Genomic DNA, 109,979 nt, shown 5'->3' on the forward strand with positions numbered 1-109,979 from the left:
CCATCGCCCCGCTGCTGTGGCGCCTCGACCACTACGGCATCGAGCTGTCGAAGAACGCCGCGCCGCTGCTGAAGTACGCCGAACGCATCTTCAGCCGCCCGGCCTACATCGAAGCACTCACCCCCTCGGAAAAGGTGATGCGCCGCTAAGAGCGGCCAGCCATCCGGCGCCAGCGCCGGATGGCCGCCCGCCTCGCGCCACTGGAAGCACCATGCCTGAAACCTCCACCAAGCCCTACCTGGTCCGCGCCATTTACGAGTGGTGCACCGACAACGGCTTCACGCCGTACATCGCCGTCTTCGTCGACGCCAACACCAACGTGCCGCGCGAGTTCGTCAAGAACAACGAGATCGTGCTGAACGTCAGCTTCGACGCCACCAGCGGCCTCGACATGGGCAATGAGTGGATCACCTTCAGCGCCCGTTTCGGCGGCGTTTCGCGCAAGATCGAGGTGCCCATCGACAACGTGCTCGCCATCTACGCCCGCGAGAACGGGCAGGGCATGGCCTTCCCGGTGGAGCGCAGCGTCCCCGAAACGCAGGCGGCCACCGAGCGCGAGAACAACCCCCCGCCCAAGCTGGCCCCGGTCGGCGCAGACGCTGCGCCCGCCCCGCAAGGCAACGGCGACGACGATCCCAATCCGCCCGTGCCCCGCATCGGCGGCAAGAAGCCCGCACTGAAGGTGGTCAAGTAAGCCATCGTCAAGCGGCGGCACATGCAGTAGAATCACGGGCTGCACCACATTAGCCGGCTTAGCTCATCAGGTAGAGCAGTTGATTTGTAATCATCAGGTGGCGGGTTCGAGTCCTGCAGCCGGCACCAAGAATTGGAAGGGCTACGCGAAGTTTGCGTAGCCCTTTTGCTTTTCGGGGGCGCAACGCCTTCTGATAGCGTCCAGCGCCTCCCGTCCCAGCCCGCCGCAACCCCTACAGCAAGAACCCCACCTCCAGCATCCCCCGCACCTGCGAGTGCCGGTTGCCATCCGCGCCGAAGGCCTGCCCCGGCGCCGTCTTGCGCGCACCCACATAGGAGAACTCGGCGCGCGCGAAGAAGCGCTTGTACTGATAGGTGGGCGTGATCGTCAGTGACCAGGCTTCGCTGCCCGGTCCATACAGCAGGTTCGCCGAGCCGCTTTCGGCGCTGCCGGTGGTGCCGATGTACTCCAGCCGCACGGGCAGCTTAAAGCCCGGCAACCGCAGTGAGGCGGGCGTGGCGGCGTTGCCGAAGTCGTAGCTCAGCAGCAGCGCGGCGCCATAGGTGGAAGCCGATGCATTGGCGCCGACGGCCGGCATGGCCGGTACGTGGGTGTATTGCACATAGGGCTGGATGGTCCACGCACCATGGGTGTGCGTGTAGATCAGGTTATAGATCTGCTGGTTGTTCTGCAGCACCGGCGTGGCGCTGGTCGACACCTCGTTGCGGCTGGTGCTGGCGCCGCCGTCGAACGTGATGGTGTTGCTGTCATCGAGCGCATAGCTGGCCAGGCCTGTTATCCAGTTGTAGTGCTCCGAATAGAAGCCGTCGTTCACCGAGGCTGACAGCGTCAGCGGACCCGAGGCGTAGTTGACCTGCACACCGCGGTTCACGGCATTTTCCTGGTTCCACAGCAGGCCGCGCTGGATGTTGATGTTCTGGAACGTGAAGGTGCTTTCCGCGCCGATCAGCGTCGGCAGCTTGCCGACCATCACCGAAAAGCTGTCGGTCGGGGCGAGCTTGACGTAGCCCTGCGGCAGGGCGTTGAACAGCGCGGGCGTGGCATTCTCGGCGCGCTGGTAGGGAACGCCGAGCACGGGGATCGAGTAGTAGCCTGCCTGCAGGAAGAACTGGAGCGTGCCAGTCGCCTTGTTGACGAATACTTGCCCATTGCTCAGGTCGGCCACCCAGGTGTGGTCGGTGGCTGCCGCATGGTTCTGCACCAGTCCCAGGCCGCTGACGACGCCGCCGACATAGATGGGGCCGAGGGCGCCGGCATCGAGGCGCACGGGCGCGGAGCTCAGCGTGCTCGATATGGTTGGCTGCAGCGCGGGAGTGGCGGGCGCCTGTTCGGCCTTGGCGGCTTCGGTGGTGTCGGCATTCGTCGCCGTGTCCTGCGCCCATGCTGCCGGGCCGAGGCCCAGGGCGGCGAGCGCAGCCACAGTCACTGTGCAAGGATAAGACCGGATTCTCATTGGGTGGCTTCCTTTGTCGTTGTATCCGCCGCGGCGTGGCTTGCGCCACGTGGAAGGAGCAGTCCGCCGCGGTTCGCGGGAATCGCACCGGCCCGGTGCGAACGACTGCGGCGCTGCAAGTCCCATGCCATCCGTGGCCGCCGGAATCGCTTGCCATGCCGCAATGCCGCGCCCCGCGTGGGCTGCATGGCATTGGGAATCAAACGATCGAAACGATTGCTCTCCATGCGATTTCCTTCCTTGACGGCGCCGTGGATCCGTCATGGTCCGGACGGCGCGTCAGCAAGATGCCGCACGAGTTTGCGGCCTGCCTCCGGGAAAAAGGCGGTTCGGCGCACCGGGTCCCCCAATCATAGAAAGATCCTCTCGGTGAAATCTTTTTCTGTTCGGTACCGCTCCGACGGCAGCCTCCGTTTCGCTCACCCCTGAGTCCGGATCCTGGCGCGCAGAGTTCGCCCGGCCCCGTTCGCGTCCCGGGGCCGGTGCCGAGCATCGCTCGCCATTCAAGGAGCTGCCCCGTCTGTGCGCACCACTTGATTCTTCGCGCGGCCGCGTGTGCAATGCTTCCGTCTGTTCGATGCTTACCGAAAAGGAGCGCTGTGAACCGAGCGAATGCAATGAATCCCGTGAATGCAGCGAAGAAAGGTGTCTTTTCCTGCTGCCTTGCCGCGTCGATCGCGCTGGCGGGCCTGCCCGCAATGGCGAAGGACGGCGTCGCGCTCACCTTGCCGGACCAACGGGTTGCCGTGCTGTCCGAGGGCGATCTCGAAGCCGCCTCGATGGGCAGCTATTCCGTCGCCGTGTTCAAGGATGCGCAGTTGCTGGATTTCGTCGCCGGCGCGGTCTATTCGCGCAACGGCACCATCTTCCAGGACGACGGCAAGCTGCGCGTGAAGTTCGCGGATATCACCGGTGACGGCACCCAGGCGCTCATTGTCTCCAAACTCACCGCCGGCTCCGGCAACTATCTGGAAGTCGATGCGCTGCGGATCGATGCCGGCAGCGTGCGCCTGCTCACACGCATCCAGACCGATACCCACCACGATGAGATCGCCGAGCTGAAGGCGGCGTGCCGGCGCGGCGCGTGCGCGCCCGCCAAGTAGCGCGCCGCGCGGCTCGCGCTTCCGGCGGGCATCAGTCCACGCGGATGCTCGCCCGCGCGGCCACCGCCCGCATTTCCGGCAATTCCTTCTCGATGCGCTGTCGCAGCGCGGCGCCGTCGCCATAGGCGGGGCTCAGGCCGAGCTCGACCATCCTGGCCTTGGTCTGCGGCGCGGTGGCAACCTCGGCCAGCGCCTTCTCCAGCTTCTGCTGCACCGGCTGCGGCAGGCCCGCCGGCGCCAGCAGGGCAAACCACGTGCCCATCTGGAAGCCGGGATAGCCGCTCTCGGCCACGGTGGGTACCTGGGGCAGCGCCGGCAGGCGCTGCGCCGAGAGCACCGCCAGTGGCTTGATCTTGCCGCCGTGGATCAGCGGCTGCGTGGCGACGATGGTGTCCACCGCCACCTGCACCTGCCCCCCGGCCAGTGCCGTCAGGCTGGGCGCGCTGCCGTTGAAGGGCACGTGGACCATATGGATGCCGGCGGCGTACTTCAGCATCTCGCCGCCGAAATGGACCGAGGAGCCGGTGCCGAAGGAACCGTAGGAGAACTTGTCCGGCTGCGCCTTGGCCTGCGTGACCAGATCCTTCAGCGAATTGACCGGCGTCTCGGGATTGGCCACCAGCACCAGCGCCATGTCGGCCACCATGCCGAGCGGCGTGAAGCTCGTGAGCGGATCGTAGGCCAGGTTCTGGCGGATCGCCGGGTTCAGCGTCAGCGTGGTGCTGGCGCCTAGCAGCAGGGTGTAGCCGTCGGGCGGCGACTTGGCCAGTACCGTGGCACCGACCACAGTGCTGGCGCCGGGCTTGTTCTCCACCACCACCGGCTGGCCCAGCTTCTCGCCCAGGCCCACGGCAAGCAGGCGGCCGAGCACGTCGGTGGCGCCGCCGGCCGCGAACGGGATCAGCAGCCGGACCGGCCGTGTCGGGTAGGCGGCCTGCGCCTGCGTGCCGGCCGGGGCGGTGGCGCACAGGCCAGCCACCAGGAGGGAGAGGATGCGGGGCACTGCAGTCGTGGTGAACGTCATGTCGGGCTCCTGCCGGCTGAGGTGTGGTGGAAGATCAAGAATGCGCGCGCACGCCCGTGCTCAGCCCAGCAGCGGGCTGGCAGTGCGTGCGTAGCCGCTGGCCTGGTCATAGGCGTGGCCGAGCTGCAGCACCGCGGCATCGGCTTGGGTGGGGCCGATGATCTGCAGCCCGGCGGGCAGGCCGCTGGGGCCGAAGCCTGCCGGCGCGGACAGTACCGGCAGGCCCGCCATGGTGGCCGGCACCACGGCCTGCATCCAGCGGTGATAGGTATCCATGGCGCGGCCGCCCACGGTCTTGGGCCAGTCCCAGCTCACGTCGAAGGGAAAGACCTGCGTGGCGGGCATGACCAGGAAATCGAAACGCTCGAACAAGACGCGCAGGGTCTGGTACCAGGCGCTGCGCACCCGGGCCGCGTCGTAGACCTGCATGGCCGGCAGCGCAAGGCCGCGCTCGATCTCCCACACGGCCTCGGGCTTGAGCAGCGCGCGCTTGGCCGGATCGTGGTACAGCGCCGCGTTGGCGCCCGCCACGAAGAAGCTGCGCAGGTCGATCCAGGCGCGCCACAGGCGTTCCAGGTCGAAGTCCGGCAGCGCCGGCTCGACGCGGCAGCCGATGGCGTCGAAATGGGCCAGCGCCGCCACGCAGGTGTCGAGCAGGCCCGGCTCGGTGGGCAAGTGGCCGCCCAGGTCGCCGAGCCAGCCGATGCGGGTGCCGCGCAGGTCCCGCTCCAGCGTCAGCGCGAAGGCGCCGGGCGCCTCCGCGCGGCGCGTCAGCGGCAGGCGCGCATCGAAGCCGGCCTGCACCGACAGCAGCAGCGCCAGGTCGGGGACGTTGCGAGCCATCGGGCCCGCCACGCTGAACTGCTGGAAAAAGACTTCCTCGGTCGGTCCGTGCGGCACGCAGCCGAAGGAGGTGCGCAGCCCGTAGATGTTGTTGAAGGCGGCCGGCGTGCGCAGCGAACCCATCATGTCCGAGCCGTCCGCCACCGGCAGCATGCGCAGCGCCACCGCGACGCCGGCGCCGCCGCTGCTGCCCCCGGCCGAGCGGCCGGGATCGAAGGCGTTGCGGGTGGCGCCGTAGACCGGGTTGTAGGTATGGCCGCCGAGGCCGAACTCCGGCGAGTTGGTGCGGCCGACGAACAGGGCGCCGCCGGCGCGCATGCGTTCGAAGACCACCGCGTCGGCGGCGGGCACATGGTCGCGGAACACCGGCGAGCCCTTGGTGGTGACCATGCCTGCCACCGGCATGATGTCCTTGGGCGCCTGCGGGAAACCGTGCAGCGGGCCACGGCTGTGGCCGTGCGCGAGCTCTGCGTCGCGCTCGTCCGCCTGCGCGGCCAGCGCCGCGCGGTCGGCCGGCGCGACGATGGCGTTGACCACCGGGTTCAAGCGATCGATCTGCGTCAGGTAGGCCTGCAGCACCTCCGCGCACGACACCTCGCGCGCATGGATGGCGAGCGACAGCGAGACCGCGTCGAGTGCGACGATGCCGGCGGGCGGCGTGGCGGGCGCCGCAGTTGGCGCTGCAGTGGGCGGGGGGCTGTCGGGAGCGGGCATCGGCGTGTGTTCCGGAGCGGCGAAAGGGTGGCGGACAGGGACAACAGGGACAGCCTAGGGAGACGCTCGGCTTTCGACAATCGACGATTTTTTCAAATATCCTTGAGTTTTACGCAAACCTGAGGGCCTTCGCGCGATGATCTCCAAGCAGCTGCAGGACACGTCGCTGCGCTACTTCCTCGAAGTGGTGCGCTGCGGTTCCCTGAGCGAGGCGGCCCAGCGCCTGAACGTGACAGCCTCGGCGGTGAGCCGCCAGGTGGCAGCGCTGGAGTCGCTGCTCGGCGTGCCACTGTTCGATCGGCGTCCGCGCGGCATGGCGCCCAGCGCAGCCGGCGAACTGCTGGCCGCCTTCGCGCTGCGCGGCGCGCTGGAGGCCGACCGCGTGGTATCGGAGATACAGGCCCTGCAAGGCCTGCGGCGCGGGCGCGTACGCATCGCCAGTTCGGCCGGCTTTGCCATCGAGTTCCTGCCGCGCGCCATCGCCGCCTTCCGCGGGCGTTTTCCGGGCCTGCAGTTCCATGTGCGCGTCGCCAGTCCGGCCGAGGCCACCGCCACGGTGCTGCGCGGTGATGCCGACATCGGCGTCACCTACAGCCGCGCCGCTGAGCAGGGCATTCGCGTGGAGCACCGGCAGCAGGCCCCGGTGATCGCCATCATGCGGCCGGACCATCCGTTGGCGCGCTTTCGCGCCGTCACGCTGGCGCAGATGCACGCCTACCCGATCGCGCTGCCGGAGGGGGACAACACCGTGCGGCAGCTGTTCGACATCGCCTGTGGCGAGCGCGGGATCGCCTTCGAGCCGGTGCTCGTCACCAACCACTTCGAGACGCTGACCAACTTCGTGGTACACGGCGGTGGCTTGTCGATCTCCGGCGAGGTCACCGTGCGCGGCCGCGTCCAGCGCGGCGAACTGCATGCGGCCGAGATCCGCGAGCGCGGCATGCGCGGGCGCGCCATCGAACTGCAGACGCTGCGTGGGCGCACGCTGCCCGAGGGCGTGCGCGCCTTCCTTGATTTTCTGCGGCAGCAACTGGCCGGGCAGGGCTAATGGGCGCTGGGGTGTACCAGGCCGGTGCCGCCCGACGCTGCCGGCCCGCGCCTGCCGCTCAGCCTGCCGCGGCCGGATGCCCGGCGTCGCCTTCCGCCTCCAGCCATCCCGTGAACGCCTGTACGATCGCATCGCCCGCTTTGTCCTGCGGCACATAGCTGCAATAGCTGCGCGAGGGCAGCCGTAGGGCGGGAAACGGCGCGACAAGCCGCCCGCTGGCCAGGTCGTCGGCGACCAGGGCGGTCGGTCCCATCGCCACGCCCAGGCCGTCGAGCGCAGCCTGCAGCGTGAGGTAGAAGTGGTCCAGCGTCAGCGCGGCGGCGGGCGCCAGCGCCGGCACGCCGGCGAGTGCCAGCCAGTCGTCCCAGGCGCGCGGCAGCGTCGATGCGTGCAGCAGCGCGTGGTGGCGCAGGTCGGCGGGCGCGGCCAGCGGCGCGCCTGCGAGCAGGGCGGGGCTGCATACCGGCAGCCGTTGCTCGGACAGGAAGGGGCGCATCGCGTAGCCGTAGAAGGTATCGGGGCCGCCGCGGATGATGACGTCGTAGGACTCGCGCAAGACATCGACCGGCTCGTTAGAGGTATCGAGCCGCACGTCCGCTTCCGGGTGCAGCCGGCGGAAGCGTTCCAGCCGGGGCACGAGCCAGCGCAGCGCGAAGGTGGCGACGCTGCTGACTCTCAGCACCGTGCGTGTGCGACGTGCGCCGCGGCCGTAGCGGGTCGTGGCCGAGGCGATGCGATCGAAGGCCGGGCCGATCTCGGCCAGGTAGGCGGTGGCCGCGGGCGTCAGCACCACGCGGCGATTGTGCCGCTCGAACAGCGGCTGGCCGAACCAATCCTCCAATTGCCGCACATGCTGGCTGATGGCGCCTTGCGAGACGTGCAATTCGGCGGCAGCGGCCTTGAAGCTGCCGAGGCGTGCCGCGGCCTCGAAGGCGCGCAGCGCGTTGAGGGGGGGCAGGGTGCGCGACATCGGCGATTCTCGTAATAGTTTTCCTCTCTTGAGAGGCCAAATCTACTGGTTTGTCGACGGGGTTTCAAGCAGGGATACTGATGCGAAATCTTTTGGAGACGCCGATGTCCACCCCGATCGTGATGCTGGTCCTGTTCGCCGCCCTGCTGCATGCTGGCTGGAACGCCGCGGTGAAGGCCAGCGCCGACAAGACCCTGGACGTCGTGCTGGTCACCGCCGGCGCCGCGCTGCTCTCGGCGCTGGCGCTGCCCTGGCTGCCAGCGCCGCTGCCGCAGAGCTGGCCGCACCTGGCCGCCTCGGCCGCCATCCACGTGGTCTATTTCTCGCTGGTGGGTGCGGCCTATCGCCAGGGTGACATGAGCTACGCATACCCATTGATGCGCGGCCTGCCGCCGTTGCTGGTGGCGCTGGCCAGCGGCGCCCTGATTGGCGAGCACCTGCCCGCCGGCGCCTGGGGCGGAGTGCTGCTGATCTGCTGCGGCATCCTGAGCCTGATGCTGGTCCAGCGTCGTACGGCCGGCGCCGCGCGAGGGGCGCGCGGCGCGACTGGCTTTGCACTGGCCAATGCCGTGGCGATCGCCGGCTATACCTTCGTTGATGGCACCGGCGTACGCCTGTCGGGCAACGCTGCGGCCTACACGGCGTGGGTGTTCGTGCTGACGGCAACACCGATGCTGGGCTGGGCACTGCTGCGGCGCGGTGCCGATGTCGGCCGGCATTTCCGTCAGCGTTGGCATGTCAGCCTGCTCGGCGGCGCATGCACGGCCGGCGCCTACGCCATGGTGCTGTTCGCGATGGAACACGCACCGGTGGCGATGGTGGCTGCGCTGCGCGAGACCGCCATCGTCTTCGGCATGGGTTTGTCCGCGCTGGTGCTGAAGGAGCGCTTCGGGCGCAGCCGGCATGCGGCCGCGCTGGCGATCATGCTGGGGGCGGTGGTGCTGCGGATGGCGTGAGGCGGGACGGCAAGCCGCGAGAGGTGCGGCGCCGATCGTCGCCGCGATGCATGCGCGCGGCTTCAGTCCTGCCCGCGCTCCAGATCGCGCCACGCCAGGAACAACCGCGTGTCGAACTCGAGCTGGTGGTAGCCCCGCTCCATGTGCTCGCACAGGCGGTAGAAGGCCTTGTTGTGCTCGCTTTCCTTCAGGTGCGCGAGCTCGTGCACCACGATCATGCGCAGGAACTCGGGCGGCGCTTCCTTGAACACCGAGGCCACGCGGATTTCCTTCTTGGCCTTGAGCTTGCCGCCCTGCACGCGCGAGATGGCGGTGTGCAGCCCGAGCGCGCGATGGGCGGTATCGAGGCGGGCGTCGTAGCCCACCTTATGCAGTGGCGGCGCGCTGCGCAGGTATTCCTGCTTGATCTCGCTGGTGTAGTCGTACAGCGCGCGGTCGGTCCGCACCGCGTGGCGTGCGGGATATTTGCGCGCCAGGTGCTCGCCCAGCTTGCCGGCGGCGACGAGCGCGCGCACCTGGTCGAGCACATCGGGCGGATAGCCGCCGAGATAGCGCAGCGGGTCGCGTCCGGCGGGGCGCCAGGTTTCGTTCACTGCGGGATCAGTGGTGGTGATGGTGGTGGTGCGACCAGTTAGCGTCGAGCGAGTCGACGTAGGACTGCACCGCGTCCTTGTCGCCGGTGGCGTGGCGCATCAGCTCGCCGCACTTGCACCAGCCCTGGTAGGGCGTGATGTGCGAGCAGGCGGAGACCTTCTGCAGGAAGAGGGTGACGGGCTTCGTGCACTTCTTGCACTTGAAGGTCAGGGTGCGGGCGGGTTTGCTCATCGGCTGGTCCGGTACGGCTGGAATCGGTTGGTGCCCATCTTGGCCAGGGCGGCCGGGCAGGTGCTGCCGCGTGGCGGGCAGCGCAGACGGCATTGTACCGGCTGGGGGCGGCGCGCGCCGGGCCAGGCGCGGGACGCTTCCGGGCCTTGTGGGCGCCTGGCTTTGCTACACTGCCGCCATTCCCAAGCACCGAGACCGCGAACCCGCATGGCACAGTACGTTTTCACCATGAACCGCGTGGGCAAGATCGTTCCGCCCAAGCGTCACATCCTGAAGGACATCTCGCTGTCCTTCTTCCCCGGCGCCAAGATCGGCGTGCTGGGCCTGAACGGCTCCGGCAAGTCCACGCTGCTGAAGATCATGGCGGGCCTGGACAAGGACATCGAGGGCGAAGCCACGCCGATGCCCAACCTGAACATCGGCTACCTGCCGCAGGAGCCGCAGCTCGACCCCGAGCAGACCGTGCGCGAGGCGGTGGAAGGCGGCCTGGGCGAAGTGTTCGAGGCGCGCAAGAAGCTCGATGAGATCTACGCCGCCTACGCCGAGCCGGACGCGGACTTCGATGCGCTGGCCGCCGATCAGGCCAAGTACGAGGCTATCCTCGCCGCTAGCGACGGCAACAACGCCGAGCAGCAGCTCGAGATCGCCGCCGACGCGCTGCGCCTGCCGCCCTGGGATGCCAAGGTCGGCCACCTCTCCGGCGGCGAGAAGCGCCGCGTGGCGCTGTGCCGCCTGCTGCTGTCGCGCCCGGACATGCTGCTGCTCGACGAACCCACCAACCACCTGGATGCCGAGTCGGTCGACTGGCTGGAGCAGTTCCTGACGCGCTTCCCTGGCACCGTGGTGGCTGTCACCCACGACCGCTACTTCCTCGACAACGCCGCCGAATGGATCCTGGAACTGGATCGCGGCCAGGGCATCCCCTGGAAGGGCAACTACAGCTCCTGGCTAGACCAGAAGGAAAACCGCCTGCAGCAGGAAGAGTCGACCGAATCGGCACGGCAGAAGGCGCTGAAGAAGGAACTGGAGTGGGTGCGCCAGAACCCCAAGGGCCGCCAGGCCAAGTCCAAGGCGCGCCTGGCCCGCTTCGACGAGCTCAACAGCCAGGAATACCAGAAGCGCAACGAGACCCAGGAAATCTTCATCCCGGTGGGCGAGCGTCTGGGCAATGAGGTCATCGAGTTCAAGAACGTCAGCAAGGCCTTCGGCGACCGCCTGCTGATCGACGACCTGAGCTTCACCGTGCCGCCGGGCGCCATCGTCGGCATCATCGGCCCGAACGGCGCCGGCAAGTCGACCTTCTTCAAGATGCTGACCGGCAAGGAGCAGCCTGACAGCGGCGAGATCAAGGTCGGGCCGACCGTCAAGCTGGCCTTTGTCGACCAGAGCCGCGACGCGCTCGACGGCAACAAGACCGTCTTCGAGGAAATCTCGGGCGGCGCCGACGTACTGCAGGTAGGCCGCTACGAGACGCCTTCGCGTGCCTACATCGGCCGCTTCAACTTCAAGGGCGGCGACCAGCAGAAGCAGGTTGGCACGCTGTCGGGCGGCGAGCGCGGCCGCCTGCACATGGCCAAGACGCTGATCGCCGGCGGCAACGTGCTGTTGCTGGACGAGCCGTCCAACGACCTCGACGTGGAAACGCTGCGCGCGCTGGAAGACGCGCTGCTGGAGTTCGCCGGCTGCGTGATGGTGATCTCCCACGACCGCTGGTTCCTGGACCGTATCGCCACCCACATCCTGGCCTTCGAGGGCGACTCGCACGTCGAGTTCTTCCCCGGCAACTACCAGGAGTACGAGGCCGACAAGAAGAAGCGCCTGGGCGAGGAAGCCGCCAAGCCGAAGCGCATCCGCTACAAGCCGATCGCGCGCTGAGCGCGGCGCTGGCCGGAAAGTGCAACGCCCTCGCTTGTGCGAGGGCGTTTTTTATTGCGGCTGTGGCGGGCTATCGTTGGTGCTGGAAAGCGGCGGCGGGCTGGATCACCCCCTTGGCTTCGTCTGTATGTGGCGCCTTGCTAGACCACCCCTCTCCCCAACCCTCTCCCCATGAGGGGAGAGGGGGGCAAGACACTGTGCTTGGCCAATGGTGCTGGCGCATCTTGTCGGCTTCGTCTTGCCTTGGCGTGCTGGATCACACCGACGGCTTCGTTTTGGTGTGGTGCCTTGCTAGACCACCCCTCTCCCCAACCCTCTCCCCATGAGGGGAGAGGGAGCCAAGACGCTATGCTTGGCGATTGGTGTTGGCGCATCTTGTCGGCTTCGGCTGGCGCGTTGAGATTCGCGCCGCGGTGGTTGGCTCCCCTCTCCCACTTGTGGGAGAGGGGCCGGGGGAGAGGGCGGGCGCTCGCCGGAGCGATGGGATTCCCTGGGTGTGGCCTCTTACGCCGTCGCCCGCACCAGCCGGATCCGCGTGATCTCCGATGGCGCGCCGAAGCGCTTGGGCGGCCCCCAGTAGCCGGTGCCGCGGCTGGTATAGACCCACATTTCGGCATGCCGGTCGAGGCCGGCCACATAGGGCTGCTGCATCGGCACGAACAGGTTCCACGGCCAGAACTGGCCGCCATGCGTGTGGCCGGAAAGCTGCAGGTCGAAGCCTGCCTCGGCGGCGGCGGGCGCGGTGCGAGGCTGGTGGGCCAGCAGCACGCGCACGCGGGCATCGGGCGGCGCGCCGTCGATGGCGCGCGCGGGATCGCTGCGGTGCGCCTCGTCGAAGCGGTGGGCCGAGTAGTCCGTCACGCCTGCCAATACCAACTGGTGCCCGTCGCGTTCGATCACCACGTGCTCGTTCATCAGCACGCGCACGCCCAGCCGGCGCAGTTCCGCGATCCAGGGATCGGCCCCCGAGTAGTACTCGTGGTTGCCGGTGACGAAGTAGCTCCCATGCGCGGCCTGGAGCTGCCTCAGTGGCTCGGTGTGATGCCCCAGCTCGGGTACGGTACCGTCGACGAGGTCGCCGGTGATGGCCACCGCGTCGGGCTGCAGGCTGTTGACGCGCTCGACGATGCGCGACAGGTAGGGGCGCTTGATGGTGGGGCCGACGTGGATGTCGCTGATCTGCACGATGGTGAAGCCATCCAGTGCGGCCGGCAGGCCGGCCACCGGCACCTTCACCTCCACCACTCTTGCCAGCCGGCGCGCGTTGAACAAGCCCAGGGCCGTCGCCAGCAGTGCCAGAAGGAGCACGGCGGCGGCGCTGCCTGGCAGCAGCCAGGCCGGATGCCAGCCGGCCACCTGGCTGACGAGCAGCATCGCGTCGCGCGCCAGGGTCAGCACCAGCAGTGAGGAAAAGAAGCCCATTGCCAGCATGCCCACCCAGGTGAGCGCGTCGGACCAGGGGTGGCTGAGGCGGCGGGCCAGCAGGGCAGCCGGGATCAGGGGCCACGACAGCAGGAGCCAGAGGGCGCCCAGCAGCTTTAACAGCAGCGGCGCGGGCAGGTCGGGCAGCACGCGCACCCCGATATAGGCATGCAGCAGCCCGATCAGGATGGCGGCAATGAAAACGGTGGTGCGAGGGGGCATGGCACCTCTTCGGTAGGAGCGGCCGGGGCAGCGCGCCGCCGGCAGTCGGTTTGTCCTAGTTTGGGCCGCTGCCGCCGAAGTTCAAGTGAGGGCCCCGCCGCTCGGCGCCGGCCGGCCGATGGACGGTGGCGGACCGCCCGCCTCAACGTGCCGACCAGGCTCCCGGCCGCACGCCGATGGCGGTCACCAGGCCGTAGGCGCTGATGCCCAGGGCCACGCCCAGGAAATGCCCGTCCAGCCCCATGCCGGCCACATTGGCCAGCAGCCAGCCGCCGCCGGCGGCCAGGCCGATGCGGGCGAGGCCGGCCGCCACTGGCCAGCGCATGCGGCCGGCGCCCATGGAGGCGAAGTACAGCGCCATGCCCAGGCCGAAGCCGCCGAAGGCCGGGCCGACCCAGGACAGGGCGCGCGCGGCGATGGCAACCACCTGCTCATCCTGCGTGAACAAAGCGGCGAAGCGTGCCGGCGCCAGGCCGACGGCCGCGCCCGCCAGCCCCGCTACGGCCAGCGCCAGCAGGGCGCCGGCCCAGGCGGTGCGCCGCGCGGTCGCCCAGTCGCCTGAGCCCACCGCGCGGCCCACCAGCGCGGTCAGGGCCGATCCCACGCCGAAGGCGAGCGGAATCATCAGGAACTCCAGCCGCGCCGAGATGCCGTAGGCGGCCACGGCCGCGGTGCCATGCTGGCGCAACTGGGCGGTGACCAGGATGGTGGTCAGGTTGGCCACCGAGGCCAGCGCGCAAGCCACCAGGCCCACCGACAGGATGCGCTTGAACAAGCCGCCCGAGGGCCGCATGCGCAACACCGGCACGAAGCCCGCACCGCCGCGCGCCACCACCACCGCCATCGCCAGCGCCGCTGCCCACGACACCGCCGCCAGCGCGGCGCCGATGCCGGCCAGCCCCATGCCGGCGGGCTCGGCCAGCAGCCAGGCCAGCAGCGGGAAGGCGATCCACATCAGGGACAGCACGCGCGCGGCGAGCGCGTGGCGTCCGCCGCCGCGCAGCACCGAAGCGAGCGTGTTGGCCAGCCAGGCCGGCACCGCGCCGGCGCCGAACAGCCAGATAGCGTAAGTGGCAGCCGCCTGGGCGGCGGTGGCGCCGGCGACCGCGCCCAGCACGCCGTGCGGGAAGCCCGCCAGCGCCACGGCGAACAACAGGCCCGCGCTCACGGCGATGATGAGGGCATGCAGCACCAGCGCCGAGGCTTCCTCGCGCCGCCCGGCGCCCAGCGCGCGGGCGATGGCCGAGACCACGCCGCCGCCCATGGCGCCGGTCGACATCTGTTGCAGCAGCAGCGCAAAGGGCAGCACGACGGCCCAGCCCGCCAGAGCGGCCGTGCCCTGGCGCGCCGCCAGCCAGGTCTCGACCAGCTGCGCGGTGGCCTGCAGCAGCGCGATCACGCTGGTCGGCGCGGCCAGGCTCAGGATGCCGCGCACAATGCGGCTTGTCGGCACCTGCGGTGGCGCGCCCGCGGGCGCCCCGGCGCCGGCGGCGGGTTCTATGGCGGCGATGGCGGCGGCGTCACGCATGGTCGTCCTCCCGGCCGGCGGTGGTCGCAGCGTCGGCGGTGTCGGCGGCGAAGCGCCTGCGCAGGTAGTTGCCCGCGGCGGGGCCGGGCCGCACGCGCAGATCGTCCAGCGTGATCGGCGAGCCGTCGGGGCGCGTGAGTGCCGGCGCCGGGATCTCGGTGCCGCTGACACGGTCCTCCAGCACCACGTAGGGGCCTGCCTCGTCCGTCATCCAGCGGTCGGCCCAGGCCTTCAGCGCGACATAGGCGGGGAAGAAGTCGCGGCCCTTGGCGGTCAGCCGGTAGACGTGGCGGGCACTATCCTCGGCCGGCACGCGGGCCAGCAGCTCGTGCTCGACCAGCGTCTTGAGCCGTGCGCTCAGGATGTTGGGGGCGATGCCCAGGTGGCGCTCGAATTCATCGAAGCGCGTGCTGCCGTAGAACGCTTCGCGCAGCACCAGCATGGCCCAGCGCTCGCCCAGCACCGCCATCGAGCGGGCCACAGGGCAGGCCATGGCGGCAAAATCGGTCTGGCCCATCGTCATCCTCCATCGGCTTGGCCGTTTTACTTTTGATTTGCAAGTTCAGGCATCTTAGCTTGCAATTCGAAAGCATGCTGGCCGGCCACGACACCCACGCCGCCCACGCCGCCGGCGACGGATGTGGCTAGTCGGACGCCTGGCCCCGGAACACCTCCAGGGAAGGGATGGCCTCGCGCAGGAAGCCGACCAGCGCACGCGCGGCCATGGTGGGGCGGGCACTGGGCGTGGTGATGACATAGAGCCGGCTGCCGAGCCCTTCGGGCTGCCACTGCGGCAGAACCTGCACCAGCCGCCCGGCGCGCAGGTCTTCCCAGCCGGCATAGGCCGGCAGCAGCCCGATGCCGTGGTGCTCGCGCACCGCGCGCAACAGGAAGGGGAAATGCTCCGATTGCAAGTGCGGAGCCAGCGCCACCTCCTCGCACTGGCTGTCGCGCTCCAGGCGCAGCAGGAAGCCACGCCCAGGGTAGGGTGGACAGAGGAATTGGCAGCTCGCCAGCTCCGCAGGCGTGCGCGGCGTGCCGGTGCGCGCCAAGTATTCGGGGGTGGCGTAGAGATGCCAGCCGATCTCGCAGACTTCGCGCGCCACGTGGTCGAGCGGCGGCTCGGAGGTGACCTTGAGCGCCACGTCGATCTCGGCCGAGATCAGGTCCACCACCCGATTGGCGAAGAACACCCGCAGCGTGATGCCGGGGTGGCGCTCAGCGAAGCGCAGCAGCAACGGCGCCATGAAACTGTCGCCCAGTCCTGTCGGCACGCTCACCCGCACATGGCCGCGCAGCGTCTTGCCCAGGCTGTCTATTTCCGCCTGCGCCGCGGCCACCTCGCGCAGGATGCGCAGCCCGTGCTGGTAGAGCGAGTGGCCTGGCTCGGTCAACTCCAGCCGGCGTGTGGTTCTGCGCATCAACTGCGCGCCGGCCTGGGTTTCCAGCTCGCGCAGCTGCCGGCTCACCTGCGAGCGCGTCACGCCGCGCCGGCGGCCGGCTTCGGCCAGGTTGCCAGCCTCGACGATGTCGACAAAGGCCTGGATCAGGTTGAGGTCCATCGGTGGTCGGTCCTTCTGCCTGCGCTGCCCGGCCAGCGGTCCATCCGGGATTTCCAGCGCAATTGTCGTATTTCGCGCAACATTGTGATTCCACGCCGGGCAATTGTCGATGCCATCCGGCGCCGCTACAGTGAGCCTTCCCTGCGGCACTGCCGTGCCCCTAGGTGCGGTCGACAACGATAAGCCGACATCAATAGCGAGGAGACATAATGGCCGCCGATCTCTACTTCGAAGGCACTCTCTACAGCGGCGAGCATCTCGCCGAGCGCGGCACACGCCTCGCCGGCGGCCTGCGCGCGCTGGGCGTGCAGGCAGGCGACGTGGTCGCCGTGCTGCTGCGCAATGATCCTGTCTACGCCGACATCGTGCATGCCTGCCGCACGGCCGGCTGCTACTACTGCCCGATCAACTGGCATTTCACCATCGAGGAAATCCGCTTCCTGCTGCAGGACAGCGGCGCCAAGGTGCTGATCGCCCACGCTGACCTGCTCGAGGCCGCGCGCGATGCGGTGCCCGCCGGCGTGACCTTGCTGGCCGTGGCGGCCGGCAGCCGGGGCGAGTCCAGCGCCGCCGTGACCGGCGTGCGCGACTACGAAAGCTGGCTGCGCGCGCAACCCGACTACGACGGCCCGCGCGTGGCACCGCGCGGCCATATGGCGTACACCTCAGGAACGACCGGGCGCCCCAAGGGTGTGGTGCGCGCGGCGATTCCGCTGGAGCAGTTGGAGACGCAACTGGCCAAGATGCGCTCGGTGGTCGAGCAGACCATGGGTGTGGTGCCGGGCTGCCGCGCGCTGATGTCGGCGCCGCTGTACCACAGCGCGCCCGGCGTCTTCATCCAGAATGCGCTGCAGGTGGCCGAGCGCCTGGTGCTGACGCCGCGCTTCGACGCCGAGCAGGTGCTGGCACTGGTGCAGGAGCACCGCATCGACGTGCTCTACCTGGTGCCCATCATGTACGTGCGCATGCTCAAGGTGCCGCCCGAGGTGCGCGCGCGCTACGACCTGTCCTCGCTGCGCTTCGTCGCTTCCACCGGCGCGCCGTGCTCGCCCGAGGTCAAGCGCGCCATGCTCGAATGGTTCGGCCCGGTCATCCACGAGACCTACGCCTCCAGCGAGGCCGGCATGATCACCGTGGCCACGCCGGCGGACGCCGCTGCGCGCCCCGGCACCGCCGGCCGCCCGGTCGACGAGGCCGAGGTACGCATCCTGGACGAGCAGGGCAGTCCCTGCGCGCCGGGCGAGGTAGGCCTGGTCTACGTGCGCCAGCCCGCCTACCCGGACTTCAGCTACCGGCACAACGACGCCGCGCGCCAGGCCATCGACCGCGGCGGACTGGTCAGCCTGGGCGACATGGGCTACCTCGACGCCGACGGCTACCTGTTCATCTGCGACCGCGCCTCCGACATGGTGATTTCGGGCGGGGTGAACATCTATCCGGCCGAGATCGAACACGAACTGGTGCGCTATCCCGGCGTGGCCGACTGCGTGGTCTTCGGCGTGCCCGATGACGAGTACGGCGAGCGCCTGCTGGCCATGGTGCAGCCCGCGCCGGGCGCCCGGCTGGAGGAGGCGGCGATCATCGACTGGCTGCGCGGCCGCCTGTCGGGCTTCAAGGTGCCGCGCACCGTCGTGGTCGAGCCGCAGCTGCCGCGCGACGAAACCGGCAAGCTCGCCAAGCGGCGCCTGCGCGACAAGTTCTGGGAAGGGCGCACGCGCCGGGTTTGAGCGCGCCGCTGCCATGCGGGCGTCGCGCGGTCGGTGCCGCGCCGATGGGCGTATAGTTCGGGACATGCCGCGACGTTCCGGCTCCAGGGAGCGGCTGTGGCATCCATCCATCCGCCTGCCGCCCCATGAAAGACCAAGAGCCCAGCCCCGAGTCCTCCCCTGGCTCGCAACCGCACGCCCCTCGTGAAGCGGACACCGGGGCCCGTCCCGCGTCGCCATCCGGCCAATCCCCCGAACCTGGCAGTTCCTCCGAGGGCGAGGGGGGAGCCGGCGCACGGCATGCGACGCCGCCGCCGTCTGCGGCGCCCTCTACCGATCCCGCCGATCCCGATATCCTGCGCGCGCTGCGTCGCCGCGCCCGCATGGCGGCCTCGCGCAAGTCGCGGCAGGTGGGGCGGCTGTCCCGTACCACGCTGCGCTATGCGGTCTTCATGTGCGGCGCCGGCTGCGTGGCCGTGTTCTCCATGCTGTTCGCGTGGCTGGCCGAGTGGGCGCTCAAATGGAACGAGCGCATCACCACCGCCACACCCTGGATGGCTTTCGTGCTGCTGCCCTTCGGCTTGGCGGCGCTGCGCTGGCTGACCATCCGCCTGGCGCCGCAGGCGCGCGGCAGCGGTATTCCGCAGGTGATCGCCGCGGTCAACCTGCCCGAGTCGAGCGCCGCGCAGAACATCCTGGTCTCGTTCCGGCAGTCGATGTGGAAAGTGGCGCTGACGGCCGGCGGCCTGATGGCGGGCGCCTCGATCGGGCGCGAGGGTCCGTCGGTGCAGGTCGGCGCCGCCGCCATGCTGGCCTGGGGCCGATGGTGTCATGAACGGCTGCAGTTCCGCATCGGCTTCCATCCCAACGCGCTGATTGCGGCCGGCGCCGCGGGCGGGCTGGCGGCCGCCTTCAACACGCCGTTGGCCGGCGTGGTGTTCGCCATCGAGGAACTGGGGCGCGGCACGGCGGTGCGTTGGGACCGGCTGGTGCTGACGGGCGTGCTGACCGCCGGCTTCCTCTCGCTGGCCATCTTCGGCAACAACCCCTATTTCACCGTGCGCACGCCGATCCTGGCCCTGCACAGCGCCTGGGGACCTGTCTTGCTGTGCGCAGTGCTCAATGGCGTGCTGGGCGGCCTGTTCGCCAAGGCGTTGATCGGCGGCGTGCCTGCATTGCTGCCTGCGCGCTGGCGTGCCTGGCCCGGCCGGCATCCGGTACTGGTCGCCTTCGGCTGCGGCCTGGTCGCAGCCGCGGTCGGCTCGGCCACGGGCGGGGCCACCTTCGGCACCGGCTATGGACAGGCCGCGGGCCTGATCAACGGCGTGCCGCACGAGACCACGCTGTGGTTCGGCGTGGCCAAGCTGGTGGCCACCGTGGTGTCGTACTTCGCCGGCATCCCGGGCGGCATCTTCACGCCCTCGCTGGCGGTCGGCGCCGGCATCGGCGCGAACGTGGCCCACTTCATCACCGGCATGGCCGAGCCGCGCGTGCTGGCGCTGGTGTCGATGGCAGCCTTTCTCGCCGCCGCCACCCAGGCGCCCATCACCGCCAGCGTGATCGTGATGGAGATGACGCGCTCGCAGGACCTCACGCTGTTCCTGCTGGCGGCCTCGCTGCTGGCCTCCTTCCTGGCCCGGCAGTTCTGCCCGCACCCCTTCTACCACCACGTCGGCCACGCCTTCCGGCGCGAGGCGGTGGGGCTGGAGCGCAAGGCCGTGCCAAGCTGAGCAGGACGGCGCGCGCGGCCCGATCGTGGCGCCGTTCCAACGCTTGCTTGGAGGTGGTCTGCCCGATAGTCGGCACCTCCGCTTTGCCTTACCATGTGGCCCGCGCCGGCATCGCTGCCGAGCGTGCACCGGTGGCGCTGACGCCGGATGACTGCCTTTCGCTGCACCCTGGGGGAGCACAGATGGCCACGCAAGGACCTGCGGGACGTCCCGCGCCAAAGAGCAAGGCGGATAGCCGGACCAGGCTGGCCGAGCCCGATACGGTGTGGCACACGCGCGGTGAGCGCGGGCAGGCCCGCCAGGCGCCGCCTGCGCCACGTGCGCGGCCCGCCCGCCGCGAGTTGCCGCCCAGCCGCGTGCCGCGCATGCTGTTGTGGGCACTGCTGCTTGCCGTCGTGGCTTGGCTGGCCAGTACTGTGATGCGGATGCCGCACTAGCGGCAGCCAGGCTGCGCATCCGTCTGGAACCGAGGCCGCGCAGCGGGCTCCAACCCTGGTTGCCCGCTGTGCCGCTGCTCCATCAAGCGCCAGTGACCGGCGTGATGCAGGCTGCCCGCGCCCCGCGCCGGCAGCCGGAGAATTCTTGGAGTTTCGATGCGATTCATTTTTGCCGGGCTGGCAGCCGCCAGCCTGTTGGCCTGCCTGCCGGCGGCCCACGCCGCCGGACAGGCGGCTCCCACGGCGGCCCCCAAGGCGGCCGCCCAAAGCAGCGCGCCGGCGAGCCAGCTGCCTGCCGTGCCTGCCGCCGCTGATGTCGCGCCTGCAAGCGGCAACAATGCCCTGAGCCCTGTGCTCCATCTGCTGGAAATCGGCAATCCGATGCCGACGCTGCCGGATTGCGCCGACAAGCGCACGCCCGACGGCGCCGACGTGACGGCCTTCTGCGTGGAAGTGCGCGGCGACGGCATGATGCGCCAGGTCGGCGTGCCGCGCGACAAGCGCCCGTCCTTCATGGACGGCCCGCATCTGGTCGCCTTCGTCGACGGCAACGCCCTGGTCGGCCTGATCGTGCCCACCACCGGCACGCGCGGCCAGCAGGCGGCGCTGCAGGCGCTGGTGGCGGGATACGGCAAGCCCCTGCGCCAGCAGGAGGTGGAGGTCAAGGACCGCGCCGGCAAGCCCCTCAAGACCGTGCACGCGGCCTGGGTCAAGCGCCCGCTGACTGTAGAGCTCTATGCGATTCCGGAAGAGGGCGACGAAGGCACCATCGAAATGCTGCTGCCGCAGGCCCGCAAGCTGATGATGGGGCAGAGCGATGCCATGGCCAAGCAGCTTTCACCCGCGCCGGCTTCCGCGCCCAAGGCGGCGCCGGCGGCCAAGGACAAGGGCAAGCCGGGCTGGTGATGGCGCTCTAGTCGCGGCGGCGCGGTAGCGGCGATGGCGGGCCACCTGCATGCGTCCCGCGCCTCGTCCGCAACTCCTGCCTACAGGACTACAGGCCGTCCATCACCTGGTCCAGCCCGCGCACCACGCCACGCAGCGTGTGCACCTTGCGGATGGCCAGCAGCGCGCCTGACACATAGGGCTTGGAGCCCTCGCCCGCCTCGTGGCGCAGGTGCAGGCGCTGCCCGTCGGCGCCGAAGATCACTTCCACGCCAAGCTGGTAGCCGGGCAGGCGCACGGCGTGCACCTGGGTGCCGGACAGCGTCGCGCCGCGCGTCTCGCGCGGGCCGTTGACCTTGTCCAGCGGCACGGCCAGTTCCGGCTGCCTGACCTGTCCCAGGCGGTAGGCCAGCTCGCGCACCGTGCCTGAAGGGGCATCGACCTTGCCCGCCTTGGCGTAGTCGATGATCTCCCACTGGTCGAGGTGGCGCGCCGCCATCTCGGCGAACTTCTGCAGCAGCACGACCGTGATGGCGAAGTTGCCGCAGGCCAGCACGCCGCGGTCGGCGGCGCGCGCGGCGGCGTCGATCTCGGCGTAGTCCTGGTCCGACAGGCCAGAGGTGCCGACCACCACGTGGGCGCCGTGCTTGAGCGCCTGCAGGATGTTGTGCTTGGCGACCGCGGGCTTGGTGTACTCGACGTAGACGTCGCAAGGCGTCTGCGCCAGCGCCTCGATGCTGGCGGCAGCCATGCCCGGCGTGTCGCCATGGCCGGTCAGCTGCGCCAGGGGCTGGCCCGCCGCGCCGCGCGAAAGGCCGGCCACCAGCAGCATGTCGGGCGCATGCGCCACGCCGCGTGCCAGTTCGCTGCCGGCCCAGCCGGTCACGCCGCCCACGGCGACACGGATGCGATTACTCATGTTCTCTTGCTCCTGGAAGGGGTTCGGGAATCGTTGCGCCCGCCGCCCGCTGGCCGGGCGGGGCGTGCATCGCGCAGCATAGCGCGCTAGCCCGCGGCGCGCCGGCGGTCTATCTTGCGCGCCAGCACGATGGAGGTGGTGGTGTGGTTCACGCCATCCAGCATGCCGATCTCGTCGAGCAACTTGTCCAGCCGCGCATGGGTGTCGCAGCGGATCACCGCCAGGTAGTCCACCGGCCCGCTGACCGAGTCCAGTTCCTCCACTTCGGGCAGGCGCTGCAGCGCGCGCACCACCGCGGGCGCGGACTTGGGCTGCACCGAGATGCCGCAGAAGGCGAGGATGGCGTTGTCCTCCATCTGCTGCCCCAGCCGCACGCCGTAGCCGGCGATCACGCCTTCGCGCTCCAGCCGGGCGATGCGTGCCACCACCGTGGTGCGGGCGATGCCCAGCTGGCGCGCCAGGTTGGCCGCGCTCTCGCGCGCATTGGCCTGCAGCAGCGACAGCAGGTGGCGGTCGGTGGTGTCCAGCTCGGGCATCGTCTTCCCCCTATGCCGTTCTGTTGTCGTTACGTCGAAAGATGTCGTCGTTTTGAATGATTATGGACGGATTTCGTCGTTCTTGTCCCTTCAATCCGACATCGCTGCGCTCCATACTCTACTTGGGGCGTCCCTGCCCGGGGTTGATCCGCGGGCGTGGGCGATAACAGACAGCGGGATAGCGGCGAGAGGAGGTGCCATGACGATGCAAAGCAAGCTGGCCAGGGCGGTGGATCCCGTCGGCGCCGTCGGTGCCGGGGCCGCCGCACGCGGCCTGGGGCGCCTGCCTTGGCAGGTGGTGGTGCTTGGTGCGGGCAAGATCGGCCGTACCATCGCCATCATGCTGCATGACAGCGGCGACTACCGCGTGCGCCTGGTCGACCGCGACCCCGCACGGCTGCACGGGCTGCCGGCAGGGATCGCCTGCGAGCCGGGCGACCCGGCCGATTCGGCAGCCTGCGCGGCGCTGCTGGCGGGTGCCGATGCCGTGCTCAACGCCTTGCCCTTCCACGCCGCCATCGGCGTGGCCACCGAGGCGGCGCGCCTGGGCGTGCATTATTTCGACCTGACCGAGGACGTGGCGGCCACCCAGGCCATCCGCCGCCTGGCCGACGGCGCACGCGCGGTGCTGATGCCGCAATGCGGGCTGGCGCCGGGCTTTATCGGCGTGGTCGGCCATGACCTGGCGCAGCGCTTCTTGGGCGAGGGGGGCCAGCTGCTGGAGCTGCGCATGCGCGTGGGCGCGCTGCCGCGCTACCCCAGCAATGCGCTGAAATACAACCTGACCTGGAGCACCGAGGGCCTGATCAACGAGTACTGCAATCCGTGCGAGGCCATCGTCGATGGCCGGCGGGTGGAAGTGCCGGCGCTGGAGGGGCTGGAGACCTTTTCGCTGGACGGCGTCGAATACGAAGCCTTCAATACATCAGGCGGGCTCGGCACCTTGCCCGAGACGCTGGCAGGGCGGGCGCGCCAGGTCGACTACAAGTCCATCCGCTATCCGGGCCACTGCGCGGTGATGAAGCTGCTGCTCATCGACCTGCGGCTGCGCGAGCGGCGCGACTGGCTGCGCGAGATCTTCGAGAGCGCGATTCCGGTAACGCAGCAGGACGTGGTCATCATTTTCGCCAGCGCCACGGGGTATCCTGCTCCCGGCGCCGCCGCGGGCATGCCGCTGACGCAGGCTTCATTCTCGGCGCGCATCGGCGGCAGGCAGACGGCGGCCGGTCACCTGAACGCCATCCAGCTGACCACCGCCGCGGGCATCTGCGCCGCGCTCGACCTGGTGGCCCAGGGTGTGCTGCCGCAGTCCGGCTTCGTGCGGCAGGAGGCGATGGCGCTCGATGTCTTCCTCGGCAACCGCTTCGGCCAACACTACAGAAGCCATCCCTTGCAGGAGACGACGGCATGAAGACGCAGGAAATCGCAGCATGCTGGCAGGCCATGGGCCTGCCGCGACCCTGGTCGGACGGCGCAGGCACTGGCAGTGCGCTGGTGCTGCGTTCGCCCATCGACGGCGAGGTCTTCGGGCACCTGCCGGTCTGCAATGAGGCCGAGGCCGACTCTCGCATCGCGCGTGCCCGCGAGGCGCAGAGCGCATGGGCGCTGCTGCCTGCGCCCGCCCGCGGCGAAGTGGTGCGCCGCTTCGGCGAGGTGCTGCGCGAACACAAGAAGGCGCTGGGCCGGCTGGTCTCGCTGGAGGCCGGCAAGATCCTGCAGGAAGGGCTGGGCGAAGTGCAGGAGATGATCGACATCTGCGACTTTGCCGTCGGTCTCTCGCGCCAGCTGCACGGCCTGACCATCGCCTCCGAGCGCGCCCAGCACGTGATGCGCGAAACCTGGCACCCCTTCGGCCTGTGCGGCGTGATCTCCGCCTTCAACTTCCCGGTGGCGGTGTGGGCCTGGAACGCGGCGCTGGCGCTGGTGTGCGGCAACGGCGTGCTGTGGAAGCCTTCGGAGAAGACGCCGCTGTCGGCACTGGCCGCCCACGGCCTGCTCGAGCGCGTGCTGGCGGCGACCGTGCCCCAATATGCCGGCATCTCGGTGGTGCTGCCGGGTGGGCGGGCGCTGGGCGCGCACCTGGTCGAGCATCCGGCGGTGCGCCTGGTCAGTGCCACCGGCTCCACGCGCATGGGGCGCGAGGTCGGCGTAGCCTGCGCGCGCCACTTCAAGCGCAGCATCCTGGAGCTGGGCGGCAACAACGCCGCCATCGTCGCGCCGTCGGCCAACCTGGAGCTGGCGGTGCGCGCCATCACCTTCGCCGCGGCCGGCACTGCGGGCCAGCGCTGCACGTCGCTGCGGCGCCTGTTCGTCCATGCCGACCTGCTGCCGCAACTGAGCGACCGGCTGGCGCAGGTGCTGGGCCGGCTGCCGGTTGGCGATCCGCTCGAGGATGGCACGCTGGTCGGTCCCCTGATCGATGCCGCCGCGGGCGACGCCATGGCCAACGCGCTGGCCAGCTGCCGCGCGCAGGGCAACGCGGTGCACGGCGGCGAACGCCTGCTGGCCGAGCGCTACCCGCATGCCTGCTACGTGCGGCCCGCGCTGGTGCTGACCGACGAGCAGCACGACACCATGCTTACCGAGACCTTCGCGCCCATCCTCTACCTGATGCCATACACCTCGCTGGACGAGGCCATCGCGCTGAATAACGCGGCCAGGCACGGGCTGTCCTCGTGCATCTTCACCGAGTCGCTGCGCGAGGCCGAGACCTTTTTGTCGGCGGCGGGCAGCGACTGCGGCATCGCCAACGTCAACATCGGCACCAGCGGCGCAGAAATCGGCGGTGCCTTCGGCGGCGAGAAGGAAACGGGCGGCGGCCGGGAATCGGGCTCTGATGCGTGGAAGGGCTATATGCGGCGCGCCACCAATACGATCAACTACGGGGAGGCGCTGCCGCTGGCGCAAGGTATCCACTTCGACATCTAGGAGGCAGGCGCCGCAGGCCGCGAGGGGCGGCGGCGCCATTCGTTGCGAATCGTAACAACGGTTACAGCGGCTTGACGCCGTATTACAGGGGGTGCCCGTATAACGTTCTTAAGGGCAGGAACGACCCCAAAGGATTCGCAATGAAGACGCTGTTGATTGGATTGGCCGCCGCTGCTGCCGCAATGCTGGGCGGATGCGCTGTCTATCCCGCTTATCCGGCCTATCCGGCCTATTCCGGCCCCGCCGTGGTGGCGCCCGCGCCGGCCTATGTGGGCCCGCCGGCGTATGTCGGCCCGTCGGTCTACCTCGGCTTCGGCGGCGGCTACTATGGTGGATACGGAAGACGCTATCGCTACTGGCGCTGAGAGCGGCGGCGGCGCCGCGTGGCTCAGTCGTGGGGCCTGCGCGGCCCCGCGTTTCCTTCAGGCCTGGCCGCTGAGGCCGGGCCAGCTTGGTGCAAGCGTCTGCGCCAGTTCGGGCAGGTCGATCAGGTCGAGCACGCGGCCCACCGAGTGGTCGACGAGTTCGGCGATGGTACGCGGCTTCTGGTAGAAGCCCGGCACGGGCGGGAAGACGATGCCGCCCATCTCGGTGACGGCAGTCATATTGCGCAGATGCGCCAGGTTCAGCGGCGTCTCGCGCACCACGAGCACCAGTCGGCGGCGTTCCTTCAGCGTCACGTCGGCCGCGCGCGTGATCAGGTTGTCGGAGAGGCCGTGCGCCACGGCCGCGAGCGTGCGCATGGAGCAGGGCGCCACCACCATCGCATGCGCGCGGAACGATCCGCTTGCAATGGTGGCGCCGATGTCGCGCACGTTGTGCACGACGTCGGCCAGGGCTTCGACCTCGGCCTTGGCCATGTCCAGCTCGTGCTGCAGGTTCATCACCCCTGCCGGGGACACCAGCAGATGGGTTTCCACATCCGGCGCGCGGCGCAGCACCTGCGCCAGTCGCACGCCGTAGATGGCGCCGGTGGCGCCTGTGATAGCGATGATCACGCGCCGCGGGGCGGCGCCGCCCGCCGCGGCCATGATCATCGGGCTCAGCCCTTGAGCAGGGTCTGCAGCTCGCCGCTCTGGTACATCTCCATCATGATGTCCGAGCCGCCGATGAATTCGCCGTTCACATAGAGCTGCGGGATGGTCGGCCAGTTGGCGTATTCCTTGATGCCCTGGCGGATGCCTTCATCTTCCAGCACGTTGACCGTGGTCGGCGCGTCCACGCCGCAGGCCTTCAGGATCTGGATGGCGCGGCCGGAGAAACCGCACATCGGGAATTGGGCGGTGCCCTTCATGAACAGCACGACCGGGCTGCCCTTCACGATCTGGTCGATTTTTTGTTGCACGTCACTCATGGTTTCTCGTATCGGGTTGGAGGCGATGCCGGCCGGAGCCGATGCCGCACGTGGACAATCGAAGAAAGGCGCGGGGGCGCGCCGTGCTGGCCCAAATTTTACTTGATTCGGCGCGGGGTTTCAGGGGGCGCTGCCGAAGGGTGGGTGGCGGCGGGGGGCATGACAGGGCGCGGCAGGCGTGACGGGCCTGGTCGTCACATTGCGGCCATCCCGGGCCCGATCCGTTCCGGGGGGCTGCGTCAGCCCGGCAGCCGGCCACCCGTGCAGCGTTCGTTGCCGCCCAGGTCGCGCGCGGTGAACACCTCGGTAAAGCCGGCCGCGGCCAGCAGGCCGCGCGCGGCCTCGCCCTGGTCGTAGCCATGTTCCATCAGCAGCCAGCCGCCCGGCGCCAGATGCGCCGCGGCCCCGCCGACGATGGCGCGCAGGTCGCCCAGGCCGTCTCCATGATCGGTCAGCGCGTCCGCCGGCTCGAAGCGCAGGTCGCCTTGCGAAAGGTGCGGATCGCCGGCGGCGATATAGGGCGGGTTGCTGACGATCAGGTCAAAGCGCGCCTCGGCGGGCAGCGCGGCATACCAGTCCGACAGTGCGAAGCGCGTGTTGGCCGCGCCCAAGCGCACGGCGTTGTCCTGCGCCACCGCCAGCGCGGGCGGTGAAACATCGGTGGCCCACACCGTGGCGTCGGGGCGTTCCAGCGCGATGGTCAGCGCCAGGATGCCCGAGCCCGTGCCCATGTCCAGCACGCACGGCCGCGTGCTGCCGGCCAGCCGCCCCAGCGCGGCCTCGGCGGCGATCTCGGTGTCGGGCCGCGGGATCAGCACATCGGGCGTCACGCGGAAAACACGGCCGAAGAACTCGCGCTCGCCCAGCAGGTAGGCCATCGGTTCGCCGGCCAGCCGGCGCGAGACCAGGGCCGCCAGCGCATCGCGCTGGGCGACCGGCAGGGTCTCGGCGTCGCGCGTGATCAACTGGGTGCGGCTGTAGCCGGTGAGGTGGCCCAGCAGCATGCGCGCCTCCAGCACCGGCAGGCCGGCGGCGGTGGCCAGTGATTGCGCCTCGCGCAGCGTGGGGGCGAGGGGCCAGTGGCTCGTGTCGGCGGGGACGGCGGGCGTGGCAGGGGGGGCGGCGTTCGCCGGGTTCGGCATGGCGTCGGAATTCACGGGGCGCAGGCGTTGGCGCCGCTAGATGTAGTCGGGCGCAAGCGGCCCGGCAGCAAAAACCCCGCCGGGCGGTGCCTGGCACGTCGTGCCGGCGCGGCTTGCGGCGGGGCGGGACAGCACGCGGCCTGGCCGCGCGCCGTAGTGGCCGGCGCGGGTGTCTTCCCGCCCCGGCCAGGCGATCTTACTTGTTGACGGCGTCCTTGGCCTTGTCCGCGCCGGCGTTGACCACGTCCTTGGCGGCTTTCTTGGCATCGGCCATGGCCTTGTCGGCATCGCTCTTGGCCTGGTCGGCAGCAGCGGAAACCTCGGATGCTGCGCCGCTCGCGGCGGCCTTGGCGGCATCCGCTGCGCTGCCGGCAGCCGCGGCGGCGTCGCTGGCAGCAGCCTTGGCGGATTCAGCGGCGTTCTGCATCGCGCTTTCGGCGCTCGAGGCAGGGGCTTCTTCCTTCTTGCTGCAAGCGGCGAGAGCGGTGGCGACCATCAGCAGTGCGAGCAGTTTCTTCATGATTTCGTCCTTTTATCCGTATTCGAAGTGACGTGCGCCTGCCTTCTTACGTGGCAGGTCCAGTCGCGTTCGATTATAGAAAGCGACTCGTTGCTTTCCAGTGCTGTTTCAAGCATTTACAAGAAATACAACGGGCTCACGGGTGTGCCAGCCGGCAAACGAGGGTGAGTGTCAGGGGCGTGTGGTACGGCCTACGCCTCTTCGCCCAGGGCCGCCAACTGGTCGGCCTGGTGCTCGGCGGAAAGGGTCGATACCAGCTCGTCGAGATCGCCGTCCATGATGGCGTCGATCTTGTACAGAGTCAGGTTGATGCGGTGGTCGGTCACCCGGCCCTGCGGGAAATTGTAGGTGCGGATGCGGTCGCTGCGGTCGCCCGAACCGATCAGGTTGCGCCGCGTGCTGGCCTCCTTGGCCTGGGCCGCGCGGGTCTGCATGTCCTTGATGCGGGCCGCCAGCACCTTCATCGCCTTGTCCTTGTTGCGGTGCTGGCTGCGGTCGTCCTGGCATTCCACCACGATGCCGGTGGGCAGGTGGGTCAGGCGCACGGCCGAGTCGGTCTTGTTCACGTGCTGGCCGCCGGCGCCGGAGGCGCGGAAGGTGTCGATGCGCAGGTCGGCGGGGTTGATCTCCACCTCGCCCACTTCGTCGGCCTCCGGCATCACCGCCACGGTGCAGGCAGAGGTGTGGATGCGGCCCTGCGCCTCGGTGGCCGGCACGCGCTGCACGCGGTGGCCGCCGGACTCGAACTTGAGCCGGGAAAAAGCCTTGTCGCCGGCGATGCGCACGATCACTTCCTTGTAGCCGCCCAAGTCAGATTCCGACTCGCTCATCACCTCCACCTGCCAGCGCTGGCGCTCGGCGTAGCGCGTGTACATGCGCAGCAGGTCGGCGGCGAACAGCGCGCTTTCCTCGCCGCCGGTGCCGGCGCGGATTTCCAGCAGCAGGTTGCGGTCATCGTTGGGGTCCTTGGGCAGCAGCAAGGTCTGCAGGCTGCCCTCCAGCGCCTCCAGCCGCTCGCGCGCGGTGGCGATCTCGTCGGCGGCGAACTCCTTCATCTCGGGATCGTCCAGCAGCGCCTGGGCGGTGCCCAGATCCTCTTGCGCCTGGCGGTACTGGCCGTACTGCTCGGCCACCGGCGACAGTTCGGCGTGCTCGCGCGTCAGCTTGCGGTACTGGTCCATATTGGCCGTGGCGTTTTCCCGCGCGAGCAGGGCGTTGACCTCTTCGAGTCGCTCGGCCAGTTGGTCGAGCTTGGCTTGCATGCTGGCTTTCATGGACGGATCTGCAATTCTGGGATGGCGTTCTTTGACATTGGCACCGCGCACCTTGGCCAGGGGCAGGATGGGTGCGGCTGCGGGACTGGCGCCGCGCGGGCGGCTGGGAGACTGGCGCGTGCCGCTTGGGCGCCGCGCGAAAAGGGCGGGCGCGGCTAGCGCTCGGAGTGGCTGCTGTGGCGGAACAGGCCGGGCACCAGGCGCAGCAGCGCCTCGCGGTCCTCGCCCTGGGTGTGGTTCAGCGCGTGGGTGGGGCCGTGCAGGAACTTGCGGGTGAGCGCGCCGGACAGCGCTTCCAGCACCGCTTCGGGATCGTCGCCACGCGCCAGCATGCGGCGCGCGCGCTCCAGCTCGGCCTGGCGCATTGCTTCGCCCTGATCCTGCAGTTCGCGGATCACCGGCACCACGCTGCGCGTTTCCAGCCAGTGCATGTAGTTCAGCACACGCGAATCGATGATGGCCTCGGCCTGGGCCACGGCGGCCTGGCGCATGGCATTGCCCTCGCGCACGATGGCGCCCAGGTCGTCCACGGTGTACAGGAAGACATCGTCCAGCCGCGCCACCTCGGGTTCCACATCGCGCGGCACGGCCAGGTCCACCATCATGATGGGGCGGTGCTTGCGGCGCTTGACCGCGCGCTCCACCGCACCCAGGCCGATGATGGGCAGCGAACTGGCGGTGCACGACACCACGATGTCGAATTCGTGCAGGCGCTCGCCCAGCTCGGACAGGCGGATCGCCTGGGTGGTCAGGCCCTGGCCCGACAGCTGCTCGGCCAGCTTCTCCCCGCGCTCCACGGTACGGTTGGCCACCACGATCTGCTTCGGCTGCTGCGCGGCGAAGTGGGTGGCGCACAACTCGATCATCTCGCCTGCGCCGATGAACAGCACGCGCTGCGTGGATACGCTTTCGAAGATCCGCTGCGCCAGCCGCACGGCCGCCGCCGCCATCGATACCGAGTGGGCGCCGATCTCGGTCTGGCCGCGCACTTCCTTGGCCACCGCGAAGGTGCGCTGGAACAGCTGGTTCAGGTAGGTGCCGAGTGCGCCGGCCTCGCCGGCAGTGCGCACCGCGTCCTTGAGCTGGCCAAGGATCTGGGTCTCGCCCAGCACCATCGAATCGAGCCCGCTGGCCACCCGGAAGGCATGGCGCACCGCTTCCGACTGCGGCAGCGCGTACAGGTGCGGCGCCAGATCGCCGGCCGGCACGTTGTGGTGCTGGGAGAGCCAGCGCAGCGTGTGCTCGAAGCCTTCCGAGCCGCTCACCAGGATGTCGGTGGCGCAGTAGATCTCAGTGCGGTTGCAGGTGGAAAGAATGGCGGCCTCGGTGCCGCTGCGTCCCGCCAGGTGGTTGCGCAAGGCGCCCAGCGCGGGTTTGATCTGCTCAAGCGGAAACGCCACGCGCTCGCGCAGCGAGACGGGTGCCGTTGTATGGTTGATGCCGATCGCGAGCAGTTGCATTCTTGCGGGGGTGCTTTTTTTCGGGTCCCGGGCGTGGGCCGGGACGCTTTGCATTATACCGCCGACGATGCTTTTTTTCTGGATGCGGCCTTGACGTGGCTCATGGTTTCGGTTTGGCGGTATTGTCCTGGCTGCGGTTCCGCGGGGAGCGCGTCGGCACTTTTGGTGGCGATTAAGCAACAATATGGCGGGAAGGGCACGGGTGGCCCCGTTTCGCGCCGGTCTGCCACGGGCGCCGCCCGGGCAGCATTCAGGAAGGCATATGGTGGGAATCTTGGTGGTAGGTGCCGTGGTGGGCTTGGCAGGGCGCCAGCTCCATCCGGCCGGGCGCGTGGTGGGCTGGCGCGTGGCCCCGCTGCTGGGCATGGTCGGCGCCGCGCTGGCTTTCTATGGTGGCCAGGCGGCACGCTGGTTCGCCGACGGGCAGCTGGCCGGCTGGGGCGCGGCCATCGTGGGGGCTGCGGTGTTGACCGGGCTGTGGGGGCTGGTGTTCCAGCGGCAGTAGGCCGGCGCTGCCTGCGCAGCAAGCCTGGCCGCTGGCGGGTTCAGCTGCGCGCCGCCAGGAAGCGGTTCAGCACCCCGCTGGAGTAGTGGCTGGCCACCTCGCTGAGGAAGGCCGAGAAATCCACATGCGCCGTATCGTCGGCGCGGTCCGAGATGGTGCGCATCACCGCGTAGGGCACGCCGTACTCGTGGCATACCTGTCCCACCGCCGCGCCTTCCATCTCCACCGCCTGCAGGCCCGGCAGGCGGGCACGCAGCTCGGCCACCGCGGCCGGCGCGCCGATGAACTGGTCGCCGCTGGCGATCAGTCCCAGGTGCAGCGCCGGCGCGCTGACGCCGAAACGCTCGCGCACCGCCGCGGGCACGGCCTCGGCCAGGTCCAGGCGCAGGAAATCCTCGGTCGCCTGGCGCAAGGCGGCCGTCAGCGCCGGATCCGTGGCGAAGCTGGCGCGCTCCAGCAGCGGCACCTCGTGGCGGGGAAAGAAGGGGCGGGCGTCCAGGTCGTGCTGCAGCGTGGCATCGGCAATCACTACGTCGCCCACGCGCGTCTTCTCGCCCACACCGCCGGCCAGGCCGGTGAAGACGATCTCGCTGGCGCCGAACTCGCGGATCAGTGTCACCGTGGTGGCCGCCGCCGCTACCTTGCCCATGCGCGCCAGCACCAGCACGCAAGGCTGGCCATGCAGCGTGCCCACGTGATAGTCGCGCATGCCCACGCGGTGCACGGTGGCCTTGGCGTCTTCGTGCCGCATGGCGGCGATCAGTCCGTCGACTTCGTCGTGAATGGCGGCGAGGATGCCCAGGGTCATGGCGGGTAAGGCGCGGCGAGGCGCCGGCAGTGTTCACGGAAAGCGCAAAGGATACCGGGCGGGCGCCGCGTGCGCAAAGCACGTGCGCGGCCGCCGGGTGCAGCCGCGGGGTGCACGCCGGATGCGCAGTGACAGTCGCTTTGCTACAGTGCAGTTCACCTAGTCACTTCCCGTCCTGCTCATGGCTACTTCCCTGATGCAATCGCTGCGCGAGCGGCGCGCCATCCGCCAGGCCCTGGCCGGCTGGCGCCGCGACGGTGTGCTGGTGCCCGCCGCCAGCAAGGTCGCCTGGGCCCGCACCGAACCCGGCGGGACCGACTGGCGCGCCTGGCTGGACCTGGTCTTGCTGGCGCTGGGCGTGGCCCTGCTGTGCACCGGCGTCATCGTCTTCTTCGCCTTCAACTGGCAGGATCTGCACAAGTTCGCCAAGTTCGGCCTGCTGGCCGGGCTCATCTCTGCGCTGGCGGCCTTCGCGCTGCCTAGGCGGCAGGGCGACATCGCGGCCCTGGCCGCGCTGGCCGGTGCGCAGGTGATCACCGGGGCGCTGCTCGCGGTGATCGGGCAGGTCTACCAGACCGGCGCCGATGCCTGGCAGCTCTTCGCCATCTGGGCGCTGCTGGCCGTGCCCTGGGCGCTGGCCGCGCGCGCTGCGCCGCATTGGTGGCTGGTGCTGGCGGTCGGCAACGTGGCGCTGCTGCGCTATTGCAGTGTCCGGCTGGGCGTGGGCGGCATGTTCGAGCTGCTCTTCAACGACCGCAGCGGCCTCGCCACCAGCCTGCTGTTGCTGCTGGCCGCGGCCGCGCAACTGGTGCTCTGGTACGCGCTGAGCGCCGTAGCGTCCGGCCTGGGCTTCCGCGGCCAGGCCGGCGCGCGCATCGCCGGCACGCTGGTTTGCGCCTATGCCGTCTGGCTGGGCCTGGCCAGCCTGCTGCACGACTGGATGTCCGGTGCCTACTACCCGCTCGCGCTGGCGGCCTTGGCCGCGCTCGGCGCCTGGGTCTACCTGCGCGCCTTCGATATCGTGCTGCTCAGCCTGGCCAGCTTCAGCGCCATCGTGCTGCTCATTGCTGGCGCCGGCCGCTGGCTGCTGCGCGGCAGCACCGACTTCAGCGTCTTCCTGCTGCTGGGCGTACTGACCGTGGCGCTGGCCGGCGGCGCTGCCAGCTGGCTGCTGAGCGCCCATCGCCGCCACATCTTGGGAGCACAAGCATGAGCACCCCGAAACCTGCTTCCACTGCGGCCGCCGATCCCGCCAGCCGTGCCGTGCGCAAGCTCTGGGACGACCTGGCCGCGCGCGGCATGGCCAGCGGCGGCTACGCCGAGCCGGTGCGCACGCCCTGGGCCGTGCGCGTGCTGATGGGCGGCGCCGGCTGGCTGGGCGCCTTGTTCTTCCAGATCTTCCTGGTGGGCAGCGTATTCCTGGCCGCACGCGAGAACGGCTGGGCCATGGCGCTGTGCGGCCTTGCCATGATCGGCCTGGCCGCGGTGCTGTACCAGCGCCGCAGCGATAGCATCGCGCTGGAGCAGTTTGCGCTGGCGATCAGCCTGAGCGGGCAGGGCATGGTCGTCATGGGCGCCGCCGAGGCCTTCTCTTTCGATCGCATGCTGGAGTCCGCCGGCTTCTGGGCCGGCATCGCTATCTTCGAAGCTGTGCTGTTCTGCGCCGTGGCCAACCGCCTGCACCGGCTGGTATGCGCGCTCAGTGTCTGGGGTGCCGCCGCGATGGCCGCGCAGCTCGCCATCGGCCGGCCCGAGTTCCACGGCTGGTTCGCCTACCCCTGGCCGCTGGTTGGCCTGGTGCCGCTGGCCTGCGTCTTGCTGATCGCCTTCACCAACAACGAAGGCCGGCTATGCACCGCCAACCGGCTGGACTGGGCCGAGCCCGCCGCCGACGCCACTCTGCTGTTCGCCCTCTTCGGCGCGCTGGCGCTGACCGGCGCCGACCGCCCGTTCGCCCTGTTGGCCGACCATGCTGCCGGGCTCGGCATGCACTGGCACGCTGGCGCGCTGCTGGCCTTGCTGCTGGCCGTGTTCGCCGCCTCGGAGGCGCGCCGCCTCGGCATGCCCAGCGGCATCGGCCTGGCCGCAGTCATCGTCGCGCTGGCGCTGGGCGCGCTGATGGCGGGCGCACCCGCCGTCAGCGCCGGCGTGCTGGTGCTGGGCCTGGCGCTGCGCCGTGCCTCGCTGCCCTGGATCGGGCTGGCCGTGGCCACGCTGCTGGTCGGCTTCACCTGGTACTACAGCGCGCTCACCTGGACCTTGCTGGCCAAGTCCGCCACGCTCGCCGGCGCCGGCGTGCTGGTCCTGATCGCCCGCGCCGGGCTGCTGCGCCGTCCCGGCGCCAAGGAGGTCGCATGAAACGCTGGATCCTGATCGCCTGGGTCCTGACCCTGGGCGTGGCCGCCTTCGCCATCGCCGGCAAGGAGCGCCTGCTCGCCGGCGGCCAGACCGTCTACCTGCGCCTGGCCCCGGTGGACCCGCGCTCGCTGATGCAGGGTGACTACATGGCGCTGAGGTTTGCCATCGGCAACGCCATCGACGAAGCCCGGCGGCAGCAGAACCTGCCGGACTCTCGCACGGGCGTGGCCGTGGTCCGCCTGGACGACAAGCGCGAAGCCAGCTTCGTGCGGCTGCACGCCGGCGAGCCGCTGGCCGCCGGCGAACACCTGCTGCGCTACCAGACTGTGCCCTCGCGTTGGGGCGGCACGATGGTGCAGGTGTCCACCGATGCCTACTTCTTCCAGGAGGGGCAGGCGGAGCGGTTTGAGAAGGCGAAATACGGGGAGTTCCGGCTCGGCGACGATGGCGTGGCGCTGCTGGTGAAGGTGGTGGGGGAGGGGATGGCGGGGTTGTGAGGGGGGGAAATGTGTTCGGGATCCGCGCACCCGTATCTCCTTGAAACAATCTGAGCCCCCACTCCGGATTGCGCTCTTCCTGTCGCTACAAGCGTGGCGACCGGGATTGACAGCCCGAATACACAGGTGAGCTCTCAACACAGGAGGCAGCTGCCATGTATCGGTCTATCCCAGCCAGATTCCGACCAAGCCCCTTTTCACTCTTCCGGTTCAATCTCTCACGGGCTTTTGCCGCATGCGGAAGGGGCCGCCATGCTTAAACACACCCGTTCAAACCTCACCGCCGAACACCGAGCCTCAGCGGTATTCCTGACCCGTCATTACGCACTGGAAACCCTGCTGACAGTCGCCGCCGAGAAAGCAGCGCAGCTTCATGGCCTGCTGTTCATGATTCGCGACTACGCGGCCAGCGGCAGCACCTTCGGCGCGCTGGTGCCGGAGCTGCAGGACGACATTCTGTCGCTGGCGGCGGATCTTGCCTTGGAAACGCTGGTGGTAAGCGAGATGGCGGTCATGCACGCCGGACCCGAAGCCGGGGATGGCTGAGCGCACTGGCGCGAAGCATGCGCGTTGACGTTCTGGCGATAGGCCAAGGGCCCTGGAAAGGACCCTTGGTCCATGCAAGCGTTACCGGTGAATCAGCGTGCAACGGCATCGGCCCCGCTGATCACATGCATCTCGACATGCAGGCCGGCCGCCGCCGCCATATTGACCAGCGTGTCGATACTGAACAGGTTGATCTTGCCGCGCATCAGGTCGGAAATGCGCGGCTGCGTGACGCCGAACAGCTCGGCGGCTTGTGCCTGGCTCATTTCCATCTGCGTGATGTGGTGCTTGAGCGCAAGCATCAGTTCGGAGCGCAGCCTCATGTTTCCGGCCTCGACCGGCGTGTTCTCGATGGCGTCCCAGACGCTGGTGAACTTTTGCATGTTCATGGTCCCAATTCCTTGCGCAAATCGCGGTAGCGCATGGCGGCAAGTTCGATGTCGGCCCGGCGCGTCTTCTCAGTCTGCTTCTGGAAGCAGTGAAGAACATAGACAGCATCGGCCTGCTTCGCCACGTAGATCACCCTGAACGCGCCGCTCGTGTCTCGAATGCGAATCTCGCGCACGCCCGGCCCTATGGTTGGCATCGGTTTCCAGTCGTCCGGCTCCAGGCCGTGCTGTACCTGGTCGATCTGGTGGCCGGCCTCCCATCTTGCAGCCAAGGAAAGGCGCGCAAGTCCTTGAGGGAGCTCCCGCAGAACTGAACGGGCTTGATGTCACTCGTACCCATGATATACAAAATTTTGTATTTTGTCCGAATTAAAAAGCGAGGCGATGCGGCATGGCTCCTTGCGGGCTGGCTTTTGGTCAGAGGCATCCACGCTAGCCGCCCATTGTGCAGCGATGAGCTCGTCGTTTCGTGTCCGATCGTGCCGATTGAGTTTGGACGGGTCCGCAGTGATATCGCCGGCGATCACGTGCCGCTGGCGGCGCCAGCGGCCCCCGCCCATTGCGGTTTCCAGCCGGTCGACGGTGGCGCAAGGCCGCGCTTGGGGGCAAGCTGTCACAAGCGCGGCATCTGCCGCGTCTGGGATTCATCCCCCAACCTGCCGAACCCGACATGACCGACAACGATCCGAAACCGGCCGCGCCCAAGACCGCTCCCGACACCGCCCGGGACGCCGGTGCCGATCCCTTCGCCGCCCTGCGCCCGCGCCTGTTCTCCATCGCCTACCGCATGCTGGGTACCCGGGCCGACGCCGAGGATGTGCTGCAGGATGCCTGGCTGCGCTGGCACCAGGCCGACCAGTCCGCGCTGCAGTCCGCCGAGGCCTGGCTGGTGACGGTGGTGACGCGCCTTTCGATAGACCGGCTGCGCGCCGCCAGGACGGAGCGCGAGGCCTACATCGGCTGGTGGCTGCCCGAGCCGCTGGTGGAGCTGGACGAGCGCACGCCCGAGTCGGCCGCCGAGATGGCCAGCGACCTGTCGGTGGCCTTCCTGTGGGTGCTGGAGCGGCTGGCGCCGGAGGAGCGCGCGGCCTTCCTGCTGCGCCAGGTGTTCGATCATGACTATGACGAGATCGCCGCGCTGCTGGGCAAGAGCGAGGCGGCCTGCCGGCAGATGGTGCACCGCGCCGGCGAGCGGGTGCGGCAGCAGCCGCGCTTTGCCGTCGATCGCGACAATCACCGGCGCGTGCTGGAGAAGTTCATGCACGCCGCGCGCAGCGGCGAGCGCGACGCGATCCAGGCGCTGCTGGACGAGAACGTGCAGCTGGTCGGTGATGGCGGCGGCAAGGTGCCGTCGTTCCTGAAGATCCTCCGCGGCGCGCATCGCATCGCCAACCTGTATTGGGCGGTGTGGCGCCGGCTGGGCGAGGGCGTCGTCTACCGGATGGCGTGGGTCAATGGCGAGCCGGGGCTGCTGCGCTATGTCAATGGTGAGGTCGAATCGGCACAGGCCTTCGTCATCCACGGCGAACGCATCGTGGGCATCTACACGGTGCGCAATCCCGACAAGCTGGCAGGCATTCCGCCCCTGCGCTGAGCCGGATGCGGATTTTCTGTGCGCGGCTGTCACAGGCCCGCACGGCCGTGCGTCTAGTGGATATGGCGTGCCGCAAGGGGCGGCGCGCCGGCAATTGCAATCCAGACGAGAGGCCCTGCCATGTCACAAGCCGTCCGCATTCCCTACTTCAAGCTTGCACCCAAGTCCTTCCAGGCCATGCTGAACCTGTCCGCCACCGTGCACGATGGTGCGCTCGGCGTGCGGCTGGTGGACCTGGTGTTCCTGCGTGTGTCACAGATCAATGGCTGCGCCTACTGCATCGACATGCACTGGCGCGACCTGATCAAGCAGGGCATGGATCCGCGCCACGCCAACGCCCTGACGGGCTGGCGCGAGGCGCCGTTCTTCAGCGCGCGCGAGCGCGCGGCGCTGCACTGGGCGGAGCTGATCACCGCCATCCCGCACAGCGATGCCAGTGACGAAGAGTTCGCCCGGCTGCGCCAGCATTTCAGTGATGCGGAGATCGCCGAACTGGGCTTCGCCATTGCGGTGATCAATGCCTGGAACCTGCTGAACGCGGGCTTCCGCAATCCGGTGCCGGAAGCGGTGTAGCAGGATTCCGCCAGCAGCCCCTGCGGCGTGGCCGCAAGCACGGCCAGGTCGGTAAAGATGCGCCGGAGAAGTGCCGGGCCGGCCTCAAGTCGCCGCTTTGCTCGGCGGGAACCCCGCCCCGTTTCATTGCGACGCCGGGCAGGGGTTCCACTGCGTGTATAAGGAAAAGGAAAAGCCCGCGATCAGCCCGCGCTATAGATCTGGCTGGGCTTGATATAGACGTAGACGTCCTTGGCCTGCTGCACGCCGGGCATCAGCAGGGCGAGCTTCATCGAACTGCCGTTGATCGACTGCAGGAAGGTCCAGCCCACCGCCTGTCCCTCGGCGTGGAAAGCGACCGATTCACCGGATTCCACGATCACGCGCTTCATGCCGGGCTGGAGGGTAATGGTGCGAGTCACCGTGTCGAGGCGGGCAGGGCTGCCGAACAGCGCGCTCTCATGGCTGGCCGGGGTGATGGCAGCGACGGGTGCGGCCGCGTCCGCAGCCGGAGCGCTCCATACGGGGGCGGTGCCGAGAAGGAGCAGGGCTGCGATGAGGGAGGTCTTGGTAGTCATGATGCAAGTCGTGGCCCTGCCGGGATGGCAGTCCGAGGCAGGGCGGGCGTCGCCGGATTATTGTCGTGTCGCTGATCGGGCTCTGGTATCAGGGGGCGATGCGTGCGCGGCGCGGAGGGGCGGCTTCTCCGCTGGGCCTGGGTCGTCGTGTGTGTATTGTCGTGTACAAGAACGTTTGACCTAGGGTTAACCCTGGACGCAGTGTAGCGCCGCGGCGCAAATTCCAAAAATGACTTGAATTCACAGTATCAAGTCGTTTTTTTCTTGTGCTTGAATTGCGAAGCACGGTGCGCGCCGCCAAACCACGCAGCCTGCGCGCCCTGCACAACCGGCGCATACTGTGCCGGCGCGCCGCGCCGCCGGCCTCCGGCGCCCCATACCCCAGCAGGAGGACTCGTCATGACCGCCAAGCCAGTCAGGATTCCCGGGCCCGACCATCCCATCACCGTGGCACGCAATCCCGCACGGGTCGTCGTCACCGTGGCCGGCCGTGTTGTCGCTGACAGCCGCAACGCGCTGACGCTGCGCGAGGCATCCTATCCGCCGGTGCTGTACATCCCGCGCCAGGACGCCGACATGTCACAGCTCGAGCGCAGCGACCACACCACCTACTGTCCTTACAAGGGAGACTGCGCGTACTTCAGCATCCCGATGGGCGGCGTGCGGTCCGTCAACGCGGTGTGGTCCTACGAAGCGCCCTATCCGGCGGTGGCCGAGATCGCAGGCCATCTTGCCTTCTACCCTGACCGGGTTGACCGCATCGAGGAGCTCGCGCCCTGAGTCGGCCCGGATCTGTCCTGCTGCTTCCCGGCTGCCGGATAGAATCCGCCTGATCGGATACTCAAGGGACGGGCATGGAGCTCAGACAGCTTCGCTACTTCGTACAAGTGGTCGAGCTCGGCAGCATGGGGCAGGCGGCGCAGAAGCTGGGCGTGGTGACCTCGGCGCTGAGCCAGCAGATCAGCCGGCTCGAGAGTGAATTGTCGACCCGCCTGTTGCAGCGCACCTCCACCGGCGTGGTGCCCACGGACGCTGGCCTGGCTTTCTTGCGGCAGGCGCAGCTTGCCCTGCGCCACGCCGACGACGCGGTGCGCGCGGCCCAGCTTGCACGGCTGTCCGGCCACGTCAGCGTGGGCATGGCGCCCAGCACCATCACTGTGCTCGGCCTGCCCTTCATGCAGGCCATGCGCGAGCGCTATCCGGACATCCGCCTGCACCTGGTCGAGAGCCTGTCGGGCAACCTGGCGGCGATGATCGGCGCCCGCCAGCTCGACCTGGCCGTGCTGTTCCAGACCGGGGCCGGCCAGCGCTGGAGCGTGACGCCGCTGCTGACGGAGCGGCTCTTCGTCATCGCGCGTCCCGAGCTACCGGGCCTGCCGGTCGCGGCGACCACGCGCTTGGCACAGCTCAACGATCTGCCGCTGATCCTGCCGAGCAGCCCGCACGGCCTGCGCTCCGTGCTCGACGCGGCCTTCGCGCGCAGCCGCTGCCGGCCCAATGTGGTGGCCGAGATCGACGGGCTGGCAATGCTGATGGACGCGGTACGCGCCGGCCTCGGTGCCACCCTGCAGCCCGGCGCGGCGGTGGCGCGCCTGGCCGGCGAGCCGCTGGCCATGATCGGCATCGCCGACCGCGCGGTGCACCGTCCCAACCTGCTGGTCAGCCTTTCGGACGACGAGCTGTCGCCGGCGGGACTGGCGGCGCGCAGTACGCTGGCCAGCGTGACGCGGGAACTGGTCAAGGCCGGGAGCTGGCCCGGCGCCACCCTTCACAAAGCCTGAAGACCCCTTGAGCCGGCGCGTCTGGCGCCGGGCGGGAGTGCTCGGTACAGTCGGCTGCCTACATAGAAGGCAGCGGCACGGGAGGCGGTGCGGAAGATGTGGGGCGTCCTGGTCATTGGCGGCAACTGTGCTGCCCGGAGGCCCGGCAAGCCGCCGCAGGCCCGGTCCGGCAGCGCGAGGCGATGCCACACTGCCTGCCGGGCCTCTTTACTGCCCGATCTGCCCCCATCCCCCGACAAGGAGACTCCAGATGACCCGACCCGGCGTGCTCGCCATCCCTTCCATGCGTGGCCGGTGCAGCGATGCCGAGTGGCAGGCCCGCGTCGACCTCGCCGCCTGCTACCGGCTGGTCGACCTGTACGGTATGTCCGACATGATGGCCAATCATATTTCGGTACGGGTGCCCGATGAGGACGGCGCCTTCCTGATCAATGCCTACGGCCTGATGTACGAGGAAATCACCGCGTCCAGCCTGATCAAGGTGGACCATGCCGGCAACATCCTCTCCACGCCCGATTTCGGTTCGCTCGGCTACGGCGTCAACAAGGCCGGCTACGTGATCCACAGCGCCGTGCACGCGGCGCGCCCGGAAGTCGCCTGCGTGATCCATACCCACAGCTGGGCCTCGATGGCGGTGTCCTCGCTCGACTGCGGACTGCTGCCGCTGACCCAGACCGCGATGCGCTTTCTCAAGATCGGTTACCACGACTACCAGGGCGTGGTGCTGGACACCGCCGAGCAGGCTTCGCTGATCGCCGACCTTGGCGGCAGCGAGGCGCTGATCCTGCGCAACCACGGCGCGCTCACGGTCGGCAACACGGTCGGCGAGGCTTTCAACTGGATGCACAGGCTGGAGCTGGCCTGCCGCGCGCAGATCGGCGCGATGGCTTGCAACAGCCCGCTGCGCCAGGTGTTACAGGACGTGCTGGAGGCCACCTGGAACAACTACCAGCCCGGCACGCGGCGCCCCTACGGCCAGATGGAGTGGCCCGCGCTGCTGCGCAAGCTCGATCGCATGGACCCGAGCTTCCGCGACTGAGATCGCAGGATCCGGCGAGGCGGCGAAGACCGCTCGCTGCCCCGACCGTGCCGGCCTCGCCGGCACCCTGGCCGGCGCCGAGGAAACGTGGAGAGACAAGATGGACCGAAGACAGATGCTGGGGCGCATGCTCGCCCTCGGCACGGCATCGTGCGCCCTCGGCGCGCGCGCGCAGGCGCTGCCGCGCAAGCCGGTCACCCTGGTGGTGCCGTTCGCCCCCGGCGGCAACCTCGACGTGGTCGCGCGCGCTGGCTGCCGAATGAGGCGCTGCGTCGGCGCGTCCTAGTGGACAACCCGCCACGGCTCTACGGCTTCGCCTGAGACCAGGCTGCCCGACACCGCGGGCGGCACTTCCCGCCGCTGACGCGTCCTGCTTTCGGCGGTGCTCACGCCGGCGGCGCCCGCAGCGCTGCCGGCCAGTTCATCACAACGTGGACCGAGGATGCGGCAGCGTCCCGAGTCCGCGCATCCACAGGAGACATCGATGAACAGATTCGCCCCCGCTTTCCCCTGCCTTCCCCGCCTGAGACGCGCCGCCGGCGCGCTCGCGCTCGCTGTGGCAGGCGTGGCGCCTGGTCCCGCCGTCGCACAGGATGCCTATCCCGCCAAGCCGGTGCGCATGGTGGTGGCCTTCACCGCCGGCGGCACCACCGACATCCTGGCGCGCAGCGTGAGCAAGCTGCTGGCGGAGCGCTTCAAGCAATCCTTCGTGGTCGACAACCGCCCCGGCGCCGGCGGCAACATCGGCACCGAGTTCGTGGCGCGCGCACCGGCCGACGGCTACACGCTGCTGGTGGACTCGGTCGGTCCCATCTCGATCAACCAGACGCTCTACAAGCGCCTGAACATCGATCCGCTCAAGGACCTGGTGCCGGTGGTGCAGATTGCCGACGTGCCCAATGTGCTGGTGGTGCCGGCCACGCTGCCGGTCAAGCGCTTCGAGGATTTCATCGCCTATGCCAAGGCCAATCCGGGCAAGCTCAACTACGGCTCGACCGGGGTGGGCACCTCGTCGGACCTCTCCAGCTTCATGCTGATGCAGCGCATCGGCTCCGCGGCCACGCATGTTCCCTACAAGGGCGCCGACGCGCTCAATGACCTGTTGTCCGGCCGCGTGCAGTTCATGTTCGCCACCATTCCCTCGGTCATCGGCCAGATCAAGGCCGGCAAGCTGGTGCCGCTCGCGGTCAGCAGCGTGCGCCGCTCGCGCTCCCTGCCGGAGGTGCCGACGGTGGCCGAGAAGGGCTTCCCCGGCTTCGAGGCCGGCTCCTGGTTCGGCCTGTTCGCACCAAAGGGCACGTCGCGCGCGGTGGTGGAGAGCCTCAACGGCGCGGTCAACGAGATGCTGCCGGCCCTGCAGGAGCAGTTGGTGCGCGAAGGTGCCGACCCTGTGGGCGGCACGCCGGAGCAGTTCGGGGAGTTCACTTACAAGGAGTACGTCAAATGGAAGGCGGTGGTGCAGGCGTCGGGTGCGAAGGTGGACTGATCGTGTCGGAGCGGGCAGCGCAGGCAGGCCGGCAAGGGGCGTCCGCGTCGGATGGACAGCCGTGGCTGTGCGCGCAGCGGCCCCCGCGCATCCTGCTCTCGGAGCAGGCGCTGGCACGCTACGGCGAGCGCATCGCGGCGGCGGTCGAGGCCGCGAGCGGGGCCGATCCGGGCAGAGGCTTCGAGCCGGTGCTGCCGACCGGCGGGGCCGCCCCGCCGGACGCGGACCTCGCCTTCCTCTCGCGCGATGTGACCGGACTGTCCACCAAGCATGAGATCCAGCCGGCCACCGCACTCTTCTACGAAGCGATGCTGGCCGCCCCTGGCCTGCGCTGGGTACATACCCACTCGGCGGGTGCCGACCGCGCCGTGTTCAGCACGCTGCGCGCACGCGGGGTGCGGGTGACCACCTCCTCGGGGGCCAATGCCGCCGTCGTGGCCCAGACCGCGCTGGCCGGCGTGCTGGCCCTGGCACGGCATTTCCCGCAGATGATGGCGGCGCAGCGGGAACGCCGCTGGGCGCCGCTGCTGCAATCCGGCCTGCCGCGGGACCTGGCCGGGCAGTGCGCGGTGGTGGTCGGCTGGGGGCCGATCGGGCAACGGCTGGGCACGTGGCTGCAGGCACTCGGGCTGGAGGTGGTGGTGGTGCGCCAGCGCGACGAGCCGGTCGGTCCCGGGCTGCAGACCGTCGGCTTCCAGTCCATGCACGCGGTGCTGCCGCGCGCCGACTGGTTGTTGCTGGCCTGCCCCCTCACCGACGCCACGCGCGGGCTGGTCGACGCTGCCGCGCTGGCGCGGCTGCCGGCCGGTGCGCGGCTGGTCAACGTGGCGCGCGGGGAGGTCGTCGAAGAACCCGCGCTGATCGAGGCGCTCTGCCAGGGCCGTCTGGCCGGCGCCTACCTGGATGTATTCGCGCACGAGCCGCTGCCGGCCGACTCGCCGCTGTGGGCGCTGCCCAACGTCATCATCACGCCGCACAGCGCGGGCTTCTCCGACGGCAACGCCGCGCGGGTTGTGGAGATCTTCCTCGACAATCTGGGGTACTGGCTGCAGGGCGCGCCGCTGCGCAACCTGTCGCAGTGACCGCGTGACGCGGCAGAGCGGAAGCGGCGGGCATGCCCGCCATGCGCGCGCCCGGGAGGGCGCGCTACCGCCCTTCACGGATCCTGAAGACCCCTTGAGCCGGCGCGTCTGGCGCCACCTTCCCACGCTCGGTACAGTCGTTCGCTTCTACAGGAGGCTGTGCAGATTATGTGGGATGTCCTGGTCATCGGCGGCGGCAATGCCGCCCTGTGCGCGGCACTGATGGCGCGCGAAGCCGGCGCCTCTGTGCTGATGCTCGAGGCGGCGCCGCGTGCGTGGCGCGGCGGCAATTCGCAACACACGCGCAACCTGCGCTGCATGCACGATGCCCCGCAGGACGTGCTGGTCGACGCCTACCCCGAAGAGGAGTACTGGCAGGACCTGCTCAAGGTTACTGGCGGCCTCACCGACGAGAAGCTGGCGCGCCTGGCGATCCGCGCCTCCTCGACCTGCCGCCCCTGGATGCAGAAGCACGGCGTGCGTTTCCAGCCGCCGCTATCCGGCGCGCTGCACGTGGCGCGCACCAATGCCTTCTTCATGGGCGGCGGCAAGGCCCTGGTCAACGCCTACTACCGCAGCGCCGAGGCACTGGGCGTGCAGATCCGCTACGAGGCGCCGGTGGATGCCATTGAACTGGACGGTGGGCGCTTCGTGGCCGCGCGCATCGGGCGTGAGCGCATCGTTGCGCGCGCCTGCGTGCTGGCCTCCGGCGGCTTCGAGTCCAACCGCGGCTGGCTGCGCGAGGCCTGGGGCCGGAATGAGCGCGGCGAATGGCCGGCCGACAACTTCCTGATCCGCGGCACGCGCTACAACATGGGCGTGCTGCTGCGCTACATGATCGATGCCGGCGCCGACGCCATCGGCGATCCCTCGCAGTCGCACTGCGTGGCGATCGATGCGCGCGCGCCGCTGTACGACGGTGGCATCTGCACGCGCATCGACTGCGTCTCGCTGGGCGTGGTGCTCAATCGCGACGCCCAGCGCTTCTATGATGAGGGCGAGGATTTCTGGCCCAAGCGCTACGCCATCTGGGGCCGCCTGGTAGCGCAACAACCAGACCAGATCGGCTACTCCATCATCGACGCCAAGGCGGTGGGCCGCTTCATGCCGCCGGTCTTTCCCGGCACCACGGCGAACACGCTGCCGGAACTGGCGCGCAAGCTCGGCCTGCCCGAGGCCGCCTTCATGCAGAGCATCGAGGCCTACAACGCGGCCTGCCACGTCGGTACCTTCGACCACACCAGGCTGGACGACTGCCACACCGAGGGCATCGTGCCGCCCAAGACGCACTGGGCGCGCCCGCTCGACACCGCGCCCTTCTACGGCTACCCGCTGCGCCCGGGCATCACCTTCACCTACCTCGGCCTGAAGGTGGACGAGCGCGCGGCCGTGCACTTTGGCGGGGTGCCCAGCGACAACCTGTTCGTGGCCGGCGAGATGATGGCCGGCAACGTGCTGGGCAAGGGATACACGGCGGGTGTGGGCATGTCGATCGGCACCGCCTTCGGCCGCATCGCGGGCACGCAGGCGGCAAGGTCCGCGGCCCGGCAACAAGGAATTCAAGATGAAGCAGCCTGATACCGTGGCCGCCCTGGAAGAACTGGCGCGCGAGGCCCAGCAACTGGCCGCCGCGCCGGCCGAGGCGCCCGCGCGGCGCGACGTCATCCGCGTGCTGCCGCTGACGGAGAACGAAGAGGAAGTGGCGCGGCAGATGCAGATCTGCAATGCCTGCCGCTATTGCGAGGGCTTCTGCGCGGTCTTCCCGGCCATGACGCGCCGGCTGGAATTCGCCAAGGCCGACATCCACTACCTGGCCAACCTGTGCCACAACTGCGGAGCCTGCTACCACGCCTGCCAGTACGCGCCGCCGCATGATTTCGCCGTCAACGTGCCGCAGGCGATGGCGCGCGTGCGCGGCCAGACCTACGCGGACTACGCGTGGCCGCCGGCGCTGGGCGCGCTGTACAAGCGCAACGGCCTGACCGTGGCGCTGGCGCTGGCCGCGGGGCTGGCGCTGTTCCTGCTGCTGGCGCTGGCGCGCAACGGCACGCTGGTGCACGCGCCGCTGGCTGGCGACTTCTACGCCATCTTCCCGCACAACCTGATGGCGGCGATGTTCGGCGCGGTGTTCGGTTTCGCCGTGATCGCGCTGGGCATCGGCGTCACGCGCTTCTGGCGCAATGTCTCGCCCGGCCAGGCCAGCGCGCCTGCGCTGGCCGAGGCCGCGCACGACGCGCTGATGCTGACCTACCTGGATGGCGGCCACGGCCAGGGCTGCAATGAGGAGGACGACCACTTCACGATGGCGCGTCGGCGCTTCCACCACTGCACCTTCTACGGCTTCCTGCTCTGCTTCGCTTCGACCGCGGTGGCGACGGTCTATCACTACGCCTTTGGCTGGCACGCGCCGTACACGCTTCTCAGCGCCCCGGTGCTGCTCGGCACCGCCGGCGGCATCGGCCTGGTGGTCGGCTGTTCGGGCCTGCTGTGGCTGAACCTGCGGCGCGACCCGGCGCGCGGCGACGCGGCGCAGCGCCCGATGGACCGCGGCTTCATTGCGCTGCTGCTGCTGACGGCGGCCAGCGGCCTGGCGCTGCTGGCCTGGCGCGACAGCGGTGCGATGGCCTCGTTCCTGGCCGTGCACCTGGGCGTGGTGATGGCGCTCTTCGCCACGCTGCCCTACGGCAAGTTCGCGCACGGCATCTATCGCTGCGCGGCGCTGCTGAAGTCCGCCATCGAGAAGCGTCAGCCCAACCGGCTGCAGCTCGGCGCCGACTGATCCGCGCGATCCGCGCCGGCACGGCCGGCATCCCCGCAACCGTTCTTTCCAATTACAACGACACCGCAAAGAGGAGACTGTTACATGGCATTCCACGTGCGCCGATCCCTGCTCGCCAGCCTGCTGGGCACGGCACTGATCATCGCCGGCGCGGCGCCGGCCGCGGCCCAGGGCTGGCCGGGCAAGCCCATCACGCTGGTGGTGCCCTTCGCCGCCGGCGGCACCACCGACATCATCGGCCGCACCGTCGGCCAGAAGCTGGGCGAGGCGCTGCGCCAGCCTGTGGTGGTCGACAACCGGCCCGGCGCCGGTGGCACGCTGGGCGCGGCCAACGTGGCGCGCGCCCAGCCGGACGGTTACACCTTCCTGCTCGCCACCGTCGCGCACACGATGGCGCCCGGCATCTACAAGAAGCTGCCCTACGAGTTCACCAAGGACCTGGACCCGATTGGCCTGGTGGCGCTGACGCCCAATGTGCTGCTGGTGAATCCGTCGATTCCGGCCAAGTCCGTGCCGGAGCTGATCGCCTACATCAAGCGCCATCCGGGCAAGGTCAACTATGGCTCGGCCGGCATCGGCAGCACCGAGCACCTGTCGGGCGAGCTGTTCCGCGCCATGACCGGGACCGACATCTCGCACGTGCCCTACAAGGGCGGCGCGCCTATGATGACCGACCTGATCGCGGGCCAGATCCAGATGGCCATCGAGACCAGCCCCTCGGCGGCGCCGCACGTGCGCAGCGGTGTGGTCAAGGCACTGGCCGTCACCACCGCCAAGCGGTCTTCGGCCTATCCGGGCGTGCCTACGTTGGACGAAAGCGGCGTCAAGGGCTTCGAGGTGACCACCTGGTACGCGCTGATGGCGCCGCACGGCACGCCGGCCGATGTCGAGCAGCGCATTGGCGCCGAGCTGGCCAAGGTGCTCAAGCAGCCCGAGGTGCAAAAGCGCTTCGAGGAGCAGGGTGTGACCGCCGGCGACATGAGTCCGGCGCAGCTCGCCGCCTTCATTCGCGCTGAGACAGCCAAGTGGGGCAAGGTGGCGAAGGAATCTGGCGCCTCGGCCGACTGACATATGCCGCCGGGGGAGGGGGGAAGTAGTGTCCTGCGCACCCGGCCTTGCCGTTCCCCCGCTGCTTGAGGCAGAATCCCTCCGTTGCAGTCCTTCTGCAACGCGTTCTCAGGGCGGGGTGGAAGTCCCCACCGGCGGTAATGGCGGAGGCCTCGCTTCACAGGCGGGCCCGCACAAGCCCGCGAGCGCCCGGTGTGCCGTCAGGCCGCCGGGGTCAGCAGATTCGGTGCGATTCCGAAGCCGACGGTCATAGTCCGGATGGAAGAGAGCGCGACGTCTACGCCTCCTGCCCGGCTTGCCGGGCCCGGGAGGCGACGCTCGTGCGCCCTGATTCTGGAAACCTATCCAAGGAAAGCCATGAATCAGCTGACCCCTCCTTATCACCTCGTTCACGAAGGCCGGTCCTCCACGTCGCCAGGCGGTTCCGGACGCCCGGATGGTTCGGGTGGCCGCATTGCACTGATCTGCGCGCAGTGGCATGCCGACATCGTCCATAGCGCACGCGATGCCTTCCTGGCCGAAATGGCCCGGCTGGGCGTGCCCAGCGACTCGGTGGACGTCATCGACGTGCCGGGCGCCTTCGAGATCCCGCTGCACGCCCGCAAGCTGGCTGCGAGCGGCCGCTACGATGCGGTGGTCGCCTCCGCGCTGGTGGTCGATGGCGGTATCTATCGGCACGAGTTCGTCGCCGACGCCGTGATCTCCGGCCTGATGCGCGTGCAGCTCGATACCGAGGTGCCCGTGATCTCGGCCGTGCTTACGCCGAAGGACTTCCACGACCACGAGGATCACCGGCGCTTCTTCACTGAGCACTTCGTGGTGAAGGGCAAGGAAGCGGCCAACGCCTGCGTCAAGACCGTTCAAAGCCTGGCCCGGCTGGCAGCCGCCTAAGTGCGGGCCGCGCGGCGGCGGCCCCGCAAGCGGCCGCCGCCGCTATCGGCGACAATCGGCGACAATCGCATGGGCGCCAGCGCGCCCGGCGTTCGCGAAGACAGAATCGACAGAATCGACAGAGAAGACAGCATCATGTTCACCGGAATCATCCAGGGCATGGCGAAGATCGCCGCCATCCAGGACCGCGAAGGTCTGCGCACCTTTGAGCTCGAATTCCCGCCCGGCTTCTGCCAGGACCTGGCCATCGGCGCCAGCGTATCGGTCGACGGCGTCTGCCTGACCGTGACCGAGCTGCTCTCGCCGACCGCGGCATCGTTCGACGTGATGCTGCAGAGCCTGAACGTGACCACGCTGGGCAGCTACGCCGGTGGCAGCATCGCCAATGTCGAGCGCGCGGCCAAGGATGGTGCGGAGATCGGCGGCCATCCGCTGTCCGGGCACATCGATTTCTCGACCACCATCCTGAGCGCCCGCACCTCGGACACCAACCGCGTGCTGCGCATCGGCATTCCGCCGGAATTCCGCAAGTACGTCTTCGCCAAGGGCTATATCGCCGTCAACGGCGCCAGCCTGACGGTGTCGGAAGTGAACCGCGCCGAGGGCTGGTTCGAGGTCTGGCTGATCCCGGAAACGCGCCGCGCCACCGTGTTCGAGCAGAAGCAGCCGGGCGACGCGCTCAACGTGGAGATCGAGCGCGCCACGCAGGTGGTCGTCGACACCGTGCGCGAGACCGTGCAGGAAAGCCTGGGCAAGCTGCAGCCGGTGCTCGAGGCCATCCTGAAAGAGAAGGGGATGACGCTCGAGGACCTGATCGAGCCGTCCAAGCTGCCGCGCTGAGCGCGGAGGCTCGGCGCCGGCCGCTAGCCGGCCGCCGCCGGCGAGGAAGCGCCGTGCTGCATGTGCCCGCCCTTGTGGCCGCCGCCATGCTGCTTGCCGTGCTCGTAGCGGAACAGGCTGTCAGCCGTCTTCTTCTGCTCGTCCGACAGCGTGGCGTAGAGCGCGCTGAAGGCCGTGCTGAGCTTCTGCATATTGTCGGCATGCACTTGCGCCAGCGTGGCGTATGACTTCATCGACTCCTCGGCATTCATCGTCGGCAGTTTCTGCGCACGCTCCTGGAAGGCCTCGCCGGCGCGCTTGCCGTTATCGCGCATTGTCTGCGCGAAGGCGTCCCATTGCGGCGCCTGCTGGCTGGTGATCTTCATCTGGTCATGTAACTGCTTGATCCTGTTTTCGACGGCTTCCTGGTGCCGCTGCGCGGGCGAGGCCTTGGCCGGCGCTGCCGGTGGCGTCGCCGCAGGCGCGCTGCCGCCGCCCTGGGCCCGGGCCGGGCCGGCGAGCAGGGTCAGCACCAGCAAGGCTGGCGCCGCGGCTAGCTGGATGGTGCGGATGGTGTTGTGCATTCTTGTTTCCTGTTCAGCGAAGTGGTCGGGAGAGGGCGGCGCCGCGCCATCGCTGAAAGGCGCGGGCGTCCGCTGGGGCAAGGCATTCGCCAGTCATTCACAAGGGTTGGATCAGGCCATCAATAGCCTGGCGGATAGCCCGGGTAGTAGGGCGCGGCAGGCGGCGGCGGTGGCGGCGGCGCGCTCGGATAGACCACGGCCGGCGGCGCCCGCATGGCGCCGGCGAGGGCGGCCCCCGCGAAGGCACCCAGCAAGGCACCCATAACCGCTGGAATCGCCCTCGTCCCCGCGGTCACCGTGGCGATCGCCGCGATCATCGCCGTGGTGGTTCTCATGCCGGGAGGGGGGCGGGTGTCCGTGTTCCTCGTCATGCCCGCGCGGCTGGGCCTGGAGCGGCAATGCTGTCGCCGCGACGGCTGTGACGATGCTGGCCGCGATGGCATGGCGACAACGGGGGTACATCGCACTGAGCACCATGGATGGTGTTCCCCGCGCCGCCGATTGGCCCGGGCAGGGAATGGAGTCTCCGACTGGAAAAATATTAATTGCCAGCCACGTGAAGTCAAGAAAGGCTCCAAGCTGCGCGTCCGATCAGTCGCACAGGACGCTCCGCTTGGTGTCCTGAGAGATGGATCGGCGACGACACCGGGGCGGTGGCGGCAAGCCGCTGCCGCGCCAATCCATCCGGGGGATGCCGGCGGCGCCGATGGCCGCTATCATGGCGAAATCGCTTTCGGGTGCGTCATGCTGCACCCATGCTGTCATTCCGGTGGGCATGGGTCCGGCCTCGCCCACGAACAGCCGTGGAGACTGCCGATGGTGCGCTTGATGATGATCCTGCTTGGCGTCGACTACCTGCGCACGCGCTGGCGCGCATTGGGGGTGGCGGGCGCCGTCAGCATCACGCTCGGCGTGGTGGTGGTCATCGACGCGCTGGACAATGCCCTCTACTTCCCCATCCAGCCCTTTGCCTGGCTGCTGCTGCTGGAGGGCATGGCCACGCTCTCCGTGGCATGGACCGGCATGGGCGGGCAGCGCACGCTGCGCTACGTCAAGGGAATCGCGTTCTGCTTTGCCGCGATGCTGATCCTCGCCGGCCATCGCCATGGCAACTTCGTGCTGTCGATGATCTTCGGCACGCTGTTCCTGGCCGACGGCCTGCTGCAGGTGGTTTCCGCGCGCGTGGTGCGCTACCGCACCTGGCGCCTGGCGATGGCGGGCGGCGTGGTCGAGATCCTGCTGGCCATCTTCTTCTTCCAGCCCTATCCCACGCATTACGTCGGCACCGTGCCCTACTGCCTGGGGCTGGGCCTGATCTTCGGCGGCTGGAACATGCTGGTGCTGGCCACCCGCGTGCGCCGGCTGGCGGCCAACCCCGCCGTGTCGCGCGATGCGGCCGCGCAGGCCGCGAGCATGACGCCGGCGGCCAGGCAGATCCAGTCCGGTGTCTCGACCTGGGACGGCCCGCCCGCAGCGGACGAGCCGGCGCTGACCGTCCATGTCTGGACGCCGGTGGGCTCGTCCAAGGCGAAAGCGCGGCGCCAGCCCATCATCGACCGCTACATCGCCGCGGTCGACCGCAACGGCGTGATCTCCACCGGTCATGCCGCGCTGGAGTCGCCCGAGGGCATCTATGTGAGCCTTTACCCGGGCGTCGAGATCGACCGCTCGCCCGACGACTTCGCACGGCTGCTGCGCGCCACCCGCGAGAACGACGTGCCCGGCCTGTTCCAGCCCGACTACGTCACCGAATCGCGCGCCTGGTGTCCTTCCACCATGCAGGTGCGCATCCGTAATTACGATCCCGAGCGGCTGCGCCGCTTCTGGGAGACCTACCGGCAGGACACCACCTACAACCTGACGCACCGCAATTGCTCGAGCAGCGTGGCGCGCGCGCTGGAGGCCGCGCTCGAGGGTGCTTCGGCGCGCGTCTGGGGCCGGCTGGGCGGCTGGAAGCCGCTGCTGCGCGTGCTGACCACGCCCGAACTGTGGGTGGCGGCCCAGCTCCGCAAGCGCGCCGCGACGATGGCCTGGACACCAGGCCTGACGCTGGACTACGCGCGCGCACTGAGCATGCTGGCCGACCCGCGTCCCTCGGGCTGGACCAAGATGGCCCGGCTGGCGCTGCAGCGCATGGTGCACGCCAGGCGGAAGTGGCGCGAGGAGGAGGCGGCGGCCGAGGCCGCCAATGCCGCCACCGAGACCGGCGGTTCGGCCTGAGCGCCGGGTCGGCACTCCACGCTCAGCGTCCTGCAGACTTCCGCGTTTTCCCTTATCTTGTCGTCTGACGTCAGACAAACAGCAACCACCGCCAGACGGCGATACTGCTCCACCGGCCAGCCCGCCAAGGGTGCGCGCCGCAGGCAGCAGGCAGGACAAGATGCCGAATACCCCCGACACCCAGCCCGCGCCCCGTCCGGCGGATCGCCCGCTGAACGCGCGCGAGCGCCGCGGCATGGCCGCCATCATGATCGCCGTGGCGCTGGCGACACTCGACACGGCCATCGCCAACACCGCGTTGCCCTCCATCGCCGCCGACCTGCGCGCCACGCCAGCGGCGTCGGTCTGGGTCATCAATGCCTATCAGCTCGCCATGGTGTCCACGCTGCTGCCTTTCGCGGCACTGGGCGGCATCCTCGGCCACCGCCGCATCTACCTGGGCGGCGTGGTGCTGTTCCTGATTTCCTCGCTGGTGTGCGCGCTGGCCTGGTCGCTGCCTTCGCTGGCAGCCGCGCGCGTGCTGCAGGGCATCGGCGCGAGCGCCATCATGAGCGTCAACACGGCGCTGATCAGCGCCATCTACCCCATGCACCGGCTCGGGCGCGGCGTGGGACTGAACGCGCTGGTGGTGGGCATGTCCTTCGCGCTGGGGCCGACCGTGGCCTCCGTGATCCTTTCCTTCGGCACCTGGCCCTGGCTGTTCGCGGTGAACCTGCCGATCGGCTTGCTGGCGCTGTCCATCGCCTGGTCCTCGCTGCCGCAGACGCCGCGCAGCGGGCATGGCTTCGATCGCGTGGCGGCTGGCTTGAACGTGGTCACCTTCGCCGCGCTGATCTTCGCGCTGGGCGAGGGCTCGCAGCGCGCGCCGCTGCAATGGTCGCTGGCGGCGCTCGGCGTGTTCCTGGTGGCCTTCGTCCTGCTGCTGCGCCGGGAGCGCGGACATCCCGCGCCGATGCTGCCTGTCGACCTGTTCCGCCGTCCGCTGTTCGCGCTGTCCACCGTCACCGCCGTCTGCTCCTTCGCCGCACAAGGGCTGGCCTTCGTGTCGCTGCCGTTCTACTTCCAGACGGTGCTGGGCCGCAGCCAGGTGGAAACCGGCTTCCTGATGACGCCTTGGTCGCTGGTGGTGGCGCTGATGGCGCCGATCGCGGGGCGCCTCTCCGACCGCCATGCGCCTGGCCTGCTGGGCGGCATCGGGTTGGCGATCCTGGCCGTGGGTATGGCCTCGCTGGCCATGCTGCCAGCCGCGCCGACGGCATTCGACATCGGCATCCGCATGGCCATCTGCGGCGCGGGCTTCGGCTTCTTCCAGTCACCCAACCTGAAGGCCCTGATGTCGAGCGCGCCGCGCGAACGCAGCGGTGGCGCCAGCGGCGTGATCGCTACGGCGCGGCTGCTCGGCCAGGCCACGGGTGCGGCGCTGGTGGCGGCCAGCTTCGGCATCGCCGGGCGCCACGGTCCCACGCTGGCCCTGGCGCTGGGCGCGGGCTTTGCCGGCGTCGCGAGCGTGGCCAGCGCCCTGCGGCTGATGGCCCCTGACAGCGGCGACGCGCCGGCGCAGACGGTGGCCAGGGCCGGCACGCAGGGCTCGGCGAGCGGCCGCTGAGGTCGCGGCCGGCCCGGTAACGGGTGGCGCTGCGGCCTCGTCCTGCGGCGGCCACCCGCTCCAGCCCGTCCAGTGCGCCGCGCCGGAAACGAAAAAGCCCGGCGCTCGGCCGGGCTTTCTGCATCTGCGCGGGAGGCGCAGGAGGCGTCAGACGTGAATCACACGTTGAACAGGAAGTTCAACACGTCGCCATCGCGCACGACGTATTCCTTGCCTTCGGCGCGCATCTTGCCGGCTTCCTTGGCACCTTGCTCACCCTTGAAGGTGATGAAGTCCTCGTAGGCAATGGTCTGCGCGCGGATGAAGCCGCGTTCGAAGTCGGTGTGGATGACGCCGGCGGCCTTCGGCGCGGTGTCGCCCACGTGGATGGTCCAGGCGCGCACTTCCTTGACGCCCGCGGTGAAGTAGGTCTGCAGGCCCAGCAGCTTGAAGCCGGCGCGGATCACGCGGTCCAAGCCCGGTTCTTCCATGCCCAGGTCGGCCAGGAACTCGGCCTTGTCGGCATCGTCCAGGTCGGCGATCTCGGCTTCGATGGCGGCGCACACAGCCACCACCGGCGAATTGGTCTGCTCGGCGTGCGCGCGCACGGCGTCCAGGTGCGGGTTGTTCTCGAAGCCGTCCTCGCGCACGTTGGCCACGTACATGGTCGGCTTGGCGGTGATCAGGCAGAAGGGGCGCAGCGCGTCCCATTCCTCAGGCGCCAGGTCCAGCGTGCGCACGGCCTTGGCCTGGTCCAGCACGGACTGGGCCTTTTCCAGCACGGCCACCAGGCGCAGGGCTTCCTTGTCGCCGGCGCGCGCGGGCTTGATGTAGCGGGCCAGGGCCTTTTCGACGGTGGCCAGGTCGGCCAGCGCCAGTTCGGTGTTGATGACCTCGATGTCGGACAGCGGATCGACCTTGCCGGCGACGTGAATGACGTTCTCGTCCTCGAAGCAGCGCACCACGTGGGTGATGGCGTCGGTTTCGCGGATATTGGCCAGGAACTGGTTGCCCAGGCCTTCACCCTTGGAGGCGCCCGCCACCAGGCCGGCGATATCGACGAATTCGACCACGGCCGGCAGGATGCGCTCGGGCTTGACGATCTCAGACAGCTTGACGAGCCTCGGATCCGGCACTTCCACCACGCCCACATTGGGCTCGATGGTGCAGAACGGATAGTTTTCGGCGGCGATGCCGGCCTTGGTCAGGGCATTGAACAGCGTGGACTTGCCGACATTGGGCAGGCCGACGATGCCGCATTTGAGGCTCATGGGATTCGTCTTCTAGATCAAGAGGTTGCGTGACGCGTTCCAAAGCCGGCCGGGCGGCGGCAGGCGCGGCCCGGGGCGCATCCGTGGAGCGCGGCGGGACAGGGCAAAGACATCACATCGGGGCCGTGGCGCAACGATGCCGTGCGAGCCCTGTCACGGAAAACGGCAATTGTAACCCTATCGGGCGCGCGCATCGGCAGCGCGGCGGGCAAAGCGGCCACAGTGTTGTGTGGCGGGCAGGGTGGACGGCAGGGCGGCCCGCCAGGCCAGGCCGTGAGATGGCGGCCGGGGCACGGCCAATGGTGCCGCTATGGGGCTCCGCGCCGATAGATGGCCACACCGTCTGCGCCGATGTCGAAGGCCATGAGGTCCTCTCCCACCACCAAGGGGCCGCCGTAGCTTGCCCGGGTCTGCGCGACGATCTCTTCCGTGTTCACGCGCGGGACCGCCGGCGTCCCGTGCAGCGACAGATGCGTATACACGGCCAGCCTGGGGTGGGCGCGCGCGAATACCGTGCCGGCTTCCTGCGGCGTGGTGTGGTGCGCCGCGATCGCCTGGAGCGCCGGGTCGTCGGCCAGCTCGGGCTTGGCTGCGAAGACCTCGTGCACGAGCAGATCGGTGCCGGTGCCGTACTTCACCACGTTCTCATTGCGCCGCGTGTCGCCCGAGATCAGGACGGCGTGGCCCGCATAGTCGATGCGGTAGCCGAAGGCGGGCTTGACTGCCGCGCCGTGGTCGACCGCGAAGGCGGTGATGCGCACGCCGTTCTCCTCATAGACGACGCCGTCCCGCGTGAATTCCTCCACCCGGGTGTCGAGCCCTGCGCGGGTGAGCTTCTGATCGGCCATCCGGATCCGGATGTCGGCGGCGTAGGCGCGTTCCAGGTTCGCCATCAGCTCGGCGGTGCCGGTCGGCCCGATCACGCGAAAGGGGGTCTTGCGCTGGCCGAAGGGCGGCGGCAGCCACCCGGTCAGCCACAGGTCGGGGATGCCGACGGTGTGGTCCGAGTGGAAGTGGGTGAGCAGCAGGAGGTCGATCTGTCCCAGCGGGATGTGCAGCTGGCCGAGCCGCATGGTGGCGCCGCGCCCGGCATCGATCAGGATCTTGCGGTTGCCGGCTTCAATCAGCGTGCTGGGGCCGAAGCGGGCCGCCGACGGCTCCGGCGCGCCGGTCCCCAGCAGTGTGACGCGGAACACGCCCAGGTCTCTGCCGTCCTGGGCCGGCGCTCCGGCGGCCACCGTCATCGCAAGCGCCGCGGCGGCGCAGGCGGCGATTCTGCAAGCGTGGATCATCTCCGGGTCCCCTTGGCCGCGCGGCTGGCGGCGCCTGTGCCGACCGCCGCAGGCTGCGCCACCTCAGCCGCGCCGTCTGTGCGCAAGCGAGCCATCACGGCCCTGCCGAGGCGCTTCCGGCGCACGGCAACCTGGGCACGCTGCGCCACTTTGGCGCGCCAGCCCGTCCACCAGGGTCGCTATAATCGAGCCATGACCCGATCCCACGCGCCTGCGCGGCCCACCTCGTCCCGTTTCCAGATCGCCGTCGTCGGTGGCGGCATTGTCGGTAAGTCCTGCGCCCTGTTGCTGGCCCAGCAGGGCATGCACGTGGCGCTGGTGGCGCCGCGTCCGCCCGGCGCCGCGGCAGCGCCGCGCGAGGGCGAGTGGGGCAGCCGCGTCTATGCCTTCTCCGCGAGTTCCCAGGCCCTGTTCGAGCGCCTGCGTGTATGGGAAGCGCTGGACCCGGCACGGGTGCAGCCCGTGCGCGACATGCGCGTGTTCGGCGATGCCAGCGCGGCGCGCGCCGGCGGCAGCGACGCGGGCGACCTGCATTTCTCCGCCTACGCCGCGTCGCTCTCGCAACTGGCCTGGATCATCGAGTCCGAGCACGTTGAGCGCGTACTGGACACCGCGCTGCGCTTCCAGCCCCAGCTGCACTGGTTCGACGACAGCGCCACCGCCTTCGACCGCGACGAGAGCGACGGCCAGGGCGCGGCCCTGACGCTGGCCAGCGGCACCAAGCTGCGTGCAGGCTGCGTGGTGGGCGCCGACGGCGCGCGCTCATGGCTGCGCACGCAATGCCACATCCCGGTCAGCACGCGGCGTTACCGCCAGCTCGGCGTGGTGGCCAATTTCCACTGCGAGCGCCCGCATCACGAGACCGCCCGGCAATGGTTCCTCGGTCCGGTGCCCAAGCTCATGGCCGACGAAGAGCCCGCCAACGGTGAGATCCTCGCCATGCTGCCGCTGCCCGGCCCCTATCTGTCGATGGTGTGGTCGGCCGACGAGGCGCATGCGCGCGAACTGCTGGCACTGGAGCCCGAGGCCTTGTGCGCCGCCGTGTCCGAGGCCGCCAGCGGCGCGCTCGGGCGGCAGTACGGCGCGCTGCGCTGCGTGACGCCGGCCCAGGGCTTCCCCCTGGTGCTGCAGCATGCCGAGCAGTTCGTGCAGCCGCATGTGGCGCTGGTGGGCGATGCCGCCCACGTGGTGCACCCGCTCGCCGGCCAGGGCGTGAACCTGGGCCTGCGCGATGTGGTGGAACTTGGCCGCGTGATGGCCGACAAAGAGTCTTTCCGCGGCGAAGGCGACCTGCGCCTGCTGCGCCGCTACGAGCGCGCGCGCGCCACCGACCTGTTGTCGCTGACCGTGGCCACCGACGGCCTGCATCGTCTGTTCTCGCTGCCGGGCGGCTTGGCCGCCACGGTGCGCAATGCCGGCATGCGGGCGGTGGGCGGCCAGTCGTTGCTTAAACGTTTTCTGATCGGGCGCGCGCTCGGCTGAGCCGGACGAGCCAGTTCATTACCGGACCGAGGCACCGGACCCGCACGTCCCCCGACCATACCCTTCACTGGAGTCGATTTATGTTGTCATTCCTGCGCCGCCGCCCCTATTGGTCCGCCGCCATCGCCAGCGGCCTGGCCGCGGCCGGATTTGCCCTGCACGCCATGGCCGCTGGCGAACCGGGCACCGACCGCATCAAGGAAACGCTGCAAAAGGCGCTGGGCAGCCGGGCCGAGGTCCGCACTGTGACCAAGACACCGGTGCCCGGGCTGTTCGAGGTCAATATCGGCGGGCAGGTGGTCTACACCGATGCGACCGGCCGCTACGTGCTCAACGGCGAGCTGGTCGACACCAAGACTGGTACCAACCTGACCGAAGAGCGCATGGCCGAGCTCAATCGCATCAAATGGGCGGACCTGCCGCTGGAGCGCGCCATCAAGTGGACCAAGGGCAACGGCAGCCGCCAGATGGCGGTCTTCTCGGACCCGAACTGCGGCTACTGCAAGCGCATCGAGCAGACCTTCCAGCAGATGGACAACATCACCGTCTATACCTTCCTGTTCCCGGTGTTGTCCCCGGATTCCGAGGTCAAGGCCAAGCAGGTCTGGTGCTCGGCCGACCGTGCCAAGGCCTGGCGCGACTGGATGCTGAACAAGGTGGCGCTGACCGGCAACGGTAGCTGCAAGACGCCGGTCGAAGAGAACCTCACGCTGGGCCACAGCCTGAACGTCAACGGTACGCCCGCCGTCTTCTTCACCGACGGCACCCGCATTCCCGGCGCGGCAGATGCCGCGACGCTCGAGCGCAAGCTCGCCAGCATGAAGAAATAGGCTTTCGCGCCGGCGGTGTCCCGGCCGGAGCGCGCGGCACGGGCATCGCCCGGCCGCGCCTCGCATTCCTTGCAGACCCATCAGGAGACACCATGACCTTCCGAGCCCTGCTGCTGACGCAGTCTGATGGCGCCACCCAAGCCGAGATCGCCAACCTGGACGCGGCGCAATTGCCCGCCGATGGCGACGTGCTGGTCGCCGTCGAATACTCCACCATCAACTACAAGGACGGCCTGGCCATCACCGGGCGCTCGCCCGTGGTGCGCAAGTGGCCGATGGTGGCCGGCATCGACGGCGCGGGCACGGTGCTCGAATCCGGCGACCCGCGCTGGCGCGCGGGCGACAAGGTGATCCTGAACGGCTACGGTGTCGGCGAGACGCACTGGGGTTGCCTGGCGCAGCAAGCGCGCCTGAAGGGCGACTGGCTAGTGCGCCTGCCCGATGCGTTCACCACGCGCCAGGCCATGGCGATCGGCACTGCGGGCTACACCGCGATGCTGTCGGTGCTGGCGCTGGAGCGTGGCGGAATGAACGGCCCGGTGCGCCCGGGCGATGGCGAGGTGCTGGTTACCGGCGCCTCCGGCGGCGTGGGCACGATCGCCATCGCCATCCTGTCGCGCCTGGGTTACCGCGTGACGGCTTCGACCGGCAAGGCTGCGGAGGCCGACTTCCTGAAGGCCCTGGGCGCGGCCGAAGTCATCGACCGTGCCGCGCTGGGCGTGCCCGGCAAGCCGCTGCAGAAAGAGCGCTGGGCCGCGGTGGTCGACGCCGTCGGCTCGCACACCCTGGTCAATGCGTGCGCACAGGTGCGCTACGGCGGCGTGGTCACCGCCTGCGGGCTTGCGCAGGGCATGGACTTCCCGGCCTCGGTGGCGCCCTTCATCCTGCGTGGCGTGACTCTGGCCGGCGTGGATAGCGTGATGGCACCGATGGCACTGCGCGAGCGCGCCTGGGCCCGGCTCGCGCAGGACCTGGAGCCGGATCGCCTGCGCGCCATCACGCGCGAGATCCGGCTGGGCGAGGCCATCGACGCCGGCCGTCGCATCGTCGAGGGCGGCATGCGGGGCCGCGTGGTGGTCGACGTCAACGGCTGAGCGCCGCCCGCCGTTCACCTCGGGCCGGCGGCCTTGCCACCGGCCCGCGCCATTCGCGCAATCTGATCTGCATCTGCATCTGCATCTGCATCTGCATCTGCGTCGCCGCGCGGCGGGCCGGACCCGCCGGCGCGCGGCGCTACAATCCTCTTCATGACGCCGATCCGCTACGCCATCGCCCCGCTCGCGCCCGAAGCGCACCTGTTCGCCGTGACCATCACGGTCGACGCCCCCGATCCCGCCGGCCAGCGCTTCTTCCTGCCAGCCTGGATTCCCGGCAGCTACATGATCCGCGAGTTCGCCCGCAACATCGTGCGCATCCGCGCCGAGAGCGGCGGCCGTGCCGTGGCGCTGACCAAGCTGGACAAGCAGACCTGGCAGGCCGCGCCGGTCGATGCCGCCGCCGGCCCGCTGACGGTCAGCTATGAGGTCTATGCCTGGGACCTGTCGGTACGCGCCGCCCACCTGGACCAGACCCATGCGTTCTTCAATGGCAGCTCGGTCTTCCTGTGCGTCGACGGCCAGGCCGAGCGGCCCTGCGCGGTCGACATCTTCCCGCCCGAGGGCGAGGCCTATCGCGACTGGCGCGTGGCTACCGCGCTGCGCGAGGCAGGCGGGCGCGCCGGCGCGAAGCGCTACGGCTTCGGCCGTTACCAGGCCGCCGACTACGACGAGCTGATCGACCACCCGGTCGAGATGGGCACCTTCGAGCTGGGCAGTTTCAAGGCCTGCGGTGCGCAGCACGACGTGGTCTTCACGGGCCGCGTGCCGCAACTCGACATGGAGCGGATCTGCCACGACCTCAAGCGCATCTGCGAGGCGCAGATCCGGCTGTTCGAGCCGAAGACGCAGCGTGCCCCCTTCCTCGACAGCAACCGCCGCTATGTCTTCATGACGATGGTCACGACCGATGGCTACGGCGGCCTGGAGCATCGCGCCAGCACCGCGCTGATCTGCGCGCGCGCGGACCTGCCGGCGCTGGGCAAGGCGGAGGCCACCGAGGGCTACCGCACCTTCCTGGGACTGTGCAGCCACGAGTATTTCCACACCTGGAACGTCAAGCGCATCAAGCCTGCGGCCTTCGTGCCGTACCGGCTGCGCGAGGAGAGCTACACGCCGCTGCTGTGGCTGTTCGAGGGCTTCACCAGCTACTACGACGACCTGATGCTGGTGCGCTCGGGCCGCGTGACCGAGGCGCAGTACGTGGAGATGCTGGCCAAGACCTGGAACGGCGTGCTGCGCGGCAGCGGCCGCACCAAGCAGAGCGTGGCCGAAAGCTCCTTCGACGCCTGGACCAAGTACTACCGCCAGGACGAGAACGCGCCCAATGCCATCGTCAGCTACTACACCAAGGGTTCGCTGGTGGCGCTGGTGCTGGACCTCACCATCCGCCAGCGCACGCGCGGGCGCCGCTCGCTCGATGACGTGATGCGCGCGCTGTGGCAGCGCTACGGCCGCGACTTCTACGCGCCCGGCGCGCTGCAGCGCGGCGTGACCGAAGCCGAGGTCCATGCGCTTTTCGACGAAATCAGCGGCCTGCGCCTGGGCGCGCTGTTGCGCAGCCTCACAGAAGGCACCGCCGACCTGCCGCTGGCGCCGCTGCTCAAGGCCATCGGCGTGGGCGTGAAGGCGGAGAAGCCGGAGCAGGGCGCGGCATTGGGCATCAAAACCAAGACCGAGGACGGCTGGATCCGCGTGACCCAGGTGCTGGATGGTGGCGCGGGCCAGGCGGCCGGCCTGTCGGCCGGCGACCTGCTGGCGGCGGTGGACGGCCTGCGCGCCGCGCCGGGCCAGCTCGACAAGCTGCTGGCGCGCTACCGTGCCGGCGACGCGACCGAACTGCATGTGTTCCGCCGCGATGAACTGGTGCGGCTGCCGCTGACCTTCGCGCGCGAGCCGGCTACGCAGTACCGGCTCTCGGTGGAGGGCGGCAAGCAGGCCGCACGCGCACGCTGGCTGGGCCAGTAAAGGAGACACGGCGCCCCCCGGTGCCGGCAGCTTGGCGGTAGCGTCCCTGGACGGGGCGCTGCCCGGATCGGATTGACGCATGCCTATGCAATACGCGCACGACCCCCGGACCTTCATCTATTCGCACTACGTCTATCGTGGCCTGCGCTCGGCCACCGGGGTGATCGGCGCCACGCTGATCGCGCTGCAGTTCACCGATATGCCCACCGCGATGGTGGTGTCGATCGGCGCGCTGTGCACCAGCCTGATGGACCTGCCCAGCCCGCTGAGCCACAAGTTCAACGAGATGCTGGCCAGCGTGCTGCTCTGCACGGCCGTGACGCTGGTGGTGGCGCTGGCGACGCCCTTCCCGCGCGTGATGCCCTTCGTGCTGGTGCTGGTCACCTTCCTGGCGGGCATGATGACGGTGTACGGCAACAAGACCTTGCCGCTGCAGTTCTCGGCCCTGTTCGTCATGACGCTGACGATCAACGAGGATTTCGTCGTGCGCCGCGCGCTCGAGCATGCCGGCCTCTTCGGCCTGGGCGGGCTGGCCTACATGGCCTATTCGATGCCCGTGAACTGGGTCATGGCGCGGCGCACCAAGCAGCAGATCCTGGCCGAGTCGCTCTACGAGATGGCCTCCTACCTGGAGATGAAGGCCGATTTCTACGACGCCGGCACCGACTTCGAGGCCTGCTTCAGCCAGCTCGTGCGCCAGCAGATCGTGGTGGCCGAGCGCCAGCAGGCCGCGCGCGACCTGGTATTGCGCGACAACCGCACGCCCTATGACGGGCTGCTGGTGCAGGTGCACCTGCGCATGCTGGACCTGTACGAATACGTGCTGTCGACCAATACCGACTATCCGCTGCTGCGGCACACCTTCGGCGGCACCCCGGTGCTGGACCATCTGCGCCGCCTGGTGCTGCTGATGAGCACGGACCTGGCCGGCATCGCCTATGAAATCACGCGTGGCAGGCCTTCCTATGCCACCGTGGAATACCGCGCCTCGCTGCAGGCTGTGGAGGGCGAGATCGCCCAGCTGCGCCACCACCACATCAAGCCGGCGGCGATGACGGCGCTGGCCGACACGCTTGAGATGATCCGTGGCGCCATCGCGCTGGTGGAGCAGCTGCACGAGGCCTCGCGCACCCCGGTGGAGCCCAGCAAGGTGCTGCCCGGACCGGACATGACGCCTTTCCTGACCCGGCAGAAGTATGAGCTGGGCGTGTTGCTGGACAACCTGCGCTGGCGCTCGCCCGGCTTCCGCTATGCCTTGCGCATCACGATGGCGGTCGCCGTCGGGCTATGGGTGGCCGACCACGTGCCCTATGCCTCGCACAGCTACTGGATCCTGCTGACGATCATCGTGATCCTGAAGCCCAACTTCAGCCAGACCAAGCAGCGCTACAACGACCGCGTGATCGGCACGCTGATCGGCTGCGTGATCTCAGTCGGCATCCTGAAGGTGGTGCAGCAGCCGCTGGTGCTGCTGGGCGTGCTGTTCGCCGCGCTGGTGGCCAGCGCCGCCTTTTCCACCATCAAGTACCGCTACACGGCGATCGCCGCCTGCGTCCAGGTGCTGATCCAGTTCAAGCTGTTGCTGCCGGCCAGCCCTACGGTGGCGGGCGAGCGGCTGATCGACACGGTGATCGGCGGCGTGATCGCCTCGGCGTTCAGCTTCGTGCTGCCGAGCTGGGAGTACCGGGCTATCCCGAAGCTGGTGGAGAACGTGCTGCAGGCCAACCGCCGCTACATCCTTGCCACCCGCGACCTGCTGCTGCGCCGGGCCAAGGACGATTTCGCCTACCGCGTGCAGCGCAAGCAGTTCATGGACAACCTCTCGGCCCTGATCTCCGCCTTCCAGCGCATGCAGGACGAGCCCAAGAGCCGGCAACGCGCGGTCGATAACCTGAACCGCTTCATCGTGCAGAACTACCTGGTGGCCGCCCACGTCGCCGCGGTGCGTATCCAGGTGCGCCAGCACTATCAGGAGTTGGACCTGCCGGTCGCTGAGGCGGCCATCGAGCAGGCCACCGAGGCCGCCGTGCGCAGCCTGGATCTGGCCAAGGAGCGCCTGGCCGCCGGCGAGCGCGCGGGCGGGCGCGGGGCAGGCTTCCTGCGCGCTGCGCCACCCGGCATGCCCGAAGCGGCGGCGCCGGCGGGCGGTGCCACCGTCGCTATGCCGGCGACGGCGCTGGCCGCGGCCGAGGCGGGTGGCGGCGAGGAAGAGGCCAGCGCGCGCCGCGCGCGCCTGGCCGACTCGGCCGACCGCCGCCGCGCCGACGTGCTGGCCCAGGCCGCCGCCTCCGGCGAGCTGGCTGCGGCCAGCGCCAGCGGACGCAGCGCCAATGCACTGATGGAGCGCCGGCTGCGCGCACTGCGCGAAGACGCGGCCAAGATCGCGCTGCGGACCGGGGCGATCGGGCGGGCAATGCGGTTGGAGGAGTGAGGCGGCAGGGCTGCAGCTGGCGGCGACGGGGTGGATCACACCAGCGGCTTCGTCTTTGCGTCGGTGTGCTGGATCACACCGAAGGCTTCGCTGCTTGTGGCACCTTGCTAGACCACCCCTCTCCCCAACCCTCTCCCCGTGAGGGGAGAGGGAGCCAAGACACTATGCTTGGCGATTGGCGTTGGCGCATCCTGTCGGCTTTGGCAGGCGCGCGTTGGCCTTCGCGCCGCGCCGGTTTGCTCCCCTCTCCCGCTTGCGGGAGAGGGGCCGGGGGAGAGGGCAGGCCTCCGCTAGCACGAAGGCATTCCGCGCCAGCCGTCAGCCGTCAGCCGCGCTGACACCCGTCAGGCCTCCCCACCAGCCGCCCCTTCCGCCTGTTCCTCGTGCGGCAGCGTCAGCATGCCGCTGTTGTAGCTGTACCCGTAGACTTCGCCATATCGGCCCCATTCGATGGCGATGGTCAGCACGCGCTCGGCTTCGTCGGGCTTCAGGTAGTCCTCCAGTTCGCGCAGCACGTGTTCCTCGCGGATCTCCCCGTCCACGGCCTCTTCCAGCTCGCGGCGGATGTGCGAGGCGAGCGCCACATGCTCCAGCAACTGCTTGCCGAACAGCACCTTGCGCTCGGGCGGCTCGGTCTCGTAGTAGGTGCGTCCCAGCGGCGTGGCGATGATGTCGCCGCGCTCGATGGTGGCGAGCTGGACCAGCTGCAGCGCCTCGCAGGCGGGCAGCAGCTCGTCGTCGGTCAGGCCCGCTTCGTCGGCGAGGTGGGGCAGGTCGGCGCGGCCGAAGAAGGGCGACTCGCACAGCAGGTCGAGGATGGCCTCCATCTGGCTGATGTCGGCATCCGGCAGCCGGTAGCCGATCTGCGTGGCCGCCGCCAGCGCGGGCACGCGCGGTCCCAGTGCGGCGGGCGAGGTCATCAGCGCATACACCTCGTCGATCAGCGCGCGCACCTGGGCCGAGTCGCGGTTGCGCGGGCGCGGGAAGGGCACGCGCACCTCGGCGCGGATGCGGCCGGGGTCGCTCGACAGGATGACGATGCGGTCCGCCATCATCACCGCCTCTTCGATGTTGTGGGAGACGATCAGGATGCACTTGATATTGGTGCGGCCGTCCTCCCACAGGTCGAGCATTTCGTCGCGCAGTGTCTCGCCGGTCAGCACGTCGAGGGCGGAGAAGGCCTCGTCCATCAGCAGCAGGTCGGGCTCGGTCACCATGGCGCGGGCGATGCCCACGCGCTGGCGCATGCCGCCCGACAGCTCGCGCGGCAGCGCGCTGTTGAAGCCGGACAGGCCGATCATGTCGATCGCCGCTTCGGCGCGCCGGGCGCGCTCGTCCCGGGCCACGCCCTGTGCCTCCAGGCCCAGCTCCACGTTCTGCTGCACGGTGAGCCAGGGGAACAGCGCGAAGGACTGGAACACCATGGCGATGCCCTCGGCGGTGCCGTTCAGGCGCTCGCCGCGGAAGCGCACCTCGCCGCGGTCGGTGCCGACCAGGCCGGCCATGATGCGCAGCAGGGTGGACTTGCCGGAGCCGGACTTGCCCAGCATGGCGACGATCTCGCCCTGGCGCAGGGTGATGTCCAAGCCCTCGAGCACCGCGCGGTCGGTATGGTCGGCGGTGCGGAAGATCTTCGATACGCCGCGCAGTTCGATCACGGCGGGCGCTGCTTGTACGGTGCTGCTGGACATGGCGTCCTTTCGTTCGATCGTCATAGACGGGTGCGCTCCTGCGCCAGTTGATACAGGCGATTCCACAGCAGGCGGTTGAAGCCAACCACGAACACGGCCATCACGCAGATGCCCAGTGCAATGCGCGGGAAGTCGCCCTTGGACGTCATTTCGGCGATATAGCTGCCCAGGCCGGTGGCCACCAGGGTATGGTCGCCCCAGGTCACGTATTCCGACACGATGCTGGCGTTCCACGAACCGCCGGCGGCGGTCACCAGCCCGGTCAGCAGGCTGGGGAAGACCGCGGGGATCAGGAAGCGCTTCCACATCAGCCAGCCGCGCAGGCCGAAGTTGCGCGCCGCCAGCCGCAGTTCGGTGGGGATGCCGGAAGCGCCGGCCACCACATTGAAGAGGATGTACCACTGCGTGCCGAAGATCATCAGCGGACTGAGCCAGATCTCCGGATTCAGGCCGAGGCGTGCAATCACCACCACCACCAGCGGGAACATCAGGTTGGCCGGGAAGGCGGCCAGGAACTGCGCCACCGGCTGGGCCACGCGCGCCACCGACGGATTCAGGCCGATGCGGATGCCGATCGGCACCCAGACCAGCGCGGCCAGCGCGATCAGCACGATCACGCGCACCATGGTCAGCGTGCCCAGCCACAGCACGTGGCCGAACTCGGCCCAGCCCACTTCGGAGCGCACGAAGTGCAGGATGCGGTAAAGGGCCAGCGCGGCCGCCAGGATGATCAGCAGGTTCCAGGCGCGCTCGACCCACTGGCGGCGGCCGTCAGTGCCGGCCGAGGCGGGCGCCAGCATGCCGCGCCGGGCGCCCCAGGACAGCGTGCGCTCGGCCAGCCCGGCGGTCCACGACAGCAGCACGCGGACCCATTCCGAGCGGCGCAGCAGGTCGAGCAGCCAGGACTGCGGCTCTTTCTCCTGGGCCAGCGTCTCGAAGCGGAAGCGGTCGGCCCAGGCGATCAGCGGGCGGAACAGCAGCTGGTCATACAGCAGGATGCCGATCAGCATGGCGAGGATGGCCCAGCCGATGGCCGGCAGGTTCTGCTGCTGGATCGCCAGCGAGATATAGGAGCCGATGCCCGGCAGCTTGATGTCGTTGCCCGACACGGAGATGGCTTCGGAGGCGACCACGAAGAACCAGCCGCCCGACATCGACATCATCATGTTCCACAGGAGCCCCGGCATGGCGTAGGGCACTTCCAGCCGCCAGAAGCGCTGCCAGGCGGAGAGCCGGAACATCGCCGCTGCCTCGATCAGGTCGCTCGGGATGGTGCGGAAAGACTGGTACAGGCTGAAGGCCATGTTCCAGGCCTGCGAGGTGAAGATGGCGAAGATCGCCGCGCACTCCACGCCGACCAGGCTGCCGGGGAACAGCGCGATAAAGCCGGTCACGGTGATCGACAGGAAGCCCAGCACCGGGATGGACTGCAGGATGTCGAGCGCCGGCACCATGACCTTCTCCGCGGTGCGGCTCTTGGAGGCGATGGCGGCGAAGGTGAAGGAGAACAGCAGCGAGGCGCCCAGGGCGGCCAGCATGCGGATGCTGGTGCGCATCAGGTAGTAGGGCAGGTAGCCGATCTCCAGGTGCAGGTCCAGCGGCTCGCCGGGCTGGTAGGGCACGTTCATCTGCTTGGCGGCGAAGGCCACCAGCACGATCACCGCCAGGATGATGGGCAGCAGGGCGAGGTCGAATCGGTTCGGCGGCGCCGTCAGCAATTGGCTGACATAGCCGAATGAGGGGGCCGGCTTGGCCTGGTCGCTATCGGCGGATTGGACGGGCTGCATCATAGTGAAAGACGGATCGGGGCCGGCGGGTACCGGCCTTGGACTGCCGGCGCGGGTGGCGCCGACAGGTGCTGCGTGGCATGCAGGCGACTCGTGGTGGTCCATCGTGGCCACCTAGCCCACTGAATCACTGAAATCGGTCGGTGCCTGCCATGCCATGCGGGTTCATCGCGTCGTTGCAAATGCTCGCAATAGCCGTGCTATTGCTGCGCTTTGCGCCTAGCGCTGATTCCCGCATGACATGTCCTTCACCTCCCATTTCAATGATTCAGCGGACGAGTGCCGCGCAAGTCACGCCTGGTGCAATGCCCTTCTTGGTAACGCTTGGGATGGCCGCCTAGTTTACCGTGTGTGCATGTCGGCGCCGTTTCAGCGGGCAGCGTCTCGCCGCCGCAACAGTGGGCGGTGGCACTGCCGCCGCCCAATAACGAACAATAGGCGAATGCAGACGAAGGCCTAGGACGCCGCCAATGGCGCAAGGAGAAAGCGTGACGATGGAAACGTGGCATATCGTGGCGCGTGGCCGCGTACAGGGCGTCGGCTACCGTGCCGCTTGCGCGGCGCAGGCCAGCGAACTGGCGCTGCGCGGGTGGGTGCGCAACCGCAGCGACGGCTCGGTCGAGGTGATGGCGCGCGGCAGCCCCGCGCAGCTGGAGGCGCTGTGCGAGTGGATGCGCGTGGGTCCACCGGCGGCTCAGGTTGCCGGGCTGGAGGTTGCCTTGTCGGAAGGCGAGTTCCAGGGCTTTATCTGGCGGCCCACCGTGTGAGCGGGCTGGCCGGCGCGTGGCACCGGCCCGGTCTCGTGACTAGTGACTAGTGACCAGCCATTAGTGTGCGCGCCAGTCGACCTGACTCAGGCCCCGCTCGGCCAGCCAGTCATTGGCCCGGCGGAAATGCCCGCAGCCGAGAAAGCCGCGGTGCGCCGATAGCGGCGACGGGTGCGGCGCCTCCAGCACGCAGTGGTGGTCGCCCAGCAGCGGCTTCTTGGCCTGGGCATGGCTGCCCCAGAGCAGGAACACCAGCCCGGGCTGGCTGGCGGCCAGGGCCTGGATCAGGCAGTCGGTCACCGCTTCCCAGCCTCGCTTGGCGTGGCTGGCGGCGCGGCCCTGCTCGACGGTCAGCACCGTGTTGAGCAGCAGCACGCCCTGGCGCGCCCAGCCTTCCAGGTTGCCCGATGCCTTCTTGGCGCCGGCGGCCTCGCCATATTCCGCGGCGATCTCCTTGAAGATATTGCGCAGGCTGGGCGGCACGCGCACGCCGTCGGGCACGGAGAAGGCGAGGCCGTGGGCCTGCGGCACCTCGGTGCCGGCCACGGTCTCGACGCCGTGATACGGGTCCTGGCCGAGGATGACCACCTTGACTGTCTCGGGCGGCGTCAGGTGCAGTGCGTGGAAGACGTCGCGCGGGAAGACTGGCTTGCCGGCGGCATGCTCGCCGTCGACGAAGGCAGTCAGGTCCCGCCAGCCGGTGGTGTCCAGGCAGGGCGCTAGCAGTTTGCGCCAGGCCGCGGGCAAGGCGTCGGCCTGGGCCTGAAGCGCCGCGGCGGGCTGGAGGGCGGGCGCCGCCGTGGCGAAGAGGTCGGATTGCATCGGGGTTTGGCTTGAATATGGGTCGTCGGGCGGCGCGCCGGCGCGTGCCTTGTCGGCAGGGCCGGCGGCGTCAGGGCGCCGTCAGGGCGCCTCGTCCTGCACGGTGCCGGCGAGCCGGTAGCCGCGCGCGGCCTTGCTGAGATCGAACGGCGTCAGTGCCGCCACGGCCTGCAGGCGCGCGGCCAGCGCGCGCAGCGGGGCTTCCGCCCCGGCCGCATCGCCCGAGAGGAATTCCAGTTCCAGTTCCTGGATGTGCTCGGTGCCGCTGGCGCCGGGCGCGCTGATGGTGCCCACGTCCAGTGCGGCCTCGATCTCGGCGCCGTCCTGGCGTACCAGCCAGGTGCGGCGGGTGAAGTCGGTGCGGAAGACCGGTGCCAGACGCCCCGCCAAGGGCGCCAGCAGGGCCTGGGCTTCGGGCGGCAGCCGCGCCGGTTCGAGGGCTTCGCCGGCGACTTCGGTTTCCCACTCCAGGCGGCTGGCCAGGCCGCCGGCGCTGTGGCCTGCGGTCTTCAGGGTCTGCAGCCAGCGCTCGCCCTTGCTGCGCAGGCGCAGCGCGGCGCGTGCGCCTGCCAGTTCGCGCGCGGGCGTGTCGAGATAGACGTTGCGCAGCAACGATGCGCCGCGCGGCTCGGCGTGCGCATCCAGCCAGGCGGCCAGCGCATCCAGTGCGCCGTCAGGCACCGCCAGCTTGAGTTCGATTTCCTGTGCCATGTGCCGGCGCTCAGGCGAACAGCCGCGCCAGCTCGGCGCCGGGGTCCTTGGCGCGCATGAAGGCTTCGCCCACGAGGAAGGCGTGCACGTCCGCATCGCGCATGCGCTGCACGTCGGCCTGGCCGAGGATGCCGGACTCGGTCACCACGAGGCGTTCGTCCGGGATATGCGGCAGCAGGCCGATGGTGTTGTCCAGCGACACCTCGAAGGTGCGCAGGTTGCGGTTGTTGATGCCCAGCAGCGGCGTCTTCAGGCGCAGCGCGCGCTCCAGCTCGTCGTCGCCGTGCACTTCCACCAGCACGTCCATGCCGAGTTCGTGGGCGCAGGCCTCCAGGTCGGCCATCAGGCCGGGGTCGAGCGCGGCCACGATCAGCAGGATGCAGTCGGCGCCCCAGGTGCGCGCCTCATAGACCTGGTACAGGTCGACCATGAAGTCCTTGCGCAGGGCCGGCAGCTCGCAGGCGGCGCGCGCACGCTTCAGGTAGTCGGCATGGCCTTGGAAGAAATTCACATCGGTCAGCACCGACAGGCAGGCCGCGCCGTTGGCGGCATAGCTCTCGGCGATGGCCTCCGGGACGAAATGCTCGCGCAGCACGCCCTTGGAGGGCGAGGCCTTCTTGACCTCGGCGATGACGCCGGCCTGGCCGGCGCCAATCTTGGCGCGCAGCGCGCGTTCGAAGCCGCGCGGTGCCAGGCCGGGCTCGTGGCGCAGGCTCTCGGCCTCGGCCCGCAGGCTGGGCAGGTCGCGCTGCTTGCGCGCGGCCGCGACTTCATCGGCCTTGACGGCCAGGATCTTCTGCAGGATGTCCGACATATTCACACTCTCTGAAGACAGACCGTTACTTGAATTGCTGGGTGGTGCGCACGAACTGGTCGAGCTTCCCGCGCGCCGCGCCGCTGGCGATGGCCTCGCGCGCGCGTTCGATGCCGTCCTGGATGGAGCTGGCGACATTGGCCGCGTACAGCGCCGTGCCGGCGTTCAGCGAGACGATCTCGCGCGGCGTGCCGGGCACGTTGCTCAGCGCCTCGATCAGCATCTCCTTGGATTCCACCGCATCGGTCACCTTCAGGCCGCGGTTGGAGATCATCTGCAGGCCGAAGTCCTCGGGGTGGATCTCGTACTCGCGCACCTCGCCGTCCTTGAGCTCGCCGACCATGGTGGCGGCGCCCAGCGAGACCTCGTCCATGCCGTCCTTGCCGTACACCACCAGCGCATGCTCGGCGCCCAGGCGCTGCATCACGCGCACCTGGATGCCGACCAGGTCGGGGTGGAACACGCCCATCAGGATGTTGGGCGCGCCGGCCGGGTTGGTCAGCGGGCCGAGGATGTTGAAGATGGTACGCACGCCCATTTCCTTGCGGATCGGCGCCACGTTCTTCATGGCCGGGTGGTGGGTGGGGGCGAACATGAAGCCGATGCCGGTCTGCTCGATGCACTCGCCGACCTGCTCCGGCGTCAGCATGATGTTGACGCCGAGCGCTTCCAGCACGTCGGCGCTGCCCGACTTGGAGCTGACGCCGCGGTTGCCGTGCTTGGCGATGCGCGCGCCGGCCGCCGCCGCGACGAACATCGACGCGGTGGAGATGTTGAAGGTGTGCGAGCCGTCGCCGCCGGTGCCGACGATGTCGACGAAATTGCCGCGCGCCACGTCCACCGGCAGCGGCACCTTGTTGGCGAATTCGCGCATCACCTGGGCCGCGGCGGAAATCTCGCCGATGGTCTCCTTCTTGACGCGCAGCCCGGTCAGGATGGCGGCGGCCATCACCGGCGAGATCTGTCCCTGCATGATCTGCCGCATCAGGTGCAGCATCTCGTCGTGGAAGATCTCGCGGTGTTCGATGCAGCGCGTCAGCGCTTCCTGCGGGGTGATGGACATGGGGCTCTCGATCGGATGTTGGGCGGATTCACTAAGCGCGAGCGGGCCGGCGCCGGCCGTGGGGTCGGTCAGCTTCATCGTGGCACCTCGGGCGAGGTGACCTTGAGGAAGTTTGCCAGCAGCGCATGCCCGTGCTCGGACAGGATGGACTCGGGATGGAACTGCACGCCCTCGACCGCCAGGGTCTTGTGGCGCACGCCCATGATCTCGCCGTCCGGCGTCCACGCCGTCACTTCCAGGCAGTCGGGCAGGGTCTCGCGCTCGATCGCCAGCGAATGATAGCGCGTCACGTCGAAATGCTTGGGCAGCCCGGCGAACACACCCTGCTGGGTCGTCTCGATGGTGCTGACCTTGCCGTGCATGACCTGCTTGGCGCGGATCACCTTGCCGCCGAAGGCTTCGCCGATGGCCTGGTGGCCCAGGCACACGCCCAGCAGCGGCACCTTGCCGGCGAAGTGCTGCAGCGCTTTCACCGAGATGCCGGCCTCTTTGGGGCTGCACGGGCCGGGCGACACGCAGATATGGTCGGGCTTGAGCGCCTCGATCTCCTCCAGCGTGATCTCGTCGTTGCGGTAGGTGCGCACGTCGGCACCGAGTTCGCCGAAGTACTGCACCAGGTTGTAGGTGAAGGAATCGTAGTTGTCGATCATCAGCAGCATGGCCGTCTCTCCTGTCCTGTTCCTGATCAGATGTCGGAGTCCAGGCCATCCTGGACCTGCTCGGCGGCGCGGATCACCGCGCGCGCCTTGGCTTCGGTCTCGCGCCATTCGGCTTCGGGGTCCGAATCGGCGACGATGCCGGCGGCCGCCTGCACGTACAGGTTGCCGTCCTTGACGATGCCTGTGCGGATGGCGATGGCGAGGTCCATCTCGCCGCCGAACGACAGGTAGCCCACCGCGCCGCCGTAGATGCCGCGCTTGCGCGGCTCCAGCTCGTCGATGATCTCCATCGCGTGCACCTTGGGCGCGCCCGACAGCGTGCCGGCCGGGAAGGTGGCGCGCAGCACGTCCAGATTGCTCATGCCGTCCTTGAGGCGGCCCTCGACCGAACTGACGATGTGCTGCACGTGCGAGTACTTCTCGATCACCATCTGGTCAGTGACCTTGACCGAGCCGGTCTCGGCGATGCGGCCGATGTCGTTGCGCGCCAGGTCGATCAGCATCACGTGCTCGGCGATCTCCTTCGGGTCGTTCAGCAGCTCGGTGGCGAGCTGGGCATCCTTCTCGGGCGTGTGGCCGCGCGGCCGCGTGCCGGCCAGCGGGCGGATGGTGACGATGCGCTCATCGCGCACTTCATCGCGTCCCTCGTCGCCGTTCGCCGAGCCGACGCGGCGGGTCTCCTGGCGCACCAGGATCTCGGGCGAGGCGCCGACGATCTGGAAGTCACCGAAGTTGTAGAAGTACATGTACGGCGACGGATTCAGCGAACGCAGCGCGCGGTACAGCGACAGCGGCGCGTCGCGGTAGGGCTTCATCAGCCGCTGGCCGATCTGCACCTGCATCATGTCGCCGGCCATGATGTATTCCTTGGCGCGGTGCACGGCCGCCAGGTAGTCGGCCTTGTCGAATTCGCGGAACACCTCGGTCTGCACCGACGGGCTGGTGACCGGCAGGTCCACCGGCTGGCGCAGCTTCATGCGCAGGTCCCGCAGGCGGGCGCGGGCGCGCGAATAGGCTTCCGGTGTGTTCGGGTCGGCGTAGACGATCAGGTAGAGCTTGCCCGACAGGTTGTCGATCACGGCCAGCTCCTCGCACAGCAGCAGCTGGATGTCGGGCAGGCCGAGGTCGTCGGGCTTGTGCGTGGCGGCCAGCTTCTTCTCGATGTAGCGCACCGCGTCGTAGCCGAAGTAGCCGGCCAGGCCGCCGCAGAAGCGCGGCAGCCCCGGGCGCAGCGCCACCTTGAAGCGCTTCTCGAAGGCGGCGATGAAATCGAGCGGATTGCCTTCGTGGGTCTCGACCACGCGGCCGTCGGTCACCACCTCGGTGCGCTCGCCGTAGGCGCGCAGCAGCGTGCGGGCATGCAGGCCGATGAAGGAGTAGCGGCCGAAGCGCTCGCCGCCGACCACCGATTCCAGCAGGAAGGTGTTGATGCCGCGCGTCTGCGATTGCGCCAGCTTCAGGTAGAGCGACAGCGGGGTTTCCAGGTCGGCGAAGGCTTCCGCGATCAGCGGGATGCGGTTGTAGCCCCGGTCGGCCAGCGATTTGAATTCGAGTTCGGTCATGTCCATCCTCTTGTGCGGCGCGCACCTTGCGATGGTGGCGCGCTGCCGCGGTATCGGCGGGAGGGGCGGGCATTGCAGCCGCCGGCCCCGGTGGCTTGCCGTGGTGCGGAAGACTTGCGAACAAGACTGCACACGGCCAGGGAGGGGCGTGCGGTGCGTTCGTGGGCCAAACGTAGCGGATTCCTGCGGCGTTGGCTACGACCGGCTGGCGAGAGGGGGTATGACTTGGATTGCCCGGCAGGCTGCCGGTCTGGCGAAACCTTCCGCGGGTAGGGAAGGCTCGTCAGGAGACTCGCGAACGCACTTTACGCCTGTTGGGAGGCGCGCCAGCGACGCCAGGGCCAGGCCTGCCGATCACTGCCAGAAGAGATGCGTTTGCGGTTCAGAAACATGAGTCGTGTTAAGCGACGGAGGTAAGCGAAGGCCGGCTTGCGCACGATGCGATGAAACGCGCCAGGGCCGGCTTCGGTCATGCCCGGTGCGCCGTCAACAACGCCGCCGCCTGGGCAATGCTGCCGACTATACCATCGGCCTCGACGCCTTGTACAGGGTTGCCGTGATTGTAACCATAGGGCACCAAAAGCACGCCCATGCCGGCCGCGCGCGCCGCCTGGGCGTCGTTTTCCGAGTCGCCGATGGCGGCCATCTGCGCGGGCTCCAGGCGGAAGGCCTCGGCCACCTTAAGCAGCGGCAGCGGGTCGGGCTTGCGCAGCGGGAAGGCATCGCCGCCGTAGACCAGCTCGAAATAGCGGGCGAGGCCGGTCTTGGCCAGCAGCGGCTCGGTGAAGCTGTAGGGCTTGTTGGTCACGCAGGCCAGGCGCAGCCCGGCCGCCTTGATGCGCGCGAGGCCCTCGGCCACGCCGGCGTAGACCTGCGAGAACTGTCCGTTGATGCGCAGGTACTCGCGGTCGTACAGGGCCAGCGCGTCAGCGAACAGGCCGTTGGCATGCGCCGGCTTGAAGCGCGTGTCGAGCACGCGCCGGATCAGGTTCTCCGAGCCCTTGCCGACGAAGCTGACGATCTCCTCGCGCGGCAGCGGCGCCGGCACGGGCAGGCTCGGGTGCTGGCGGCCCAGCGCCGCCAGCATGGCGTTGACGGCGGCGTGGAAGTCACCCGCAGTGTCGACCATGGTGCCGTCCAGGTCGACGATCACACCGCGGATGCCGCTCCAGTCGCGGCGCAGCAGCTGCGCCGCGCTCATCGGGCCGCCTGGGCCGGGACCTTGGCCAGCTCGGCGCGCAGGGCCGACAGCACGCCCTTGTAGCCGCCATCCGCATCGGGCTTGCCGAACACCGCCGAGCCGGCCACGAAGGTATCGGCACCCGCCGCCGCGATCTCGGCGATGTTGTCGACCTTCACGCCGCCGTCCACTTCCAGCAGGATGGAGCGGCCGGTGCGCTCGGTGTAGGCGTCGATGCGCGCGCGCACGGCGCGCAGCTTGTTGAGCGTCTCGGGGATGAAGGACTGGCCGCCGAAGCCGGGGTTGACCGACATCAGCAGGATCACATCCAGGCGGTCCATTACGTGGTCGAGGTGGTGCAGCGGCGTGGCGGGGTTGAACACCAGCCCGGCCTGGCAGCCCTGGTCACGGATCAGCGCCAGCGAGCGGTCGACGTGCTCGCTTGCCTCGGGGTGGAAGGTGATGATGTTGGCCCCGGCGCGTGCGAAGTCGGGGATGATGCGGTCCACCGGACGCACCATCAGGTGCACGTCGATCGGCGCGGTCACATGCGGGCGGATGGCCTCGCACACCATGGGGCCGATGGTCAGGTTCGGTACGTAGTGGTTGTCCATCACGTCGAAGTGGATCCAGTCGGCGCCGGCCTCCGTCACGCGCCGGACTTCCTCGCCCAGGCGGGCGAAATCGGCGGAAAGGATGGACGGGGCGATGCGGTAGGTGGGCGTGCTCATGGCGGCGGGCTTCGGGGGAAATGGGGACAAAACAACAGAACAGCCGCCATTTTACGCTGCCGGCGCCGCCCGCGCCGGCAACGCCAGTCCGGCGCCGCCCTTGCCGCACCGTGTGCCTTGCCGCACAATGCGGCTACCCTTTCCCTTGGCCCGAATCCCCTGACAATGAGCGAGTACGCCTTTTCCGTGGCGGTGCGCACCCAGCACCTGCCTGAGCAGTCAGATCCCGACCGGGGGCGCTATGCCTTCGCCTACACGATCACCATCCACAACACCGGCGAGGTGGCGGCGCAACTGATCTCGCGCCACTGGATCATCGCCGACAGCGAAAACGGCACGCAGGAAGTGGCCGGCCTCGGCGTGGTCGGTCACCAGCCGCTGCTCAAGCCGGGCGAGCATTTCGAATACACCAGCTGGGCCACCATCTCGACCCCGGTGGGCTCGATGAAGGGCGAGTACTTCTGTGTCGCCGAGGACGGCCACCGCTTCGAGGTGCCGATTCCCGAGTTCGCGCTGGTGCTGCCGCGCATGCTGCACTGAGCGGCGCCGCGCGGAACCGCGGAACCTATTGTCGTGGCGCGCTGTCCTCCCCAGACTGCGGCGGCTGGCCGCTGCGCGAGGGGTGGTCGGCGGGCGCGCGGGTCGGACGGGGATGCCGCTTGGCGGTGCTCATGGTCCAGACCACGATGAAGATCAGCAGGAACAGCGCCACGCCGGCTTCCAGGGCGAACAGCAGCATGGGATGGGCTTCAAGGAATGCACTCATGGCGTTGTCGGGCTGGTCGCGCGGCGGCGGATTGAAGGACGCTGGGCATTGTAGGACATCGGTGGCGCGGCGCATGCTGCGCCGGGCCGGCGATTGAAAAGAGCAAGATGGCAACTCCGGATTTTTCCCTTCCCCCCCTTCCCCGTTTCCCCACCCTGCGGCCCGCGGGCGCCGTGCGCATGCGCGCCTGGGCGGCGCTGGCTGCCGCCGCGGCCCTGTTGGCCGGTTGCATGAGCGGGCCGCCGCCGCGCATCGAAGGGACGGGCACGCCCGGCCAGCCGACCGCGGGAACGGGCCAGAAGGGCAGGCTGCAGGCCGCCAGCTGGAACGAGATCGGCGGCTGGCAGCAGGACGACGTGCGCGCCGCCTGGCCCGCGCTGCAGCAGAGCTGCCAGGTGCTGAAGAAGCGCGCCGCCGACTGGAACCGCGTCTGCACCGCCGGCCTGATGGTCGACGCCGGCGACCTCAACGCGATGCGCAGCTATTTCGAGACCTACTTCCAGCCGTTTCGCGTCGTCAACGGTGACGGCACCGACTCCGGCCTGATCACCGGCTACTACGAGCCCATCCTGCACGGCTCGCGCACGCGCCAGGGCCCGTATCAGGTCGCCCTGTACCGCAAGCCGGCGCAGTGGAACGGCCGGGCGCTGCCGGCGCGCGGCGAGCTGCTGCAGAGCCCGGCGCTGCGCGGCAACGAACTGGTCTGGGTCGACGACCCGGTCGAGGCCGCCTTCCTGCAGATCCAGGGCTCGGGCCGCATCCGCCTGGCCGACGGCACGCTGCTGCGCATGGGTTACGGCGGCACCAACGACCAGCCCTTCCGCTCCTTCGGCAAGTGGCTGCTCGACCGCGGCGAGATCACGCCGGCCCAGGCCACCATGCAGGGCATCAAGGCCTGGGCGCGCGCCAATCCGGGCCGGGTCGACGAAATGCTCAATGTCAATCCGCGCTTCGTCTTCTTCCGCGAGCTGCCGCCGACCAACGAGGGCCCGGTCGGCGCGCTGGGCGTGCCGCTGACGGCCGAGCGCTCGATCGCGGTCGATCCGGCCACCATTCCGCTCGGCGTGCCGGTCTTCCTGTCGACCACGCGGCCGCTGTCGAGCGAGCCGATCCAGCGGCTGATGTTCGCCCAGGACACCGGCACCGCGATCAAGGGCGGGGTGCGCGCCGACTTCTTCTGGGGGGCGGGCGACGCCGCCGGGGACACCGCCGGCCGCATGAAGCAGGCCGGCCGCATGTGGGTGCTGATGCCGCGCAGCTAGCCGTCGCGCGGCTACCTGCCGCGCGACGCGGGCGCCTGCGAGCTCAGCGCGGGCGCTGATCGACGATGCGGCGCGCCTTGCCGACGGAGCGTTCCACGCCGCCCTCGGGCAGCACGTCGACGCAGGCGGTGACGCCGATAAAGGCCTTGATGTCGTAGGCCAGCTGGGCCCGCGCCTCGCCCGTGGTGTCAGGCGCCGTACCGTGCGCGCATTCCACGCGCACCGTCAGCGTGTCGAGCGGACCTTCCTTGGCCAGCACGCACTGATAATGCGGCGCCAGTTCGGCGTGCTTGAGGATCAGTTCCTCGATCTGCGAAGGGAAGACATTGACGCCGCGGATGATCATCATGTCGTCCGAGCGGCCGGTGATCTTCTCCATGCGGCGGAAGGCCGGGCGCGCCGTGCCAGGCAGCAGCCGGGTCAGGTCGCGGGTGCGGTAGCGCACTACCGGCAGCGCTTCCTTGGTGAGCGAAGTGAAGACCAGTTCGCCGAACTCGCCGTCCGGCAGGACTTCGCCGGTAATGGGGTCGATCACCTCGGGGTAGAAGTGGTCTTCCCAGATGGTCGGGCCGTCCTTGGTCTCGGCGCATTCGTTCGCCACCCCCGGGCCCATCACCTCAGACAAACCGTAGATGTCGACCGCCGAAATGCCCATGCGCTTTTCCAGCGCCAGGCGCATCTCGGGCGTCCACGGCTCGGCGCCGAAGATGCCCACCTTGAGGGAGGTCGAGGCCGGGTCGATGCCCTGGCGCTCGAATTCGTCGGCCAGCGCCAGCATATAGCTGGGCGTGACCATGATGACCTCGGGCTTGAAGTCCTGGATCAGCTGCACCTGGCGCTCGGTCTGGCCGCCGCCGAAGGGGATGGCGGTCAGGCCCGCCTTCTCCACGCCGTAGTGCGCGCCAAGGCCGCCGGTGAACAGGCCGTAGCCATAGCTCACATGGACCTTGTCGCCGCGGCGCGCGCCGGCGGCGCGGATGGAGCGCGCCATCACCGTGGCCCAGGTGTCGATGTCCTTCAAGGTGTAGCCGACCACCGTCGGCTTGCCCGTGGTGCCCGAGGAAGCGTGGATGCGCGCCACCCGGTCCTGCGGCACGGCGAACATGCCGAAGGGGTAGTTGTCGCGCAGGTCCTGCTTGGTGGTGAAGGGGAAGCGCGCCAGGTCGGCCAGCGAGCGCAGGTCGTCCGGGTGCACGCCGGCTTCGTCGAACTTGCGCCGGTACACCGGCGAGTTGCGGTAGGCGTGATCGAGCGACCATTTCAGGCGCTGCAACTGCAAGGCCTGCAATTCGTCGCGGCTGGCGGTCTCGATCGGCTCCAGGGGCAGATCGGTCAGGCGCGTGCTCATGATGTCTCCTGCGCTTCGGGGCGGGTTGTCGTAATGGTATGCGGTGGGCGGGCGCCGGGCTTCACTCCGCGCCGTCGGGCGGCGGGACGACGTGGCCCTTGATCTGGGCCGACTTGCCGCGGAACATCGCCACCACTTCGCCGGCGCGGTTGCTGACGCGGATGTCATAGATGCCATGCCGGCCCGAGCGGGTCTGCTCGACGGCCTCGGCGGTCAGCAGGTCGCCGCCGTGCACCGGCTTCAGGAACTCGATGCTGCAGCCCGCCGCGACGGTATTGATATTGTGGCTGTTGCAGGCGAAGGCGAAGCTGGAGTCGGCCAGCGTGAACATCAGGCCGCCGTGGCAGATGCCGTGGCCATTGAGGAATTCGGGGCGCACCGGCATCGACAGCCGGGCGTAGCCGGGGCGCACGGCCTCGACCACGATGCCGAGCCAGCGGCTGCAGGCGTCGGACTCGTACATGCTGGCGGCCGCGGCCTCGGCCAGGGCCTGGGCGGCTTGGACGGATTGGGTCAAGCGGGTCTCCTTGGGGCGGTGGGCAGACGGATCAAGGCGCAAAAGGGGGTGGGCAGGCACCGGCCAGCGGGGCTGCGCGGCAAATGCGCAGGATCCCCCGGCCGTGAGGCGCCTTCCGCTATTCGCCGGTAAAGCGCGGCGCGCGCTTGGCCAGGAAGGCGTTGACGCCCTCCGCATAGTCGTGGGACGCACCCAGCTCACGCTGCAGGTCGCGCTCCAGGTCGAGCTGGGCGTCGAGCGATTGCGTGGCGCCGGCGCGCATGGCCTGCTTGATGGCCGCCAGCGCGCGGGTCGGCTGGGCGGCCAGCTGCGTGGCCAGCGCCAGCGCCTGCTCCTGCAGCAGCGCATCGTCCAGCGCTTCCCAGATCAGGCCCCAGCGCTGGGCATCCTCGGCCGACAGCTTGTCGCCGGTCAGCGCCAGCCCGAGCGCGCGCGCCATGCCGACACGCTGCGGCAGGAACCAGGTGCCGCCCGAGTCCGGCACCAGCCCGATCTTGACGAAGGCCTGGATAAAGCTGGCCGAGCGCGCCGCCAGCACCATGTCGCAGGCCAGCGCCAGGTTGGCGCCGGCGCCGGCGGCGGTGCCATTGACGGCAGCGATCACCGGCAGCGGCAGGGCCTGCAGGCGGCGGATCAGGGGGTTGAACCAGGTGTCGATCAGTTCGCCCAGGTCGCTCATGCGCCCCGGCGCGAAATCCAGGTCGGCCAGGTCCTGGCCTGCGCAGAAGCCTCGGCCCGCGCCGGTGAGCAGCAGGGCGCGCGCGCCACCGGCCTCGACCAGGTCAAGCGCTTCCTGCAGCGCCGCATGCATCTGGCGGGTGAAACTGTTCAGCTTGTCCGGGCGGTTCAGCGTCAGCACGGCGACCTGGCCGTGCCAGCGCAGCAGCACCGGGCCGTCGGTGAGCGTGGTCTGCGGGGGCGTGTCTCGCATGGCGTCTCCTGCCTTGTTTCTGTCTTGTGTTCTGAGTCCGGTGTCGCGGTCATGCGCCGCGTCTTGCCCACCTCGATTGTAGGCAGGCGTTGGCGGGCAATAAATTAACCGACCGGACGGTCGGAAAATGGTAGCACTATTTCGGGGCCGTGGGGATGTCATCGCGCGCCGCTGCCGCAGATGGGAGCGCAGCCAGTGTAGATCCCAGTGTAGATCGCAGAAGTGATTGCCGGTCCGCTTCCGGCCGGACGGCTGGAAGAGATGCCCGAGGCATGTGGCCGTAGATCTGCCGTGTAGTGGCCAGGCGCAGGCGCCGCCGGACTCTGCACCCGGGAGCTCGCTGCGCTCTCGGCGCGGACCCCGGTGGGTTAGCGCGATGCTAATTCGAGTCGTCTTGTATGATAATGGCATTATCATCATGTTCCACTGGGCTGCGGCACGCGCGGCAGACAGATGGAACGCTTGTCGAGAGCGTCGGATGGACCCCACCCTTGCCTCGTTTGAGGCCTACCGAGAGTTTCTCGCGCGGTTTCCCTCGGCCGGCGAACCGGTCGTGCTGGAGACCGAGCGCGCGCTGTCCCTGCATTTCGACCCGCTGGCGACACAGAGCTTCATGTCGCTGGAGGAGCCGGACAAGCTGGTGCTGGGCTATACGAAGCTGATGATGGCGTTCCTGCTGATGCAGCCCGCGCCTGCCCGGATTTCCATGATCGGACTGGGCGGAGGATCGCTGCTCAAGTACTGCCATCGCCATCTGCTCGGCACCAAGATCGTCGCCATCGAGATCGATCCTGCGGTGATCGCGCTCCGCGAGCGCTTCCAGATCCCGGCGGACGACGAGCGGCTGGAGATCGTCTGTGCGGACGGGGCCGAGTATGTCGAGGGGACGCAAGCCAGGCCGGACGTGATCCTGGTCGACGGCTTCCTCGCTGACGGCATGCCGCCGGCCCTGGGCACGGTCTCGTTCTATGCGGCCTGCCATCGGCGGCTCAATGACGATGGCGTCCTGGTGGCGAACTTCCTCGAGAGCGACCGCAACATTCCCCGCTACCTCGAGGCGATCGACCTGGTGTTCGGCTCGTCGTTCTCCGTCGCCAGGTCATCGGACGGGAGCAATTACGCCTTGTTTGCCTGGAAGGGGGCGGATGAGCTGCCGCCACTGACGCGCTTGCTGGAACGGGCACGAGAACTGGAAGCCGAGCACCCGCTAAACCTGCGCGCAGCCGCGCGGCAATTGCTGCACGGCAGGCGATTCGCCACCGATCCCTCGCTCTGGGAGACGCTGGCGGACTGACAATGCTCCCGGCGTGCGGCGCCGAAGCGGCGGCGCGGCAAAGGAGGCCAAGCCCACATCATGGCATTCTCGTACTCGCGTCAACTCACCGGAAGACTGCGCACGCCCGAAGCGAACCGCAAGCTGGCGTGCTACCTAACGTTCATCGCCGGTGCCACCAACGCGGGCGGGTTCCTGGCCGTGCGCCAGTACACCTCGCATATGTCAGGGATCGTCTCCGCCATGGCGGACAACCTGGCCATGGGCAGCATCGGCCTGGTGCTGGAAGGGCTGGGCGCGCTGCTGTCGTTCCTTGCCGGGGCGGCTTGTTCCTCCATGCTGATCCACTGGGGCAGGCGGGAGCACCTGCACAGCGAGTACGCGCTTCCGCTGGTGCTCGAGGCGGGGCTGCTGGTCTGCTTCGGGTTGCTGGGCGGCAACCTGGAGGACCATGAGTGGCTGTTCATACCGGCCACCGTCATGGTGCTCTGCTTCATCATGGGCCTGCAGAACGCCATGGTCACCAAGATATCGAAGGCGGAGATCCGGACCACGCATGTGACCGGCATGGTCACGGACATCGGCATCGAACTTGGCAAGCTTTTCTATTGGAACGTGGCGCGGGCGGATGCCGCCAAGCCGCTGGTCCGCGCGGACCGCGCCAAGCTGCGCATGCTCACCGTGTTTGTCGGCCTCTTCTTCGCCGGCGGTCTTGCCGGAGCCATTGGCTTCAAGCACGCGGGGTTTGTGTCGACGCTGCCGCTGGCCGGCCTGCTCCTCGGCCTTGCCGCGATGCCTGTCCTCGACGACCTCCGCGCCTATGTGTGGCGCCGCAGCTTCGTACCCCGGTTGCTCGCGCGCACACGCCGGCGCGGGCGCGAGATCAAGCAGGATATTTGGGCCTTGCGGCGGGCGGCCCGTGACCCGCGCACGCCCTGGTATGTGCGGCCGCTGGCCTTGCTCGTGGCAGGGTACGCCGCCTCGCCGATCGACCTGATCCCGGATTACATCCCGGTGCTCGGCCATCTGGACGATGCCGTGCTGCTTCCCCTCGCCTTGCTGGCAGTGATACGACTGATACCCGCCGAGCTGATAGAAGAGCATCGCCTGGCGGCCGGCGAACTCGATGTTCGGCCGCGGAGATGGTCGGTGGCGGCGGTGGTCATCATTGCGTTCCGATTCGCGTTGGCAGTCGCGCTTGTGACCTGGCTGGCGCACGTTGCCGCCGGCTTCTGGCATTCCTGAGCGGGCTGGGCTGCGCCACGGGTCTTGTGGATTCTCGCACCGCCAGGGAAGGGCTGGCGGTGCGCAGTTTGCACGTGCACGCCGGGGCGGCTGGCTGATAGGGCGCAGGACCGGACACAAAGCTGGCCGTGTCCTGGCCGCACGGCAGGATTTGCTGCGCCACCGCAAGAAAGTCCTTGACTATCTATCTACCAGTAGATAATATCGTGTCCATGGATCGCTGCTTCCCTTCCCACAGAACACGGGAAGGCCGAAAAAGAGGATCCAGCGCGACATCGGGGATTTCCCCGTTTTTTCAGGACCGGTTACCTATCTACACATAGATACCTGACCGGCCCGGCCCGAAGAGCCGCGCCGCTGACTAACCGGATCCCGTTCGCGTGGATTCTCAAGATGAATGGAGAGCATCATGAGCACCAACAAGACCTTCACCAAGACCCTGATCACTGCCGCCGCGCTGGCCGCCGCCCTGCTGGGCGGTCAGGCTTACGCCTCGGGCCCCAAGGACAGCGGCGTCGCCGGCGACCGCTACGGCTATGTCTTCCGCGGCAATGAAGCGCGCAGCGTCTATACCGACGGCGCCAAGCTGGGCAAGGTCGACCCGTACACCGACGGCGCGAAGTTCGGCAAGGCTGATCCCTATACCGACGGCGCCAAGGTAGGCAAGGCGGATCCGTACACCGATGGCTACCGCATCGTGGCGGGCCTGGACCGCACGGGCGTGTCGTCGACGCCGGCGCGCCAAGCCGATCCGTACACCGACGGTGCAAAGTTCGGCAAGTTCGACCCGTACACGGATGGCACCCGCACGGTGGCGGGCCTGGACCGCACCGGCGTGTCGTCGACCCCGGCACGTCAGGCCGATCCGTACACCGACGGCGCCAAGGTCGGCAAGTTCGACCCGTACACGGACGGCACCCGCATGGTGGCGGGCCTTGACCGTACCGGCGTGTCGTCGACGCCGGCGCGCCAGGCCGATCCCTACACGGACGGCGCCAAGGTCGGCAAGTATGACCCGTACACCGATGGCGCCAAGGCCGGCAAGTTCGATGCGTACACCGACGGCGCGCTTGCCTGAGATGGAAGACGGAAGGAGCGCCGGCCGAGGGCCGGCGCTCCTCCGGTAACCGGAGAACACACCATGAGACTGCGAGACAGCATTCTGATCCTGACCGGCTGGGTGGGCCTGTGCTTGCTCAGCGGCTCGCTGGTGACCTTGGCGGCGCAAGTGCTGCCGGCATGAGCGAAGGGCGGCCGGGCCAGGATCTTGTGCCAGCGTGCCCGCGCCCTCGAGGCTCTATCTGCACCAAATAAGGTCACGCCATGAAACCCCAATCCGTACGTGAACAACTGCTCGAGCACACGCTGGCGCTGATCCGCCGCCGCGGGGTGAACGGCTTCAGCTACCGTGACCTGGCCGAGCTGGTCGGGGTGAAGACCTCGAGTATCCACTACTATTTCCCCTCCAAGGACGATCTGGTGCTGGAGGCGGTCAAGGAATACAGCGCGCGGGTGATGGACCGGCTGCACGCGCTGGACGACTTGCCGACGCCGCAGGACCAGGCGCGCGCCTACCTGGAAGCGTTGCGTACCGTAGCGAGCGGCGGCGACCAGGTCTGCCTGGTGGGCATGCTCGCATCCGAGGCCATGTGCCTCTCCGAAGCCGCACAGGCTGTGGTGCGGGAATTCTTCCACATGCATGAGGCCCGGCTTGCCAAGATGCTCGAGCGTGCACAGCACCAATATGGCAAGGTGCTGCCCGCCGTGCCGGCAGCGTTGGCGCAGGTCCTCTATGCCGCCCTGCAGAGCGCGTTGGTGTCGGGCCGGCTGTTCGGCGGCTATGAGCGGCTGGAGGCGGCGGGCAAGCTCCTGATGGACTATGTCTCGCCGGATCCCGTGCGCGCGTCCTGACTGGCCGCGGCGGGTGTGGTGAAGCTGCGCGTATTAGCAGCCGGTCCTAGCCGGCCCCATTGGGGCCGGTTTTTTTTATTGCAGCGATGCAGCCGGCCGGCCAGCCCGCTCTTGAAAAAACCCCTCGAACTGGCAGACTGCCGGGGCACCGCCCGCGCATGGCGTCCGGCCGCGCGGGTTTCGCCGCAGTATTCAAGCAAGAGGAGATGACATGTCGTACGAAAACATCCTGGTCGAAACGCGTGGCCGCGTGGGACTGGTGACGCTGAACCGCCCGAAGGCGCTCAACGCGCTCAATGACGCACTGATGGACGAAGTCGGTGCTGCGCTCACGGCCTTCGACCAGGACGAAGCGATTGGCTGCATCGTCATTACCGGCAGCGAGCGAGCCTTCGCCGCGGGTGCCGACATCGGCCTGATGGCCAAGTACACCTATATGGATGTGTACAAGGGCGAGTACATCACGCGCAACTGGGAGACCATCCGGCGCATCCGCAAGCCAGTGATCGCCGCGGTCGCGGGCTACGCGCTGGGCGGCGGCTGCGAACTGGCAATGATGTGCGACATCATCATTGCCGCCGATACCGCGCGCTTCGGCCAACCTGAGGTCAAGCTCGGCACCATGCCCGGCGCGGGCGGCACCCAGCGCCTGCCGCGCGCGGTGTCCAAGGCCAAGGCCATGGACCTGTGCCTGTCCGCGCGCATGATGGACGCCGCCGAGGCCGAGCGTGCAGGTCTGGTCTCGCGCGTGGTGCCGGCCGACAAGCTGATCGAAGAGGCCATCGGTGCTGCCGATGCGATTGCCAGCTATTCGCTGCCGGTGGTCATGATGATCAAGGAATCGATCAACACCGCCTACGAAACCACGCTGGCAGAAGGTGTGCATTTCGAGCGGCGTGTCTTCCACGCCACCTTTGCCACCGAGGACCAGAAGGAAGGCATGGCTGCTTTCCTGGAAAAGCGCAGCCCTAACTTCAAGCATCGCTGAAACTTGATAAGGGAATACCCGAGGTCATTGCTGGGGTATTCCCTAGTCGACTGTGCCGCAGCGGAAGTGCTTTTTCAATCAATTCAATGACTTGCCGCTTTCCGGGAAAAGTCTTGCCATATGTCTATGACAATTCTGTTGCCAAGCGGTCGAAACCGGCCTAATATTCGCTCCTCGCTGAACACGGCGGCGCTGCAAAGCAGAGCTGGCGCGGTAAAGCGGGTCGATGGGTTGGTTGGTGGTGCTGCGAAGCGCGACTGACCGAAGCAAAAAAAGATGCTTCGAACCTGTTGACGAAACGTAGAAAGTCGTTGATAATCTCGTTTCTCTGCTGCAGACAACGCAGCGACGCGGTAAGCAAAGCGAATCGCGTGAGTTCTTTAACAAACAAACAGCCGATAAGTGTGGGCGCTTGATGCAGGAAGCGGAAGATTTCGGTCTTCTAGCTTACAAGTTATCAGTGCTCGCACAGTAAACATGTTTGGTTTCGTCTTCGGACGGAGCCAGTCAGTTTTCTGAGAGTGAGCGACCGCTCGAAAGAGCGAGTCCCGTAGGGAAACCGAAAGGACACACAGAGATTGAACTGAAGAGTTTGATCCTGGCTCAGATTGAACGCTGGCGGCATGCCTTACACATGCAAGTCGAACGGCAGCGCGGACTTCGGTCTGGCGGCGAGTGGCGAACGGGTGAGTAATACATCGGAACGTGCCCTGTTGTGGGGGATAACTAGTCGAAAGATTAGCTAATACCGCATACGACCTGAGGGTGAAAGCGGGGGACCGTAAGGCCTCGCGCAATAGGAGCGGCCGATGTCTGATTAGCTAGTTGGTGAGGTAAAGGCTCACCAAGGCGACGATCAGTAGCTGGTCTGAGAGGACGATCAGCCACACTGGGACTGAGACACGGCCCAGACTCCTACGGGAGGCAGCAGTGGGGAATTTTGGACAATGGGGGCAACCCTGATCCAGCAATGCCGCGTGTGTGAAGAAGGCCTTCGGGTTGTAAAGCACTTTTGTCCGGAAAGAAATCCTTTGGGCTAATACCCCGGAGGGATGACGGTACCGGAAGAATAAGCACCGGCTAACTACGTGCCAGCAGCCGCGGTAATACGTAGGGTGCGAGCGTTAATCGGAATTACTGGGCGTAAAGCGTGCGCAGGCGGTTTTGTAAGACAGGCGTGAAATCCCCGAGCTCAACTTGGGAATTGCGCTTGTGACTGCAAGGCTAGAGTATGTCAGAGGGGGGTAGAATTCCACGTGTAGCAGTGAAATGCGTAGAGATGTGGAGGAATACCGATGGCGAAGGCAGCCCCCTGGGACGTCACTGACGCTCATGCACGAAAGCGTGGGGAGCAAACAGGATTAGATACCCTGGTAGTCCACGCCCTAAACGATGTCAACTAGTTGTTGGGGATTCATTTCTTCAGTAACGAAGCTAACGCGTGAAGTTGACCGCCTGGGGAGTACGGTCGCAAGATTAAAACTCAAAGGAATTGACGGGGACCCGCACAAGCGGTGGATGATGTGGATTAATTCGATGCAACGCGAAAAACCTTACCTACCCTTGACATGCCACTAACGAAGCAGAGATGCATTAGGTGCTCGAAAGAGAAAGTGGACACAGGTGCTGCATGGCTGTCGTCAGCTCGTGTCGTGAGATGTTGGGTTAAGTCCCGCAACGAGCGCAACCCTTGTCTCTAGTTGCTACGAAAGGGCACTCTAGAGAGACTGCCGGTGACAAACCGGAGGAAGGTGGGGATGACGTCAAGTCCTCATGGCCCTTATGGGTAGGGCTTCACACGTCATACAATGGTGCGTACAGAGGGTTGCCAACCCGCGAGGGGGAGCTAATCCCAGAAAACGCATCGTAGTCCGGATCGTAGTCTGCAACTCGACTACGTGAAGCTGGAATCGCTAGTAATCGCGGATCAGCATGCCGCGGTGAATACGTTCCCGGGTCTTGTACACACCGCCCGTCACACCATGGGAGTGGGTTTTGCCAGAAGTAGTTAGCCTAACCGCAAGGAGGGCGATTACCACGGCAGGGTTCATGACTGGGGTGAAGTCGTAACAAGGTAGCCGTACCGGAAGGTGCGGCTGGATCACCTCCTTTCTAGAGCGTGCTTCCTTAGTTAAGCGTTCACACTTATCGGTCTGTTTGCTGTTACAGCCAAGGGTCTGTAGCTCAGGTGGTTAGAGCACCGTCTTGATAAGGCGGGGGTCGTAGGTTCAAGTCCTACCAGACCCACCAAGTTATCTGAGGGGGGATTAGCTCAGCTGGGAGAGCACCTGCTTTGCAAGCAGGGGGTCGTCGGTTCGATCCCGTCATCCTCCACCATCGACCTTGGGTTGGACAAGCCAAATGCAAGCGCTTAGCGTTGAGCGCTTGCATTTGGCATTGGCCAAGCGATGTGAAAACATCGGCTGTTCTTTAAAAATATGGGATGTAGTAAAGGTGTCGTGAAGCGTTGATGAGACGCTGAAGTAATCAACACGATACCGGGTTGTGATTGTATCAACCAAAGTATTTAAGTGATCGAAAGATGACTTGGAATACGGCACAAATGCGAGAACTCAACCTGTAGCGAAACCGTTTCGAGCGCGAGCTTGAGACACACTCGTTATAGGGTCAAGCGAACAAGTGCATGTGGTGGATGCCTTGGCGATCACAGGCGATGAAGGACGCGGTAGCCTGCGAAAAGCTTCGGGGAGCTGGCAAACAAGCTTTGATCCGGAGATGTCCGAATGGGGAAACCCGGCCCGTATGGGTCATCCCTTGCTGAATACATAGGCAAGGGAAGCGAACGCGGCGAACTGAAACATCTAAGTAGCTGCAGGAACAGAAATCAACCGAGATTCCCAGAGTAGTGGCGAACGAAATGGGAAGAGCCTTGTACTCTTTAGCAGTGTTGTTAGCAGAACGGGATGGAAAGCCCGGCCATAGCAGGTGATAGCCCTGTATGCGAAAACAGCGTTGTGGAACTAGGTGTACGACAAGTAGGGCGGGACACGTGAAATCCTGTCTGAAGATGGGGGGACCATCCTCCAAGGCTAAATACTCGTGATCGACCGATAGTGAACCAGTACCGTGAGGGAAAGGCGAAAAGAACCCCGGGAGGGGAGTGAAATAGATCCTGAAACCGCATGCATACAAACAGTCGGAGCCTGGAAACGGGTGACGGCGTACCTTTTGTATAATGGGTCAGCGACTTACATTCAGTGGCAAGCTTAACCGATTAGGGCAGGCGTAGCGAAAGCGAGTCCGAACAGGGCGTTCAGTCGCTGGGTGTAGACCCGAAACCAGATGATCTATCCATGGCCAGGTTGAAGGTGCGGTAACACGTACTGGAGGACCGAACCCACTAACGTTGAAAAGTTAGGGGATGAGCTGTGGATAGGGGTGAAAGGCTAAACAAATCTGGAAATAGCTGGTTCTCTCCGAAAACTATTTAGGTAGTGCCTCGTGTCTCACCTTCGGGGGTAGAGCACTGTCATGGTTGGGGGGTCTATTGCTGATTACCCCGCCATAGCAAACTCCGAATACCGAAGAGTGCAATCACGGGAGACAGACATCGGGTGCTAACGTCCGGTGTCAAGAGGGAAACAACCCAGACCGCCAGCTAAGGTCCCCAAGATTGGCTAAGTGGGAAACGAAGTGGGAAGGCTAAAACAGTCAGGAGGTTGGCTTAGAAGCAGCCACCCTTTAAAGAAAGCGTAATAGCTCACTGATCGAGTCGTCCTGCGCGGAAGATGTAACGGGGCTAAGCCAGTCACCGAAGCTGCGGACGCACGCAAGTGCGTGGTAGGAGAGCGTTCTGTAAGCCTGTGAAGGTGTCTTGTAAAGGATGCTGGAGGTATCAGAAGTGCGAATGCTGACATGAGTAGCGATAAAGGGGGTGAAAGGCCCCCTCGCCGTAAGCCCAAGGTTTCCTACGCAACGTTCATCGGCGTAGGGTGAGTCGGCCCCTAAGGCGAGGCAGAGATGCGTAGCTGATGGGAAGCAGGTTAATATTCCTGCACCGTCGTATGATGCGATGGGGGGACGGATCGCGGAAGGTTGTCCGGGTGTTGGAAGTCCCGGTCCCTGCAGTGGAGAAGGCGCTTAGGCAAATCCGGGCGCGTAATTCAAGGCTGCGGGGCGAGCGACTCAGGTCGCGAAGCAATTGGAAGTGGTTCCAAGAAAAGCCTCTAAGCTTCAGTCATACGAGACCGTACCGCAAACCGACACAGGTGGGCGAGATGAGTATTCTAAGGCGCTTGAGAGAACTCGGGAGAAGGAACTCGGCAAATTGGTACCGTAACTTCGGGATAAGGTACGCCCTGGTAGCTTGACTGGCCTGCGCCAGAAGGGTGAAGGGGTTGCAATAAACTGGTGGCTGCGACTGTTTAATAAAAACACAGCACTCTGCAAACACGAAAGTGGACGTATAGGGTGTGACGCCTGCCCGGTGCCGGAAGATTAAATGATGGGGTGCAAGCTCTTGATTGAAGTCCCGGTAAACGGCGGCCGTAACTATAACGGTCCTAAGGTAGCGAAATTCCTTGTCGGGTAAGTTCCGACCTGCACGAATGGCGTAACGATGGCCACACTGTCTCCTCCCGAGACTCAGCGAAGTTGAAGTGTTTGTGATGATGCAATCTCCCCGCGGCTAGACGGAAAGACCCCATGAACCTTTACTGTAGCTTTGCATTGGACTTTGAACCGATCTGTGTAGGATAGGTGGGAGGCTTTGAAACCGGGACGCTAGTTTCGGTGGAGCCGTCCTTGAAATACCACCCTGGTTTGTTTGAGGTTCTAACCTTGGCCCGTGAATCCGGGTCGGGGACAGTGCATGGTAGGCAGTTTGACTGGGGCGGTCTCCTCCCAAAGTGTAACGGAGGAGTTCGAAGGTACGCTTGGTACGGTCGGACATCGTACCTAAAGTGCAATGGCAAAAGCGTGCTTAACTGCGAGACCGACAAGTCGAGCAGGTGCGAAAGCAGGACATAGTGATCCGGTGGTTCTGAATGGAAGGGCCATCGCTCAACGGATAAAAGGTACTCTGGGGATAACAGGCTGATACCGCCCAAGAGTTCATATCGACGGCGGTGTTTGGCACCTCGATGTCGGCTCATCTCATCCTGGGGCTGTAGCCGGTCCCAAGGGTATGGCTGTTCGCCATTTAAAGAGGTACGTGAGCTGGGTTTAAAACGTCGTGAGACAGTTTGGTCCCTATCTGCCGTGGGCGTTGGAATCTTGACGGGGGCTGCTCCTAGTACGAGAGGACCGGAGTGGACGTACCGCTGGTGTACCTGTTGTCTCGCCAGAGGCATCGCAGGGTAGCTATGTACGGAAGAGATAACCGCTGAAAGCATCTAAGCGGGAAACTCGCCTGAAGATGAGGATTCCCTGGAGGCTTGACCTCCTTGAAGGGTCGTTCGAGACCAGGACGTTGATAGGCTGGGTGTGGAAGCGCAGTAATGCGTTAAGCTAACCAGTACTAATTGCCCGTAAGGCTTGATCCTATAACCAGTGTGTTTCACTGGTTGACGTATCGCCTCTGTGCCGATACCTCACAACCAAGACTACATCCCTATTCGCTGTGACGGCTCAACCCCGGCGCAGCAACCCCTTATGCCTGGTGACCATAGCGAGTCGGAACCACCCCTTCCCATCCCGAACAGGACCGTGAAACGACTTTGCGCCGATGATAGTGCGGACTACCCGTGTGAAAGTAGGTCATCGCCAGGCTCTCCATTCCCAGAACCCCCCAGATCCGAAAGGACTGGGGGGTTTTGCTTTTGCGCGCGACGAAGCGCGGCTTTCGCCACGGCTTGCGCAAAAAGACCTTATTGCCGTATCACCATGCCAGTTGCTGTGGCCGCGGAAGACCGTACCCTGCGCCATTTCTCAGGGTGCGCGAGGATTCCGACCCCGATGGCCTTCTGCTATCGTCATCCCCACATAAAGGCGGCGCGCGACGGGTAGCGCCACCGCACCGTGCGGCAAATGCTACGCGCGCTGCAGGGCATGTTCCGGGAGATGAGATGGGGTCGAAGTGGTGCCTGCCGGCAGTGACCGGCTTGGCAGGTGCGTTGGGACTGGCGGGATGCGCTTCCTTGGCGCCCTTGCCGCCGCTGGATCCGGCGCGGATGGCCGAGGTGTCGTCAATGGACTGCAAGGCATTCGCCGAACACGTCGCCGCACGTGCGAAGACGCTGCAGGCGGCGCCGTTACAGGAACCGGCCGCTTCCGATGGCGCCGCTGGTACTGATGCGGAGGAGGGCGAGCCGCAGGAAACCGAGCCCCCGCAACTCCCAGATCTGCCGCTATTCTCCACTGCCTCCGCTGACCAGCCCTATCCGCCGGGCTGGCAACCCTGGCACCTGAGCCGCAACAAGACGCCCACCCGTTATGGCCTGGTGATGCAGGGCCATCAGCTGGTGATGCACGCGCAGGCCGATGTTTCGGCCTCCGGTCTCTACGTGCCCTTGATCGCGCGCGATGCAGGCGTGATGCGCTGGGCCTGGCGGACGCGCGATGTGATCCGTACTGCCGATAACACCCTGGGGTCGCGCGAGGACGCGCCCTTGCGCATCTTCGTGGCCTTCGACGGCGACAGGAGCACGCTTTCGCTCAAGGACCAGTTGATGTACGAGATGGCACGGCTGACCACAGGCCGCGAGATGCCCTATGCCACCCTGATGTACATCTGGGCGGGCCGCCGCCAGGCCGGCTCCATCCTGCCCAACCCGCATACGGATCGCGTGCGCATGATCGTGGCGGATTCAGGCGTGGCGCACACAGGCGAATGGCGTTGCCACGAGCGCGACCTGCGCGCCGATTACCGCAAGGCATTCGGGCAGGAGCCGGGACGGGTGATCGCCGTGGGCATCATGACGGACACCGACAATACCAAGACCAAGGCGGAGTCCTGGTACGGCGACATCACGCTGGACTGAATCAGCGAGGCCGGCCCCGTTCATTCGCGGGGCTCTTCCGCCCCTTCGGTCAACGCCAGCGCGGCAAATGAAGCCAGCCAGTGCGTGCCGGCATAGTCGCCGGCGGCGGCGTGCGGCAAGCCGGCCGACAAGTGCGCGTGGCGCGCCTGCCGCGCCAGTGCCGCCTGCTCCCGTGGCAGCGAGGGCGCCAGCACGCCCCAGCACCAGGCGCGTGACAGGTTCAGTCCGTCGAGATGGCTCAGCTTCGGATCGCGGCGGTCGCTCACCGTGACAGGCGCCAGCCAGCAGCCGAGCTCGGCCTCGGCCGGCGAGAACTGCTCCCACCATTCGTCGAAGCCGCAGCCATCCAGCGTTTCCCGCATCAGCATCGCTTCCATCAGTCCGCCGGACAGGAATTCGTCGCCGCCGGGCTCGTAGCGGGCGGGATACCGCCGGTCGTGGCCGAACCACTGCTGCGCCCGCGAGGCGATGGCGCGCCGCAGCGCGGGATGGGGCACCGCGCGCACGTATGCGTTGGCCATCACCAGGGCAAAGGCGCTGTTGAAGTGGGTGCCGGTGCGGATCGGGAAATCAGCGATGGCGAGATAGTCCACCAGCCGCTCGGCGAGCAGGTCTGCCAGCGGTGCGCAGGCCCGTGCCCAGGCCGCGGCCCCCGGCTCCGCGCTTGCCAGCACGGTCAACTCGGCCTGGAGCCGCAGCAGCCAGGTCCAGCCATAGGGACGTTCGAAAGTCCCGGCGGATGGCCGCTCGAAATACGCGCGCTCCACCTCGATAGCTCGCGGCTGCAGTTGCCGATCCAGCGCGTCGCGGATCGCTCCTGCCAGGTCCAGGTCGGGGTACAGGCGCAGCAGGCGCGCGAGCAGCCAGTGCATGTGCACGCTGGAGTGCCAGTCGTAGCTGCCGTGGAAGACGGGGTGGCGCACGCTGGGCGGCGCCAGGTCTTCCGGCCCGGTCATCAGGTGGTCGACCTTGTAGGGATAGGCACGCTGGATGTTCTCCAGCGCGACGCGGGCGAAGTGCTCCGCCAAGGCGCGGTCGAGTACCGGCGCCTGCCGGCCTTCGCCCGCGCCTGTTGCGCCGTTGGCGCCGGTGGTGCCGTTCAGGCCGGAGCCAGCCACTTCTCCACCAGCCGCACGAAGAAGGTCGAGCCGACCGGCAGCAGTTCGTCGTTGAAATCGTAGCTCGGGTTGTGCAGCATGCACGGTCCCAGGCCGTGGCCCTGTTCGCGGTGCCCGCCTTCGCCATTGCCGATGAACAGGTAGCAGCCGGGCTTGGCCTGCAGCATGAAGGAGAAGTCCTCGGCGCCCATGGTCGGCTCGACATCGGCGTCGACCATGTCGGCCCCGACCAGTTCGCTCGCCACGCCCGCCGCGAAGTCCGCCTCGGCGGCGCTGTTGATCGTGGGCGGATAGTTGCGGTGGAAGGTGTAATCGACGGTGCAGTCGAAGGCGGCCGCCACGGCCTGCGAGACTTCCCGCATGCGCCGCTCGATCAGGTCGAGCACGGGGATGGTGAAGGTGCGCACGGTGCCGCCGATCCAGGCTTCGTCCGGCACGATGTTGGTGGCGTCGCCGGCATGGAACTGCGTGACGGAGATGACCGCCGTGTCGATCGGGCGCTTGTTGCGCGTGATGATGCCCTGCAGCGCCGAGACGATCTGCGCCGCGGTGAAGACAGGGTCGTTGCCATTGTTGGGCATGGCCGCGTGCGCTCCCTTGCCGCGCACGACGATGCGGAATTCATTGCTCGAGGCCATCAAGGGGCCCGCGCGGGTGCCGAAGCTGCCGACCGGCATGCCGGGCCAGTTGTGTATGCCGAACACCGCGTCGCAGGGGAAGCGTTCGAACAGGCCGTCCTTGATCATTTCGCGCGCGCCGCCGCCGCCCTCTTCGGCAGGCTGGAAGATCAGGTGCACGGTGCCATCGAAATTGCGGTGTTCGGCCAGGTAGCGCGCGGCGCCCAGCAGCATGGCGGTATGGCCATCGTGGCCGCAGGCGTGCATCTTGCCGTCATGCTTTGATCGGTGCGCGAAAGAGTTGGCCTCCTGCAGCGGCAAGGCGTCCATGTCGGCGCGCAGCCCGATGGTGCGCTTGCTGGCGCCATTGCGGATGACGCCGACCAGGCCGGTGGTGCCAAGCCCGCGATGCACCTCGATGCCCCAGCCGGCGAGCTGCTGTGCGACGACGTCGGCAGTGCGCTGTTCCTCGAAACAGAGTTCGGGGTGGGCATGGATGTCGCGCCGGATGGCGCGGATGTCGGCCTGGGCCTGGAGGATTTCGGGGATGAGCTTCATAGTGCCGGAACTGAGGCGATGGAATACCCCGGATCATACGATGACTGCCGGAAAAGCGCCAAAACAGGCGGTTTCCGGCGGGAACCGGGGCCCGGCGGGCACACCTGCGCCCTGCCGCGCCAACCTGCGCTGACTCGCGCGGGGGTTTCCCCGCATTGCCGGACATTGCGGCAAGCTGGAACAGTTCATGCCTGACGCACCCGGCCGGTGTCGCACCGGCATGGCGAGCGTGCTGCCCCGCACCATATTGCGGCAGTGCGGCAGTGCAGACGCCATCCGCGCGGCACCGATCCCAATGTCTGCCTTGCTTCCCACAGGGAGAAACGCACGATGTCCCTTCGCACCGCCAAGAAGGTATTCGGCGCCGCGCTGCTTGCCTGGGCCATGAGCCTGGGCGCAGCGACGACGGCACAGGCTGCGGACCTCAAGCTGGCGATGAGTTCCCCGCCGACTTCGATGGATCCGCAGTTCTACAATCTGTTCTCCAACATCAATGTGTCGGAACACATCTTCGACACGCTGGTGAAGCTCGATCCAGACAGCCGCATCATTCCGGGGCTGGCCGAATCCTGGAAGCTGGTCGACGACCACACCTGGGAGTTCAAGCTGCGCAAGGGCGTGAAGTTCCATGATGGTGCGGAACTGACCACCGATGACGTGGTCTGGTCGCTCGACCGGCCGGCCACCATCCAGAACAGCCCCAGCAAGTTCGACGTCTACACCAAGGCCATCGTCGGCAAGAAGGTCATCGACAAGTACACCATCCAGCTCAGCACCGCCCAGCCCTATCCGCTGATGCTGAACGACCTGACCTCGATCTTCATCGTGCAGAAGAAGGCCACCCAGGGCCTGAGTTCCGATGACTTCGCCCAGGGCAAGGGCATGATCGGCACCGGCCCCTTCAAGTTCGTCAGCTACGCGCGCGATGACCGCGTCGAGCTGGTGCGCAACCCGGACTACTGGGGACCGAAGCCGGCTTGGGACAAGGTCACGCTGCGCTTCATCCCGAACCCGGCCACGCGGCTGGCAGCGTTGCTGTCCGGCGACGTGCAGGCGATCGAGAACGTGCCCACACCAGACCTGCCCAAGGTGCGCAAGGACCCGAAGCTGTCCTTCTTCTCCAAGATCTCGCATCGCGTGATCTACCTGTACTTCGATGCCAAGCGCGACAAGTCGCCCTACGTTACCACCAAGGACGGGCAGCCGATGGACAAGAACCCGCTGAAGGACGCGCGCGTGCGCCGCGCCATCAGCATGGCGATCAACCGCGAAGGGATCAAGGAGCGGCTCATGGAGGGCCTGTCCGAGCCCACTGACAACCTGGTGCCGCCCACGCTGTTCGGCTACAACCCCAATCTGAAGACCGTCAAGTACGACCCGGAGGGCGCCAAGAAGCTGCTGGCGGAAGCGGGCTATCCGAACGGCTTCGGCGTGACGCTGCATACGCCGAACAACCGCTACGTCAACGATGAAAAGATCGCGCAGACGATCGCGCAGAACCTGACGCGCATCGGCATCGTCACCAAGGTCGAGGCCATGCCCATGGCTACCTACTCATCCAAGGGCATCAAGCACGAGTTCTCCTTTGGCCTGCTCGGCTGGGGCGCGCAGACCGGGGAGGTCAGCTCGCCGCTGCGCGCGCTGCTGGCCTGCGAGGACTCCAAGAAGGGCTTCGGCACCACCAACTGGGGTGAGTACTGCAATCCGAAGATGGATGTGGTGCTGGAAAAGGCGCTGGCCACTGTCGACGACAAGGAACGTTCCAGGCTGCTGCAGGAAGCCACGGCGATAGCCATCGACGATGGCGGCATCATCCCGATCCACCAGCAGGTGACCACGTGGGCGACGCAGAAGGGCATCACCTATGTGCCCCGCACCGATGAACGGACCTATGCACACAACTTCAAGCCGCTCTGAGCGCGCGGCGCGGCGCAGCGCCGCAGGAGCCGGCGCCTAGGCGACAGCATCAGAACCGGGCGGCGAGACACGGGGGGCGCGCCCGCCGCGCCGCCGCCCGCCACACGAGGCGCGCCGTCTGCCCGGCAGGGGCGGCGGGCGCATCGGGCCTTCGGCGGAGGGAAGCGATCCGATCATGCTGGTCTTCATCATCCGGCGCCTGATGCAGAGCGTGGTGGTGCTCTTCGTCATGTCGCTGCTGGTCTTCCTCGGCGTGTTTGCCATCGGCAATCCCGTCGACATCCTGATCAACCCGCAGGCCGACCAGGAGGACATCAAGCGCACCATCGCCGCGCTCGGCCTGGACAAGCCGCTGTGGGAGCAATACCTGGTATTCCTGCAGAACGCGCTGCACGGCAACCTCGGCACCTCGTTCGCGCACGGCACGCCAGCGCTCAAGCTGATCTTCGAGCGCATGCCGGCGACCATGGAGCTGGCGGTGGCCGCCATCCTGCTGGCCATCGTGCTGGGCATCCCGCTTGGGCTGTGGGCCGGGCTGCGGCCGAACGGGCTGGCGGGCAAGTCCATCATGACCGTGTCGATCCTGGGCTTCTCGCTGCCGACTTTCTGGGTGGGCCTGATGCTGATCATGGTGTTCGCGGTGCAGCTCGGCTGGCTGCCCTCCAACGGCCGCGGCGAGACGGTGCCGCTGCTGGGCGTGCCGGTCAGCTTCCTGACCGCCGACGGCCTGCGCCACCTGGTGCTGCCGGCCGTCACCCTGGCGCTGCTCAATATCGCCATGGTCATCCGCCTGACACGCGCGGGCACGCAGGAGGCGATGCTGCAGGACTACGTCAAGTTCGCGCGCGCCAAGGGCCTGTCCAATGCACGCATCGTCGGCGTGCACGTGCTGAAGAACATCCTGATCCCCATCGTCACCGTGATCGCGCTGCAGTTCGGCTCCATCATCGCCTTCGCCATCGTGACCGAATCGATCTTCGCCTGGCCGGGCATGGGCAAGCTGATCATCGATTCGATCCAGTTGCTCGACCGGCCGGTGATCGTGGCCTACCTGATGGTGATCGTCACGCTGTTCATCCTGCTCAACCTGGTGGTGGACATCGCCTACAGCATGCTCGATCCGCGCGTGCGCATTGCCGATAACAAGGGCTGAGCCATGACCGATGCAAGCCTGGATGCAGACAAGCCACTCGCGCCGGTACGCGAGCAGACGCCGTTGCGCCGCTTCGCCGCGCAGTTCCTGGCGAGCAAGCTGGCGGTGCTCGGCGTGGCCGTGCTGGGCCTGATCGTGCTGGTGGCGCTGTTCGCGCCGTGGCTGGCGCCGCAGAATCCCTACGACCTGGCCACGCTGGACGTGCTCGACGCCCGCCTGGCGCCGGGCGAGCACGCCGGCAACGGCATGGTGTTCCTGCTCGGCTCGGACGAGCAGGGCCGCGACATGCTGTCCGCAGTGATGTACGGTCTGCGCATCAGCATCGGCGTGGGCGTGGTCAGCACCGTGATCGCCCTGCTGCTGGGCGCCACCCTGGGGCTGCTGGCCGGCTTCCTGGGCGGGCGCACCGAGGCCGTCATCATGCGGGTGGCCGACCTGCAGCTGTCCTTCCCGCCGATCCTGCTGGCGCTGATCCTGCTGGCCTTCCTGCGGCCCGGCATCGGCAATATCGTGATCGCGCTGGTGGCGGTGCAATGGGCCTACTACGCCCGCACCACGCGCAGCGCCGCGCTGGTGGAGCGGCGCAAGGAATACATCGAGGCGGCCACCTGCCTGGGGCTATCCCCAGCACGCATCATGTTCCGCCACCTGCTGCCCAACTGCCTGCCGCCACTGATCGTGATCGCCGCGCTGCAGGTGGCCTCCGCCATCACGCTGGAGGCGACGCTGTCCTTCCTCGGTCTGGGCGTGCCGATCACCGAGCCCTCGCTCGGCTCGCTGATTTCCAACGGGCAGCAGTACATGCTGTCCGGAAAGTACTGGATCAGTTTCTTCCCGGGCATCGCGCTGCTGGTCACCATCGTGTCGATGAACCTGGTCGCCGACCAGTTGCGCGACGTGCTGAATCCGCGCCTGCAGACGCAATGAGGCCGATCACGGAAAGCCGATGAACAAGCCGACCCTGCTGGTTGAACACCTCGAAACGCAGTTCTTCACCCGCGCCGGCGTGGCGCGCGCGGTCGACGACGTCTCCTTTTCCGTGGGCCGGGGCGAAATCATGGGGCTGGTGGGCGAGTCCGGTTCCGGCAAGTCGATGACCGGCTACTCGATCATGGGCCTGATCGATCCGCCGGGCCGCGTGGTGGGTGGGCGCATCGAGCTGACCAGCCGCGACGGCGTCACGCGCGACCTGCGCCAGCTCACGCCCGAGCAGATGCGCGACGTGCGTGGCAACCGCATCGCGATGATCTTCCAGGATCCGATGATGACGCTCAATCCGGTGCTGCGCATCGACACCCAGATGATCGAAGCGGTGCTGGCGCACCAGAAGGTGGGCAAGGCGGCGGCGCGCGAGCGTGCCCGCGATGCGCTGGCGCGGGTCGGCATTCCCTCCCCGGACGAGCGGCTGCTGGCCTATCCCCATCAGTTTTCGGGCGGCATGCGCCAGCGCGTGGCGATCGCCATCGCCTTGCTGAACAAGCCCGACCTGATCATCGCCGACGAACCCACGACCGCTCTCGACGTGACCATCCAGGGGCAGATCCTGTACGAGATGCAGAAGCTGTGCAGCGAATCGGGCACGGCGCTGATCTGGATCACCCACGACCTGTCCGTCGTAGCCGGCCTGGCCGATTCGGTCTGCGTGATGTATGCCGGCAAGATCGTCGAGGCCGGCGATGTGCACCAGGTATTGGAAAGGCCCGCCCATCCCTATACGCATGGGCTGATCGCCTCGGCGCCTTCGCGCAACCCGCGCGGCGTGCCGCTGCGGCAGATCCCGGGCATGACGCCCTCGCTGCTGAACCTGCCGAGCGGCTGCGCCTTCCGTGCGCGCTGCAGCTATGCCACCGAGGCCTGCAAGCAGCCGCCGCCGCTGGAGAGCGGGGCCGACGGGCGCAGGCTGCGCTGCTTCCATCCCATCGTCGTGCAATCGGAGGCCGCATGAGCACCGCCGCCGCACCGCTGCCAAACCATGCCGGGAACGCGGGCGCGGCCGGGGCGTCTGCGTCCGGCACGCCGCTGCTGGAGATGCGCGGCGTGTCCAAGCGCTTCATCAAGACGCTCGATGTCGCCGCCAAGGTGGCCAATCTGTTCGGCGCGCATGCGCGCGAGGAGATCGTGCACGCGGTGGACCGCGTCGACCTGGCCATCCAGGCCGGCGAAGTGGTGGGCCTGGTCGGCGAGTCCGGCTGCGGCAAGTCCACGCTGGGACGCATGGCCGTCGGCCTGCATTCGCTGAGCGCCGGCGAGCGCTTGTGGAAGGGCGTTGACCTGGACCGCTTGCCGCCGCAGCGCCGGCGCGAGCAGCAGCTGGCCATCCAGATGATCTTCCAGGATCCCTACGCCTCGCTGAATCCGCGCATGCGCGTGGTCGACATCGTCGGCGAGGCGCCGGTCGTGCACGGCCTGGTGCAGCGTGCGGGGCAGCGCGCCTACGTCGAGGACATGCTGGTGCGCGTGGGCATGGACCCGACTGTGCTGCGACGCTTTCCCCATCAGTTCTCCGGCGGGCAGCGCGCACGCATCGGCATTGCCCGCGCGCTGGCGGTGCGGCCGGAGTTCCTGGTCTGCGATGAATCGGTGGCCGCGCTCGATGTGTCGATCCAGGCCCAGGTGCTCAACCTCTTCATGCGGCTGCGCGAAGAGCTGAACCTGACCTATCTGTTCATCAGCCACGACCTCGGCGTGGTCAAGCACATCAGCGACCGCGTGATGATCATGTACCTCGGGCGCGTCGTCGAATCGGCGCCCACCGATGCCGTGTTCGCCTCGCCCAACCATCCCTATACGCAGGCCTTGCTGGCCGAGGCGCCCAAGCTGGAAGTCGGCAAGAAGACCTATGTGGCGATCCAGGGCGAGATCCCGTCGCCGCTGAATCCGCCGCGCGGTTGCCACTTCCACCCGCGCTGCCCGTATGCGATGCCGCGATGCCGGGAGGAGCAGCCCGTGCTGAAGGAAATCGCGCCGATCCGCTTCTCGGCCTGCCACCTGAACGACATGAAGTAGGCGGGCCGCGGCCCGCCGGCGCGGCCGCCGAAGGCGGCGCTAGCAGCTTAAGCGGCTCTAGCGGCTCTAGCGGATCACCTGCCCGCGCGAGTTGATGATGGTCATTTCCACGAACTTCGAGCCAACGTGGTTTTCCGGCGTGAAGTTGATGATATAGCCGCCCAGGTCGACATTGCGCATGGTCTCCAGCGCGCTCACCAGCTTCTCTCGAGTCGGCTCCTTGCCTGCGCGGCGCAGACCCTCGACCATCGCCTTCGCGGCGATGAAGCCCTCGATGCTGGCGTAGTCGAAATCGTTCGACTTGCCCGCCGCCTGCAGCAGCCGCAGGTATTCCCGCACCACGGGCAGCGTGGCGTTGCCGGGGTGCGGCATGACCTGCGAGATGATCACGCCGCTGCCCTGGGCGCCAACCTGGTGCGCCAGCGCCTGGGTGCCGACGAAGGACACGTTGTAGAACTGCCCGTTGTAGCCGCGCCGCAGCGCTTCCTTGACGAAGGCGCCGGCCGTCCGGTAGGCGCTGATCATCACCACCGCGTCCGGCTTGGCCTTCATGCTGCCTTGCATGGCGTCGCCGATCTCCATGGTGTTGCGCACCACGCCCTCGCGCGCGACGATCTGCACGCCGCTGTCGGGCGAGGCCTTCAGCGCACGCTCCAGGCCCGCCAGCCCCGCCTTGCCGTAGGCGTCGTCGTTGTAGACGACCGCCACGCGCTTGAGGCCGGTGGTCTGGATCTGGCGCAGGATGGCCGCCGTTTCCTCGTTGTAGCCGGCACGCACATGGAAGGCGTAGTGGTTGAAGGGATCGCGCAGCGATTGCGCGCCGGTGAAGGGCGCGAAGAAGGGCACCTTGGCCTCGCTGGCCAGCGGCAGCGCTGCCTGGCTGGGTTCCGTGTCGACATAGCCGAACAGGGCGAGCACGCGATCCTGCTCGATCAACGCCTGCGTGTTCTTGGCCGCGGTGTCGGGCTCGTTGTAGTCGTCGACCGACTTCAGCACGATCTTGCGTCCGTACACGCCGCCGTGCTGGTTCACATAGTCGAAGTAGAGGCGGGCGCCCGAGCCCAGTTCCTTGCCCAGCATCGCCGTCTGGCCGCTGAGGGCGGCCGATTGCCCGAGCAGGATGGTGTCGCCGCTCACGGCGGCTTCCGTGCTGCTGGTGCTGGCAGTGGTGGCAGTTTTGGCGGTGTTGGCGGCACGTGCGCCGCCTGTGCCGATTGCGCCGATGGCGCACGCCACCAGCAGGCTGGCGATGCGCCAGCGTTTGACCCCGGTCTGCAATTGCATGGTATTCCCGTCAAAGCGGTTGTTTTTTTACCGATGGCCGCCCGGTCTGCGCCGGCACTGGCCCAGCCTGCCGCACCCCTTGGAGCGCGGCGCGCCGGCACATCATAATCGAATACAATCAAAGCCGAGAAACTTCCCCGGGCGGCGCGCATGCCGGCGACGCCGGCGTACAACAGCGAGGCCGCCATGGCCCGGTCGCCGGCCCGCAATGGGTCGGGTGAGACATCCCCCCGAGCCTCCCACCGCAGCCGCCCGCCGAAGCCGCTCGACCACGCCCCCGCAACCGAGCTGCCCACGACGCCGCCATCGCCCCGGAGATCACATGGCCACCCGCATCATCCGTGCCGCCTGCCCGCACGACTGCCCCGACACCTGCGCCCTTCTCGTCACCGTCGAAGACGGCCGCGCGGTCAAGGTGGCGGGCGATCCCGAGCACCCGGGAACCCAGGGCGTGCTGTGCACCAAGGTCTCGCGCTACACCGAGCGCACCTACCATCCGGACCGGCTGCTGACGCCGATGAAGCGCGTGGGCCGCAAGGGCGAAGGCAAGTTCGCCCCGATTTCCTGGGACGAGGCGCTCGACCTGGTGGCCGGCCGGCTCGGCGAGATCGCCGCGCGCGATGCGCAGGCCATCCTGCCCTACAGCTATGCCGGCACCATGGGGCTGGTGCAGGGCGAGAGCATGGCCGCGCGCTTCTTCCACAAGCTGGGCGCCTCGCTGCTGGACCGCACCATCTGCGCCAGCGCCGGCGCCACCGCGCTGCGCTACACCTACGGCGCCAGCGTGGGCATGGACATGGAGCACGTGACCGGGGCCAAGCTGATCATCATCTGGGGCGGCAACCCGATCGCCTCCAACCTGCATTTCTGGACGCGCGCCCAGGAGGCCAAGCGGCGCGGTGCCACGCTGGTGGCGATCGACCCCTACCGCTCGCTGAGCGCGGAGAAGTGCCACCGCCACATCGCGCCGATGCCGGGCACCGATGGCGCGCTGGCGCTGGCGCTGATCCATGTGCTGATCCGCGACGACCTGCTCGACCATGACTACATCGCGCGCCACACCATCGGCTTCGACGCCTTGCGCGAACGCGCGCAGGAGTTCACGCCGGAACGCGCGGCGCGCATCTGCGGCATTGCCGTCGACGACATCGAATGGCTGGCCGGGTTGTACGGCGGCCTCGCGGTGCGCGAGCGCGAGCCGGTGGCGATCCGCTTGAATTACGGCATGCAGCGTGCCCACGGCGGCGGCCAGGCGGTGCGCGCGGTGGCCTGCCTGCCTTCGCTGGTCGGCGCCTGGCGCCAGCCCGCGGGCGGCCTGCAGCTGTCGACCTCGGGCTTCTTCCCGGTGGACGGCCAGGCGCTGCAGCGCCCGGATCTGCTGCCGGACTGGCCGGCCTTGCCGCGCACGGTCAATATGTCGACGATCGGCGATGCGCTGCTCGATGACGGCAGCAGCGGGCACGGCCCGAAGATCGAAGCACTCGTGGTCTACAACAGCAACCCGGTCGCGGTGGCGCCCGAGTCGTCCAAGGTGGCGGCGGGCTTCGCGCGCGAGGACCTGTTCACCGTGGTGCTGGAGCACTTCCGCACCGACACCGCCGACTACGCCGACGTGCTGCTGCCCGCTACCACGCAGCTGGAGCACGTGGACGTGCACAAGGCCTACGGCCATACCTACTTCCTGGCCAACAACGCGGCGGTGGCGCCGCTGGGCGAGGCACTACCCAATACCGAGATCTTCCGCAGGCTGGCGCATCGCATGGGCTTTGCCGAGGCCTGCTTCGCCGACAGCGACGAGGACATCGCGGCGCAGGCCATCCTGCGCGATGACCCGCGCGCACAGGGCATCAGCTGGGAAGCGCTGAAGGCGCAGGGCTGGCAGAAGCTGAACCTGCCGGCGGCGCCCTTCGCCGAGGGCGGTTTCCCAACGGCTTCGGGCAAGTGCGAGTTCTATTCCGAGACGATGCGCCGCGAGGGCCTCGATCCGCTGCCCGCCTACGTGCCGCCCTACGAGGCACCCGCCACCGCGCCGGAGCTGGCTTCGCGCTACCCGCTGGCGATGATCTCCCCGCCCGCGCGCAACTTCCTCAACAGCTCCTTCGTCAACGTGGACAGCCTGCGCGCCACCGAGGGCGAGCCGCACCTGGACATCCACCCCGATGACGCGGCGGCGCGCGGCATCGAGCACGGCGCCATGGTGCGCGCCTTCAATGACCGCGGCAGCATGTTGGCGCGCGCCCGCGTCACCGACCGCGCGCGCCGCGGCCTGGTGGTGGGACTGTCGATCTGGTGGAAGAAGCTGGCCGCGGACGGCAAGAACGCCAACGAGCTGACCAGCCAGCGTCTGACCGACCTGGGCCGCGCGCCGGTCTTCTACGACTGCCTGGTCGAGGTGGAGCCCGCGCCTGGCGCGGCGTCGGGGAAAACGGCGGCCGGCGCCGCGGCAGCGGAGCCGGCGAGCGCATCATGAGCGCGCGGCCGGCAAGCGGGCCTATCGCCGGCCTTGCCGCCGCGCTTGCGGCTGCCGTGCTGGCGGCCGCCGGGCTGTCCGGCTGCGATACGGTCAGCTACTACGCCCAGTCGGTCAACGGCCACCTGAGCGTGATGGCGCAGGCCCAGCCGCTCGACGACGCCATCGCCTCGGCCCGCGAGGCCAACGACGGCCGGCTTGCGCAGCGGCTGGCGCTGGCCGGCGAGATCCGCAACTTCGCCTCGCGCGAGCTCAAGCTGCCCGACAACGGCAGCTACCGACGCTACGCCGACCTGCATCGGCCTTACGTGGTGTGGAGCGTATTCGCCACGCCCGAGCTGTCGATGGTGCTGAACAAATGGTGCTTCCCGGTGGTGGGGTGTATCTCCTACCGCGGCTACTACGACCACGCCGAGGCCGAGCGCTATGCCGCGCAGCTGCGCCGTGGGGGGCTCGAGGTCTACGTCGCCGGCATCCCGGCCTATTCCACGCTGGGCTATTTCGACGACCCGCTGCTCAATACCTTCGTCTACCAGCCCGCCGGCGAGCTGGCGCGCCTGATCTTCCACGAGCTGGGACACCAGGTGGTCTATGTGCGCGACGACACCGCCTTCAACGAGTCCTTCGCCACCGCGGTGGAGACCGCCGGCGTGGAGCGCTGGCTGGCACGGGAGGCGACGCCCGAGCAGCGCGACAGCTACCGGCAGTATGATGCGCGGCGCCAGCAGTTCCGCGCGCTGGTGCTGGCTACGCGCAATCGCCTCGATGCGCTGTACCGCTCCTCGCTCTCAGACGACGACAAGCGCCGGCGCAAGGCCGAGCTGCTGGCCGAGTTGCGCGAGCAGTACGCCAGCCTGAAGGCCAGCTGGGGCGGCTATGCCGGCTACGACCGCTGGTTCGCGCAACCGCTGGTCAATCCCCAGTTCGCGGCGGTGTCCACGTACCAGCAATGGGTGCCTGCCTTCCTGGTCCTGCTCGCGCGCTGCGATGGCGACTGGCGCCGCTTCTATGCCGAGGTCAAGCGCATCGGCGACCTGCCGCCGGGCGAGCGCACGGCCGCGCTGCGGGCGCTCGCGCCGCCGGCGGAGGACGCGGGCGGTGCGAGTGTAGCGGCCAACCCGGCTGGGCCGGCGTCCGTCGCGCGCTAGCGCACGCGCCAGTCCACGCCCACGCGCGCTCCCGGACGCTGGCTCAGGCGCCAGCCGGCCGCTTCATGCGGCAGGCGGAGGGCAGGTCCAGTGCACGGGCCGGCGTCACGCTGTCCTGGCGGAAGCCGTACTGCGTGCCTTCCGCACCCACCTTCACGGCTTTGCCATCCACGGGCGCCACCGTCGACACCACCTGGGGCAGCAGCAGCTGGTGATCGCTCTTGCGCATCACGACCTCGCCCAGGGGCGAGGCATAGCGCAGCCCTTCCAGCGCGAACGCGACCTTGGTCGGGTCGTCGCTGCCGGCGCGGCGCATGGCCTCGCTCAGGAGCTGCACGGATACCAGTACGCGCGGCGCGAAGTACTCGCCGGCCGGGGTTTGCCGCACGCGCGCCGCCAGTGCCGCCAGCACCGGGTCATCCGTGTTGGGCAGCGACTCTGCCACCCAGGTCAGGCGGCCCATCTTTGCCTGCGCGATCGCCTGCACCGTGCCCGGCGCACCACCGCCGCTGTGGTTCAGGTAGCGGGCGTCGTAGCCGATGTCGCCGGCAGCCTTGATCAGCAGGTTGAGGTCCTGGCCCCAGTTGCCGGTGACGATGGTATCGGCGCCGCTTGCCTTGGCCTTGCCGGCGTAGGGTGCGAAGTCCTTGACCTTGCCCAGCGGATGCAAGGTCGTGCCGACGAACTGCACGTCCGGGCGCGCGGTGGAGATCATCTGCTGGCCCAGCGCGGCCCACATGCGGCCGTGCGCGTAGTCCTGGTTGATCATGTAGACCTTGTGGATCTCCTTCTGGCCGCGCGTGAATTCCGCCAGCGCGCGCATCTTCATCGCTGTGTTCGCCTCGGTGGCGAAATGCCAGAAGCTGCAGCGCGCGCCGGTGAGGTCGGGATCGATCGAGGCATAGTTGATGATCAGGATGCGCTGGCCGGGATTGCGTTCGTTGTGCTTGGTGGCCGCCTCCACCAGCGCCGTCACCACCGAAGAACCCGATCCACCGGTGAACACGGCACGCGCGCCGGCATCGATGGCGCTCTGCAGGGCCGAGAGGGCGTCGTGTGCCGACAGCTTGTCGTCGTAGCTGAGCAGCTCGTACTTGCGGCCGAGCACGCCGCCCTTGGCGTTGGCGTCGTCCAGCGCGAACTTCAGGTTGGCCTGGAACAACTCGCCGACATTGGCCAGCGGACCGGACAACTGGTCGATGAAGGCGACCTTGATCGGAGCATCTTGCGGGGCGTCGGCCATGGCCGGCGAGATGCCGGCGATGGCCAGCGCCGCAGCCAGCGCGGCGTGAGCCGTGTGGACGGCACGTACGGCGCGTATGGCGCGTATGGCATGAAGCGGGGCGCTCCGCCTGGCGAGCGTGTCGCGGCCGGGCGTCGGTTGGTGTCGCATGGCTTGTCTCCTCTCCTTGGTGTTGTCTTCTCTGCCCCGGTCCGCCCCGCCTACCAGGTGTCGACGAAGCGGCGCGCCTCGGGCGGGCGCGGGCCCAGCGCGTCGGCCGGCACCGAGGCGAGCCCGCGCAGCAGCCAGCGGCGCGTGTCGGCCGGGTCGATCACCGCGTCGATCTCCAGGTGGCTCGCCATGTTCAGCGCGCGCCCGCGCTGGTAGGCGCCGTCGACCATGCGGGCGAACAGCGCTTCCCGCTCTTCGGGATCGGCCACGGCCTCCAGCTCCTTGCGGAAGCCCAGCCGGATCGAGCCCTCGATGCCCATCGCGCCGAACTCGCCGCTGGGCCAGGCCGCGGTGAAGAAGGGCGCGGCAAAGCTGCCGCCCGCCATTGCCTGGGCGCCCAGGCCGTAGCCCTTGCGCAGCACCACGGTGAAGAAGGGCACGCGCAGCGCTCCGGCGGTGACGAACAGGCGCGACACATGCCGCACGGTGGCGGTCTTCTCGACCTCGGGACCCACCATGAAGCCCGGCGTGTCGCACAGCGACAGCAGCGGCAGGCCGTGCGCGTCGCACAGCTGCATGAAGCGTGCGGCCTTGTCGGCGGCAGCCGCGTCGATGGCGCCGCCCAGGTGGCGCGGATTGTTGGCGATGCAGCCGAAGGCGCGCCCCTCGATGCGGATCAGCGCGGTGATGATGCCGCTGCCGAAGGCGGCGCGCAGTTCCAGTACCGAGCCGGTATCGGCCAGCGCGTCGATCACCGCGCGCATGTCATAGCTGCGCAGCCGGTTCTCGGGAATCAGGTGGCGCAGGCGGCGGGCGTCGCCCGCCTCCCAGTGCGCGGCGTCGCCCTGGAAATACGATAGGTAGCGGCGCGCGGCGTCGACAGCGGCGGGCTCGTCCTCGACCAGCACGTCGATCACGCCGTTCGGCGCCTGCACGCTGACCGGTCCGACTTCCTCCGGCGCGTAGACGCCCAGGCCGCCGCCCTCGATCATGGCCGGGCCGCCCATGCCGATGGTGGCGCTGCGCGTGGCGATGATCACGTCGGCGCAGCCCAGCAGCGCGGCGTTGCCGGCAAAGCAGCGCCCGTGCACGATGCCGACCAGCGGCACCTGGCCGGACAGGCGCGCGAACTGGATGAAGGAGGTGCAGTCCAGGCCGGCCACCACCGGCATGTCGGTGTCGCCGGGACGGCCGCCGCCGCCCTCGGCGAACAGCACCACCGGCATGCGCCACTGGCGCGCCAGCGCCAGCATGCGGTCCAGCTTCTTGTGGCCGTAGAAGCCCTGCGTGCCGGCCAGCACGGTGTAGTCGTAGGCCAGCACCATGCAGCGCGCGTCGGCGCCCGTGGTGGCGCCCGCATTGACCGTGCCGATGCCGGTGACGATGCCGTCGGCAGGCGTGGCGCGCACCAGGTCGTCCACGCTGCGGCGCTGCCGCTGTGCGGCGATGGCCAGGGCGCCGTATTCGATAAAGGAGCCGGCATCGCACAACTGCTCGATGTTTTCGCGCGCGGTGCGCCCGCCCTGCGCATGGCGCTTGGCCACGGCCTCGGGGCGCGCGGCGTCCAGGCCCAGCGCGATGCGCTCGAGCGCGTCGCGCAGGTCGGCGCGGATATGGTCGGGATCGGTCTCGTCCTGTGCGGTGTGGCCGCCGGCATCTTCCTCGC

Annotated in this window: 99 protein-coding genes, 3 tRNA genes, 3 rRNA genes, 1 pseudogene and 1 riboswitch (2 of these 107 cut by a window edge); of the genes and pseudogenes, 60 read left to right on the top strand and 46 right to left on the bottom strand. The window is 68.1% G+C overall.

What is annotated here, in order from left to right; all coding sequences use genetic code 11:
- From AC1Z3O_RS00595 to AC1Z3O_RS00605, 3 genes are all read left to right on the top strand, one after another.
- Positions 1-149: the end of a glutathione S-transferase N-terminal domain-containing protein gene (locus AC1Z3O_RS00595; protein WP_035870642.1), read on the top strand. Its footprint begins 463 nt before the window's first position; only the last 149 of its 612 coding nucleotides appear in the window; its start codon lies beyond the left edge, outside the window; the stop codon is at positions 147-149.
- A 62-nt stretch (positions 150-211) separates the two neighbouring features.
- On the top strand, positions 212-694 hold the full coding sequence (locus tag AC1Z3O_RS00600; RefSeq protein ID WP_483512771.1) for a ClpXP protease specificity-enhancing factor: 483 nt from the start codon (positions 212-214) through the stop codon (positions 692-694).
- A gap of 52 nt (positions 695-746) precedes the next feature.
- Positions 747-822: transfer RNA gene (locus AC1Z3O_RS00605), tRNA-Thr, on the top strand.
- Positions 823-926: 104 nt separating this feature from the next.
- On the opposite strand, the gene AC1Z3O_RS00610 is transcribed toward AC1Z3O_RS00605, so the two are convergent.
- Positions 927-2,135: an outer membrane beta-barrel protein gene (locus tag AC1Z3O_RS00610; RefSeq protein ID WP_483512772.1), complete on the bottom strand. Its 1,209-nt coding sequence runs from the start codon at positions 2,133-2,135 to the stop codon at positions 927-929.
- A gap of 29 nt (positions 2,136-2,164) precedes the next feature.
- Complete coding sequence (locus AC1Z3O_RS00615; RefSeq protein WP_483512773.1) at positions 2,165-2,395, bottom strand: hypothetical protein; 231 nt, start codon at positions 2,393-2,395, stop codon at positions 2,165-2,167.
- Positions 2,396-2,866: 471 nt separating this feature from the next.
- Between AC1Z3O_RS00615 and AC1Z3O_RS00620 the strand changes: the two genes are divergently transcribed.
- Positions 2,867-3,271 (top strand): PliI family lysozyme inhibitor of I-type lysozyme, encoded by a 405-nt coding sequence (locus tag AC1Z3O_RS00620; protein ID WP_483512774.1) that lies wholly within the window; start codon positions 2,867-2,869, stop codon positions 3,269-3,271.
- A 31-nt stretch (positions 3,272-3,302) separates the two neighbouring features.
- On the opposite strand, the gene AC1Z3O_RS00625 is transcribed toward AC1Z3O_RS00620, so the two are convergent.
- Both AC1Z3O_RS00625 and AC1Z3O_RS00630 read right to left on the bottom strand, forming a co-directional pair.
- Positions 3,303-4,295 carry a Bug family tripartite tricarboxylate transporter substrate binding protein gene (locus tag AC1Z3O_RS00625; protein ID WP_483512775.1) on the bottom strand — a complete coding sequence of 331 codons (993 nt, stop codon included), beginning with the start codon at positions 4,293-4,295 and terminating at the stop codon, positions 3,303-3,305.
- A gap of 60 nt (positions 4,296-4,355) precedes the next feature.
- Positions 4,356-5,852 (bottom strand): amidase, encoded by a 1,497-nt coding sequence (locus AC1Z3O_RS00630; protein ID WP_483512776.1) that lies wholly within the window; start codon positions 5,850-5,852, stop codon positions 4,356-4,358.
- 136 nt (positions 5,853-5,988) lie between these two features.
- On the opposite strand from AC1Z3O_RS00630, the gene AC1Z3O_RS00635 reads away from it, so the two are divergent.
- Entirely contained in the window at positions 5,989-6,900 is a 912-nt protein-coding gene (locus AC1Z3O_RS00635) for a LysR family transcriptional regulator (protein ID WP_483512777.1), read from the top strand.
- A 58-nt stretch (positions 6,901-6,958) separates the two neighbouring features.
- Here AC1Z3O_RS00635 and gcvA read toward each other — a convergent pair whose 3' ends face one another.
- Positions 6,959-7,870 carry a transcriptional regulator GcvA gene (gene gcvA, locus AC1Z3O_RS00640; protein WP_483512778.1) on the bottom strand — a complete coding sequence of 304 codons (912 nt, stop codon included), beginning with the start codon at positions 7,868-7,870 and terminating at the stop codon, positions 6,959-6,961.
- A 104-nt stretch (positions 7,871-7,974) separates the two neighbouring features.
- Here gcvA and AC1Z3O_RS00645 point away from each other — a divergent pair, with 104 nt between their 5' ends.
- A complete protein-coding gene (locus AC1Z3O_RS00645; RefSeq protein WP_483512779.1) occupies positions 7,975-8,826 on the top strand; it encodes an EamA family transporter in 852 nt (283 codons plus the stop codon).
- Positions 8,827-8,888: 62 nt separating this feature from the next.
- Here AC1Z3O_RS00645 and AC1Z3O_RS00650 read toward each other — a convergent pair whose 3' ends face one another.
- Both AC1Z3O_RS00650 and AC1Z3O_RS00655 read right to left on the bottom strand, forming a co-directional pair.
- The gene (locus AC1Z3O_RS00650; protein ID WP_483517480.1) at positions 8,889-9,383 is read right to left on the bottom strand and encodes a YgjP-like metallopeptidase domain-containing protein; all 495 of its coding nucleotides are present in this window, start codon (positions 9,381-9,383) and stop codon (positions 8,889-8,891) included.
- 43 nt (positions 9,384-9,426) lie between these two features.
- The gene (locus AC1Z3O_RS00655; protein WP_483512780.1) at positions 9,427-9,651 is read right to left on the bottom strand and encodes a hypothetical protein; all 225 of its coding nucleotides are present in this window, start codon (positions 9,649-9,651) and stop codon (positions 9,427-9,429) included.
- A 207-nt stretch (positions 9,652-9,858) separates the two neighbouring features.
- Between AC1Z3O_RS00655 and ettA the strand changes: the two genes are divergently transcribed.
- Complete coding sequence (gene ettA, locus AC1Z3O_RS00660) at positions 9,859-11,526, top strand: energy-dependent translational throttle protein EttA (RefSeq protein WP_483512781.1); 1,668 nt, start codon at positions 9,859-9,861, stop codon at positions 11,524-11,526.
- 504 nt (positions 11,527-12,030) lie between these two features.
- On the opposite strand, the gene AC1Z3O_RS00665 is transcribed toward ettA, so the two are convergent.
- The 4 genes from AC1Z3O_RS00665 to AC1Z3O_RS00680 all read right to left on the bottom strand — a co-directional run bounded on the left by AC1Z3O_RS00665 (position 12,031) and on the right by AC1Z3O_RS00680 (position 16,260).
- Positions 12,031-13,170 (bottom strand): metallophosphoesterase, encoded by a 1,140-nt coding sequence (locus AC1Z3O_RS00665; protein WP_483512782.1) that lies wholly within the window; start codon positions 13,168-13,170, stop codon positions 12,031-12,033.
- 142 nt (positions 13,171-13,312) lie between these two features.
- Complete coding sequence (locus AC1Z3O_RS00670; RefSeq protein WP_483512783.1) at positions 13,313-14,698, bottom strand: MATE family efflux transporter; 1,386 nt, start codon at positions 14,696-14,698, stop codon at positions 13,313-13,315.
- Positions 14,691-15,215 (bottom strand): winged helix-turn-helix transcriptional regulator, encoded by a 525-nt coding sequence (locus AC1Z3O_RS00675; protein WP_483512784.1) that lies wholly within the window; start codon positions 15,213-15,215, stop codon positions 14,691-14,693. The genes AC1Z3O_RS00670 and AC1Z3O_RS00675 overlap by 8 nt, the downstream gene beginning before the upstream one ends.
- 127 nt (positions 15,216-15,342) lie before the next feature.
- Positions 15,343-16,260 carry a LysR substrate-binding domain-containing protein gene (locus AC1Z3O_RS00680; protein WP_483512785.1) on the bottom strand — a complete coding sequence of 306 codons (918 nt, stop codon included), beginning with the start codon at positions 16,258-16,260 and terminating at the stop codon, positions 15,343-15,345.
- Positions 16,261-16,469: 209 nt separating this feature from the next.
- On the opposite strand from AC1Z3O_RS00680, the gene AC1Z3O_RS00685 reads away from it, so the two are divergent.
- The 4 genes from AC1Z3O_RS00685 (at position 16,470) to AC1Z3O_RS00700 (ending at position 21,039) form a co-directional block, all read left to right on the top strand.
- A complete protein-coding gene (locus AC1Z3O_RS00685; RefSeq protein WP_483512786.1) occupies positions 16,470-17,987 on the top strand; it encodes an acyl-CoA synthetase in 1,518 nt (505 codons plus the stop codon).
- Between the two features lie 362 nt (positions 17,988-18,349).
- The gene (locus tag AC1Z3O_RS00690) at positions 18,350-19,696 is read left to right on the top strand and encodes a chloride channel protein (protein ID WP_483512787.1); all 1,347 of its coding nucleotides are present in this window, start codon (positions 18,350-18,352) and stop codon (positions 19,694-19,696) included.
- A gap of 182 nt (positions 19,697-19,878) precedes the next feature.
- Positions 19,879-20,133, top strand: coding sequence for a hypothetical protein (locus AC1Z3O_RS00695; RefSeq protein ID WP_483512788.1), 255 nt, complete (start codon positions 19,879-19,881; stop codon positions 20,131-20,133).
- Positions 20,134-20,289: 156 nt separating this feature from the next.
- The gene (locus AC1Z3O_RS00700; RefSeq protein WP_483512789.1) at positions 20,290-21,039 is read left to right on the top strand and encodes a hypothetical protein; all 750 of its coding nucleotides are present in this window, start codon (positions 20,290-20,292) and stop codon (positions 21,037-21,039) included.
- Positions 21,040-21,127: 88 nt separating this feature from the next.
- Here AC1Z3O_RS00700 and dapB read toward each other — a convergent pair whose 3' ends face one another.
- A complete protein-coding gene (gene dapB, locus AC1Z3O_RS00705) occupies positions 21,128-21,937 on the bottom strand; it encodes a 4-hydroxy-tetrahydrodipicolinate reductase (RefSeq protein WP_483512790.1) in 810 nt (269 codons plus the stop codon).
- Positions 21,938-22,023: 86 nt separating this feature from the next.
- Positions 22,024-22,473 carry an Lrp/AsnC family transcriptional regulator gene (locus AC1Z3O_RS00710; protein ID WP_483512791.1) on the bottom strand — a complete coding sequence of 150 codons (450 nt, stop codon included), beginning with the start codon at positions 22,471-22,473 and terminating at the stop codon, positions 22,024-22,026.
- Positions 22,474-22,672: 199 nt separating this feature from the next.
- Here AC1Z3O_RS00710 and AC1Z3O_RS00715 point away from each other — a divergent pair, with 199 nt between their 5' ends.
- The 3 genes from AC1Z3O_RS00715 to AC1Z3O_RS00725 all read left to right on the top strand — a co-directional run bounded on the left by AC1Z3O_RS00715 (position 22,673) and on the right by AC1Z3O_RS00725 (position 25,766).
- Complete coding sequence (locus AC1Z3O_RS00715; RefSeq protein WP_483512792.1) at positions 22,673-23,884, top strand: saccharopine dehydrogenase family protein; 1,212 nt, start codon at positions 22,673-22,675, stop codon at positions 23,882-23,884.
- Complete coding sequence (gene amaB, locus AC1Z3O_RS00720) at positions 23,881-25,401, top strand: L-piperidine-6-carboxylate dehydrogenase (protein WP_483512793.1); 1,521 nt, start codon at positions 23,881-23,883, stop codon at positions 25,399-25,401. The genes AC1Z3O_RS00715 and amaB overlap by 4 nt, the downstream gene beginning before the upstream one ends.
- A gap of 140 nt (positions 25,402-25,541) precedes the next feature.
- Positions 25,542-25,766, top strand: coding sequence for a hypothetical protein (locus AC1Z3O_RS00725; protein WP_483512794.1), 225 nt, complete (start codon positions 25,542-25,544; stop codon positions 25,764-25,766).
- 57 nt (positions 25,767-25,823) lie between these two features.
- Here AC1Z3O_RS00725 and AC1Z3O_RS00730 read toward each other — a convergent pair whose 3' ends face one another.
- The 6 genes from AC1Z3O_RS00730 to hemA form a co-directional block, all read right to left on the bottom strand.
- On the bottom strand, positions 25,824-26,432 hold the full coding sequence (locus tag AC1Z3O_RS00730) for a UbiX family flavin prenyltransferase (RefSeq protein WP_483517481.1): 609 nt from the start codon (positions 26,430-26,432) through the stop codon (positions 25,824-25,826).
- Positions 26,433-26,443: 11 nt separating this feature from the next.
- Complete coding sequence (grxD, locus tag AC1Z3O_RS00735; RefSeq protein WP_483512795.1) at positions 26,444-26,755, bottom strand: Grx4 family monothiol glutaredoxin; 312 nt, start codon at positions 26,753-26,755, stop codon at positions 26,444-26,446.
- Between the two features lie 239 nt (positions 26,756-26,994).
- Positions 26,995-27,897 carry a peptide chain release factor N(5)-glutamine methyltransferase gene (gene prmC / locus AC1Z3O_RS00740; protein WP_483517482.1) on the bottom strand — a complete coding sequence of 301 codons (903 nt, stop codon included), beginning with the start codon at positions 27,895-27,897 and terminating at the stop codon, positions 26,995-26,997.
- 196 nt (positions 27,898-28,093) lie between these two features.
- Positions 28,094-28,417 carry a hypothetical protein gene (locus AC1Z3O_RS00745; protein ID WP_483512796.1) on the bottom strand — a complete coding sequence of 108 codons (324 nt, stop codon included), beginning with the start codon at positions 28,415-28,417 and terminating at the stop codon, positions 28,094-28,096.
- A gap of 191 nt (positions 28,418-28,608) precedes the next feature.
- Positions 28,609-29,691 (bottom strand): peptide chain release factor 1, encoded by a 1,083-nt coding sequence (gene prfA, locus AC1Z3O_RS00750; RefSeq protein WP_483512797.1) that lies wholly within the window; start codon positions 29,689-29,691, stop codon positions 28,609-28,611.
- 155 nt (positions 29,692-29,846) lie between these two features.
- On the bottom strand, positions 29,847-31,151 hold the full coding sequence (hemA, locus tag AC1Z3O_RS00755) for a glutamyl-tRNA reductase (RefSeq protein WP_483512798.1): 1,305 nt from the start codon (positions 31,149-31,151) through the stop codon (positions 29,847-29,849).
- Positions 31,152-31,413: 262 nt separating this feature from the next.
- On the opposite strand from hemA, the gene AC1Z3O_RS00760 reads away from it, so the two are divergent.
- Entirely contained in the window at positions 31,414-31,656 is a 243-nt protein-coding gene (locus tag AC1Z3O_RS00760) for a hypothetical protein (protein WP_483512799.1), read from the top strand.
- Positions 31,657-31,696: 40 nt separating this feature from the next.
- Here AC1Z3O_RS00760 and AC1Z3O_RS00765 read toward each other — a convergent pair whose 3' ends face one another.
- Positions 31,697-32,464 (bottom strand): 5'-methylthioadenosine/adenosylhomocysteine nucleosidase, encoded by a 768-nt coding sequence (locus AC1Z3O_RS00765; protein WP_483512800.1) that lies wholly within the window; start codon positions 32,462-32,464, stop codon positions 31,697-31,699.
- Between the two features lie 181 nt (positions 32,465-32,645).
- On the opposite strand from AC1Z3O_RS00765, the gene AC1Z3O_RS00770 reads away from it, so the two are divergent.
- The 4 genes from AC1Z3O_RS00770 to AC1Z3O_RS00785 all read left to right on the top strand — a co-directional run bounded on the left by AC1Z3O_RS00770 (position 32,646) and on the right by AC1Z3O_RS00785 (position 35,865).
- Positions 32,646-33,677, top strand: a complete 1,032-nt coding sequence (locus AC1Z3O_RS00770) for a DUF2157 domain-containing protein (protein WP_483512801.1) — start codon at positions 32,646-32,648, stop codon at positions 33,675-33,677.
- Positions 33,674-34,822 (top strand): DUF4401 domain-containing protein, encoded by a 1,149-nt coding sequence (locus tag AC1Z3O_RS00775; protein WP_483512802.1) that lies wholly within the window; start codon positions 33,674-33,676, stop codon positions 34,820-34,822. Before AC1Z3O_RS00770 ends, AC1Z3O_RS00775 begins: the two co-directional genes overlap by 4 nt.
- Entirely contained in the window at positions 34,819-35,319 is a 501-nt protein-coding gene (locus tag AC1Z3O_RS00780; protein ID WP_483512803.1) for a GDYXXLXY domain-containing protein, read from the top strand. The genes AC1Z3O_RS00775 and AC1Z3O_RS00780 overlap by 4 nt, the downstream gene beginning before the upstream one ends.
- A gap of 252 nt (positions 35,320-35,571) precedes the next feature.
- Positions 35,572-35,865 (top strand): hypothetical protein, encoded by a 294-nt coding sequence (locus AC1Z3O_RS00785; protein ID WP_483512804.1) that lies wholly within the window; start codon positions 35,572-35,574, stop codon positions 35,863-35,865.
- Positions 35,866-35,957: 92 nt separating this feature from the next.
- Here the strand turns inward: AC1Z3O_RS00785 and AC1Z3O_RS00790 are convergent, their stop codons facing one another.
- Both AC1Z3O_RS00790 and AC1Z3O_RS00795 read right to left on the bottom strand, forming a co-directional pair.
- Positions 35,958-36,254 carry a helix-turn-helix domain-containing protein gene (locus AC1Z3O_RS00790; protein ID WP_483512805.1) on the bottom strand — a complete coding sequence of 99 codons (297 nt, stop codon included), beginning with the start codon at positions 36,252-36,254 and terminating at the stop codon, positions 35,958-35,960.
- Positions 36,251-36,594: pseudogene (locus AC1Z3O_RS00795) on the bottom strand (type II toxin-antitoxin system RelE/ParE family toxin). The gene AC1Z3O_RS00790 and the pseudogene AC1Z3O_RS00795 overlap by 4 nt, the downstream one beginning before the upstream one ends.
- Before the next feature lie 330 nt (positions 36,595-36,924).
- Between AC1Z3O_RS00795 and AC1Z3O_RS00800 the strand changes: the two are divergent.
- Together AC1Z3O_RS00800 and AC1Z3O_RS00805 are read left to right on the top strand one after the other, a co-directional pair.
- Positions 36,925-37,848 (top strand): RNA polymerase sigma-70 factor, encoded by a 924-nt coding sequence (locus AC1Z3O_RS00800; protein WP_483512806.1) that lies wholly within the window; start codon positions 36,925-36,927, stop codon positions 37,846-37,848.
- A gap of 120 nt (positions 37,849-37,968) precedes the next feature.
- Positions 37,969-38,421, top strand: a complete 453-nt coding sequence (locus AC1Z3O_RS00805; RefSeq protein WP_483512807.1) for a carboxymuconolactone decarboxylase family protein — start codon at positions 37,969-37,971, stop codon at positions 38,419-38,421.
- 182 nt (positions 38,422-38,603) lie between these two features.
- Here AC1Z3O_RS00805 and AC1Z3O_RS00810 read toward each other — a convergent pair whose 3' ends face one another.
- On the bottom strand, positions 38,604-38,978 hold the full coding sequence (locus tag AC1Z3O_RS00810) for a CzcE family metal-binding protein (protein WP_483512808.1): 375 nt from the start codon (positions 38,976-38,978) through the stop codon (positions 38,604-38,606).
- A gap of 399 nt (positions 38,979-39,377) precedes the next feature.
- Here AC1Z3O_RS00810 and AC1Z3O_RS00815 point away from each other — a divergent pair, with 399 nt between their 5' ends.
- From AC1Z3O_RS00815 to AC1Z3O_RS00865, 11 genes are all read left to right on the top strand, one after another.
- Complete coding sequence (locus AC1Z3O_RS00815; RefSeq protein ID WP_483512809.1) at positions 39,378-39,758, top strand: DUF427 domain-containing protein; 381 nt, start codon at positions 39,378-39,380, stop codon at positions 39,756-39,758.
- A gap of 74 nt (positions 39,759-39,832) precedes the next feature.
- Positions 39,833-40,759 carry a LysR family transcriptional regulator gene (locus AC1Z3O_RS00820; protein ID WP_483512810.1) on the top strand — a complete coding sequence of 309 codons (927 nt, stop codon included), beginning with the start codon at positions 39,833-39,835 and terminating at the stop codon, positions 40,757-40,759.
- Positions 40,760-41,009: 250 nt separating this feature from the next.
- Positions 41,010-41,798 (top strand): class II aldolase/adducin family protein, encoded by a 789-nt coding sequence (locus AC1Z3O_RS00825; RefSeq protein WP_483512811.1) that lies wholly within the window; start codon positions 41,010-41,012, stop codon positions 41,796-41,798.
- Between the two features lie 100 nt (positions 41,799-41,898).
- Positions 41,899-42,084 carry a hypothetical protein gene (locus AC1Z3O_RS00830; RefSeq protein WP_483512812.1) on the top strand — a complete coding sequence of 62 codons (186 nt, stop codon included), beginning with the start codon at positions 41,899-41,901 and terminating at the stop codon, positions 42,082-42,084.
- Between the two features lie 198 nt (positions 42,085-42,282).
- Entirely contained in the window at positions 42,283-43,284 is a 1,002-nt protein-coding gene (locus AC1Z3O_RS00835) for a Bug family tripartite tricarboxylate transporter substrate binding protein (RefSeq protein ID WP_483512813.1), read from the top strand.
- Positions 43,242-44,366: a D-2-hydroxyacid dehydrogenase gene (locus AC1Z3O_RS00840; RefSeq protein ID WP_483512814.1), complete on the top strand. Its 1,125-nt coding sequence runs from the start codon at positions 43,242-43,244 to the stop codon at positions 44,364-44,366. The genes AC1Z3O_RS00835 and AC1Z3O_RS00840 overlap by 43 nt, the downstream gene beginning before the upstream one ends.
- 168 nt (positions 44,367-44,534) lie before the next feature.
- Positions 44,535-45,944, top strand: coding sequence for an FAD-dependent tricarballylate dehydrogenase TcuA (tcuA, locus tag AC1Z3O_RS00845; protein ID WP_483512815.1), 1,410 nt, complete (start codon positions 44,535-44,537; stop codon positions 45,942-45,944).
- A complete protein-coding gene (gene tcuB, locus AC1Z3O_RS00850) occupies positions 45,931-47,145 on the top strand; it encodes a tricarballylate utilization 4Fe-4S protein TcuB (protein WP_483512816.1) in 1,215 nt (404 codons plus the stop codon). Before tcuA ends, tcuB begins: the two co-directional genes overlap by 14 nt.
- An 84-nt stretch (positions 47,146-47,229) precedes the next feature.
- Positions 47,230-48,213, top strand: coding sequence for a tripartite tricarboxylate transporter substrate binding protein (locus AC1Z3O_RS00855; protein WP_483512817.1), 984 nt, complete (start codon positions 47,230-47,232; stop codon positions 48,211-48,213).
- Between the two features lie 100 nt (positions 48,214-48,313).
- Positions 48,314-48,487, top strand: a riboswitch (FMN riboswitch).
- Between the two features lie 83 nt (positions 48,488-48,570).
- Positions 48,571-49,104 (top strand): 6,7-dimethyl-8-ribityllumazine synthase, encoded by a 534-nt coding sequence (locus AC1Z3O_RS00860; RefSeq protein ID WP_483512818.1) that lies wholly within the window; start codon positions 48,571-48,573, stop codon positions 49,102-49,104.
- A gap of 135 nt (positions 49,105-49,239) precedes the next feature.
- Positions 49,240-49,944, top strand: a complete 705-nt coding sequence (locus AC1Z3O_RS00865) for a riboflavin synthase subunit alpha (protein WP_483512819.1) — start codon at positions 49,240-49,242, stop codon at positions 49,942-49,944.
- Positions 49,945-49,967: 23 nt separating this feature from the next.
- On the opposite strand, the gene AC1Z3O_RS00870 is transcribed toward AC1Z3O_RS00865, so the two are convergent.
- Both AC1Z3O_RS00870 and AC1Z3O_RS00875 read right to left on the bottom strand, forming a co-directional pair.
- Complete coding sequence (locus tag AC1Z3O_RS00870) at positions 49,968-50,507, bottom strand: Spy/CpxP family protein refolding chaperone (RefSeq protein WP_483512820.1); 540 nt, start codon at positions 50,505-50,507, stop codon at positions 49,968-49,970.
- 119 nt (positions 50,508-50,626) lie between these two features.
- A complete protein-coding gene (locus tag AC1Z3O_RS00875; RefSeq protein WP_483512821.1) occupies positions 50,627-50,878 on the bottom strand; it encodes a hypothetical protein in 252 nt (83 codons plus the stop codon).
- A gap of 445 nt (positions 50,879-51,323) precedes the next feature.
- Here AC1Z3O_RS00875 and AC1Z3O_RS00880 point away from each other — a divergent pair, with 445 nt between their 5' ends.
- Positions 51,324-52,727: an HdeD family acid-resistance protein gene (locus AC1Z3O_RS00880; protein WP_483512822.1), complete on the top strand. Its 1,404-nt coding sequence runs from the start codon at positions 51,324-51,326 to the stop codon at positions 52,725-52,727.
- 160 nt (positions 52,728-52,887) lie between these two features.
- Positions 52,888-54,333: an MFS transporter gene (locus AC1Z3O_RS00885; RefSeq protein ID WP_483512823.1), complete on the top strand. Its 1,446-nt coding sequence runs from the start codon at positions 52,888-52,890 to the stop codon at positions 54,331-54,333.
- 158 nt (positions 54,334-54,491) lie between these two features.
- On the opposite strand, the gene ychF is transcribed toward AC1Z3O_RS00885, so the two are convergent.
- Positions 54,492-55,583: a redox-regulated ATPase YchF gene (gene ychF, locus AC1Z3O_RS00890; RefSeq protein WP_483512824.1), complete on the bottom strand. Its 1,092-nt coding sequence runs from the start codon at positions 55,581-55,583 to the stop codon at positions 54,492-54,494.
- A 308-nt stretch (positions 55,584-55,891) separates the two neighbouring features.
- Positions 55,892-56,875, bottom strand: coding sequence for an MBL fold metallo-hydrolase (locus tag AC1Z3O_RS00895; RefSeq protein ID WP_483512825.1), 984 nt, complete (start codon positions 56,873-56,875; stop codon positions 55,892-55,894).
- Between the two features lie 192 nt (positions 56,876-57,067).
- Between AC1Z3O_RS00895 and AC1Z3O_RS00900 the strand changes: the two genes are divergently transcribed.
- From AC1Z3O_RS00900 to AC1Z3O_RS00920, 5 genes are all read left to right on the top strand, one after another.
- Positions 57,068-58,357: a UbiH/UbiF family hydroxylase gene (locus AC1Z3O_RS00900; protein ID WP_483512826.1), complete on the top strand. Its 1,290-nt coding sequence runs from the start codon at positions 57,068-57,070 to the stop codon at positions 58,355-58,357.
- Positions 58,358-58,437: 80 nt separating this feature from the next.
- The gene (locus AC1Z3O_RS00905; RefSeq protein ID WP_483512827.1) at positions 58,438-59,187 is read left to right on the top strand and encodes a DsbC family protein; all 750 of its coding nucleotides are present in this window, start codon (positions 58,438-58,440) and stop codon (positions 59,185-59,187) included.
- A gap of 92 nt (positions 59,188-59,279) precedes the next feature.
- The gene (acuI, locus tag AC1Z3O_RS00910) at positions 59,280-60,281 is read left to right on the top strand and encodes an acrylyl-CoA reductase (NADPH) (RefSeq protein ID WP_483512828.1); all 1,002 of its coding nucleotides are present in this window, start codon (positions 59,280-59,282) and stop codon (positions 60,279-60,281) included.
- Positions 60,282-60,434: 153 nt separating this feature from the next.
- Complete coding sequence (locus AC1Z3O_RS00915; protein WP_483512829.1) at positions 60,435-62,249, top strand: M61 family metallopeptidase; 1,815 nt, start codon at positions 60,435-60,437, stop codon at positions 62,247-62,249.
- Positions 62,250-62,334: 85 nt separating this feature from the next.
- Positions 62,335-64,680, top strand: a complete 2,346-nt coding sequence (locus AC1Z3O_RS00920) for an FUSC family protein (protein ID WP_483517483.1) — start codon at positions 62,335-62,337, stop codon at positions 64,678-64,680.
- Positions 64,681-65,024: 344 nt separating this feature from the next.
- Here AC1Z3O_RS00920 and AC1Z3O_RS00925 read toward each other — a convergent pair whose 3' ends face one another.
- Both AC1Z3O_RS00925 and AC1Z3O_RS00930 read right to left on the bottom strand, forming a co-directional pair.
- Positions 65,025-66,395 (bottom strand): ABC transporter ATP-binding protein, encoded by a 1,371-nt coding sequence (locus AC1Z3O_RS00925; protein ID WP_483512830.1) that lies wholly within the window; start codon positions 66,393-66,395, stop codon positions 65,025-65,027.
- A complete protein-coding gene (locus AC1Z3O_RS00930; protein WP_483512831.1) occupies positions 66,392-68,161 on the bottom strand; it encodes an ABC transporter permease in 1,770 nt (589 codons plus the stop codon). Before AC1Z3O_RS00930 ends, AC1Z3O_RS00925 begins: the two co-directional genes overlap by 4 nt.
- 491 nt (positions 68,162-68,652) lie before the next feature.
- Here AC1Z3O_RS00930 and AC1Z3O_RS00935 point away from each other — a divergent pair, with 491 nt between their 5' ends.
- Positions 68,653-68,925: an acylphosphatase gene (locus AC1Z3O_RS00935; protein ID WP_483517484.1), complete on the top strand. Its 273-nt coding sequence runs from the start codon at positions 68,653-68,655 to the stop codon at positions 68,923-68,925.
- A 60-nt stretch (positions 68,926-68,985) separates the two neighbouring features.
- Here the strand turns inward: AC1Z3O_RS00935 and AC1Z3O_RS00940 are convergent, their stop codons facing one another.
- The 8 genes from AC1Z3O_RS00940 to rpe form a co-directional block, all read right to left on the bottom strand.
- Positions 68,986-69,747, bottom strand: coding sequence for a uracil-DNA glycosylase (locus AC1Z3O_RS00940; protein WP_483512832.1), 762 nt, complete (start codon positions 69,745-69,747; stop codon positions 68,986-68,988).
- Positions 69,748-69,828: 81 nt separating this feature from the next.
- Positions 69,829-70,458, bottom strand: a complete 630-nt coding sequence (locus tag AC1Z3O_RS00945) for a CYTH domain-containing protein (RefSeq protein ID WP_483512833.1) — start codon at positions 70,456-70,458, stop codon at positions 69,829-69,831.
- Positions 70,459-70,468: 10 nt separating this feature from the next.
- Positions 70,469-71,272, bottom strand: a complete 804-nt coding sequence (trpC, locus tag AC1Z3O_RS00950; RefSeq protein WP_483512834.1) for an indole-3-glycerol phosphate synthase TrpC — start codon at positions 71,270-71,272, stop codon at positions 70,469-70,471.
- Between the two features lie 25 nt (positions 71,273-71,297).
- Positions 71,298-72,335: an anthranilate phosphoribosyltransferase gene (trpD, locus tag AC1Z3O_RS00955; RefSeq protein ID WP_483512835.1), complete on the bottom strand. Its 1,038-nt coding sequence runs from the start codon at positions 72,333-72,335 to the stop codon at positions 71,298-71,300.
- 74 nt (positions 72,336-72,409) lie between these two features.
- Positions 72,410-72,994, bottom strand: a complete 585-nt coding sequence (locus AC1Z3O_RS00960; RefSeq protein WP_483512836.1) for an aminodeoxychorismate/anthranilate synthase component II — start codon at positions 72,992-72,994, stop codon at positions 72,410-72,412.
- Positions 72,995-73,020: 26 nt separating this feature from the next.
- Complete coding sequence (trpE, locus tag AC1Z3O_RS00965) at positions 73,021-74,556, bottom strand: anthranilate synthase component I (protein ID WP_483512837.1); 1,536 nt, start codon at positions 74,554-74,556, stop codon at positions 73,021-73,023.
- Between the two features lie 469 nt (positions 74,557-75,025).
- Positions 75,026-75,757: a phosphoglycolate phosphatase gene (gene gph / locus AC1Z3O_RS00970; protein WP_483512838.1), complete on the bottom strand. Its 732-nt coding sequence runs from the start codon at positions 75,755-75,757 to the stop codon at positions 75,026-75,028.
- Complete coding sequence (gene rpe / locus AC1Z3O_RS00975) at positions 75,754-76,467, bottom strand: ribulose-phosphate 3-epimerase (RefSeq protein ID WP_483512839.1); 714 nt, start codon at positions 76,465-76,467, stop codon at positions 75,754-75,756. The genes gph and rpe overlap by 4 nt, the downstream gene beginning before the upstream one ends.
- Positions 76,468-76,632: 165 nt before the next feature.
- On the opposite strand from rpe, the gene apaG reads away from it, so the two are divergent.
- Positions 76,633-77,007 carry a Co2+/Mg2+ efflux protein ApaG gene (gene apaG / locus AC1Z3O_RS00980; RefSeq protein WP_483512840.1) on the top strand — a complete coding sequence of 125 codons (375 nt, stop codon included), beginning with the start codon at positions 76,633-76,635 and terminating at the stop codon, positions 77,005-77,007.
- A gap of 25 nt (positions 77,008-77,032) precedes the next feature.
- Here the strand turns inward: apaG and AC1Z3O_RS00985 are convergent, their stop codons facing one another.
- Entirely contained in the window at positions 77,033-77,233 is a 201-nt protein-coding gene (locus AC1Z3O_RS00985) for a hypothetical protein (RefSeq protein WP_483512841.1), read from the bottom strand.
- Between the two features lie 107 nt (positions 77,234-77,340).
- Here AC1Z3O_RS00985 and mltA point away from each other — a divergent pair, with 107 nt between their 5' ends.
- Positions 77,341-78,495 (top strand): murein transglycosylase A, encoded by a 1,155-nt coding sequence (mltA, locus tag AC1Z3O_RS00990; protein WP_483512842.1) that lies wholly within the window; start codon positions 77,341-77,343, stop codon positions 78,493-78,495.
- A 43-nt stretch (positions 78,496-78,538) separates the two neighbouring features.
- Here the strand turns inward: mltA and paaK are convergent, their stop codons facing one another.
- The 3 genes from paaK to paaG all read right to left on the bottom strand — a co-directional run bounded on the left by paaK (position 78,539) and on the right by paaG (position 81,291).
- Positions 78,539-79,843: a phenylacetate--CoA ligase PaaK gene (gene paaK, locus AC1Z3O_RS00995; protein ID WP_483512843.1), complete on the bottom strand. Its 1,305-nt coding sequence runs from the start codon at positions 79,841-79,843 to the stop codon at positions 78,539-78,541.
- Positions 79,844-79,904: 61 nt separating this feature from the next.
- The gene (gene paaI, locus AC1Z3O_RS01000; protein WP_483517485.1) at positions 79,905-80,306 is read right to left on the bottom strand and encodes a hydroxyphenylacetyl-CoA thioesterase PaaI; all 402 of its coding nucleotides are present in this window, start codon (positions 80,304-80,306) and stop codon (positions 79,905-79,907) included.
- Positions 80,307-80,478: 172 nt separating this feature from the next.
- The gene (paaG, locus tag AC1Z3O_RS01005) at positions 80,479-81,291 is read right to left on the bottom strand and encodes a 2-(1,2-epoxy-1,2-dihydrophenyl)acetyl-CoA isomerase PaaG (protein WP_483512844.1); all 813 of its coding nucleotides are present in this window, start codon (positions 81,289-81,291) and stop codon (positions 80,479-80,481) included.
- 478 nt (positions 81,292-81,769) lie between these two features.
- Between paaG and AC1Z3O_RS01010 the strand changes: the two genes are divergently transcribed.
- From AC1Z3O_RS01010 to AC1Z3O_RS01060, 11 genes are all read left to right on the top strand, one after another.
- Positions 81,770-82,585: a fused MFS/spermidine synthase gene (locus tag AC1Z3O_RS01010; protein ID WP_483512845.1), complete on the top strand. Its 816-nt coding sequence runs from the start codon at positions 81,770-81,772 to the stop codon at positions 82,583-82,585.
- Positions 82,586-82,645: 60 nt separating this feature from the next.
- Positions 82,646-83,809: a DUF1275 domain-containing transporter gene (locus AC1Z3O_RS01015; RefSeq protein WP_483512846.1), complete on the top strand. Its 1,164-nt coding sequence runs from the start codon at positions 82,646-82,648 to the stop codon at positions 83,807-83,809.
- Positions 83,810-84,218: 409 nt separating this feature from the next.
- Complete coding sequence (locus tag AC1Z3O_RS01020) at positions 84,219-84,887, top strand: copper resistance protein CopQ (RefSeq protein WP_483512847.1); 669 nt, start codon at positions 84,219-84,221, stop codon at positions 84,885-84,887.
- A 245-nt stretch (positions 84,888-85,132) separates the two neighbouring features.
- Entirely contained in the window at positions 85,133-85,720 is a 588-nt protein-coding gene (locus tag AC1Z3O_RS01025) for a TetR/AcrR family transcriptional regulator (RefSeq protein WP_483512848.1), read from the top strand.
- 211 nt (positions 85,721-85,931) lie between these two features.
- Positions 85,932-86,708, top strand: a complete 777-nt coding sequence (locus AC1Z3O_RS01030) for an enoyl-CoA hydratase (RefSeq protein ID WP_483512849.1) — start codon at positions 85,932-85,934, stop codon at positions 86,706-86,708.
- Positions 86,709-87,288: 580 nt separating this feature from the next.
- A 16S ribosomal RNA gene (locus AC1Z3O_RS01035) occupies positions 87,289-88,820 on the top strand.
- 61 nt (positions 88,821-88,881) lie between these two features.
- Positions 88,882-88,958: transfer RNA gene (locus AC1Z3O_RS01040), tRNA-Ile, on the top strand.
- 11 nt (positions 88,959-88,969) lie between these two features.
- Positions 88,970-89,045, top strand: a tRNA-Ala gene (locus AC1Z3O_RS01045).
- A gap of 289 nt (positions 89,046-89,334) precedes the next feature.
- Positions 89,335-92,212 (top strand): 23S ribosomal RNA (locus AC1Z3O_RS01050).
- 112 nt (positions 92,213-92,324) lie between these two features.
- Positions 92,325-92,438 (top strand): 5S ribosomal RNA (rrf, locus tag AC1Z3O_RS01055).
- Together the 16S, 23S and 5S rRNA genes with 2 tRNA genes alongside form the textbook arrangement of a ribosomal RNA operon.
- 419 nt (positions 92,439-92,857) lie before the next feature.
- A complete protein-coding gene (locus tag AC1Z3O_RS01060) occupies positions 92,858-93,649 on the top strand; it encodes a DUF3047 domain-containing protein (protein WP_483512850.1) in 792 nt (263 codons plus the stop codon).
- A 20-nt stretch (positions 93,650-93,669) separates the two neighbouring features.
- Here AC1Z3O_RS01060 and AC1Z3O_RS01065 read toward each other — a convergent pair whose 3' ends face one another.
- Positions 93,670-94,767: a DUF2891 domain-containing protein gene (locus tag AC1Z3O_RS01065; RefSeq protein ID WP_483512851.1), complete on the bottom strand. Its 1,098-nt coding sequence runs from the start codon at positions 94,765-94,767 to the stop codon at positions 93,670-93,672.
- Positions 94,749-95,942 carry a M20 aminoacylase family protein gene (locus tag AC1Z3O_RS01070; protein ID WP_483512852.1) on the bottom strand — a complete coding sequence of 398 codons (1,194 nt, stop codon included), beginning with the start codon at positions 95,940-95,942 and terminating at the stop codon, positions 94,749-94,751. Before AC1Z3O_RS01070 ends, AC1Z3O_RS01065 begins: the two co-directional genes overlap by 19 nt.
- A gap of 330 nt (positions 95,943-96,272) precedes the next feature.
- Here AC1Z3O_RS01070 and AC1Z3O_RS01075 point away from each other — a divergent pair, with 330 nt between their 5' ends.
- The 5 genes from AC1Z3O_RS01075 (at position 96,273) to AC1Z3O_RS01095 (ending at position 102,018) form a co-directional block, all read left to right on the top strand.
- A complete protein-coding gene (locus tag AC1Z3O_RS01075; protein ID WP_483512853.1) occupies positions 96,273-97,859 on the top strand; it encodes an ABC transporter substrate-binding protein in 1,587 nt (528 codons plus the stop codon).
- 175 nt (positions 97,860-98,034) lie between these two features.
- On the top strand, positions 98,035-99,012 hold the full coding sequence (locus tag AC1Z3O_RS01080; RefSeq protein WP_483512854.1) for an ABC transporter permease: 978 nt from the start codon (positions 98,035-98,037) through the stop codon (positions 99,010-99,012).
- A gap of 3 nt (positions 99,013-99,015) precedes the next feature.
- A complete protein-coding gene (locus AC1Z3O_RS01085; protein ID WP_483512855.1) occupies positions 99,016-99,939 on the top strand; it encodes an ABC transporter permease in 924 nt (307 codons plus the stop codon).
- Between the two features lie 19 nt (positions 99,940-99,958).
- Positions 99,959-100,957: an ABC transporter ATP-binding protein gene (locus tag AC1Z3O_RS01090; RefSeq protein WP_483512856.1), complete on the top strand. Its 999-nt coding sequence runs from the start codon at positions 99,959-99,961 to the stop codon at positions 100,955-100,957.
- Positions 100,954-102,018: an ABC transporter ATP-binding protein gene (locus tag AC1Z3O_RS01095; RefSeq protein WP_483512857.1), complete on the top strand. Its 1,065-nt coding sequence runs from the start codon at positions 100,954-100,956 to the stop codon at positions 102,016-102,018. Before AC1Z3O_RS01090 ends, AC1Z3O_RS01095 begins: the two co-directional genes overlap by 4 nt.
- Before the next feature lie 66 nt (positions 102,019-102,084).
- Here the strand turns inward: AC1Z3O_RS01095 and AC1Z3O_RS01100 are convergent, their stop codons facing one another.
- Positions 102,085-103,302 (bottom strand): ABC transporter substrate-binding protein, encoded by a 1,218-nt coding sequence (locus AC1Z3O_RS01100; RefSeq protein WP_483512858.1) that lies wholly within the window; start codon positions 103,300-103,302, stop codon positions 102,085-102,087.
- A 322-nt stretch (positions 103,303-103,624) separates the two neighbouring features.
- Between AC1Z3O_RS01100 and AC1Z3O_RS01105 the strand changes: the two genes are divergently transcribed.
- The gene (locus tag AC1Z3O_RS01105; protein WP_483512859.1) at positions 103,625-105,772 is read left to right on the top strand and encodes a molybdopterin-containing oxidoreductase family protein; all 2,148 of its coding nucleotides are present in this window, start codon (positions 103,625-103,627) and stop codon (positions 105,770-105,772) included.
- Positions 105,769-106,920 (top strand): aminopeptidase, encoded by a 1,152-nt coding sequence (locus AC1Z3O_RS01110; RefSeq protein WP_483512860.1) that lies wholly within the window; start codon positions 105,769-105,771, stop codon positions 106,918-106,920. Before AC1Z3O_RS01105 ends, AC1Z3O_RS01110 begins: the two co-directional genes overlap by 4 nt.
- 43 nt (positions 106,921-106,963) lie before the next feature.
- Here the strand turns inward: AC1Z3O_RS01110 and AC1Z3O_RS01115 are convergent, their stop codons facing one another.
- Positions 106,964-108,163: a branched-chain amino acid ABC transporter substrate-binding protein gene (locus tag AC1Z3O_RS01115; protein ID WP_483517486.1), complete on the bottom strand. Its 1,200-nt coding sequence runs from the start codon at positions 108,161-108,163 to the stop codon at positions 106,964-106,966.
- Positions 108,164-108,363: 200 nt separating this feature from the next.
- Positions 108,364-109,979 carry the final stretch of an acetyl-CoA carboxylase family protein gene (locus AC1Z3O_RS01120; RefSeq protein ID WP_483512861.1) on the bottom strand. Its footprint extends 1,723 nt past the window's final position, so the window shows 1,616 of its 3,339 coding nt (coding positions 1,724-3,339); its start codon lies beyond the right edge, outside the window — the gene reads right to left on this strand; it ends in the stop codon at positions 108,364-108,366.

This window comes from Cupriavidus sp. 09_S30, from assembly GCF_056930435.1.

Excerpts from the sequence above, each read along its gene's own strand:
- AC1Z3O_RS00800 (WP_483512806.1), top strand. The coding sequence starts at position 36,925 with ATGACCGACAACGATCCGAAACCGGCCGCGCCCAAGACCGCTCCCGAC.
- gcvA (WP_483512778.1), bottom strand. The coding sequence starts at position 7,870 with ATGTCGCGCACCCTGCCCCCCCTCAACGCGCTGCGCGCCTTCGAGGCC.
- AC1Z3O_RS00810 (WP_483512808.1), bottom strand. The coding sequence starts at position 38,978 with ATGACTACCAAGACCTCCCTCATCGCAGCCCTGCTCCTTCTCGGCACC.
- AC1Z3O_RS00620 (WP_483512774.1), top strand. The coding sequence starts at position 2,867 with ATGGCGAAGGACGGCGTCGCGCTCACCTTGCCGGACCAACGGGTTGCC.
- AC1Z3O_RS01020 (WP_483512847.1), top strand. The coding sequence starts at position 84,219 with ATGAGCACCAACAAGACCTTCACCAAGACCCTGATCACTGCCGCCGCG.
- AC1Z3O_RS00820 (WP_483512810.1), top strand. The coding sequence starts at position 39,833 with ATGGAGCTCAGACAGCTTCGCTACTTCGTACAAGTGGTCGAGCTCGGC.
- AC1Z3O_RS00770 (WP_483512801.1), top strand. The coding sequence starts at position 32,646 with ATGGCTACTTCCCTGATGCAATCGCTGCGCGAGCGGCGCGCCATCCGC.
- AC1Z3O_RS00895 (WP_483512825.1), bottom strand. The coding sequence starts at position 56,875 with ATGATCCACGCTTGCAGAATCGCCGCCTGCGCCGCCGCGGCGCTTGCG.
- AC1Z3O_RS01075 (WP_483512853.1), top strand. The coding sequence starts at position 96,273 with ATGTCCCTTCGCACCGCCAAGAAGGTATTCGGCGCCGCGCTGCTTGCC.
- AC1Z3O_RS00985 (WP_483512841.1), bottom strand. The coding sequence starts at position 77,233 with ATGAGTGCATTCCTTGAAGCCCATCCCATGCTGCTGTTCGCCCTGGAA.
- AC1Z3O_RS00625 (WP_483512775.1), bottom strand. The coding sequence starts at position 4,295 with ATGACGTTCACCACGACTGCAGTGCCCCGCATCCTCTCCCTCCTGGTG.
- AC1Z3O_RS00870 (WP_483512820.1), bottom strand. The coding sequence starts at position 50,507 with ATGCACAACACCATCCGCACCATCCAGCTAGCCGCGGCGCCAGCCTTG.
- AC1Z3O_RS01095 (WP_483512857.1), top strand. The coding sequence starts at position 100,954 with ATGAGCACCGCCGCCGCACCGCTGCCAAACCATGCCGGGAACGCGGGC.
- AC1Z3O_RS01010 (WP_483512845.1), top strand. The coding sequence starts at position 81,770 with ATGGACCCCACCCTTGCCTCGTTTGAGGCCTACCGAGAGTTTCTCGCG.
- AC1Z3O_RS00930 (WP_483512831.1), bottom strand. The coding sequence starts at position 68,161 with ATGATGCAGCCCGTCCAATCCGCCGATAGCGACCAGGCCAAGCCGGCC.
- AC1Z3O_RS01015 (WP_483512846.1), top strand. The coding sequence starts at position 82,646 with ATGGCATTCTCGTACTCGCGTCAACTCACCGGAAGACTGCGCACGCCC.
- AC1Z3O_RS00840 (WP_483512814.1), top strand. The coding sequence starts at position 43,242 with ATGGAAGGCGGTGGTGCAGGCGTCGGGTGCGAAGGTGGACTGATCGTG.
- prmC (WP_483517482.1), bottom strand. The coding sequence starts at position 27,897 with ATGCCGAACCCGGCGAACGCCGCCCCCCCTGCCACGCCCGCCGTCCCC.
- AC1Z3O_RS00880 (WP_483512822.1), top strand. The coding sequence starts at position 51,324 with ATGGTGCGCTTGATGATGATCCTGCTTGGCGTCGACTACCTGCGCACG.
- AC1Z3O_RS01100 (WP_483512858.1), bottom strand. The coding sequence starts at position 103,302 with ATGCAATTGCAGACCGGGGTCAAACGCTGGCGCATCGCCAGCCTGCTG.
- AC1Z3O_RS00685 (WP_483512786.1), top strand. The coding sequence starts at position 16,470 with ATGGCCGCCGATCTCTACTTCGAAGGCACTCTCTACAGCGGCGAGCAT.
- AC1Z3O_RS00675 (WP_483512784.1), bottom strand. The coding sequence starts at position 15,215 with ATGGGCCAGACCGATTTTGCCGCCATGGCCTGCCCTGTGGCCCGCTCG.
- AC1Z3O_RS01025 (WP_483512848.1), top strand. The coding sequence starts at position 85,133 with ATGAAACCCCAATCCGTACGTGAACAACTGCTCGAGCACACGCTGGCG.
- AC1Z3O_RS00805 (WP_483512807.1), top strand. The coding sequence starts at position 37,969 with ATGTCACAAGCCGTCCGCATTCCCTACTTCAAGCTTGCACCCAAGTCC.
- AC1Z3O_RS00655 (WP_483512780.1), bottom strand. The coding sequence starts at position 9,651 with ATGAGCAAACCCGCCCGCACCCTGACCTTCAAGTGCAAGAAGTGCACG.
- AC1Z3O_RS00765 (WP_483512800.1), bottom strand. The coding sequence starts at position 32,464 with ATGACCCTGGGCATCCTCGCCGCCATTCACGACGAAGTCGACGGACTG.
- AC1Z3O_RS00790 (WP_483512805.1), bottom strand. The coding sequence starts at position 36,254 with ATGAACATGCAAAAGTTCACCAGCGTCTGGGACGCCATCGAGAACACG.
- AC1Z3O_RS00875 (WP_483512821.1), bottom strand. The coding sequence starts at position 50,878 with ATGACGAGGAACACGGACACCCGCCCCCCTCCCGGCATGAGAACCACC.
- AC1Z3O_RS00600 (WP_483512771.1), top strand. The coding sequence starts at position 212 with ATGCCTGAAACCTCCACCAAGCCCTACCTGGTCCGCGCCATTTACGAG.
- paaI (WP_483517485.1), bottom strand. The coding sequence starts at position 80,306 with ATGTACGAGTCCGACGCCTGCAGCCGCTGGCTCGGCATCGTGGTCGAG.
- AC1Z3O_RS00725 (WP_483512794.1), top strand. The coding sequence starts at position 25,542 with ATGAAGACGCTGTTGATTGGATTGGCCGCCGCTGCTGCCGCAATGCTG.
- tcuB (WP_483512816.1), top strand. The coding sequence starts at position 45,931 with ATGAAGCAGCCTGATACCGTGGCCGCCCTGGAAGAACTGGCGCGCGAG.
- AC1Z3O_RS00690 (WP_483512787.1), top strand. The coding sequence starts at position 18,350 with ATGGCGGCCTCGCGCAAGTCGCGGCAGGTGGGGCGGCTGTCCCGTACC.
- AC1Z3O_RS00920 (WP_483517483.1), top strand. The coding sequence starts at position 62,335 with ATGCAATACGCGCACGACCCCCGGACCTTCATCTATTCGCACTACGTC.
- ettA (WP_483512781.1), top strand. The coding sequence starts at position 9,859 with ATGGCACAGTACGTTTTCACCATGAACCGCGTGGGCAAGATCGTTCCG.
- ychF (WP_483512824.1), bottom strand. The coding sequence starts at position 55,583 with ATGAGCCTCAAATGCGGCATCGTCGGCCTGCCCAATGTCGGCAAGTCC.
- AC1Z3O_RS00730 (WP_483517481.1), bottom strand. The coding sequence starts at position 26,432 with ATGGCCGCGGCGGGCGGCGCCGCCCCGCGGCGCGTGATCATCGCTATC.
- AC1Z3O_RS01030 (WP_483512849.1), top strand. The coding sequence starts at position 85,932 with ATGTCGTACGAAAACATCCTGGTCGAAACGCGTGGCCGCGTGGGACTG.
- AC1Z3O_RS00780 (WP_483512803.1), top strand. The coding sequence starts at position 34,819 with ATGAAACGCTGGATCCTGATCGCCTGGGTCCTGACCCTGGGCGTGGCC.
- trpE (WP_483512837.1), bottom strand. The coding sequence starts at position 74,556 with ATGACCGAACTCGAATTCAAATCGCTGGCCGACCGGGGCTACAACCGC.
- AC1Z3O_RS00615 (WP_483512773.1), bottom strand. The coding sequence starts at position 2,395 with ATGGAGAGCAATCGTTTCGATCGTTTGATTCCCAATGCCATGCAGCCC.
- AC1Z3O_RS00665 (WP_483512782.1), bottom strand. The coding sequence starts at position 13,170 with ATGCCCCCTCGCACCACCGTTTTCATTGCCGCCATCCTGATCGGGCTG.
- AC1Z3O_RS00815 (WP_483512809.1), top strand. The coding sequence starts at position 39,378 with ATGACCGCCAAGCCAGTCAGGATTCCCGGGCCCGACCATCCCATCACC.
- AC1Z3O_RS00935 (WP_483517484.1), top strand. The coding sequence starts at position 68,653 with ATGGAAACGTGGCATATCGTGGCGCGTGGCCGCGTACAGGGCGTCGGC.
- AC1Z3O_RS01105 (WP_483512859.1), top strand. The coding sequence starts at position 103,625 with ATGGCCACCCGCATCATCCGTGCCGCCTGCCCGCACGACTGCCCCGAC.
- AC1Z3O_RS00635 (WP_483512777.1), top strand. The coding sequence starts at position 5,989 with ATGATCTCCAAGCAGCTGCAGGACACGTCGCTGCGCTACTTCCTCGAA.
- paaG (WP_483512844.1), bottom strand. The coding sequence starts at position 81,291 with ATGCGAGACACGCCCCCGCAGACCACGCTCACCGACGGCCCGGTGCTG.
- AC1Z3O_RS00855 (WP_483512817.1), top strand. The coding sequence starts at position 47,230 with ATGGCATTCCACGTGCGCCGATCCCTGCTCGCCAGCCTGCTGGGCACG.
- amaB (WP_483512793.1), top strand. The coding sequence starts at position 23,881 with ATGAAGACGCAGGAAATCGCAGCATGCTGGCAGGCCATGGGCCTGCCG.
- AC1Z3O_RS01060 (WP_483512850.1), top strand. The coding sequence starts at position 92,858 with ATGGACTGCAAGGCATTCGCCGAACACGTCGCCGCACGTGCGAAGACG.
- AC1Z3O_RS00630 (WP_483512776.1), bottom strand. The coding sequence starts at position 5,852 with ATGCCCGCTCCCGACAGCCCCCCGCCCACTGCAGCGCCAACTGCGGCG.
- gph (WP_483512838.1), bottom strand. The coding sequence starts at position 75,757 with ATGAGCGCGGCGCAGCTGCTGCGCCGCGACTGGAGCGGCATCCGCGGT.
- AC1Z3O_RS00860 (WP_483512818.1), top strand. The coding sequence starts at position 48,571 with ATGAATCAGCTGACCCCTCCTTATCACCTCGTTCACGAAGGCCGGTCC.
- acuI (WP_483512828.1), top strand. The coding sequence starts at position 59,280 with ATGACCTTCCGAGCCCTGCTGCTGACGCAGTCTGATGGCGCCACCCAA.
- AC1Z3O_RS01110 (WP_483512860.1), top strand. The coding sequence starts at position 105,769 with ATGAGCGCGCGGCCGGCAAGCGGGCCTATCGCCGGCCTTGCCGCCGCG.
- AC1Z3O_RS00785 (WP_483512804.1), top strand. The coding sequence starts at position 35,572 with ATGCTTAAACACACCCGTTCAAACCTCACCGCCGAACACCGAGCCTCA.
- AC1Z3O_RS00680 (WP_483512785.1), bottom strand. The coding sequence starts at position 16,260 with ATGGACCTCAACCTGATCCAGGCCTTTGTCGACATCGTCGAGGCTGGC.
- tcuA (WP_483512815.1), top strand. The coding sequence starts at position 44,535 with ATGTGGGATGTCCTGGTCATCGGCGGCGGCAATGCCGCCCTGTGCGCG.
- AC1Z3O_RS00645 (WP_483512779.1), top strand. The coding sequence starts at position 7,975 with ATGTCCACCCCGATCGTGATGCTGGTCCTGTTCGCCGCCCTGCTGCAT.
- AC1Z3O_RS00825 (WP_483512811.1), top strand. The coding sequence starts at position 41,010 with ATGACCCGACCCGGCGTGCTCGCCATCCCTTCCATGCGTGGCCGGTGC.
- AC1Z3O_RS00775 (WP_483512802.1), top strand. The coding sequence starts at position 33,674 with ATGAGCACCCCGAAACCTGCTTCCACTGCGGCCGCCGATCCCGCCAGC.
- prfA (WP_483512797.1), bottom strand. The coding sequence starts at position 29,691 with ATGAAAGCCAGCATGCAAGCCAAGCTCGACCAACTGGCCGAGCGACTC.
- AC1Z3O_RS00960 (WP_483512836.1), bottom strand. The coding sequence starts at position 72,994 with ATGCTGCTGATGATCGACAACTACGATTCCTTCACCTACAACCTGGTG.
- AC1Z3O_RS00835 (WP_483512813.1), top strand. The coding sequence starts at position 42,283 with ATGAACAGATTCGCCCCCGCTTTCCCCTGCCTTCCCCGCCTGAGACGC.
- AC1Z3O_RS00760 (WP_483512799.1), top strand. The coding sequence starts at position 31,414 with ATGGTGGGAATCTTGGTGGTAGGTGCCGTGGTGGGCTTGGCAGGGCGC.
- hemA (WP_483512798.1), bottom strand. The coding sequence starts at position 31,151 with ATGCAACTGCTCGCGATCGGCATCAACCATACAACGGCACCCGTCTCG.
- AC1Z3O_RS00710 (WP_483512791.1), bottom strand. The coding sequence starts at position 22,473 with ATGCCCGAGCTGGACACCACCGACCGCCACCTGCTGTCGCTGCTGCAG.
- AC1Z3O_RS01070 (WP_483512852.1), bottom strand. The coding sequence starts at position 95,942 with ATGAAGCTCATCCCCGAAATCCTCCAGGCCCAGGCCGACATCCGCGCC.
- dapB (WP_483512790.1), bottom strand. The coding sequence starts at position 21,937 with ATGAGTAATCGCATCCGTGTCGCCGTGGGCGGCGTGACCGGCTGGGCC.
- apaG (WP_483512840.1), top strand. The coding sequence starts at position 76,633 with ATGAGCGAGTACGCCTTTTCCGTGGCGGTGCGCACCCAGCACCTGCCT.
- paaK (WP_483512843.1), bottom strand. The coding sequence starts at position 79,843 with ATGAGCACGCGCCTGACCGATCTGCCCCTGGAGCCGATCGAGACCGCC.
- AC1Z3O_RS00670 (WP_483512783.1), bottom strand. The coding sequence starts at position 14,698 with ATGCGTGACGCCGCCGCCATCGCCGCCATAGAACCCGCCGCCGGCGCC.
- AC1Z3O_RS01080 (WP_483512854.1), top strand. The coding sequence starts at position 98,035 with ATGCTGGTCTTCATCATCCGGCGCCTGATGCAGAGCGTGGTGGTGCTC.
- AC1Z3O_RS01115 (WP_483517486.1), bottom strand. The coding sequence starts at position 108,163 with ATGGCCGACGCCCCGCAAGATGCTCCGATCAAGGTCGCCTTCATCGAC.
- rpe (WP_483512839.1), bottom strand. The coding sequence starts at position 76,467 with ATGAGCACGCCCACCTACCGCATCGCCCCGTCCATCCTTTCCGCCGAT.
- AC1Z3O_RS00915 (WP_483512829.1), top strand. The coding sequence starts at position 60,435 with ATGACGCCGATCCGCTACGCCATCGCCCCGCTCGCGCCCGAAGCGCAC.
- AC1Z3O_RS00945 (WP_483512833.1), bottom strand. The coding sequence starts at position 70,458 with ATGGCACAGGAAATCGAACTCAAGCTGGCGGTGCCTGACGGCGCACTG.
- AC1Z3O_RS01090 (WP_483512856.1), top strand. The coding sequence starts at position 99,959 with ATGAACAAGCCGACCCTGCTGGTTGAACACCTCGAAACGCAGTTCTTC.
- AC1Z3O_RS00745 (WP_483512796.1), bottom strand. The coding sequence starts at position 28,417 with ATGAAGAAACTGCTCGCACTGCTGATGGTCGCCACCGCTCTCGCCGCT.
- trpD (WP_483512835.1), bottom strand. The coding sequence starts at position 72,335 with ATGTCCATCACCCCGCAGGAAGCGCTGACGCGCTGCATCGAACACCGC.
- AC1Z3O_RS00700 (WP_483512789.1), top strand. The coding sequence starts at position 20,290 with ATGCGATTCATTTTTGCCGGGCTGGCAGCCGCCAGCCTGTTGGCCTGC.
- grxD (WP_483512795.1), bottom strand. The coding sequence starts at position 26,755 with ATGAGTGACGTGCAACAAAAAATCGACCAGATCGTGAAGGGCAGCCCG.
- trpC (WP_483512834.1), bottom strand. The coding sequence starts at position 71,272 with ATGTCGGACATCCTGCAGAAGATCCTGGCCGTCAAGGCCGATGAAGTC.
- AC1Z3O_RS00940 (WP_483512832.1), bottom strand. The coding sequence starts at position 69,747 with ATGCAATCCGACCTCTTCGCCACGGCGGCGCCCGCCCTCCAGCCCGCC.
- AC1Z3O_RS00900 (WP_483512826.1), top strand. The coding sequence starts at position 57,068 with ATGACCCGATCCCACGCGCCTGCGCGGCCCACCTCGTCCCGTTTCCAG.
- AC1Z3O_RS00925 (WP_483512830.1), bottom strand. The coding sequence starts at position 66,395 with ATGACGATCGAACGAAAGGACGCCATGTCCAGCAGCACCGTACAAGCA.
- AC1Z3O_RS00715 (WP_483512792.1), top strand. The coding sequence starts at position 22,673 with ATGACGATGCAAAGCAAGCTGGCCAGGGCGGTGGATCCCGTCGGCGCC.
- AC1Z3O_RS00830 (WP_483512812.1), top strand. The coding sequence starts at position 41,899 with ATGGACCGAAGACAGATGCTGGGGCGCATGCTCGCCCTCGGCACGGCA.
- AC1Z3O_RS01085 (WP_483512855.1), top strand. The coding sequence starts at position 99,016 with ATGACCGATGCAAGCCTGGATGCAGACAAGCCACTCGCGCCGGTACGC.
- AC1Z3O_RS00865 (WP_483512819.1), top strand. The coding sequence starts at position 49,240 with ATGTTCACCGGAATCATCCAGGGCATGGCGAAGATCGCCGCCATCCAG.
- AC1Z3O_RS00695 (WP_483512788.1), top strand. The coding sequence starts at position 19,879 with ATGGCCACGCAAGGACCTGCGGGACGTCCCGCGCCAAAGAGCAAGGCG.
- mltA (WP_483512842.1), top strand. The coding sequence starts at position 77,341 with ATGGCAACTCCGGATTTTTCCCTTCCCCCCCTTCCCCGTTTCCCCACC.
- AC1Z3O_RS00905 (WP_483512827.1), top strand. The coding sequence starts at position 58,438 with ATGTTGTCATTCCTGCGCCGCCGCCCCTATTGGTCCGCCGCCATCGCC.
- AC1Z3O_RS00885 (WP_483512823.1), top strand. The coding sequence starts at position 52,888 with ATGCCGAATACCCCCGACACCCAGCCCGCGCCCCGTCCGGCGGATCGC.